Annotated in this window: 94 protein-coding genes, 2 tRNA genes and 4 pseudogenes (2 of these 100 only partly in view); 38 read left to right on the forward strand and 62 right to left on the reverse strand. The window is 70.3% G+C overall.

The features are described from left to right. Both nadD and J7E88_RS24060 read right to left on the reverse strand, forming a co-directional pair. Positions 1-254: the 5' end (the start) of a nicotinate-nucleotide adenylyltransferase gene (nadD, locus tag J7E88_RS24055; RefSeq protein WP_215184463.1), read on the reverse strand. The gene continues 370 nt to the left of window position 1, outside the view; only the first 254 of its 624 coding nucleotides appear in the window; the start codon lies at positions 252-254; the stop codon falls past the left edge of the window. A 38-nt stretch (positions 255-292) separates the two neighbouring features. Beyond that, positions 293-457 carry a hypothetical protein gene (locus tag J7E88_RS24060; RefSeq protein ID WP_215184465.1) on the reverse strand — a complete coding sequence of 55 codons (165 nt, stop codon included), beginning with the start codon at positions 455-457 and terminating at the stop codon, positions 293-295. A 216-nt stretch (positions 458-673) separates the two neighbouring features. On the opposite strand from J7E88_RS24060, the gene J7E88_RS24065 reads away from it, so the two are divergent. Continuing rightward, on the forward strand, positions 674-1,741 hold the full coding sequence (locus J7E88_RS24065; RefSeq protein WP_215184467.1) for a M48 family metallopeptidase: 1,068 nt from the start codon (positions 674-676) through the stop codon (positions 1,739-1,741). Between the two features lie 447 nt (positions 1,742-2,188). Here the strand turns inward: J7E88_RS24065 and J7E88_RS24070 are convergent, their stop codons facing one another. The 5 genes from J7E88_RS24070 to proB form a co-directional block, all read right to left on the reverse strand. Beyond that, positions 2,189-3,262, reverse strand: a complete 1,074-nt coding sequence (locus J7E88_RS24070) for a hypothetical protein (protein WP_215184469.1) — start codon at positions 3,260-3,262, stop codon at positions 2,189-2,191. A gap of 99 nt (positions 3,263-3,361) precedes the next feature. Then, positions 3,362-3,964 (reverse strand): hypothetical protein, encoded by a 603-nt coding sequence (locus J7E88_RS24075; protein WP_215184471.1) that lies wholly within the window; start codon positions 3,962-3,964, stop codon positions 3,362-3,364. 90 nt (positions 3,965-4,054) lie between these two features. Then, complete coding sequence (locus tag J7E88_RS24080) at positions 4,055-5,347, reverse strand: glutamate-5-semialdehyde dehydrogenase (protein ID WP_215184472.1); 1,293 nt, start codon at positions 5,345-5,347, stop codon at positions 4,055-4,057. 63 nt (positions 5,348-5,410) lie between these two features. Further along, a complete protein-coding gene (locus tag J7E88_RS24085; RefSeq protein WP_374196315.1) occupies positions 5,411-6,013 on the reverse strand; it encodes a hypothetical protein in 603 nt (200 codons plus the stop codon). 138 nt (positions 6,014-6,151) lie between these two features. Continuing rightward, on the reverse strand, positions 6,152-7,279 hold the full coding sequence (proB, locus tag J7E88_RS24090; RefSeq protein ID WP_215184474.1) for a glutamate 5-kinase: 1,128 nt from the start codon (positions 7,277-7,279) through the stop codon (positions 6,152-6,154). Between the two features lie 301 nt (positions 7,280-7,580). On the opposite strand from proB, the gene J7E88_RS24095 reads away from it, so the two are divergent. After that, complete coding sequence (locus J7E88_RS24095) at positions 7,581-9,638, forward strand: glycosyltransferase family 2 protein (RefSeq protein WP_308307586.1); 2,058 nt, start codon at positions 7,581-7,583, stop codon at positions 9,636-9,638. 66 nt (positions 9,639-9,704) lie between these two features. Then, positions 9,705-10,358: a dTDP-4-dehydrorhamnose 3,5-epimerase gene (gene rfbC, locus J7E88_RS24100; protein ID WP_215184477.1), complete on the forward strand. Its 654-nt coding sequence runs from the start codon at positions 9,705-9,707 to the stop codon at positions 10,356-10,358. Between the two features lie 82 nt (positions 10,359-10,440). Here the strand turns inward: rfbC and J7E88_RS24105 are convergent, their stop codons facing one another. From J7E88_RS24105 to rplU, 11 genes are all read right to left on the reverse strand, one after another. Continuing rightward, positions 10,441-11,235, reverse strand: coding sequence for a class I SAM-dependent methyltransferase (locus tag J7E88_RS24105; protein ID WP_215184479.1), 795 nt, complete (start codon positions 11,233-11,235; stop codon positions 10,441-10,443). Positions 11,236-11,312: 77 nt separating this feature from the next. After that, entirely contained in the window at positions 11,313-12,179 is an 867-nt protein-coding gene (gene rfbD, locus J7E88_RS24110) for a dTDP-4-dehydrorhamnose reductase (protein WP_251023130.1), read from the reverse strand. Positions 12,180-12,208: 29 nt separating this feature from the next. Further along, a complete protein-coding gene (rfbB, locus tag J7E88_RS24115) occupies positions 12,209-13,195 on the reverse strand; it encodes a dTDP-glucose 4,6-dehydratase (protein ID WP_215184482.1) in 987 nt (328 codons plus the stop codon). After that, a complete protein-coding gene (locus J7E88_RS24120; protein ID WP_215184483.1) occupies positions 13,192-14,259 on the reverse strand; it encodes a glucose-1-phosphate thymidylyltransferase in 1,068 nt (355 codons plus the stop codon). The genes rfbB and J7E88_RS24120 overlap by 4 nt, the downstream gene beginning before the upstream one ends. A gap of 68 nt (positions 14,260-14,327) precedes the next feature. Further along, complete coding sequence (locus J7E88_RS24125) at positions 14,328-15,560, reverse strand: glycosyltransferase family 2 protein (protein ID WP_215184484.1); 1,233 nt, start codon at positions 15,558-15,560, stop codon at positions 14,328-14,330. Between the two features lie 150 nt (positions 15,561-15,710). Next, positions 15,711-17,762 (reverse strand): hypothetical protein, encoded by a 2,052-nt coding sequence (locus tag J7E88_RS24130; RefSeq protein WP_251023101.1) that lies wholly within the window; start codon positions 17,760-17,762, stop codon positions 15,711-15,713. A 167-nt stretch (positions 17,763-17,929) separates the two neighbouring features. Next, positions 17,930-19,429, reverse strand: a complete 1,500-nt coding sequence (locus J7E88_RS24135) for a bifunctional cytidylyltransferase/SDR family oxidoreductase (RefSeq protein WP_215184488.1) — start codon at positions 19,427-19,429, stop codon at positions 17,930-17,932. A gap of 225 nt (positions 19,430-19,654) precedes the next feature. Then, the gene (locus J7E88_RS24140; RefSeq protein ID WP_215184490.1) at positions 19,655-21,676 is read right to left on the reverse strand and encodes a glycosyltransferase family 4 protein; all 2,022 of its coding nucleotides are present in this window, start codon (positions 21,674-21,676) and stop codon (positions 19,655-19,657) included. Positions 21,677-22,069: 393 nt separating this feature from the next. Further along, a complete protein-coding gene (gene obgE / locus J7E88_RS24145; protein ID WP_215184492.1) occupies positions 22,070-23,506 on the reverse strand; it encodes a GTPase ObgE in 1,437 nt (478 codons plus the stop codon). Positions 23,507-23,650: 144 nt separating this feature from the next. Then, positions 23,651-23,905, reverse strand: coding sequence for a 50S ribosomal protein L27 (gene rpmA, locus J7E88_RS24150; RefSeq protein ID WP_215184494.1), 255 nt, complete (start codon positions 23,903-23,905; stop codon positions 23,651-23,653). A 14-nt stretch (positions 23,906-23,919) separates the two neighbouring features. Continuing rightward, positions 23,920-24,240: a 50S ribosomal protein L21 gene (gene rplU, locus J7E88_RS24155; protein WP_015033583.1), complete on the reverse strand. Its 321-nt coding sequence runs from the start codon at positions 24,238-24,240 to the stop codon at positions 23,920-23,922. A gap of 382 nt (positions 24,241-24,622) precedes the next feature. Here rplU and J7E88_RS24160 point away from each other — a divergent pair, with 382 nt between their 5' ends. Together J7E88_RS24160 and J7E88_RS24165 are read left to right on the forward strand one after the other, a co-directional pair. Beyond that, a complete protein-coding gene (locus tag J7E88_RS24160; protein WP_251023102.1) occupies positions 24,623-26,650 on the forward strand; it encodes a glycosyltransferase in 2,028 nt (675 codons plus the stop codon). Positions 26,651-27,415: 765 nt separating this feature from the next. Further along, positions 27,416-27,617: pseudogene (locus J7E88_RS24165) on the forward strand (RpiR family transcriptional regulator); the annotation flags it as partial. A gap of 58 nt (positions 27,618-27,675) precedes the next feature. On the opposite strand, the gene J7E88_RS24170 reads toward J7E88_RS24165, so the two are convergent. The 3 genes from J7E88_RS24170 to J7E88_RS24180 all read right to left on the reverse strand — a co-directional run bounded on the left by J7E88_RS24170 (position 27,676) and on the right by J7E88_RS24180 (position 34,275). Further along, entirely contained in the window at positions 27,676-31,884 is a 4,209-nt protein-coding gene (locus J7E88_RS24170) for an Rne/Rng family ribonuclease (protein WP_215184498.1), read from the reverse strand. 233 nt (positions 31,885-32,117) lie between these two features. Further along, positions 32,118-32,897 (reverse strand): TIGR03936 family radical SAM-associated protein, encoded by a 780-nt coding sequence (locus J7E88_RS24175; RefSeq protein WP_215184500.1) that lies wholly within the window; start codon positions 32,895-32,897, stop codon positions 32,118-32,120. Between the two features lie 124 nt (positions 32,898-33,021). After that, positions 33,022-34,275 (reverse strand): hypothetical protein, encoded by a 1,254-nt coding sequence (locus tag J7E88_RS24180; protein WP_308307587.1) that lies wholly within the window; start codon positions 34,273-34,275, stop codon positions 33,022-33,024. A 239-nt stretch (positions 34,276-34,514) separates the two neighbouring features. On the opposite strand from J7E88_RS24180, the gene J7E88_RS24185 reads away from it, so the two are divergent. From J7E88_RS24185 to J7E88_RS24195, 3 genes and pseudogenes are all read left to right on the forward strand, one after another. Next, a complete protein-coding gene (locus tag J7E88_RS24185) occupies positions 34,515-36,089 on the forward strand; it encodes a recombinase family protein (RefSeq protein WP_215184502.1) in 1,575 nt (524 codons plus the stop codon). Between the two features lie 791 nt (positions 36,090-36,880). Further along, entirely contained in the window at positions 36,881-37,276 is a 396-nt protein-coding gene (locus tag J7E88_RS24190; RefSeq protein WP_215184504.1) for a hypothetical protein, read from the forward strand. Further along, a pseudogene (locus J7E88_RS24195) lies at positions 37,195-37,768 on the forward strand (recombinase family protein). The gene J7E88_RS24190 and the pseudogene J7E88_RS24195 overlap by 82 nt, the downstream one beginning before the upstream one ends. Before the next feature lie 736 nt (positions 37,769-38,504). On the opposite strand, the gene J7E88_RS24200 reads toward J7E88_RS24195, so the two are convergent. The 15 genes from J7E88_RS24200 to J7E88_RS24270 all read right to left on the reverse strand — a co-directional run bounded on the left by J7E88_RS24200 (position 38,505) and on the right by J7E88_RS24270 (position 55,756). After that, positions 38,505-39,287 (reverse strand): helix-turn-helix transcriptional regulator, encoded by a 783-nt coding sequence (locus J7E88_RS24200; protein WP_215184727.1) that lies wholly within the window; start codon positions 39,285-39,287, stop codon positions 38,505-38,507. 39 nt (positions 39,288-39,326) lie between these two features. After that, on the reverse strand, positions 39,327-39,845 hold the full coding sequence (locus tag J7E88_RS24205; protein ID WP_374196316.1) for a DUF6879 family protein: 519 nt from the start codon (positions 39,843-39,845) through the stop codon (positions 39,327-39,329). Then, entirely contained in the window at positions 39,835-40,026 is a 192-nt protein-coding gene (locus J7E88_RS24210; protein WP_215184508.1) for a hypothetical protein, read from the reverse strand. Before J7E88_RS24210 ends, J7E88_RS24205 begins: the two co-directional genes overlap by 11 nt. A 168-nt stretch (positions 40,027-40,194) precedes the next feature. Then, positions 40,195-40,383: a hypothetical protein gene (locus J7E88_RS24215; protein WP_215184510.1), complete on the reverse strand. Its 189-nt coding sequence runs from the start codon at positions 40,381-40,383 to the stop codon at positions 40,195-40,197. Between the two features lie 2 nt (positions 40,384-40,385). After that, a complete protein-coding gene (locus J7E88_RS24220; protein ID WP_215184512.1) occupies positions 40,386-42,311 on the reverse strand; it encodes a TIGR03960 family B12-binding radical SAM protein in 1,926 nt (641 codons plus the stop codon). Between the two features lie 53 nt (positions 42,312-42,364). Further along, a complete protein-coding gene (locus J7E88_RS24225) occupies positions 42,365-43,882 on the reverse strand; it encodes a CYTH and CHAD domain-containing protein (RefSeq protein ID WP_215184514.1) in 1,518 nt (505 codons plus the stop codon). A gap of 252 nt (positions 43,883-44,134) precedes the next feature. Then, positions 44,135-45,334, reverse strand: a complete 1,200-nt coding sequence (rodA, locus tag J7E88_RS24230; RefSeq protein WP_215184516.1) for a rod shape-determining protein RodA — start codon at positions 45,332-45,334, stop codon at positions 44,135-44,137. A 1-nt stretch (position 45,335) separates the two neighbouring features. Next, positions 45,336-47,501: a penicillin-binding protein 2 gene (gene mrdA / locus J7E88_RS24235; RefSeq protein WP_215184518.1), complete on the reverse strand. Its 2,166-nt coding sequence runs from the start codon at positions 47,499-47,501 to the stop codon at positions 45,336-45,338. A 16-nt stretch (positions 47,502-47,517) separates the two neighbouring features. Beyond that, a complete protein-coding gene (gene mreD, locus J7E88_RS24240) occupies positions 47,518-48,186 on the reverse strand; it encodes a rod shape-determining protein MreD (RefSeq protein WP_215184520.1) in 669 nt (222 codons plus the stop codon). 17 nt (positions 48,187-48,203) lie between these two features. Further along, positions 48,204-49,268 carry a rod shape-determining protein MreC gene (gene mreC, locus J7E88_RS24245; RefSeq protein WP_215184522.1) on the reverse strand — a complete coding sequence of 355 codons (1,065 nt, stop codon included), beginning with the start codon at positions 49,266-49,268 and terminating at the stop codon, positions 48,204-48,206. A 150-nt stretch (positions 49,269-49,418) separates the two neighbouring features. Beyond that, on the reverse strand, positions 49,419-50,438 hold the full coding sequence (locus tag J7E88_RS24250) for a rod shape-determining protein (protein WP_215184729.1): 1,020 nt from the start codon (positions 50,436-50,438) through the stop codon (positions 49,419-49,421). Positions 50,439-50,692: 254 nt separating this feature from the next. Then, positions 50,693-51,106, reverse strand: coding sequence for a nucleoside-diphosphate kinase (gene ndk / locus J7E88_RS24255; RefSeq protein ID WP_215184524.1), 414 nt, complete (start codon positions 51,104-51,106; stop codon positions 50,693-50,695). Between the two features lie 93 nt (positions 51,107-51,199). Continuing rightward, complete coding sequence (locus J7E88_RS24260) at positions 51,200-51,553, reverse strand: DUF4233 domain-containing protein (RefSeq protein ID WP_215184526.1); 354 nt, start codon at positions 51,551-51,553, stop codon at positions 51,200-51,202. 6 nt (positions 51,554-51,559) lie between these two features. Continuing rightward, on the reverse strand, positions 51,560-53,050 hold the full coding sequence (locus J7E88_RS24265) for a folylpolyglutamate synthase/dihydrofolate synthase family protein (RefSeq protein ID WP_215184528.1): 1,491 nt from the start codon (positions 53,048-53,050) through the stop codon (positions 51,560-51,562). An 84-nt stretch (positions 53,051-53,134) separates the two neighbouring features. Then, positions 53,135-55,756 (reverse strand): valine--tRNA ligase, encoded by a 2,622-nt coding sequence (locus J7E88_RS24270; RefSeq protein WP_215184530.1) that lies wholly within the window; start codon positions 55,754-55,756, stop codon positions 53,135-53,137. Between the two features lie 137 nt (positions 55,757-55,893). On the opposite strand from J7E88_RS24270, the gene J7E88_RS24275 reads away from it, so the two are divergent. Further along, entirely contained in the window at positions 55,894-56,841 is a 948-nt protein-coding gene (locus J7E88_RS24275) for a hypothetical protein (protein ID WP_215184532.1), read from the forward strand. Between the two features lie 76 nt (positions 56,842-56,917). Here the strand turns inward: J7E88_RS24275 and clpX are convergent, their stop codons facing one another. The 5 genes from clpX to J7E88_RS24300 form a co-directional block, all read right to left on the reverse strand. Next, complete coding sequence (clpX, locus tag J7E88_RS24280) at positions 56,918-58,207, reverse strand: ATP-dependent Clp protease ATP-binding subunit ClpX (RefSeq protein ID WP_177150824.1); 1,290 nt, start codon at positions 58,205-58,207, stop codon at positions 56,918-56,920. A gap of 147 nt (positions 58,208-58,354) precedes the next feature. Next, the gene (locus tag J7E88_RS24285; RefSeq protein WP_285427582.1) at positions 58,355-59,038 is read right to left on the reverse strand and encodes an ATP-dependent Clp protease proteolytic subunit; all 684 of its coding nucleotides are present in this window, start codon (positions 59,036-59,038) and stop codon (positions 58,355-58,357) included. A 41-nt stretch (positions 59,039-59,079) separates the two neighbouring features. Continuing rightward, entirely contained in the window at positions 59,080-59,685 is a 606-nt protein-coding gene (locus J7E88_RS24290) for an ATP-dependent Clp protease proteolytic subunit (protein ID WP_215184732.1), read from the reverse strand. 259 nt (positions 59,686-59,944) lie between these two features. Beyond that, positions 59,945-61,333 carry a trigger factor gene (gene tig, locus J7E88_RS24295; RefSeq protein WP_215184535.1) on the reverse strand — a complete coding sequence of 463 codons (1,389 nt, stop codon included), beginning with the start codon at positions 61,331-61,333 and terminating at the stop codon, positions 59,945-59,947. Between the two features lie 146 nt (positions 61,334-61,479). Next, positions 61,480-61,556, reverse strand: a tRNA-Pro gene (locus J7E88_RS24300). Between the two features lie 152 nt (positions 61,557-61,708). Between J7E88_RS24300 and J7E88_RS24305 the strand changes: the two genes are divergently transcribed. Beyond that, a tRNA-Gly gene (locus J7E88_RS24305) sits at positions 61,709-61,782 on the forward strand. A gap of 71 nt (positions 61,783-61,853) precedes the next feature. On the opposite strand, the gene J7E88_RS24310 is transcribed toward J7E88_RS24305, so the two are convergent. Genes J7E88_RS24310 through J7E88_RS24325 form a run of 4 tightly spaced genes read right to left on the reverse strand, consistent with a single transcriptional unit; the run spans position 61,854 to position 65,165 of the window. Then, entirely contained in the window at positions 61,854-62,993 is a 1,140-nt protein-coding gene (locus J7E88_RS24310; RefSeq protein WP_215184537.1) for a site-specific integrase, read from the reverse strand. Continuing rightward, on the reverse strand, positions 62,993-63,193 hold the full coding sequence (locus J7E88_RS24315; protein WP_215184539.1) for an excisionase family DNA-binding protein: 201 nt from the start codon (positions 63,191-63,193) through the stop codon (positions 62,993-62,995). The genes J7E88_RS24310 and J7E88_RS24315 overlap by 1 nt, the downstream gene beginning before the upstream one ends. A 2-nt stretch (positions 63,194-63,195) precedes the next feature. Then, on the reverse strand, positions 63,196-64,620 hold the full coding sequence (gene repSA / locus J7E88_RS24320) for a replication initiator protein RepSA (RefSeq protein WP_308307588.1): 1,425 nt from the start codon (positions 64,618-64,620) through the stop codon (positions 63,196-63,198). Then, positions 64,617-65,165, reverse strand: coding sequence for a hypothetical protein (locus tag J7E88_RS24325; protein WP_215184541.1), 549 nt, complete (start codon positions 65,163-65,165; stop codon positions 64,617-64,619). Before J7E88_RS24325 ends, repSA begins: the two co-directional genes overlap by 4 nt. Before the next feature lie 181 nt (positions 65,166-65,346). On the opposite strand from J7E88_RS24325, the gene J7E88_RS24330 reads away from it, so the two are divergent. After that, positions 65,347-65,712 carry a GntR family transcriptional regulator gene (locus tag J7E88_RS24330; protein ID WP_215184543.1) on the forward strand — a complete coding sequence of 122 codons (366 nt, stop codon included), beginning with the start codon at positions 65,347-65,349 and terminating at the stop codon, positions 65,710-65,712. 155 nt (positions 65,713-65,867) lie between these two features. Continuing rightward, positions 65,868-67,100, forward strand: a complete 1,233-nt coding sequence (locus J7E88_RS24335; protein ID WP_215184545.1) for an XRE family transcriptional regulator — start codon at positions 65,868-65,870, stop codon at positions 67,098-67,100. A gap of 1,329 nt (positions 67,101-68,429) precedes the next feature. Here J7E88_RS24335 and J7E88_RS24340 read toward each other — a convergent pair. Then, positions 68,430-68,624, reverse strand: coding sequence for a hypothetical protein (locus J7E88_RS24340; protein ID WP_215184547.1), 195 nt, complete (start codon positions 68,622-68,624; stop codon positions 68,430-68,432). Between the two features lie 432 nt (positions 68,625-69,056). Here J7E88_RS24340 and J7E88_RS24345 point away from each other — a divergent pair, with 432 nt between their 5' ends. Continuing rightward, complete coding sequence (locus tag J7E88_RS24345) at positions 69,057-70,232, forward strand: acyltransferase family protein (RefSeq protein WP_215184549.1); 1,176 nt, start codon at positions 69,057-69,059, stop codon at positions 70,230-70,232. Between the two features lie 22 nt (positions 70,233-70,254). Here the strand turns inward: J7E88_RS24345 and J7E88_RS24350 are convergent, their stop codons facing one another. Beyond that, positions 70,255-70,713 carry an HD domain-containing protein gene (locus J7E88_RS24350; RefSeq protein ID WP_215184551.1) on the reverse strand — a complete coding sequence of 153 codons (459 nt, stop codon included), beginning with the start codon at positions 70,711-70,713 and terminating at the stop codon, positions 70,255-70,257. Positions 70,714-70,776: 63 nt separating this feature from the next. Further along, complete coding sequence (locus tag J7E88_RS24355; RefSeq protein ID WP_215184553.1) at positions 70,777-71,922, reverse strand: PP2C family protein-serine/threonine phosphatase; 1,146 nt, start codon at positions 71,920-71,922, stop codon at positions 70,777-70,779. 108 nt (positions 71,923-72,030) lie between these two features. Here J7E88_RS24355 and J7E88_RS24360 point away from each other — a divergent pair, with 108 nt between their 5' ends. Further along, a complete protein-coding gene (locus tag J7E88_RS24360) occupies positions 72,031-73,260 on the forward strand; it encodes a GNAT family N-acetyltransferase (RefSeq protein ID WP_215184555.1) in 1,230 nt (409 codons plus the stop codon). A gap of 67 nt (positions 73,261-73,327) precedes the next feature. Here J7E88_RS24360 and J7E88_RS24365 read toward each other — a convergent pair whose 3' ends face one another. Both J7E88_RS24365 and J7E88_RS24370 read right to left on the reverse strand, forming a co-directional pair. Next, positions 73,328-74,176: an Fpg/Nei family DNA glycosylase gene (locus tag J7E88_RS24365; RefSeq protein ID WP_215184557.1), complete on the reverse strand. Its 849-nt coding sequence runs from the start codon at positions 74,174-74,176 to the stop codon at positions 73,328-73,330. Continuing rightward, positions 74,176-74,670 (reverse strand): ribose-5-phosphate isomerase, encoded by a 495-nt coding sequence (locus tag J7E88_RS24370; RefSeq protein ID WP_215184558.1) that lies wholly within the window; start codon positions 74,668-74,670, stop codon positions 74,176-74,178. Before J7E88_RS24370 ends, J7E88_RS24365 begins: the two co-directional genes overlap by 1 nt. 194 nt (positions 74,671-74,864) lie before the next feature. On the opposite strand from J7E88_RS24370, the gene J7E88_RS24375 reads away from it, so the two are divergent. Beyond that, on the forward strand, positions 74,865-76,313 hold the full coding sequence (locus J7E88_RS24375) for an amino acid permease (protein WP_215184560.1): 1,449 nt from the start codon (positions 74,865-74,867) through the stop codon (positions 76,311-76,313). Positions 76,314-76,386: 73 nt separating this feature from the next. On the opposite strand, the gene J7E88_RS24380 is transcribed toward J7E88_RS24375, so the two are convergent. Then, the gene (locus J7E88_RS24380; RefSeq protein ID WP_215184562.1) at positions 76,387-76,971 is read right to left on the reverse strand and encodes a biotin transporter BioY; all 585 of its coding nucleotides are present in this window, start codon (positions 76,969-76,971) and stop codon (positions 76,387-76,389) included. 263 nt (positions 76,972-77,234) lie between these two features. Between J7E88_RS24380 and J7E88_RS24385 the strand changes: the two genes are divergently transcribed. Beyond that, positions 77,235-78,620: an amino acid permease gene (locus J7E88_RS24385; RefSeq protein ID WP_215184563.1), complete on the forward strand. Its 1,386-nt coding sequence runs from the start codon at positions 77,235-77,237 to the stop codon at positions 78,618-78,620. Positions 78,621-78,755: 135 nt separating this feature from the next. Beyond that, positions 78,756-80,192, forward strand: a complete 1,437-nt coding sequence (locus J7E88_RS24390) for an amino acid permease (RefSeq protein ID WP_215184565.1) — start codon at positions 78,756-78,758, stop codon at positions 80,190-80,192. On the opposite strand, the gene J7E88_RS24395 is transcribed toward J7E88_RS24390, so the two are convergent. After that, the gene (locus J7E88_RS24395) at positions 80,176-80,787 is read right to left on the reverse strand and encodes a histidine phosphatase family protein (RefSeq protein ID WP_215184567.1); all 612 of its coding nucleotides are present in this window, start codon (positions 80,785-80,787) and stop codon (positions 80,176-80,178) included. The two genes, J7E88_RS24390 and J7E88_RS24395, sit on opposite strands and share 17 nt — an antisense overlap. After that, positions 80,784-82,157: an FGGY-family carbohydrate kinase gene (locus J7E88_RS24400; RefSeq protein WP_215184569.1), complete on the reverse strand. Its 1,374-nt coding sequence runs from the start codon at positions 82,155-82,157 to the stop codon at positions 80,784-80,786. Before J7E88_RS24400 ends, J7E88_RS24395 begins: the two co-directional genes overlap by 4 nt. A gap of 174 nt (positions 82,158-82,331) precedes the next feature. Between J7E88_RS24400 and J7E88_RS24405 the strand changes: the two genes are divergently transcribed. The 10 genes and pseudogenes from J7E88_RS24405 to J7E88_RS24450 all read left to right on the forward strand — a co-directional run bounded on the left by J7E88_RS24405 (position 82,332) and on the right by J7E88_RS24450 (position 92,005). Then, complete coding sequence (locus J7E88_RS24405; RefSeq protein ID WP_215184571.1) at positions 82,332-83,753, forward strand: sugar ABC transporter substrate-binding protein; 1,422 nt, start codon at positions 82,332-82,334, stop codon at positions 83,751-83,753. Between the two features lie 2 nt (positions 83,754-83,755). Continuing rightward, positions 83,756-84,712 (forward strand): carbohydrate ABC transporter permease, encoded by a 957-nt coding sequence (locus J7E88_RS24410; protein ID WP_215184573.1) that lies wholly within the window; start codon positions 83,756-83,758, stop codon positions 84,710-84,712. Then, entirely contained in the window at positions 84,709-85,560 is an 852-nt protein-coding gene (locus J7E88_RS24415; RefSeq protein WP_215184575.1) for a carbohydrate ABC transporter permease, read from the forward strand. Before J7E88_RS24410 ends, J7E88_RS24415 begins: the two co-directional genes overlap by 4 nt. Continuing rightward, positions 85,557-86,660 carry an ABC transporter ATP-binding protein gene (locus J7E88_RS24420; RefSeq protein ID WP_215184577.1) on the forward strand — a complete coding sequence of 368 codons (1,104 nt, stop codon included), beginning with the start codon at positions 85,557-85,559 and terminating at the stop codon, positions 86,658-86,660. The genes J7E88_RS24415 and J7E88_RS24420 overlap by 4 nt, the downstream gene beginning before the upstream one ends. Next, positions 86,657-87,448 (forward strand): DeoR/GlpR family DNA-binding transcription regulator, encoded by a 792-nt coding sequence (locus tag J7E88_RS24425; protein ID WP_215184579.1) that lies wholly within the window; start codon positions 86,657-86,659, stop codon positions 87,446-87,448. Before J7E88_RS24420 ends, J7E88_RS24425 begins: the two co-directional genes overlap by 4 nt. Before the next feature lie 15 nt (positions 87,449-87,463). Further along, the gene (locus tag J7E88_RS24430) at positions 87,464-88,540 is read left to right on the forward strand and encodes an ABC transporter ATP-binding protein (RefSeq protein WP_215184581.1); all 1,077 of its coding nucleotides are present in this window, start codon (positions 87,464-87,466) and stop codon (positions 88,538-88,540) included. Next, the gene (locus J7E88_RS24435; RefSeq protein ID WP_215184582.1) at positions 88,537-89,550 is read left to right on the forward strand and encodes a 2-hydroxyacid dehydrogenase; all 1,014 of its coding nucleotides are present in this window, start codon (positions 88,537-88,539) and stop codon (positions 89,548-89,550) included. The genes J7E88_RS24430 and J7E88_RS24435 overlap by 4 nt, the downstream gene beginning before the upstream one ends. A 31-nt stretch (positions 89,551-89,581) precedes the next feature. Continuing rightward, a complete protein-coding gene (locus J7E88_RS24440; RefSeq protein WP_215184736.1) occupies positions 89,582-90,988 on the forward strand; it encodes an FGGY-family carbohydrate kinase in 1,407 nt (468 codons plus the stop codon). Positions 90,989-91,085: 97 nt separating this feature from the next. After that, positions 91,086-91,277, forward strand: a pseudogene (locus J7E88_RS24445) (hypothetical protein); the annotation flags it as partial. Between the two features lie 92 nt (positions 91,278-91,369). Then, positions 91,370-92,005, forward strand: coding sequence for a superoxide dismutase (locus tag J7E88_RS24450; protein ID WP_215184584.1), 636 nt, complete (start codon positions 91,370-91,372; stop codon positions 92,003-92,005). Positions 92,006-92,148: 143 nt separating this feature from the next. Here the strand turns inward: J7E88_RS24450 and J7E88_RS24455 are convergent, their stop codons facing one another. Then, complete coding sequence (locus J7E88_RS24455; RefSeq protein ID WP_215184586.1) at positions 92,149-92,787, reverse strand: DsbA family protein; 639 nt, start codon at positions 92,785-92,787, stop codon at positions 92,149-92,151. 137 nt (positions 92,788-92,924) lie between these two features. Between J7E88_RS24455 and pepN (J7E88_RS24460) the strand changes: the two genes are divergently transcribed. Both pepN (J7E88_RS24460) and J7E88_RS24465 read left to right on the forward strand, forming a co-directional pair. Further along, positions 92,925-95,486, forward strand: coding sequence for an aminopeptidase N (gene pepN / locus J7E88_RS24460; protein WP_215184588.1), 2,562 nt, complete (start codon positions 92,925-92,927; stop codon positions 95,484-95,486). 582 nt (positions 95,487-96,068) lie between these two features. Then, entirely contained in the window at positions 96,069-97,079 is a 1,011-nt protein-coding gene (locus J7E88_RS24465) for a hypothetical protein (RefSeq protein ID WP_215184589.1), read from the forward strand. Here the strand turns inward: J7E88_RS24465 and J7E88_RS37125 are convergent. The 3 genes from J7E88_RS37125 to J7E88_RS24480 all read right to left on the reverse strand — a co-directional run bounded on the left by J7E88_RS37125 (position 97,055) and on the right by J7E88_RS24480 (position 98,954). Further along, positions 97,055-97,303 carry a hypothetical protein gene (locus J7E88_RS37125; protein WP_308307589.1) on the reverse strand — a complete coding sequence of 83 codons (249 nt, stop codon included), beginning with the start codon at positions 97,301-97,303 and terminating at the stop codon, positions 97,055-97,057. The two genes, J7E88_RS24465 and J7E88_RS37125, sit on opposite strands and share 25 nt — an antisense overlap. Positions 97,304-97,528: 225 nt before the next feature. Then, positions 97,529-98,464, reverse strand: coding sequence for a pyridoxamine 5'-phosphate oxidase family protein (locus tag J7E88_RS24475; protein ID WP_215184591.1), 936 nt, complete (start codon positions 98,462-98,464; stop codon positions 97,529-97,531). A gap of 34 nt (positions 98,465-98,498) precedes the next feature. Then, the gene (locus tag J7E88_RS24480; protein WP_215184593.1) at positions 98,499-98,954 is read right to left on the reverse strand and encodes a VOC family protein; all 456 of its coding nucleotides are present in this window, start codon (positions 98,952-98,954) and stop codon (positions 98,499-98,501) included. Positions 98,955-99,087: 133 nt separating this feature from the next. On the opposite strand from J7E88_RS24480, the gene J7E88_RS24485 reads away from it, so the two are divergent. From J7E88_RS24485 to J7E88_RS24525, 9 genes are all read left to right on the forward strand, one after another. Beyond that, positions 99,088-99,627: a CGNR zinc finger domain-containing protein gene (locus J7E88_RS24485; RefSeq protein ID WP_215184595.1), complete on the forward strand. Its 540-nt coding sequence runs from the start codon at positions 99,088-99,090 to the stop codon at positions 99,625-99,627. A gap of 227 nt (positions 99,628-99,854) precedes the next feature. After that, positions 99,855-103,181, forward strand: coding sequence for a S8 family serine peptidase (locus J7E88_RS24490; protein ID WP_215184597.1), 3,327 nt, complete (start codon positions 99,855-99,857; stop codon positions 103,179-103,181). Between the two features lie 170 nt (positions 103,182-103,351). Continuing rightward, complete coding sequence (locus J7E88_RS24495; protein WP_215184599.1) at positions 103,352-104,380, forward strand: aspartate-semialdehyde dehydrogenase; 1,029 nt, start codon at positions 103,352-103,354, stop codon at positions 104,378-104,380. A 142-nt stretch (positions 104,381-104,522) separates the two neighbouring features. Then, entirely contained in the window at positions 104,523-107,111 is a 2,589-nt protein-coding gene (gene pepN / locus J7E88_RS24500; protein WP_215184601.1) for an aminopeptidase N, read from the forward strand. Positions 107,112-107,301: 190 nt separating this feature from the next. Beyond that, a complete protein-coding gene (locus tag J7E88_RS24505; RefSeq protein ID WP_215184606.1) occupies positions 107,302-108,762 on the forward strand; it encodes a sensor histidine kinase KdpD in 1,461 nt (486 codons plus the stop codon). Then, positions 108,759-109,175 (forward strand): roadblock/LC7 domain-containing protein, encoded by a 417-nt coding sequence (locus J7E88_RS24510; protein ID WP_215184608.1) that lies wholly within the window; start codon positions 108,759-108,761, stop codon positions 109,173-109,175. The genes J7E88_RS24505 and J7E88_RS24510 overlap by 4 nt, the downstream gene beginning before the upstream one ends. Then, positions 109,172-109,531, forward strand: a complete 360-nt coding sequence (locus tag J7E88_RS24515) for a DUF742 domain-containing protein (protein WP_215184610.1) — start codon at positions 109,172-109,174, stop codon at positions 109,529-109,531. Before J7E88_RS24510 ends, J7E88_RS24515 begins: the two co-directional genes overlap by 4 nt. Further along, complete coding sequence (locus J7E88_RS24520; RefSeq protein WP_215184612.1) at positions 109,512-110,132, forward strand: ATP/GTP-binding protein; 621 nt, start codon at positions 109,512-109,514, stop codon at positions 110,130-110,132. Before J7E88_RS24515 ends, J7E88_RS24520 begins: the two co-directional genes overlap by 20 nt. A gap of 219 nt (positions 110,133-110,351) precedes the next feature. Continuing rightward, complete coding sequence (locus J7E88_RS24525) at positions 110,352-111,446, forward strand: selina-4(15),7(11)-diene synthase (RefSeq protein ID WP_215184614.1); 1,095 nt, start codon at positions 110,352-110,354, stop codon at positions 111,444-111,446. Positions 111,447-111,682: 236 nt separating this feature from the next. On the opposite strand, the gene J7E88_RS36140 is transcribed toward J7E88_RS24525, so the two are convergent. From J7E88_RS36140 to J7E88_RS24545, 5 genes and pseudogenes are all read right to left on the reverse strand, one after another. Beyond that, complete coding sequence (locus J7E88_RS36140; protein WP_251023105.1) at positions 111,683-111,841, reverse strand: hypothetical protein; 159 nt, start codon at positions 111,839-111,841, stop codon at positions 111,683-111,685. Positions 111,842-111,912: 71 nt separating this feature from the next. Next, positions 111,913-112,392, reverse strand: a pseudogene (locus J7E88_RS37475) (LysR substrate-binding domain-containing protein); the annotation flags it as partial. Between the two features lie 119 nt (positions 112,393-112,511). Next, complete coding sequence (locus J7E88_RS24535; protein ID WP_215184618.1) at positions 112,512-112,742, reverse strand: hypothetical protein; 231 nt, start codon at positions 112,740-112,742, stop codon at positions 112,512-112,514. A 23-nt stretch (positions 112,743-112,765) separates the two neighbouring features. Beyond that, positions 112,766-115,147, reverse strand: a complete 2,382-nt coding sequence (gene malQ / locus J7E88_RS24540) for a 4-alpha-glucanotransferase (protein ID WP_215184620.1) — start codon at positions 115,145-115,147, stop codon at positions 112,766-112,768. 10 nt (positions 115,148-115,157) lie between these two features. After that, positions 115,158-115,343: the 3' portion of a hypothetical protein gene (locus tag J7E88_RS24545; RefSeq protein WP_215184622.1), read on the reverse strand. 84 nt of this gene lie beyond the right edge of the window; 186 of the gene's 270 nt are visible here — the last part of the coding sequence; its start codon lies off the right edge, out of view; the stop codon is at positions 115,158-115,160.

The following is a 115,343-nucleotide window of genomic DNA, read 5'->3' on the forward strand; positions in this document are numbered from 1 at the left end:
ACCGAGAACTGGGGGTTGGACGCCGTGGCGATGACCGTCATCAGATAGCGGTCCTCGGCAGGTGACACATTCTTGTGGGTCTTCTGCCACGGCTGCCCCGTCGGCACGAACACCACCTCGTCGAGGTGGAAAAGGGCGGCCACCTCGCTGGCGGCCACCAGGTGCCCATGGTGGATCGGGTCGAACGTCCCGCCCATCACACCGAGCCGGCGCTTGCCGGAACCGGAACCCGTAGCCACGTTCTGCTCTCCCATGCGTGCAGAGCCTACTGGCACGGGTGGCCGGCCAGGACTCAGCGGTCGCGGTTGAAGCGGGTGGTGACCCACAGCAGCAGGAGCAGCACGAGCAGGGCGCCGCCGCCGGTGATGTACGGGTTGAGGCTTTCGTGGTTGCCACCGTGCTCGCCGCCTTGGGCGAGAGTGACCAGGTTGGCGGCAGCAGCGCTGGTGAGGCTCATCTTCAGCAGGACCTATCCATCGGGAGTCGGAGCAGAGACTTCGCGCACATCGTATGCGGGCCGTTCGGGCACGCTCACGCCGACTCGGTCGTTGTCGTTGTCCACGGCTCGGCCACTGCGGTTATCCACAGCCCCCCGCCGCGTCAGACCCCAGCGCCTACGCTGGACGTCGTCAAAGGGGGACGAGCACGGCTCGCGACACCAACAGGGGGCACCATGACCGAAAGCCAGGAGCACGCGCCGAGCAGGCGGCGTCAGAGGTTCCCGGACATCTCCTCACGGGCTTACGAGCATCCGGCGGACCGCTCGGCGCTGGTGGCGCTGCGCAAGCTCACCGGGTTCGACACCGTGTTCAAGGCGCTCAGCGGGCTGCTGCCCGAGCGCAGCCTGCGACTGCTCTTCCTCTCCGACTCGGTGCGGGTGAGCGACGCCCAGTTCGCGCATCTGCACAGCATGCTGAGGGACGCCTGTTACATCCTGGACCTGGAGAAGGTCCCCGCGATGTATGTGACGCAGGACCCGCGTCCCAACGCGATGTGCATCGGACTGGACGAGCCGATCATCGTCGTGACCACCGGCCTCGTGGAGCTGCTCGACGAGGAGGAGATGCGCGCGGTCGTCGGCCACGAGGTGGGCCACGCGCTGTCCGGCCACTCGGTGTACCGCACGATCCTGCTCTTCCTCACCAGCCTGGCCCTCAAGGTCGCCTGGATCCCCCTCGGCAACATGGCGATCATGGCGATCGTCACGGCGCTGCGGGAATGGTTCCGCAAGTCGGAGCTCTCGGCGGACCGCGCCGGTCTGCTGGTCGGCCAGGATCTGCAGGCGTCGATGCGTGGCCTGATGAAGATCGCCGGTGGCAACCATCTGCATGAGATGAACGTCGACGCGTTCCTGGCGCAGGCCGAGGAGTACGAGGCCGGTGGCGATCTCCGCGACTCGGTGCTGAAGATCCTCAATGTGCTGCCGCGCTCGCACCCGTTCACCACCGTGCGGGCCGCCGAGCTGAAGAAGTGGGCGGAGAGCCGCGACTACCAGCGGATCATGGACGGGCACTACCCGCGCCGCACGGAGGACAAGGACACCTCGGTGAGCGACTCGTTCCGCGAGTCGGCGTCGCACTACGCGGAGTCGGTGCGCACCAGCAAGGATCCGCTGATGAAGCTGGTCGGCGACATAGCCGGCGGCGCGGGCGACCTGGGCGGCAGGCTGCGCGAGAAGTTCACTGGCGGCGCTCCTGGCACGGGCACGGGCACGGGAGCCGGCGGCACGCCGGACGCCTGACCGAGCAGCACGCGGCGCACCGCGCCGGCCGGGCAAGCGGGGAGTTCTCGGCGTCTGCCTGGCCCGAGCCGGCTGAGCGCCGCGGGCGTGCGACGCCTCGCTCCGGGGCGGCCGGACCCGGGCCTGGCTGAGCGGCCCCGTGTGTGCACGCCGCCTGACGGGGCCGGGACGCAGGCCGTGACCAGGGGCGCTGAGCGCGGCCCCCCTGCGGCCCGGGCGACGCGACCATGCCGAGCCGGGGCGGGCCCAGCCCCGTCCGGGGACGGCTGGGCGGCGGAAAACAGCGTCCGGTGCACAAGGACGCGGTCGCATGGCCCGGAGCCCGGACGGCCCCCGCCCCATCAGGGAAACACGCGGGGGCGTGCGGGGCGTGCGGGGCGTGCGGGAAACAGCGTCCCGCACAAGGGCACGGTCCCAGGGCCAGAAGCCCGGACGGGCCCAGCCCCGTCACGGGGACGGCTGGGCGGCGGAGGACAGCGTCCCGCACAAGGACGCGGTCGCGGGGCCCGGTGCGTACGGGTCGGTGACAGCCGGGCCGTCCGTGCCGGCCCGCTGGCCGGCGAGCAGCGGCCGCAGGAAACCCGTCGCGTCGGATCCGCAGTCCTGCGGCCCGGCGTGGACCGAGCCGGCCAGTGCCTCCAACCGGTGGTGGCGCAGGTCGTCCCGGTCGAAGCGGAAGCGCATCTCACGCCGCACGGTGAACAGCGACGCCTCGTCGCTCGCGGGTCCGGTCGTGGCGGCGGGCCGCAGCGCGTAGACGAAGGTGTGGTCAGAGGTGATCTCCAGCGCTTCGGAGGCCGTCTCCGTGACGATCAGGGTGCCCTCCACCCGCACGGTGTCGTCGGCCAGCGCCACCTTCGCCGGGTCGAAGCGCACCAGCCACCCCGTGGTCGCGTGCCGGCCGTCGGCGGCGGGGGAGGCCACGCTCCGGTCGAACTGCGCCAGTTGGTCGGGATGGAGCAGCGCGCGCACCGGGCGCACCGCGCCGCCGGTGAGCACGTCGGGGTCCAGGGACGACTCGACCAGGAAGTCCTTGGCCGTGGCCAGGGCGGTCAGCACCTGGCCCTCGCTGAAGTGGGCGGTACGGCGGACCGCGGGCATGGTGATTCCCGCGGCCCCGCTGCGGTACTGGGCGGCCGGGCCGTCCGCGAAGAGCTCGGCGGGTGTGCCGCCGGGCACCGGGCCGCGGGGGGCGAGGGGGACGAGGGTGATGCGAAGCTGCTCCGCCGGCCTGACCGCAGCGGGCTGGTGGGGCTGGCGGATGCCGAGATAGACGGCGGTACCGAAGGCGACGGCGACAAGGAGGACGAACAGCAGAATCTGCTTCGAGGCGCGGCGCGTGCCGCCTGCGGGAAGGCTGCGAACGGCGGGAGCGTGCTCGCCCAAGCGCTCCTCGGCGGAGAATTCCTGGACCCGGGCAGCCCGTACGAACGATTCGTCGAACACGACGGATCGGTACTCGTCCTCACCGCCTGGGAGCCCCTCGGGCGTCCCCTCAGGCGGGTCTCCGCGCCGAGCCATACTTTCAGGGTAGGTCTGACGCGGGCACGATAAACGCGCTGGTACAGACGAGTTGTGACGGCTTCTCACGCGCTCGGCCACATGGCCGCACGCGCCGGTTCAGGGGATGCGCGGTTCCGCGTGGACCCGTGGTGCCGGGCGGTCGGCGGCGGCGGTGGGACCGCCTCCGCGGCCGCTGACCGTGGCCCCTGTCGGCGGTGCGTCCACGCCCGTCCGTGCGGGTTGCGGCACCTGGTCCTGACGGTTGCCGGAGGCTCCCCGGTAGACGGCCGTGAAAGCGAGGGCGACCATGCCCATGCCCATCACCAGGGCCAGGATCCAGGCCACCGGCCGGTGCCAGCGCGCAGAGCCTCGGTAGGGACGCAGAGCCCCGCCGTGGCGGCCGTACGGGCTCGCGGGGCCGAGATCGTCGTCCTCATCCGCGTACTCCCGGCCATGGCCGGGACCGTAGGGGCCGCGGCGCTCGTCGTAGAGCTCGTCGTCGGAGGAGGCACCGCGCGAGGCCGGGCGGGCGGCGTCGGCCTCGGCGCGCGCCTCGGCGGCGGCGAGCAGCCGCTCGATCGCGGTCGGTTCATGGATCGCGGCGGCCCGGACGAAGTCCTCGTCGAACACCACGGAGGCGAAGTCCTGATCCGCGCCCCCGCGGTCGTCGTCGGGCTCCCAGCCGTCCGGAAACGGCCTGCCCCCCACGTCGTCCGGCACGCTCTCAGAGTAGACCGGGCCGGGGGGTTTGGGCAGGGAGAGGGCGAACTCTCCCCGCCCGGGTGACGCCCCGGAAGACGCCGCTGACGGTCAGCGGATGTGACCGTCGCCCGTGACGATGTACTTCGTCGAGGTCAGTTCGGGCAGGCCCATCGGGCCGCGTGCGTGCAGCTTCTGCGTGGAGATCCCGATCTCCGCGCCGAATCCGAACTGACCACCGTCGGTGAAACGGGTGGACGCGTTCACGGCGACCGTCGTCGAATCGACCAGCTGGGTGAACCTGCGGGCCGCGGCCTGTGAGGTGGTGACGATCGCCTCGGTGTGGCCGGAGGACCAGAGCCTGATGTGGGCGACGGCCGCCTCCAGTGACTCGACGACCGCCGCGGCGATGTCGTAGGACAGGTACTCGGTCTCCCAGTCCTCGGCGGTCGCCGGCACGATCGTGGCCTTTGTGGCGTCCGCGTACTCCACGACGCGCTCGTCGCCGTGGACGGTCACGCCCGCGTCGGCGAGCGCGTCCAGGGCGCGCGGCAGGAAGGCCGCGGCGATGTCCTTGTGGACGAGCAGGGTCTCTGCGGCGTTGCAGACGCTCGGTCGCTGCGCCTTGGAGTTGATCAGGATCTCGACCGCCATGTCGATGTCGGTCTCGGCGTCGACGTAGACATGGCAGTTGCCCGTGCCGGTCTCGATGACGGGGACGGTGGACTGCTCGACGACCGTCCGGATCAGGGAGGCCCCGCCGCGCGGGATGAGGACGTCGACCATGCCGCGGGCGCGCATCAGCTCCCGCACGGAGTCGCGGCTCTCGCCGGGCACCAGCTGCACGGCGTCGGCCGGCAGCCCGGAGCCGCCGACAGCGTCCCGGATGACCTTCACCAGGGCGGTGTTGGAGGAGTACGCGGAGGAGGAGCCGCGCAGCAGGACCGCGTTCCCGGACTTCAGGCAGAGCGCGGCGGCGTCCGCGGTCACGTTTGGCCGGGCCTCGTAGATGATGCCGACGACGCCGAGCGGGACGCGCACCTGGCGCAGGTCGATGCCGTTGGGCAGGGTCGACCCACGCACCACCTCGCCCACCGGATCCGGCAGGGCCGCCACATCGCGCACGTCCGCGGCGATGGCGCGCACCCGCTCGGGGTTGAGCGTGAGCCGGTCGATGATCGCCTCGCTGGTGCCGGCTTCGCGGGCCCGGGCGATGTCCTCGGCGTTGGCAGCGACGATCTCGCTGGTGCGGACCTCCAGCGCGTCGGCGATCGCCAGCAGGGCGTCGTCCTTCGCCGACCGCGGCAGCGGCGCGAGGTCGGCGGCGGCGGCCCGGGCCCGGTAGGCGACCTGGGCGACCGGGGACATGTTGTCGTACGGCGAGACCGAAGGGAGCGACGTCATACCCGCAGGGTAATGCGCCGCCGTGGCGGTCCGGAACGTATCCCGCAGTGCGAGACAGAAGCCTCAGAAGGGGTGTACGCCCACCGGGGACGCGGGCGGCGGGCCGTATCCCTCGGCGATCCGCTGGTGGTACGTCTGGCGGTCGATGACCTCCAGGCCGACGATCTCCCATGGCGGCAGCTTGGCGGTGGAGCGGTGCTCCCCCCACAGCCGCAGGGCCACGGCCGCCGCGTCGTGCAGATCGCGGGCCTCTTCCCAGTAGCGGATCTCCGCGTGGTCGTTGGCGTAACGGCTGGTCAGCAGGAAGGGGTGGTCGTGGGCCAGCTGTTCCAGGCCGCGGCGAACCTCCTTCAGCGGGGCTTCCCGTCCCGAGACGCTGAGCGTGATGTGCCACAGCTTGGACAGCACCTGCTCGTCGGGGCGGCCGGGCGTCTCGGTCACGCCCCGCACCGCGGCCGGGCCGCCGGATCCTCCGGCCGCCGGACCACCGGCGCCCGCGGGCCCGTCGCCGCCGCTCAGCCCGTCACCGAACCCGTCACTGAATCCGTCATCCAGTTCGGCGGCCCCGCCGACACTGGTCAGGGTTCGCTCCTCGCCCCCTGCCCGGCGGGCGGGGGATGTCCTCCCCTTGCCTCGGGGCACGTCCCCAGGGCGCGCTCGTTTCACCGGCGGCCTCCTGTTGCTGCGTCGTTGCCTTCCCCGCCAACCCCCGCAACAAAGTGGACCAGTCCGCGGCGGGGTGTGGGGCGGTTTTGGTAAAGGTCTCTGCCAGATGGCGGGACTTTCCGCCCTTTCAGGGCCCGGTCAGGACTCCAGGACGACGAGATCGTCCCTGTGTACGACTTCCCGTTCGTATGCGGGGCCCAGCTCCCGCGCCAGCTCGCGGGTGGAGCGGCCGAGCAGTTGTGGGATCTCCTTGGCGTCGAAGTTGACGAGCCCGCGGGCGACCGCGCGGCCCGCGGTGTCGCGCAGCTCGACCGGGTCGCCGGCGCTGAAGTCGCCGTCCACGGCGGCGATCCCGGCGGGCAGCAGCGATTTCTTGCCCTGGACGACGGCCCGCACGGCGCCCTCGTCGAGGGTGAGCGACCCCTGCGGGGTGGAGGCGTGCGCGAGCCACAGCAGACGGTCGGCGGAGCGGCGTCCGGTGGCGTGGAAGAAGGTGCCCGTCGGCCGCCCGGCGAGGGCGTCGGCGGCGCGGCTGGCGGAGGTGAGGACGACCGGCACACCGGCGGCGGCGGCGATCCGGGCGGCCTCGACCTTGGTGACCATGCCGCCGGTGCCGACGCCCGCCTTACCGGCGCTGCCGATCTGCACATGGGCGATGTCCTCGGGACCACGTACCTCCTCGACGCGCGAGGTGCCGGGGCGTGCGGGGTCGCCGTCGTAGAGGCCGTCGACGTCGGAGAGCAGGACGAGCAGGTCGGCGCGTACGAGATGGGCGACGAGGGCGGCGAGCCGGTCATTGTCGCCGAAGCGGATCTCGTCGGTGGCGACCGTGTCGTTCTCGTTGACGACCGGGACGGCGCCCATGGCGAGCAGCTGGTCCAGGGTCCGGTAGGCGTTGCGGTAGTGGGCGCGACGGCTGGTGTCGTCGCTGGTCAGGAGCACCTGGCCGACCCGGACGCCGTACCGGGCGAAGGAGGCGGTGTAGCGGGCGACGAGCAGTCCCTGGCCGACGCTGGCGGCTGCCTGCTGGCGGGCCAGGTCCTTGGGTCGCCGGGTCAGGCCCAGCGGAGCGAGTCCCGCGGCGATGGCGCCGGAGGAGACGAGGACTATCTCCTTCTCGCCGCCGCTGCGGATCTTGGCGAGGACGTCGACGAGAGCGTCCACCCGATCGGCGTCGAGACCGCCCGAGGCGGTGGTCAACGACGAAGAACCGACCTTGACGACGATCCGCCCGGCCTGCGTCACCTGCTGTCTTGCCACTGTCACAGGCCGAATCTATGCCAGGGCGCCTGCCCGATGCGCGCGCATTCCGCCCGCTGGACTGCAGTGCTGTGCCGGCCCCGCCGAGCGGTTTCGGCCGCGCGGGCCGGCCCCCCGGTCCGCGCGCCACGCCGCAGGAGGACCGAAAGCCCTTTCCCATACCAGGAGTTGAGTCGATTGCTAATACAGGATCCGGACAACCGCTAAGGTGCTGATGGGCGGTGGCGCGCGCCCGCAACGCCCTGCCTCCGGCCCCCACCTTCGACTCGGGTTCCCACAAGAGACGGGGCACATTGTGTCGGTCAAAGTGAGTGTCGTCATTCCGGTGTACAACCCCGGAAAGTACATCGATCCCTGCATCGAATCACTGCTCGGGCAGACACTGCCCGCCGAGGAGTTCGAGGTCCTGTTCGTCGACGACGGATCGAGTGACGACACCCCCGCACGCCTGGACGAGCTGGCCGCCCGGCATCCCCACTTCAGGGTGATCCACATTCCGAACTCGGGCTGGCCCGGCAAACCGCGCAACATCGGGGTCGCCGAGGCCAAGGGCGAGTACGTCCAGTTCCTCGACCAGGACGACCACCTCGGCACCGACGCCCTGCGCCGGCTGTACGACATGGGCCACCGCAACGGCTCCGACATCGTCATCGGCAAAGTCGCCAGCAATTTCCGGGGCGTCCCGCACGGCGTGTTCCGCAAGAACCGCGAGAAGTGCACCCTGCGCAACGCGCCGCTGTACGACAGCCTCACCCCGCACAAAATGTTCCGTACGCAGTTCCTGCGCGAGCACGGCATCGCCTATGCGGAGGGCAAGCGTCGCCTCGAGGACCAGCTGTACATGATGAAGGCGTACATCCCGGCGAAGGTCGTCTCGATCCTCGGCTCGTACACCTGCTACCACTACTCCAAGCGCGACGACGGCAAGAACGCCGGGTCGGCGAAGCTCGTCCCGGCCGGCTACTACGGCAACCTCCGTGAGGTCCTCGACGTCGTCGTGGCGGGCACCGAGCCCGGCCCACTGCGGGACCGGGTGCTGCGCCGCTTCTACCGGGTCGAGATGCTCGGCAGGCTCAGCGAGCCGGCCGTCCTCACCTACGACGACGACTACTTGCGCGAGATGGTCGCGGCGGTGCGCCCCCTCGCGCTGGACTTCATGACCGATGCCGTGCACAACGGTCTCGGCCCGCTGCTGCGCCTGCGCTCCACGCTGCTGCGCAACGACGACGCGGAGGGGCTCGTACGGGTGGCCCGGTTCGCATCCTCCGTCAAGGGCGCGGTGCGGCTGGAGGACCTCGCCTGGCAGGACGACGGCCGCATCGCGATCGGCATCACCGCGCGCCTGGTGCACGGCGAGGACAAGGAGCCGCTCACGCTGCTGCGCCGCGACGGCCGGCTGTATCTGCACCCCGACCTGAGCGCGAGGTTCCTGGCCGTCGGCGAGCTCGTCGACGTCACCGACGACCTCGGCGGTTTCACCGCCGAGGTCTCGCTGCGCGACCGCGAGAAGGCGGTCGAATGGCCGTGCCCCGCCTCCTTCACCGCCGAGGTCGAGGACCGCGACGACGGGACCTGCGAGGTCGTGCTGCGCGGCACGGGCATGCTGGCGCCCGAGGGCGGGAAGAAGGGCCGGGGCAGCCTCCCGCGCGGCTTCTGGGACGCCTGGGTGAACGTGCGCGGCCTGGGGCTCGTCCGCCGGGCGCGCCTGGGCGCGGACCGCGACAAGAAGGTCGACTTCCGCTGCCTGCCCGCGCTGCTGTCGTCGCCGCCCCGCTCGGTGATCCCGTACTTCACCGACCCGCACAGCAACCTCACGCTCGATGTGGCGCGCCGGGGCAAGAAGGTGGCTCCCTATCTCGCAGGCCGCACCGTGCTGCGTATGCCGGGGGCCCGGTTCCAGTTGCGTCTGGACCTGTTCACCACCGATGCCACCGGCGAGGGCACGGGCGTGGGCAGCGGCGACCCGGAGCTGGTGCTCACCAAGCCCGCTCAGGGCGAGGAGACCCCCGACCCCGTGCACACCTTCCCCGGGACGCTGGGGCCCGAGCTGGGGCGGGCGCACCTGACGGTCCCGCGGCGTGTGCCGGGCGCTCCCGAGGGCGACTGGCAGCTCTGGGTCCGGCTGGACGGGCCGAAGGGCCCGCTGGTGCCGCTGTGCGGAGTGGGCGTGGACGGCGCGGGAAGGCTTCGGCCGGACGACAGCCTCCCCGTGCCCGAGCCCGTGATGCTGCGGAAGCTGGCCGCCCAGCGCAAGCGGGCGGCGCTGCGGCGCGCGGCCCGGGCTGTTGCCGGTCCGGTGGTGCGCCGGCTGCCGTCGGCGGGGCGAAAGAAGGTGCGCCGGCTGGCGGCGCGGGTGCTCGGCTGACGAAGACGGCCGCCCCGCGCGCCGTCCTGCGGACGAACGTGATCACGACAGCAAGGAGTGGAACCGATGCGGCAGCTCTCCATCGGCGGAGCCTGGGTACACGAGCCGAAGGTCTTTCCCGACAGCCGTGGGAGCTTCCACGAGTGGTTCAGGGCACCCGACCTCGCCGAGGCGGCAGGGCACCGGCTCCGGCTGGAGCAGGCCAACTGCTCGGTGTCCGCCCGGGGCACGCTGCGCGGCGTCCATTTCGCCGATGTGCCGCCGAGCCAGGCCAAGTACGTGAAGTGCGTACGTGGCGCGGTCGTCGACGTGATCGTGGACATCCGCGTCGGCTCGCCCACGTACCGCAGGTGGGAGGCGGTGCGCCTCGACGACGCCGACCACCGTGCCGTGTATCTCGCCGAGGGCCTGGGCCACGCCTTCATGGCCCTGACGGACGATGCGACGGTGGTCTACCTCTGCTCCGAGGGTTACGCCCCCGAGCGTGAGCACGGCATCCACCCACTCGACCCGGACCTCGGCATCGAGTGGCCCGGGGACATCGCACCGATGCTGTCCGACAAGGACGCAGCCGCGCCCACGCTCGCCGAGGCGGAGCGGACGGGGCTGCTGCCTCGGTACGAGGAGTGCGAGGCGTACTACGCACAGCTGCGCGCCGGGCGGGCTGAGCGCAGGAGAGGCGTCGGTGTGCTGAGCGCAGGAGACGCGCCGGCGGGCTGAGCGCGCCGGACGCGCCCACAGGCCGAGCACACACGGAAAGGCCCCGGGTCCGGTGGGACCCAGGGCATTCCGCGGCGGGACCTCAGCCGATGATCTTCTCGATGCTGCGGCGCACGGGCGCGAACGAGGCGCGCGGCCTGCGCAGCGTGCGCGCACGGATCAGACCGGGCCAGAAGTCGGCGCCGAGCAGCGCCTCGGGCTGCACGGCGTTCTTCCGTACGAGCACCTCGTCCGGGACGTCCTGCGGGTCGGGGACGACGTACTCCTCGATGATCTTGTCGTACGCGTCCTTGAGGACGGTGCTCTCCGGGTTGGCGCCGAAGACGGCGACGACGCCGGTGGGGGCGGTGTCCACCTCGACGACGACCAGGTCGGGGCGGTACCTGCGCAGCACCTGGACGACCTTGTAGACGTCACCCGCCCAGAACTTGGTGTGCCGCTCACGTGCGGCCTCGCCCACGTTCCTCGGGAGCATGTCGTCGAGCACGATCACGCTGGACCAGCGGGAATGCCGTTCGACGTTCATGAAGTCGCGCAGCGCGTACTCGAAGAGATGCATTCCGTCGATGAACGACAGCTCGAGCCGGGGCTCTCCGCCGAGGAGGTTCATCGGGTCCTTGCGGGCGAGGGCGCGAAATGGATTGCGGCCGTTGCGCAGATGGACCAACGGGTCCTCACGGGCGAAGAAGTCGTCGCTGGTGGCTCTGACCAGATGCACATCGCAGCTGATGCTCGTCACGACCCGGAATGCCGGGTCGATCGCCACAGAGGGAACCCGGGAAAGCGCCAGACTGCGCCCGTCGTTGACCCCGATCTCCAGATAGTTCCGGGGTTTGTAGATGCGGTGCAGCTGGCGCAGGAAACCATGGCGGTCCACTGATGGAGCCCTTCACTGGGAATCAAATGGATTGATTCCCAGCGAAGTTAGCGTGTACGTCGCCCCGACGTAAACGTCTACCGACCGGTAGCACCCATTCCGCGCTCTGCGCCGACCACTTCCGGGAACGCTTCTGCGAGCGCTTCACGCCAGTCGCGAAGGGGTTCGACGCCACTGCGCCGAAGCCCCTGATGTCCCAGCACGCTGTACGCGGGGCGGGGCGCGGGCCGTACGAAGGCGGCGCTGGTCGTCGGGCGTACGCGCTCCGGGTCGGCGCCCAGCAGCCGGAAGATCTCGCGGGTGAATCCGTACCAGGTCGTCTCCCCCGCGCTGGTGCCGTGATGGACCCCGGCGGGCACGGCGCCGGCGAGCGCGCCCTGTCCGAGCCGCACCAGCAGATCCGCGAGGTCCGCGCTCCAGGTGGGCTGGCCGCGCTGGTCGTCGACGACGTCCACCGTGTCCCGGGCGGCCTCCAGCCGGATCATGGTGCGGACGAAGTTCGGGCCACCGGCCCCGTAGAGCCACGCCGTGCGCACCACGTGGCCGCTGTCGGGCAACAGGTCGAGCACGGCCCGCTCACCCGCCAGCTTGGTGCGCCCGTAGGCGCCGCGCGGACCGGTCGGCGCGTCCTCGGCATACGGCTCGTGCGCGTCGCCGGCGAAGACGTAGTCGGTGGAGATGTGCAGCAGGACGGCGCCGCTCTCCTTGCACGCCTCGGCGAGGACGCGCGGGCCGGTGCCGTTGACGGCGAGGGCGGCCTCCTCGTGCTCCTCGGCGCCGTCGACATCCGTCCAGGCGGCGCAGTTGACCACCACGGCCGGCCGGTGCGCGTCCAGAGCGGCGCGCACCGCGTCGGGGCCGGTGATGTCGAGGTCGCGGCGCGCGAGCCCCGCCGCGGGGACACCGGCCCCCGCCAGACGGCCGAGGACGTCGCGGCCCAGCATGCCGCCGGCGCCGGTGACGAGCCACCCGCTCACAGGGCCGCACGCTCCTTCAGCGGCTCCCACCAGGCCCGGTTGTCCCGGTACCACCGCACGGTCTCGGCGAGGCCGGTCGCGAAGTCCTTGCGCGGCTCGTAGCCGAGCTCCTGACAGATCTTGGTGCAGTCGACCGAGTAGCGGCGGTCGTGGCCCTTGCGGTCCGCGACGTACTCGACGCCGCTTTCCCAGTCGGTGCCGCAGGCCTCCAGCAGCAGGCGGGTCAGCTCCTTGTTGGACAGCTCGGTGCCGCCGCCGATGTTGTAGACCTCGCCGGGGCGGCCCTTGGTGCGGACCAGTTCGACGCCCTGGACGTGGTCGTCGATGTGGAGCCAGTCGCGGACGTTGCCGCCGTCGCCGTAGAGCGGGACCTTCCGGCCGTCCAGCAGGTTGGTGATGAACAGCGGGATGACCTTCTCGGGGAAGTGATGGTGCCCGTAGTTGTTGGAGCAGCGCGTCACCCGGACGTCCAGGCCGTGCGTGCGGTGGTAGGACAGGGCGATCAGATCGCTGGAGGCTTTGGCCGAGGAATAGGGCGAGTTGGGCTGCAGCGGGTGCGTCTCGGGCCAGGAGCCCTCGTCGATGGAGCCGTAGACCTCGTCGGTGGAGATGTGCACGAACGTCCCGACGCCGGCCCGGTGTGCGGCGTCCACCAGGGTGTGCGTGCCCACGACGTTCGTCCGGACGAACTCGGCGCCGCCGTCGATGGAGCGGTCCACGTGCGACTCGGCGGCGAAGTGCACCACCTGGTCGTGCTCGGCCATCAGCTTGGCCACCAGGTCGGCGTCGCAGATGTCGCCGTGGACGAAGTCGAAGCCGGGGCGGTCGCGCACCTCGTCGAGGTTCGCGGGGTTGCCGGCGTAGGTGAGCTTGTCGAGGACGGTGACGGCCACACCGCCGGGGCCCTCCGGGCCGAGCAGCGTGCGGACGTAGTGGGAGCCGATGAATCCGGCGCCGCCGGTCACCAGGATCTTCGTCGTCATGAGGAGATCTGCACCTTACTGTGGTCGCCGAGCACAAGACGGTGGGACGAGGGGTTGCGGGGAGCGGGGGTGACCTCGACGTCCCGTCCGATCAGGGACGCCTCCACGCGCCGCACGCCGGTGATGGAGGCGCCGCGCAGGACGATGGAGTACTCGATCTCGCTGTCCTCGATGCGGCACCCTTCGGCGACCGAGGTGAACGGGCCGACGTACGAGCCGCTGATCACCGTGTCGGCGCCGATGACGGCGGGGCCGACGATGCGGCTGTTGGTGATCCGCGCGCCCTCCTCGACACGGACCCGCCCGATGATCTCGCTGTCACCGTCGACGACGCCCTCGACACGGGGCTCCACGGTCTCCAGCACCGAGCGGTTGACCTCCAGCATGTCGGTGACGTTGCCGGTGTCCTTCCAGTAGCCGGCGATCGTCGTGGAACGCACGTCCCGGCCCTGGTCGATCAGCCACTGGATGGCGTGCGTGATCTCCAACTCGCCGCGCCAGGAGGGCTCGATGGAGCGCACGGCCTCGTGCACGGCGGGGGTGAAGAGGTAGACGCCGACGAGCGCCAGATCGCTCTTGGGCTGCTTCGGCTTCTCCTCCAGGCCCACGACGCGGCCCCCGCCGTCGAGTTCGGCGACGCCGAAGGAGCTGGGGTCCTGGACCCGGGTGAGCAGAATCTGCGCGTCCGGGCGCTCGGTGCGGAATTCGTCGACGAGACCGCTGATGCCGCCGACGATGAAGTTGTCACCGAGATACATAACAAAATCATCTTCTCCCAGAAACTCCCGGGAAATGACCACCGCGTGCGCGAGCCCCAGCGGCCGCTCCTGCGGAATGTAGGTGATCTTGACGCCGAAGCGGGAACCGTCGCCGACCGCTTCCTCGATCTCCGGCGCCGTTTCCCCGACGATGACACCGACCTCGGTGATCCCGGCTTCCGCAATCGCCTCCAGGCCGTAGAAGAGCACCGGTTTGTTGGCGACCGGCACCAGTTGTTTGGCGGATGTGTGCGTAATGGGACGGAGTCGTGTACCGGCTCCTCCGGAGAGTACGAGTGCCTTCACTATCCCTGCCCTAAGAAGTCGTCAAGAGCGTTCCCCCACCGGATGCCGCTCCGGCACTTCGATGTTACCTATGTCTCACCCTTTGCTTTCCCGCGTCGCAAAATGCCCGCCCGGCGGGCACGTACCGCACTCCTGCGGATCCTGCCGAAAACCCTGCGCGGAAGGCTGTGGACCGTGGGCGGAAGGACACGCCGGCTGCCCGACCAGTCGGGCACGGTCACCTCGTAGACGGACCGCGCAAGGCCGCTTCGGCGGTCGCCGAAGTGCGGGTACGCGAGATAGATCCGGCTCCCCCGGCGGACCACCTCGGGCGCCTTCTTGGCGGCGGTGAACTCCAGTACGTCCTTCAGCAGGTCGAGCCGCCCCCTGGCCACGCACTCCAGCACCAACCGCTCCCCCACCTTGATCCGGCGGGCGACACCCCTGTTCCAGTACGGCCCCGTCATCTCCGCCGCCAGCCGCAGCCGGTCGTGCTGCTCGGACTCCGGCGCACGCAGCAGGGCGGGCCCGAACTGCTGGAGCAGCCCGACCGTGAAGGGCCGGAGCATCAGCAGGTCGCGGCCGCGGCCGGGCGGTTCGAGCCGGGCGATCAGCCGGGCCAGGGCGGTCAGCGCCTCGAAGCGGGGCGGGTAACTGCCGCGCCTCGTCGCGTGCTTGCCGTCCTCCCTGCCGACCAGGTAGTAGCAGTCGTAGTCGGCGACGACGGACACGCCGTTGCCGCTGAGGTACGCCTCCATGGTGAACAGCGCGTCCTCGCCGGTCAGGAGGCTCTCGTCGAACCGGAGTCCGAGCCGGCACAGCAGCTCGCGGCGGAACAGCTTCTGCGCGCTGAGCGCGTAGATGACGCGCGAGGTGTGGACGTCCGCGTGCTCCAGCGTCTTTTCGAACATCGACCGTGGCACGCCGCGGCCGCGCCCCGCCATCCTGCCGAGCACGACGTCCGTCCCGGCCCGGTCGGCCATGGCGACCATCCGCTCCAGCGCCTCGTCGCCGAAGAAGTCGTCGGCGTCGAGGAAGAAGACGTAGCGGCCGCGCGCGAGGGAGAGGCCGAGGTTGCGCGGGCCGCTGGGACCGCCGGAGTTGGCCTGCCTGATGACCGTGGTGCGGACCTTGGAACGGGCGGCGAACTCCTCCAGGTACTCCCCCGTGCCGTCGGTCGACCCGTCGTCGACCGCGACGAGCTCGATACGGTCGGCGCCCAGCGTCTGCGACTCCACCGACTCCAGGCAGCGGACGAGGTAGGGCATGGCTTCATAGGCACCGACGACGACTGTGACGTCGGGCACGAAACTCTCATTCATAGAGATACAAGACAACCGCAAGGCATCAAAGGTTGCCTTGTATGACTCACCGGGCAAAAGGCGCATGTTGCTGCGGACGGCGGCCGAAACGCGAAACGGCCCGGTGGCACCACCTTTTCGGGGGTACCACCGGGCCGCTCGGCCGCCGGGTCAGCCGACGGGCGTGTCGTCCAGGCCGGGTGACTGCTCCGCGTCGGCCAGACGCTGCAGCACCCCGGCGTTGCGGGCCTCGGCCTTGGCCGCCAGCGCCTGCACCGCCGCGTCGAACTGCTCGATGGAGGTCGGCTCATCCGGACCGAGCAGGTACTCCTTGAGCTCGTGCCGCGCTGCGGCACGCGGGTCGGCGTCCCGGTCGGCGACGGCGGTGAGCAGCTCATCGAGCTCGACCGCGCTGTTGGAGAGGATCACCGCGGCACGCACCGCGGTGTTCTGCCGCTTGAACTCGGCCTCGCCGAGACCCGCGGAGTCCGTGACCGCGTACGGCTTGCCGCTCGCGATGAAGTCCGAGACCACGCTGGAGATGTCCGAGACCATGCCGTCCGACTCGTTGAAGCAGTCGTACAGCCGCGGCTCGGGACCGGTGATGACCTTGTGCTCCCACCAGCCGAAGGAGCGCCAGTAGGCGGCGTTCCACTCCTCCTTGAGCTTCGCGGTCTCCGCCTCGCGCGCCGGGTCCGCCTGGGAGTCGCGCGACTCCTCGGCCTCGTCCCGGCCGACGCGGGCCGCGCCCGACAGTTCGGCGAGGCGCGCCTCGATCCGCTGCAGCTCGGCGCGGGCGGCGGCCTGGTCGGCGGCGTGCGACGCGGCCTCCTCCACCCACCTCGGCTCGCTCACGCGGGCCGCGGCGGCCTGCTCGACCATCGCGGTGATCCGCTCGTGCACGGCCTTGGCCCTGGGGTCGCGGGTGCCGGTGAACGGGTGCGGCTTGTAGATCAGGCGGACCGGCTCGGCGGAGTTCAGCAGGCGCTTGACGATGTTCTCTCCGGCCAGCAGCAGGGAGGTGTTGCCGGGGTTGTCGTCCCAGCCCTCCCAGGTGGGGGCGTAGAGCACGGTCGGAATCGGGTGGAGCGGCTTGCCCGTCCAGTGCTTGATGGGGGCCAGCTGCGGGCGGCCCACCTCGACGATGTCCTCGCTGAGCACACCGACGTCGGCCAGCGCGTACCGGTCACGGCCGGCGCGGCCCGCGGTCCACACCTCGTCGTACGCCTTGCTGAACGGGTTGACGCTGGCGAGCTTGTCGCTGTCGCCGTGACCGATGAAGACGTGCTTCATGGTGGGCACGCGCAGCATGTGAATGTTCTTGCCGACGTTGGCCGCGTACAGCGCGACGCGTACGGACGACAGGTCCAGGTTCATCAGGTGCACGCCGCCGGGCACGCACAGGACGGGAACCGAGGTGTTGCCGAGCTGCGGCACGATGTTGCGCTCGCGCAGGAAGATCAGCGGCCGGCCGCCGAGCTGCGCCATCGTCTCCAGCCACATGTTGACCTGGTACGCCGAGTCCTTGGAGCCGGAGAAGTACAGCATCACGGTCGGCCGGTACTCGCGCAGCCAGGCGTCGATGCCTGCGAGCACCTTCTCCGGCGAGGCCGGCAGCCGGGCGCCCCGGAGATTGGGCAGCAGTACGGCGAGATAGCCGACGGCGAGAGCCACGGTCAGACCGAGACCGGCGTATGCGAATACATTGGCGCCGGTTTCGATCGCGATGACCACGCCGACGAAGGAGAAGACGTCGAGATGCAGCATCTTCTCGGCGGAACGGTTTATCAGACCAGGCCTCGGCGCGTCGGGAATGCGCACATGCGAAAGGTCGATGTTGCGGGTGGCCACCGGCAGCTTCCGGCGCAGCCGGATCAGCGTGACCATCGCGCCGTGGGGCGCCTGGAGACCGTAGAAGCCGAGCAGGCAGGCAACCGTCACATAGAAGACGGCCTCCTCCGCGTATCCCATGCGGGCCAGCAGCAGCACGAGCAGCAGCTGGCGCACGAGGAAGCGGATGGACAGGCCCGCACGGACCTTGGCCAGCCGGTTTATCAGGTAACTGGACCGCTGGTGCAGGTACTGGTCAGCAAGGTAGGTCACGGCGACGGCGGCCACGAAGAACCAGAGACTGGGGATTATCGCCGCGAACATGACGCACGGGAATCCGAGCATCAGGAGAATGGCGGCGGCCAGCTCGGATCCGCTGCCCACGCGAGCCATACGAATGGCTTTCGAAATCACGAAGAACCTGCTCCAAGGGTGCCGACTGTTTGCCTTGCGAAATCACTCTGCGAAGGAGGTGTGAAGGACCGGCTTCACAGACTCGGGCCCCCGCAGTGCGCTGGACGGCGACTACAGAGGCCCGAATGTTCGAATGTCCAGAAGTATTACACATCTTCCTGACGGTCCAGCACCGACGCCAGCGCCTGCTCGAATCCGGAGGCCTCGGAGGCGCCGCGGGTCGGGTCCTGCTGCCGCACGTCGATGACATGACCGGTCAGCGCGGACAGCAGCACGTCGAGCGAGGTACGGGCCACGGCCTCGGACGACAGCAGCGAACCGGCGGGCTCGGCGCCGAACGCCTTGGTGCGCATCGGGGTGGCGGTGCGCTCGGGGTTCACGCAGTTGACGCGGATGCCGTCGCCCGCCCACTCGTCGGCGAGGGCCTGGGTGAGGTTCACCATGGCGGCCTTGGTGGAGGAGTAGAGGCTGTACTCGGCGCGGCCGCGGGTGTAGCTGCTGGAGGTGTACAGCAGCAGCTGGCCCTTGGTCTCCGCCAGGTACTTGTGCGAGGCGCGCGCGATCTGCACCGGCGCCAGGTAGTTGACGTTCAGCGCTTCCTGGATGGTCGTGTTGTCCGTCTCGGCCAGCTTGCCGATGCGCAGCACGCCCGCGGTGTTGATCACGTAGTCGATGCGGCCGGTCTCGCCGTACGCCGTGGACAGCGCGTCGTCGACGTGCTCCGGGTTCTCGACGTGGGTGCCGGTCGTCGAGCGGCCGAGCGCGTACACCTTCGCACCGTAGGACTCGGCGAGCGTCGCGATGTCCGCGCCGATGCCGTACGAGCCGCCGAAGACGACCAGGGTCTTGCCCGCCAGCAGCTCGCGGTAGGCGGCCTCGTCGGCCTGCGCCGGAGCGGCGGTGGAGGCGAGCTGGAAGAGCTTGTCGGCGATGAAGACGTCGACCGGCTGCGTGACCTTCATGTTGTACTCGTCGCCCGCGACGACGTAGATCGGCACGTCCGGCAGGTACTTCAGCACGACCGAGCAGTCGTCGGTGGCCTGGAAGTTCGGGTCGCCGGCCGCGACCTCGTACGCCCTGCGGATCGTCGAGAGCTTGAAGGCCTGCGGGGTCTGGCCGCGGCGGAGCCGGGAGCGGTCCGGGACGTCGGTGATGAACTCGCCGTCCTCGCCGTGCGTACGGGTCACGATGATCGTGTCCGCGGACGGGATGGCGACGTCGACGGCCTGGTAGCGGTCCAGGGCGTCGACACAGTCCTTGATGACGCGCTCGGAGAGCAGCGGGCGGACGGCGTCGTGGAACAGGACGTTGCGGTCCTCGCCCTCGGCCAGGCCCTCGCCGAGGGCCGCGATGGCGCGCTCGGTGGTCTCGTTGCGCGTCGCGCCGCCCTCGATGACCTTGGTGACCTTGGTCAGACCGGCCTTTGCGACGATCTTCTCGACGTCCGGCACATAGCCCGGCGCCATCAGCACGATGACGTCGTCGATGGAGTCCGCCTGCTCGAAGATCGACAGTGTGTGCTCGATGACGGCCTTGCCTGCGATCTTCAGCAGCTGCTTGGGAATCGACAGACCCACGCGCTGGCCGGTACCACCGGCGAGCACGACAGCTGTGGTTCGGGGTTTGGCTATGTGCTGCACAGACACAGACGACCTACCTTGCGAGGACTGGGGAACAAAACTGATGGTTGCACTCTCCGTTACCGTCCCGCAAGGCGGGTGACGCCCCGCCCATGGTGGGGAGAAACCTGCTGTTCACCCGGTGATCAGGGCGATTGGCCGGGAATCGACGCACCGATCGAGTGACCGACGCCACACATGTGAGTGGCATGAACCACTCCTGAGCGGGACAAGCGGGGCCGGGTCCAGGACCTATAGATCCACCACATTGAGTGCGACGTCGTTGGAGAGCGTGTAGTAGACGCGCACACGGATCTTCTTGCGCGGTCTGCCCAGCACCCGTTTGGCCAGGGCACGGGCCATGCTTCCCTGGCGTCTCTTGGCCATCACCGTGTGGGGATAGACGTAGATCCGCTGCTTCATCACCACGTCGTCCAGCAGTCGGCCGATCCTGACCGGCCTGGCATCGGGCGCGTAGCGGATGAAAGCGTCCCACACGTCGTGCGAGGTCGTCTGCGAGTGGGCGGGCACGGTGGCGGAGAAGGTGAAACGGAAGCCGTCCTCACCGACCCGCTCGCCGGGGAAGAGGATCTCGTCCGTGGGCGTGCCGCGGCGGCGCAGCACGAGGGTCGGGTCCCCGGCCACCGTCGCCGTGCCGAGCATGCTGCCCTTCAGGGTGACCCGGGCGCCGTCGACCTGGACGTCCGCCGCCTCGGCGTGGACGGTCCGGTGCCAGGCGCGCAGCATCAGGGCGCCGCCCTTGGCCTTGTCCTCGTACGGGACGAGGTTGCGCACCGCCGCGCCCGGGGCCAGCCGTTCGGCCGCGTGCAGGGCGCCTCGCTGGTCGACGACCCGGGCCGTGACCCTGCCGCGGGCGCCGGCCCCGGTAAGCTCCACGAACACGTTCCACACGCCCTCCGGGAAGACCTCCTCGGCCGGGATCGTCGCGGAGCCGCTGCCGTCGAAGTCGAAGGTGCGCACCTCGGTACGGGCTCCGGTGCGGGTGCACACCAGCCGGGCGCCGTTCTCGACGCCCGCCGGCAGCGGTGCGACGAGGCCCACCTGCACCGAGCCGTCGACTGCAACCGAGCAGTCCGCGACGGGCGTTATCCCGGGAATGCGGGCGCGCTGCGCCGCCTCGGCCGCGAGCTCGTCGAACAGGGCCTCGTACTGCTTGGTGACCACTCCCGGGTCGAAGCGTCGGGCATTGCGCACGGCCGCGGCGGCCATCCGGCGGCGCAGGTCCTCGTCGTCGATCAGCCGCAACAGGGCCTGGGCGACGGCCCGCACATCGCCCACGGGTACGAGCAGGCCGTCGACGCCGTCCTCGATGATCTCGCGCGGCCCGTAGTCGCAGTCGGTGCTGACCATCGGCACGCCGCAGCGCATCGCCTCCACGAGGGTCATGCCGAACGACTCGTGGCGGGAGGTGGACGCGGCGATGGCGCCCTTGGCCCATTCGGGCTCGATGGGCGAGTGAGGGCCCATCAGATGGATCTCGTTGTACAGGCCGAGCTCGTCGATGCGGGCGCGCAGCCTGTCGCGCTGGTCGCCGGAGCCGTAGATGCGCAGGGACCAGTCGGGCCGCTGTCGGACGACCTCGGCGAAGGCGTCGACGAGTACGTGGTACTGCTTCTCGGCGGCCAGCCGCCCTGCCGCGACCACGGTCCTGCCGGTGCCGTCGGAGGGCGGAACGGACGGCTCGGGGACGCTGTTGGGGATCGACAGGACGCGGGTGGTGGGCAGCGGCATCTTCTGACGCCACACCCGGGCGTCGCCCTCGGAGACCGTGACGAACGCGTCGATGGCGTCGAGGTGTTCGTACATCTCCTCGCGCAAGGCGGCCTTGTGGTGGTTGTGCGTCATGTGCTCCTGGCCGATACGGACGGCCGTGGCGGGAGCGAACCGGGCGACGTAGGCGACGAGGCCGGGGCGGGTGCCGATGACCACGTCCGCGTCGGACGCGGCGTAGTGCGCCCGCACCCGCTCGTCGACGAGGCGGTTGTACTCCTTGTAGCGGGCCTCGGCGCGCGGGAAGGCGACGGCGGGCTCGGCGAACAGGGGCTCCTGCCGGTCGGCACTGCCCTGGCGGGAGTCGACGAGGGGCACGACGGTGATGCGCGGGTCCAGGGCGAACGCGGAGTCGTCGCGGTGCCGGAAGACCGAGACGATCTCGACCTCGTGGCGATTGGCCAGTTCCTCCGCCAGATTCAGCGTCGTGCGGATCGTTCCGCCGATCCCGTAAATGGTGTGGATGAGGAAAGAGATCTTCATCGGCTCTCCGTTCACTTCTGCTCCGGGACGAACGGGTAGCCCCGTTGCGGCTCTCTCAGGCTTCGACGATCCATTGACCTGGCGGAGCAGCAGCCCGGACCACAGATCACCGTATGCCCGATGTCGCCCGATCGGCCAAGATTGGACCCATACCGGTGAATGCCCGCCATCACCCAGGTCAGACGGACAAGGGGGGCAAGAGGTTGCGCACTTCTGCGGAACTGAGGGCTTCCGCGAACACAACCGCCCGGATCCCGGCGCCCGCGTGAGCGGGTGCCGGGATCCGGGCGGTGGCGGTACGACAGAGAACCGGCGCCCTCGCGGACGGGGCGGTCCGGGGGCGGCGGGCTCGGGCCTGGACCCGGGCCTTGGACCCAGGCGCACGCCTCGGGCCTAGAAGGGGTCGAAGCCCTCGAACTCCTTCTGCGCCTCGTCGCGCTCCGCCTCGCGGTCCCGGCGGCGCTGCGCCGCCGGGCGGGGCGCCTCGAAGCGGTGGTCCTCGCCGCGGCGGCCGAGCATCTCCGCACCGGCCATCATCGTCGGCTCCCAGTCGAAGACGACCGCGTCGTCCTCGGGACCGATCGCCACGCCGTCGCCCGCCCGGGCCCCGGCCTTCATCAGCTCGTCCTCGACGCCGAGGCGGCCCAGACGGTCGGCCAGGTAGCCCACGGCCTCGTCGTTGTTGAAGTCGGTCTGACGCACCCAGCGCTCCGGCTTCTCGCCGCGCACGCGGAACAGGCCGTCCTCCTCCTGCGTGACCGTGAAGCCCGCGTCGTCGACCGCCTTCGGGCGGATGACGATCCGGGTGGCCTCCTCCACCGGCTTGGCGGCGCGCGCCTCGGCCACGATCTCGGCCAGCGCGAACGACAGCTCCTTGAGGCCCTTGTGCGCCACCGCCGACACCTCGAAGACGCGGTAGCCGCGCTCCTGAAGTTCCGGGCGGATCATCTCGGCGAGGTCCTGGCCGTCGGGGATGTCGACCTTGTTCAGGACGACGATGCGGGGCCGGTCGTCCAGGCCGCCGTACTGCCGCAGCTCCTCCTCGATCACGTCGAGGTCGGAGACGGGGTCACGGTCGGACTCCAGCGTCGCGGTGTCGAGCACATGCACCAGCACCGAGCAGCGCTCGACGTGGCGCAGGAACTCCAGGCCCAGGCCGCGGCCCTGGCTGGCGCCCGGGATCAGGCCGGGGACGTCCGCGATCGTGTACACGGTCGAGCCGGCCGTCACGACGCCCAGGTTCGGGACGAGCGTGGTGAACGGGTAGTCCGCGATCTTCGGCTTGGCGGCGCTGAGCACCGAGATCAGCGAGGACTTGCCGGCGCTCGGGTACCCCACGAGCGCGACGTCGGCGACGGTCTTGAGCTCCAGGACGACGTCGCCCGACTGCCCGGGGACGCCGAGCAGGGCGAAGCCGGGGGCCTTGCGGCGGGCGGAGGCCAGGGCCGCGTTGCCCAGACCGCCCCGGCCGCCCTCGGCGGCGACGTACGTCGTGCCCTGGCCGACCAGGTCGGCGAGGACGTTGCCCTTCTTGTCGAGCACGACGGTGCCGTCCGGCACGGGCAGGACCAGGTCCTGGCCGTCCTTGCCGGAGCGGTTGCCGCCCTCGCCGGGCTTGCCGTTGGTGGCCTTGCGGTGCGGGCTGTGGTGGTAGTCGAGCAGCGTGGTCACGGACTGGTCGACGACCAGGATGACGTCGCCGCCACGGCCGCCGTTGCCGCCGTCGGGGCCGCCCAGCGGCTTGAACTTCTCCCGGTGCACGGAGGCGCAGCCGTGGCCTCCGTTACCCGCGGCGACGTGCAGCTCGACGCGGTCCACGAAGGTGGTCATGGAATGCCTCCAGTGATGACGGGGGTGCCGCCGACGGCAGTGACGCCGGTGACGTACATACGGAAATGTCTGTCTCTCAACACACGAAAGGCGGACCCGCTTCCCGACCAGGGAAGTGAGGTCCGCCCCTCGCTAAAGAACCGATCAGGCGACCGGAACGACGTTCACGACCTTGCGGCCACGGTGGGTGCCGAACTCCACGGCGCCCGGCAGCAGCGCGAACAGGGTGTCGTCGCCGCCACGGCCCACGCCCGAGCCGGGGTGGAAGTGGGTGCCACGCTGGCGGACCAGGATCTCACCGGCGTTGACGACCTGACCGCCGAAGCGCTTCACGCCGAGCCGCTGAGCATTGGAGTCGCGACCGTTCCGGGTGGACGATGCGCCCTTCTTGTGTGCCATCTCTCCTCAGTCCCTTACTTCGCAGCCGCGGGGATGCCGGTGACCTTGATCGCCGTGTACTGCTGACGGTGACCCTGGCGGCGGCGGTAGCCGGTCTTGTTCTTGTAGCGAAGGATGTCGATCTTCGCGCCCTTGTGGTGGTCCACGACCTCGGCCGTGACCTTGATGCCGGCCAGCACCCACGGGTCGCTGGTCACGGCGTCGCCGTCGACAACGAGCAGGGTCGAGAGCTCGACCGTGTCGCCAACCTTGGCGGTGGAAATCTTGTCAACCTCAACGATGTCGCCGACAGCAACCTTGTGCTGGCGACCACCGCTGCGCACGATGGCGTACACGCGGATCTCTCTCTCGCTCGGAACGAAACCCCTGATGCCAGCCGCCCACACGGGCGCGGGCCCATGACGATCCGGAATGGACGAGCGGCCTCTCCCGGCGGACCGGGAGGGAGGTGCTCAGGGATGGGCGCGTATGGAAACACGCCGATGGTCAAGGTTACGGACCTGCCGTCGGCGGGTCAAACCGGCTCCGTTCAAACCCCGCGTGGCCAGCTGTCACCGAAACGTGACGGTCACAGTGCCTCCACATGATGGAGTGGTTTGTAGGATTGGTGCGCCTACTTTTCTTGAAGAACACCTCAACAATGGCCATCGAGTCGACCGGGGGGGCTGCGCGTGCAGCGACCAGCGCTCGGGCTGCACGCGGAACGGACGACGAGCTTTGACCACGCCTGACATCTCGGTGATCATCGGCGCCTACAACGCCATGCCGTATCTGACGAAGACCCTGACGTCCGTCGTCGAGCAGTCGATCGGGCGCGACCGGCTGGAGATCATCACCGTCAACGACGGCTCCACCGACGGCACCGACAAGGAGCTGGAGCGCTTCGCCGCGGAGTACCCCGGCCTGTTCCAGGTCTTCCACCAGGAGAACTCCGGCGGTCCCTCGGCCCCCCGCAACAAGGGCTTGGACCACGCGCGCGGAAAGTTCGTCTTCTTCCTGGACGCCGACGACTACCTCGGCGAGGAAGCGCTCGAGCGCATGCTCGCGATGGCCGAGAAGAACAAGACCGACGTGGTGCTCGGCAAGATGAAGGGCGTCAACGGCCGGGGTGCGCCCGCCTCGATGTTCGTGCGCAACCAGCCCCGCACCGACGTCTTCAACTCCCGCGTCTACTGGGCGCTCAACCCCCTGAAGCTCATCCGGCGCGAGCTGATCGAGAAGCACGGTCTGCGCTTCCCGCTCGGGTACAAGACCTGTGAAGATCAGCTCTTCACAGGCATGCTCTACCTCAAGGCCGACGGCATCTCCGTCGTCGCCGACTACGACTGCCTGTACATCGTCAAGCGCGACGACGGCGGCAACATCACCACCTCCACGCGCGGCGCCGACAGCCGTATCAAGGTCCTGGAGCTGATGGTCGACCTGGTCGAGAAGCATGTCCCGGCCGGACCCGACCGCGACGGCCTGCTGAACCGGCATCTGTCGATCGACATGTTCCACGCCCTGATCCACCTGGCCAGGGAGTCCGACCCGGAGCTGCAGAAGAAGAACTACGAGCAGCTGCGCGCCCTGCTGGAGCGCTCCTACCCGGACTCGCTCAAGGCCAGGGTGAACGCGATCACGCGGCTGCGCTGTGAGCTCGTCCAGCGCGGGATGCTCCAGGAGTCCATCGAGCTGGAGAAGGTCGACCGCGGGCACCGCTCGAGCGGCGAGCAGCCCGGGATCCTCGTCGAGGGCGACCGCGCGTACACCCTGCTGCCGTTCTTCCGCGACGCCGAACGCGGCATCCCGGACGAGATCTACGACGTCACGACGGCGCTCCAGGACCGGCACCGGCTGGACTCGGTCACCGTCGACGGCGGCGTACTGAAGATGACCGGTCACGCCTATCTCCGGCGGGTCGCGCAGGACGTGCCCAGCAACACGGAACTGGTGCTGCGCGAGCGCGACACCAAGGCCGAGCACCGCTTCCCGACGACGGTCGTGGCCACGCCCGAGCTCGGCGCGGGCAAGGAGGACGGCGGGAAGTACCGCTACCCGGAGGCCGGTTTCTCGGTCGAGCTCGACCTGACGAAGGCGGTCGACGGCGGCCGCCTCCCCAAGGGGCTGTGGGACGTCTTCGTCGCCGTGCGGGTCGAGGACGTCGTCAAGGAGATTCGCTTCGGCCACAAGCGTCTCGCCACGGTCGACGCCAAGCCGCAGACGTACGTCGTCGCCGACGGCGAGGAGAACTTCGCCGCCGCGCTGTACTACACCCAGCCGTACAGCAACCTGACCCTCGACGTCGGCGAGAACAAGCACAAGGTCGCCGACAAGCTCCGCATCGAAGGCACCCGCTGGTCGACGACGATCCCCTCGCAGCTGGAGGTCAACGGCAGCTGGAAGCTCGCCGGGCTGCCGGCGGGCGTGCTGGGCGTACGGCTGGACGGCGACGGCGGCAGGTCGGTCACGGTGCCGGTCACCCCGACCGGCGACAGCGCCTTCACGGCCAACGTCTCCCTGGACGGTCTGGCCCCCGGCTCATGGACGGTGTCGTTGTGGCTGCCGTCGCAGCGCGGCAAGGGCTGGTCCAAGCCGGCGGCACCGCAGTCGAATCTGACGAACACCCGCTGGATCAGCCGGGGCGTCCCCCGCTACGCGACCCCGGCGAAGAAGCGCAACAAGCTGGTGCTGCGCGTGGGCCGGGTGGCGATCGTGAAGGCGGTGCTGAAGCGCCTGAAGGCGCTGACGTCCGCGAAGCGCTGACGCGCGGCGCCCTACGGGCCGCACGTCGAAGGGCCCGTGGCCCCCGGGAACCGGGAGCGCCACGGGCCCTTCCGCCTACCCGGCGGTGCCCGCCCCAGGCCCCAGGCCGACCGGGACGCGCTAGATGGTCGGGCTCCGTGTCGTTTCGGCCGCGGGAGGGGCGCAGAACGGCGGGGCACCGTATCGCTCGGCTGCGCCGGGCCGCTCAGGCGACGTGAGCCGACGTGAGCCGGTGACTGTCGGGGCACACGGTCGGGCGACAGCGCCGTGCTGCTTCGCCGGTCCTGTCGGCCTGCGAGCGCGCTGGCGCGCGTGGCGCCCGCCGTTGGACGACGTGTCGCACATGCAAGGCAGGCGTGTTCCGCACGACGTGCCCCATGGCGAGAGCGTCGGCGCGGGTGTCTCCCAGCCTTGCGGTCGCGCCTGCGGCAGCCCGTGGCCGCGCACCGGGCCCGTACGGCCGGTGCGCCGCGCAGAGCCTCTGTGACAGTCGGCGCGGAGTCTCTCCCGGCATCGCGAGCACCCCGCGCACCGGGCCCGTACGGCCGGTGCGCCGCGCAGAGCCTCTGTGACAGTCGGCGCGGAGCCTCTCCCGGCATCGCGAGCACCCCGCGCACCATGCGCGCCCGCGGCAGCCCGTGCCCGCGTGCAGGGCCATACGTCCGATGCGACTGCGCGGCGCGCCCCGTAGACCTTTCCTCAGTACGGACGGTCACGCGGCCGGCGCGCCCGCGACGGCGACGGCGATGGCGGCGAGCCTGCCGGCAGCAGACGCTCGCCGACACCGCCGCCGGTCTCGACACCGTGCAGCTCGGCGCCGCGGTGGCCGCCGCGTCCACGGCCCGCCGCATCGACATCTACGGCGTCGGCGCGTCCTCCCTCATCGGCAATGGACCTCGCCCAGAAGCTGCTGCGCATCGGCCTGATCGCGCACGCGCACGCCGACCCGCACCTCGCCGTGACGAGCACATACGACGCGGCCCGGCCCCCGGTGGAACAGGGGGCCGGGCCGCGTCGATGGGTGGCTAGTCCTCGGACGTGGTCGCCGGGACCGACGGGGACGCCTGTTCGGCGGCCACCGTCTTCTTCGAGACCTTCTTCGCGGCCGCCTTCTTCGCCGTCGTCTTCTTCGCGGCCGTCTTCTTGGCCGCAGCCTTCTTCGCCGTGGCCTTCTTGGCCGTCTTGCGGGCCACCTTCTTGGCCACCGGTGCCTCAGCCTCCGCGGACTCCGGCTCGGCCGCCTTGTGCTCGGCGGGGACCACGACGATCGCGGCCTCCTCGGCGCCCGACGGCGAACCGGCCGGGGCGGTGACCTTGCGGGTCACCCGGCGGCGGGCACGCGGCGGAGCCGCGACCGGGGCCTCCTCGGCAGCGACCGTGGGGGCCTCAGGCTCCGGCTCGGGCACCGGCGCCACCGGTGCCACCGGTGCCACCGGCGCCACCGTCACCTCGGCCAGAGCCGGGGAACCGGCCGGAGCCGACACCTTGCGGGTGACGCGACGGCGCGTACGGCCCGCAGGAGCCGCCTCCACCGCCTCCGCCGCCTCCACCGGAGCCTCGGGCTCCCGCGCAGCGACCGGCTCGGCCGCAGCGACAGCCGGCTCCGCCGTCTTCGGCGCACCGGCCGGGGCCGACACCTTGCGCGTCGCCCTGCGGCGGCCACGGCCGCGCGAGGCGGCGGCCTCGGCCTCCGCGATGCTGCTGTACAGCTCCTCGTCCGGCGCGAACGCCGGCTCCTCGAGCGCCACAGGCGCGGCCGCCTCCGCGGCGACCTCCGCCTCGGTCTCGATCTCCGGCTCCGCCGACACGGCCAGCGGCTCGACGTGCTCGTGCTCCACTGCGGCACCGCCGCGGCCACGCTTCTTCGCGCGCTTGCCACCACCGCCACCGACGGCGGACGGCTGCTCCATGTGCACGATCACGCCACGGCCGTTGCAGTGGACACAGGTCTCCGAGAACGACTCCAGCAGACCCTGGCCGACCCGCTTGCGGGTCATCTGCACCAGGCCCAGCGAGGTCACCTCGGCCACCTGGTGCTTGGTCCGGTCGCGGCCCAGGCACTCCAGGAGCCTGCGCATGACCAGGTCCCGGTTGGACTCCAGCACCATGTCGATGAAGTCGACGACGACGATGCCGCCCAGGTCGCGCAACCGCAGCTGGCGCACAATCTCCTCGGCCGCCTCCAGGTTGTTCCTGGTGACGGTCTCCTCGAGGTTGCCGCCCTGGCCGGTGAACTTGCCGGTGTTGACATCGATCACGACCATGGCCTCGGTCTTGTCGATCACCAGCGAGCCGCCGCTCGGCAGCCAGACCTTGCGGTCCAGGGCCTTCATCAGCTGCTCGTCGATCCGGTTGACCGCGAAGACGTCGACCTCGCTGGTCCACCGCTGGAGGCGGTCGGCCAGGTCGGGCGCCACGTGCGCGACGTAGCCGTGGATGGTCTCCCACGCCTCGTCACCGCTGACGATGACCTTGGAGAAATCCTCGTTGAAGATGTCGCGGACGACCCGGACGGTCATGTCCGGCTCGCCGTAGAGCAGCGTCGGCGCGTTGCCGTTCTTCGCCTTCTTCTGGATCTCCTCCCACTGCGCCTGCAGACGCTCGACGTCACGGCGCAGCTCGTCCTCGCTCGCGCCCTCGGCGGCGGTGCGCACGATGACACCCGCGTCCTCGGGGACGATCTTCTTGAGGATGGTCTTCAGCCGGGCGCGCTCGGTGTCGGGCAGTTTGCGGCTGATGCCGGTCATCGAGCCCTCGGGCACGTAGACCAGGTAGCGGCCGGGCAGGGACACCTGGCTGGTCAGCCGGGCGCCCTTGTGACCGATCGGGTCCTTGGTGACCTGGACCAGCACGGACTGGCCGGACTTGAGGGCGGCCTCGATACGGCGCGGGCCGTTGGCCATGCCCAGCGCCTCGAAGTTCACCTCACCCGCGTACAGCACGGCGTTGCGGCCCTTGCCGATGTCGACGAAGGCGGCCTCCATCGACGGCAGGACGTTCTGGACCTTGCCCAGGTAGACGTTGCCGACGTAGCTGGTGGCCTGTTCCTTGTTGACGTAGTGCTCGACGAGCACGTTGTCCTCGAGGACACCGATCTGGGTGCGCTCGCCGCTCTGGCGGACGACCATGACCCGCTCGACGGCCTCGCGGCGGGCCAGGAACTCCGCCTCGGTGATGATCGGCACCCGGCGGCGGCCCTGCTCGCGGCCCTCGCGGCGACGCTGCTTCTTGGCCTCCAGACGGGTCGAGCCCTTGATGGACTGGACCTCGTCGCTCGGCTCCTCCTTCTTGCGGGGCTCACGGACCTTGACGACCGTGCGCTCAGGGTCGTCTGCGCCCGTCTCGGCCTCCTCGGCAGCGTCACCGCTGCGACGGCGACGGCGACGACGGCGACGGCTGCTGCTGGTCCCGGCGGCGGACGGCGTGCCCGCCTCGGCCTCTTCCTCGTCCTCCTCGTCCGCTTCCTCGGCGGCCCCGGACTCTTCGGCGGCCTCCTCCACGGACTCGTCCATGTCGGCGGCCTCGCCGCGGCGGCGACGTCGGCCCCCGCGACGACGACGGCGCGACGGCCGGTCCTCGTACTCGTCGGACTCCTCGGCCTGCTCGGCCTCCGCCTCCTCAGGCTCCGCCTCTTCCTCGGCCGGGACGGCCTCGGCAGCGGGGGCGGGAGCGGGAGCGGGGGCCTCGACGGGCTCGGCGGCCTCACCGCGACGACGGCGGCGACGACGACCGGCGGGCTGCTCGGGGGCGGCGGTCTCGACGACCGTCTCGACGGACTCCTCGTCCGCCTCCGCCTCCGGACCGCTCGCGGCCGCGGCAGCGGCGGCAGCCGTCTCCGGCGTCTGGAACATCGGCTCCGCGAAGACCGGGGCCTGGAAGGTGGGCACGGCGGGGCGGGCACGTCGGCCGCGCGCAGGCGCCGCGGCCTCCTCGGCCTGCGCCGCGGCCCGCGGCTGAGCGGTGAACTCCGGCGTCGCGGCGCGCCGGCGGGTGCGGCCACGGGTGGCGGCCTTCTCCGCGGCGGCGACCTCCGCCTCGTCGGCGGCGATCTGCTCGACCGCGCTCTCGGGCAGGCTCTCGCCCGCCTCGGCGGTGTCCTCGGCGGGCACGACGGCGGCCGGGGCGCCTGCGGGCGCGGTGGCCTTGCGGGCCGCCCTGCGCCTGCGCGGGCCGGGCGCCTCCGTCTCGGCCTCGGTCTCCTCGCCGGCCGTCGCCTGCGGCGCACCCGCAGGGGCGGACGCACGACGACGGCGACGCGGCGCGACAGTCTCGGCGGCTTCGGGCTCGGCGGCCTCCGGCTGGGCGGTCCCGGGCTCGTCGGCCTTCGCCGACGGGGCGGCAGCAGCGGCCTCGACGGTCTCGGGGGCGCCTGCCGGAGCGGTCGCCTTGCGCACCGCACGACGGCGGGTCCGCGGCGCGGGCGCCTCGGCCTCGGTGTCTGCGGGCTCGGCGGCGATCTGCGAAATCTCCGCCTCCTCGCTCTCTACGACCTGCGGCGCACCGGCCGGAGCCGTCGCCTTGCGGGCGGCACGGCGGCGGGTGCGCGGGGCGGGTGCCTCGGCCTCGTCGCTCTCGGCCGCCACGGCGGACACTCCCGCCACGGCGGGGACCACAGCCTGCGCGGCCGCTGCCTGGGTGGGCGCGGTGGCGGGTGCTTCGACGGCCTTGGGAGCCCCGGCGGGAGCGGACGCCCGGCGGCGCGCACGGCGCGGGGCGGCGGTCTCGGCGACGACCGGCTCGGCCGTCTCCTCGGCCTCAAGGGTCTCGTCGGCCTCGGCGAGCTCGACGCTCTCCTCGGTCTCAAGGGTGTCGGCGGCATCGGCCTGTACCGGGGCGGCAGCGGGCGCACCGGCAGGCACGGTGGCCTTGCGGGCGGCGCGGCGTCGCGTACGCGGCGCGGCGCTCTCCTCGGATTCGGCCTCGGCCGGCTCCGCCGTCTCGGACGCACCCGCCGGAGCGGTCGCCTTGCGGGTCGCACGACGACGGGTCCGCGGCGCGGGGTCTTCGGCAGCGGCCGGCTCGGCGCTCTCCGCGGTCACGGCAGCGGCCACCACAGGTGCGGGCGCGGCCTGAACGACCTCGGTCACCGCGGCGGTGTCATCCGCGGCGGCAGCGCTCGGCGGCCCCGCCGGACGCGACGCGGCGCGGCGCCTGCGCGGGGGCAGCGTGTCGCTGGGCGTGGCGTGTTCTTGGTTGTTGTTCCCGGCGGTGCCGGGTTCGGTCGGCTCGAGCATGCGGGCGTTTCTCCCGTCGCGCTCCCGGGCGCCGCGCCTTGTCCGGTCCGGCTGCGGCCCGCGTGATGTGCGCGGTGCCGCCGTCCGGGGCGCGGGCGCCGCACGGGAGCTGATGTCTGGCTCGCCGGTTCCGTACGCGATGTACGTACGGCCTGGCGAAAGTCTCCTGTGTCAATGCGCGGCCCGTCTCAGGTGGCTCCCGAGTGTCCAGAGCCGCGCTACGACGACCGTCCTTACGCGGCGGGACCTTCCGGCGCCGTCGCAGGGGCTGTCCCGGCGGCCATGGATGGAGCGGCCGGGGCTGCCTCGCGGTCGGGCGCGAGCGGGTCGGTCACCGTGCCGGACTCCTCGTCGAAGAGCCCCTGCGCCAGCCTGGTCACCGCTGCGGGGACCGGCGGCGCCAGGTCGGCCACAGCTCGGAGACCGGACAGGACGTCGTCGGGTCGCACGGCAGGTGTTACGTGCCGAACAACCAGCCGCAGTATCGCACAGGGGCCCTCTCCCGGCCTATCAGGCTGTGGACCACCCGCCTGCAGGTCCGCTACGGCACTGCGGGCGTCGAAGGTCCGGATGCCGTTCTTCGTCTTCCGTCGGACCTCCACGGTCCCGGCAGCGAGGAACGCGGCCACGGCATTCTCGGCGGCCTCGGGCTCGACCCCGTCCAGCCGCAACTCCCACACGGATGCGGTGAGCCGGTCGGCGAGACCGGAGGTGCGGACCTCCACGGCGTCGATGATGTCGAGCCCGTCCGGCAGCGACTCGTCGAGCAACTCGCGCAGCTTGTCGGGGTCGCGGTACTCGGTGAGGGCGATCTCCAGATACTCGGCCTCGCTGCCCGTGCCGGTGGGTGCGGCATTGGCGTACGACACCTTCGGGTGCGGGGTGAAGCCCGCCGAGTACGCCATGGGCACCTCGGCGCGCCGCAGCGCCCGCTCGAAGGCGCGCTGGAAGTCACGGTGGCTGGTGAACCGGAGGCGGCCGCGCTTGGTGTAACGCAATCGGATGCGCTGCACCGCGGGTGCGGGCGGCGGGCCTTCGGGCTGTCGCTTGCCCAGTGGTTCTTCTCCTCGGTGCGGAGCGGGCGCGGGTGGCGCGCCGCCCTCGGACGTACGGGGGGTTCCCTCGGGGCCGGCCGGCTCACCCCTGCTTTCGCAGGGAGATCTCGGTCTCGGCCGCCGCGCCGGGAACGGTCTGTGGTTGTTGCGTATCTCCCAGGTTACGCGCACGCCGCACCGTGCCCGTCATGGGCGTCACGGGCGCCGGACGCGCCGTCGTGCCGCCCAGGGCGCGCCATGCGTCGCGGCGTGCCCGGCGCAGGGTCTCGCGGGCCGCGGCGAACGCGGCGCGCGCTGACCGGCCCGCCTCGACGGCCGCCCGCTTGACCGGGTGCCACAGGGCGTCGCGCACGAAGTGCCCGACCGGGGTGCACACAGTGCGGTAGAACCAGCGCGCCGGGCGGCCCGCGAGGTTCCAGGCGAGCCACTTCAGCGCCCGGCCGACGGCGCGCGAGACATACCCGGCGGCCTGCCACGCGAGCCGGAGGGCGGCGACGGTCTCCCGGCCGATCGGCGCGAGCACGTAGCGGTAGACCCAGATCAGCGGCGCGACCAGCAGGTTCGCCACCACCCACGCAAGGCCCCGGCCCAGCGGGGTCAGCACTTGACCGCAGAGCCACACGGCCGGCACGACCAGCCCGTACCTCACCACCGGCACCACCACGTACCGCCACAGCGCCACCCACGGCCTCACGAACAGCATCTTGCCGAGCAGGCGCAGTGCGGCCACGATGCCGTGGCCGAGCGGGATCAGCACATACCGGTGGAACCACACCAGGGGGGCGACCAGCAGGTGGGCGACGACCCACCCGATGCCCCGGCCCAGTGGGGTCAGAACATGGCCGTGGATCCACACCAGGGGAGCGACGAGCAGGTTCGCCACCGTCCACACCAGCGGCGCGACCAGCAGGTTCACCACCACCCACGCAAGGCCCCGGCCCAGCGGGGTCAGCACTTGACCGCAGAGCCACACGGCCGGCACGACCAGCCCGTACCTCACCACCGGCACCACCACGTACCGCCACAGCGCCACCCACGGCCACACGAACAACGCCTTGCCGAGGGGGATCAGCAGATACCGCAGGACGGCCTGGCCGGTCCAGGCGAGCGCGCGGCCGAGCGGCCGCAGGAGCATCCGGTGCAGCGCCTGTCCGCAGACGACTAGCACGTCCCAGACCATGCGCACCGGGACGACCAGGAGCACGACGACGATCCGCAGCGGAATCCTGATGACCTGCGCCAGACACCCGTCCCCGGGTTCGTACTCCTCGGCCGCGCCGTACTGCTGCCGCCCACCCGCCGTCGCCGGCGGCTTCTCGCACTCCATGTCAGTCATGACGCACCACGGACCGGTACGGATCCGGTGTTCCCGCAGGTCCTTGCCGACGACGGACGCACGAAGGCCCGGCCCAGGGTCTCCCCTGTGGCCGGGCCGTGTCCCGAAATCGACTGGGCCGTGCGCTACTTGACGGCGGTCAGCGGCGGCAGCTTCTTGCCGCGTACCGGCCTGGATCTGCGTGTCAATCTGCAGCGATAGGGAAACAGCCCAACATCTAGCCTGTACGCTTCGCGAGCATGAAGACGTACGACCTCGAGAGCGAGTGGACCGCCTCGGACCTGGCCCTCCTGGAGGACCTGGAGCGGGCGGAGGCTCTGCTCCCCGAGGACGCTCCGCGCGCACTTCTCTCCGTCCGCCTGTCCGTACTTACGGAAGACACGACATCGCCGGTGCGACAGGAACTCGACCTTCGTCTCCTGGCCAGAGAGAAGGGGTATCGCGTCGTCGGCGTCGCCTCCGATCTCAACGTGTCGGCGACGAAGGTTCCGCCGTGGAAGCGGAAGGAACTCGGAGAGTGGCTCAACAACCGGGCCCCGGAGTTCGATGCTCTGCTCTTCTGGAAGCTCGACCGCTTCATCCGTCGCATGACGGACCTGTCCACGATGATCGAGTGGTGCGAGCGGTACGGGAAGAACCTCGTGTCGAAGAACGACGCGATCGACCTCAGCACGACCGTGGGCCGGATCATGGTCACGCTCATCGGCGGCATCGCGGAGATCGAGGCGGCGAACACGTCGACCCGCGTGACGTCGTTGTGGGACTACGCGCGCACTCAGGACTCATGGCTCGTCGGCAAGCCGACCTACGGCTACGTCACGACGAAGGCGGACGGCAAGCCGGCACTCGCCATCGAGCCGAGCGCACACAAGGCACTGCACTGGGCCCGGCGCATGGCACTCCGGGGCGTCTCCGCCCGGCGCATGGCCCTCTGTCTCGTCCGCTCCGGCCTCATGTCGGCAGGACTCACCACGTCGACTCTCCTCCGCCGCCTTCGTAACCCCGCACTCATGGGGTACCGGGTCGAGGAGAACAAGCAGGGCGGGAAGCGACGGAGCAGACTCGTCCTCGGCAACGACGGGAAGCCGATACGAGTCGGCCCTCCGATTTTCACCGAGGAGGAGTTCGAGACCCTTCAAGCGGCACTCGACCGCCGGGGCAAGCACCAGCCCACCCGGCAGACGGGCGGAGCGACACAGTTCCTGGGAGTCCTGATCTGTGTCGACTGCTCGACCAACATGACCGTGCAGAAGAACATGAGCAACGGCCGGAGCTACACCTACCTGCGCTGCGGCAAGTGCAAGGGTGGCGGCCTCGGAGCACCCAACCCGCAGGACGTGTACGACGTCCTCGTGGGCGACGTGCTCCGCGTCCTCGGTGACTTCCCCGTCCAGGTCCGGGAGTACGCCAAGGGAGCCGAGGCACGCGCCGAAGTGAAACGACTCGAAGACGCCATCTCCTACTACATGGCGGAGCTCGAACCAGAAGGCCGTTTCTCGAAGACGCGGTTCACTCGCGAGCGAGCGGAGAAGACGCTCGACAAGCTCACGGAAGAGCTGAACGCCATCGACCCCGAGACCACGCAGGACCGCTGGGTCCTCGTCCACAACGGCAAGACCTTCCGGGAGACATGGGAGGCGGGCGGCATGGAGGCCATGGCCGAGGATCTGCGCCGGGTGGGCGTCACATGCGAGGTGACCCGTACGAAGGTGAAGGGGGTACGCGCCCCGTCCGTACACCTGCGACTGAAGATCCCGCGCGATGTCCGCGAACGCCTGGTCATCAAGGGCGACGACTTCGCCGCAAGGCTCTGAGGAGGGAGTGCGGGCAGACGTCTCCGGGCGGCTCGCCCAGCCAGGCCCGGAGATGCTCCAGCTTGACGGCCCGCCCGGGCTCCAGATAGGAAGACTCTCCCGCTCCTTCTGGGAGCGGACACCGTAGCTCCCGCCGTTCAGCGGCGGTAGAGCTGGCCACTCCGTGAGGGCCGCGATCCCGAGCTCGCAGGGACGTCTAGGACTCCCGAAGCGCAGGACGGTACTGCGCGACTTCCACCCAACGCTGAGGCGCGGCTCTGTGCTTCCCTCGGCCAGCGCCAGGAGTCGCCAGCCCTTGAACATCACGATCGAAGTCGTCTGGACCTGTGAGGTCTGCACCTCACCCCTCGCCGAGGAAGAGACTCCTTGCAGCTTTCCACCGTTGCGAGCAAGGCAGGGCAAGCCTGTGACCAGGCCATACGCTCTCGCCGTGACAGCCTGCGGGCAGGGCAGACGGACCCTGGAACCGTGGCGGAATCTTGGCTGCTATGACATGGCGGTCGGGCTTGCCCCCTTCAGAGGGTCATACCCCCACCCCCGTGGGTTTCGCCCTGCCCCTGCCGTCACGTCTGCCTGCCATCGACCGGCGGACGGCTGTGCGCTGGTGTGAGCGCCAGGCGGGGCGCAAGCCTGGGCCTTGCCGGTCGAACACCGGGGCAGGCCGCGAGACGGGCGCGAAGCGCCTTGCTGTGGACGAAGGGGCAAGTGTCTGTACGCACACGGAAGACCAGGTTGATTCAGCTCCACCCGGGGTGCCAGTTGGCGCCGCACGAAAGGTAGGACCCATCCGTATGACGAACCCACCACCTGAACGCACCCTCATCTACGCCGTCGATCTGACGCCCGAGGACGTCCGCGCCCTGGAGACGTTCCTCAACGCGCAGTTGGGGCGAGTGTCCGAGCAGATCGGTGAGACCGGCGAGACCTCTTTCGCGATGCGGTCCCTGCTCATCCTGGTCAGCGACTCAGCGGGCTTCCTGCACCAACTCCTCACGGTGGAGCGGCCCGAGCCGTGGCAACGGGCTGCGACCGTGCGTGAGTGGCAGCGGCTCCGCAGCACCGCCCTCGACTTCAACCACTGCGACGGCTTCGACTACGACCGCTGGTGGAAGCAGATACGGCACTACGACGCCGCCGACGAAGCCGCCGAGGAGGAGCGAATCCGTCACTTCGCCGCGACGCGCTGACGGGCGCGGGGTGCGCCCGCATCTTCGAGGACAAGGCCAGTGGCAAGAACACCGACCGGCGACAGCTCGCGGCTGTACTGAACTACGCCCGACCGGGCGACGTCCTGTGCGTGTGGAAGCTTGACCGGCTCGGCCGGTCGCTCATCGACCTTGTGTCCATCGTCGACGGCCTGCGCGAGCGCGGCATAGGGTTCCGCGTGCTCGATGGTGCGCTCTCCTCTGTCGACACCACGTCGGCCGACGGCCGCCTGTTCTTCCAGATCATCGCCGCCATGGCGGAGTTCGAACGGGCACTTATCAAGGACCGCACGCGGGCCGGGCTGGAAGCGGCAAAGGCGCAGGGCCGTACCGGCGGCCGGCCGTCTGTGGTGGATGAGGACGTACTCACCGTGGCCCGTGCCAGGAAGGCCAAGGGTGAGAGCGTCAGCACCATCGCCAAGGCCCTCGGAGTCTCCCACCACGGTGTACCGGCACCTGGGAAAGAGCGCCTGAGACAGGCGCACAGCAGTTCAGACAGGCCCTCGGTTCTACACCGGGGGCCGTTGTCGTACAAGGACGTACAACGCTGTCTGACGGCTGCAACGATGCTGGCCCCCCGGCCACGGGGAAAGCCGACAGGGGCCAGCACAGGGGCGCATGTCGCTCACGCTGCACCCCTTCCAGCGCACCTCTGGTCTGTGGTGCTTGCCGTCCCTCAGTGCGCCGGAGGTCTGTCTTGCTCGGCCCGCACGACCATGGCGAACGACGTACAGACCCGCCGGAATCCACGGTGGTTACTCAGGCCGGTGTGACTCATGCACTCGACATCGACCGCCGCACTGTCCGTCGACGGCTCCGCCTTCCACTTGCAGTGCAGGCACTCCGCCTCGAAGGTCACGTCCGTGTCCGGATGCTGCGTGACCCGGTGCGTCACGAACCGCAGGACCGCGCGCGACATCACTCGGCCCCGTGGTCTTCCCGGAGGTGCGTGCGGAGCACGACGTTCGCGTCCGTCGCCTTCGAGTAGTCGCCGACCGATCGGGCGTGGGCTCGGGTCACGGCGACGCCGAGGCACTGCCGACATCCTGCGACAGGGTTCGGGTCTCCCTCCGGGAGGGTCAGGTTCACTGGCCCTGCCATCGTCGTCTTGGGCGTGCTCATCCGTGCGACCTCCCGACTGTTCGCCTGCCGAAGGATGATCCCCCGGGGAGCGCACGGGATGGCGCTTCAGTCGCGTAGTCGACTGAAGTCATGCGCGGCAAGCGGCGGACCACTCGGTGAGCCGTGCCCTCAGGTCTTCGCCGAAGAGGGCGTACTCCTCGTACGCGGCGAACTCCTTCAGGTACGCCTGAACATCTCGGCCGTCGCGGAGTACGAGACTTCCCGCCGTCGTCTCGATGGTGACCAACGCGGCGTCGTAGATGGTGAACGTACTCAGAGGGGTTCGGGGCGTCGGTGCCCCTACGGGGATCACCCCGATCTGAACGTTCGGGAGGTAGGACAGGGACGCCAGCCGGTCCATCTGCTCGGCCAGTGCCAGCGGGACGACGACCGGCCAGCGAACCGCCTGCTCGGTCAGAACGAACGTGAACCGCTTCGAGGCGTCGTAGAGGACGGCTTGCCGTCCCAGCTTCCCCGCCACTGCCTCACTAGTGTCGGCCGTCGAGTGAGCAAGGCTCGCCCGTACGTACTCCGGTGTTGCGAGCAGCCCGGTAACCATCGAGAGCAGGAAATAGCGCATCTGCGTAGAGGACGCTTCGAGCGACTTCAGTTCAGCCTGTCTCGTACCGAGCCCCTTGCGCCGAAGCTCTCGGAGGTTCCGCCACTCGGTGTTCGCCATCCTGGCAAGGGCAGAGACCTCAGCGACCAGTTCCGGTGGAGCGTCCAGCGCTCGCAAGATCTGCTCGACGTCGACCAGGGACGGCCGTGTCCGGCCGTTCTCGATGCGAGACACCTTCGACTGGGACATGTTGCAGCGCGCTGCGAGTCGGTCCCCTGAGAGGCCGGCTCGCTTGCGCAAGCCCCGAAGCAGAGAGGCGAGTTCGGTGCCAGACTCGCCAAGCTTCGAACGTCACTCCGTCACGCGCTCCGCGTACTCCAGGAAGGGAACCGACTCGGCAACGGCGATGCGCTGCCACTCGATGAAAGGCGCAGGGTCACCCTCGTACAGCTCCCGGCTGATCTGCGTGCCGTCGCCCTCGTAGTGCATCAGGACGACCGTCGAGCGGTCGAACATCCAGAAGTCCCCGACTTCCGGCAACGGATTCTCTCGCTCGGTCACGTCAAGGATGCGGATGTCCTCCCCAGCGAGCACGTGCGGGGCGTAATACCGGGAGAACTCGAAGCGCAGGTACTCGGAGAGCGGTCGAGTCAGGACGTGCACTCGCCCCTTGCTCTTGCCCTCGCCGCGCAACCGCTTCAGGTCTTCCGTGTACGCGGACGAGTAGGCGTGCGGGTCGACGCGCTTGCCTGCCCGGAAGGCTTCGAGCTCTTCCGCCTCCTGCGGCACGAGGTACTGGGGCAGGGTCTCCAGCCGCCACGCTTCCGACTGGAAGCCCCGGAGCATCGCCCGCCACTCGTCACCATCCAAGAACGCTCTCGGGGATCTCAACGAGCCCTTCTCCCTGCGGGGGAGTGAAGGCGTCGGACACGTCGCCCTGAACCACGATGGAGCCGGAAGCGGTGCGGTAGACGTTCGGGCAGTCGTCCTCTCCACACGTACCGTTGCCGTTGCCAGTCAGCCGAGTCAGAGTCAGTTCTTCGCGCGCCATGCGAAACCCCCTTGACCTGTCGGCCCGGGCGGGCCGCCTGAGAGGACCGTACGGGGGCCGCTCGCGGCCGTCCATGCACAGACGTGAATCATGCACGTTGTCGCATAAACAGGACCCCAGGAACGCCGAGAGGCGCCCGGACCAGATCGTCCGAACGCCTCTCTTCGTCTACACCCACTCGACCGCCGAGACGATGGCCGGGTCCCGCCGAGGGGCGGGGAGCGGCGTGCGCCGCGTGGGGCGGGGAGCCTGCTCGCGCTCCTTCGCGCCGAGCCCTCGCAGGGCTTCGGCGCGGTCCGCCTCGGAGATGTCGGCAAGCGCCTCAGTCATCCGCTGGATGGCATCGCCGCTGGTCACGGTTACTTCTTGACCGTGAGCGGGAGCAGCTTCTTGCCGGTGGGGCCAATTTGTATAGCCGTATCCATCTGGGGGCACACACCGCAGTCGAAGCACGGCGTCCAGCGGCAGTCCTCGACCTCGGTCTCGTCGAGCGAGTCCTGCCAGTCCTCCCAGAGCCAGTCCTTGTCCAGACCGGAGTCCAGGTGGTCCCAGGGCAAGACCTCCTCGTAGGTGCGCTCACGAGTCGTGTACCAGTCGACGTCGACGCCGAAGTCCGGCAGCGTCTTCTCGGCGCAGGCCATCCAGCGGTCGTACGAGAAGTGCTCGCGCCAGCCGTCGAAGCGGCCGCCGTCCTCGTACACGGCGCGGATGACGGCGCCGATGCGGCGGTCGCCGCGCGAGAGCAGGCCCTCGACGATGCCCGGCTTGCCGTCGTGGTAGCGGAAGCCGATCGAGCGGCCGTACTTCTTGTCACCGCGGATCTTGTCGCGCAGCTTCTCCAGCCGGGCGTCGGTCTCCTCGGCGGACAGCTGCGGCGCCCACTGGAAGGGGGTGTGCGGCTTGGGCACGAAGCCGCCGATCGACACCGTGCAGCGGATGTCGTTGGACCCCGAGACCTCGCGGCCCTTGGCGATGACGTTGGCCGCCATGTCGGCGATCTGGAGCACGTCGTCGTCGGTCTCGGTCGGCAGGCCGCACATGAAGTACAGCTTCACCTGACGCCAGCCGTTGCCGTACGCGGTGGCGACGGTCCGGATCAGGTCCTCTTCCGAGACCATCTTGTTGATGACCTTGCGCATGCGCTCCGAGCCGCCCTCGGGGGCGAAGGTCAGACCGGACCGACGGCCGTTGCGCGTCAGCTCGTTGGCCAGGTCGACGTTGAACGCGTCGACGCGGGTGGAGGGGAGGGACAGGCCGATCTTGTCCTCCTCGTACCGGTCGGCGAGGCCCTTGGCGATGTCGCCGATCTCGCTGTGGTCCGCGGAGGAGAGGGAGAGCAGGCCGACCTCCTCGAAGCCCGTCGCCTTGAGTCCCTTGTCCACCATCTCGCCGATGCCGGTGATGCTTCGCTCCCGCACGGGGCGCGTGATCATGCCCGCCTGGCAGAAGCGGCAGCCGCGGGTGCAGCCTCGGAAGATCTCGACGGACATCCGCTCATGGACGGTCTCCGCGAGCGGGACCAGCGGCTGCTTGGGGTAGGGCCACTCGTCGAGGTCCATGACGGTGTGCTTGGACACCCGCCACGGGACACCCGACTTGTTGGGCACGACGCGGCCGATGCGGCCGTCCGGCAGGTACTCGACGTCGTAGAACGCGGGGATGTACACGGAGCCCGTCCTCGCGAGGCGGAAGAGGACCTCCTCGCGCCCGCCCGGGCGGCCCTCCGCCTTCCAGGCGCGGATGATCTCGGTCATCTCCAGGACGGCCTGCTCGCCGTCACCGATGATCGCGGCGTCGATGAAGTCGGCGATCGGCTCGGGGTTGAAGGCGGCGTGGCCGCCGGCGAGCACGATCGGGTCGTCGATCGTCCGGTTCCTGGACTCCAGCGGAATGCCCGCGAGGTCGAGGGCCGTGAGCATGTTGGTGTAGCCGAGCTCGGTGGAGAAGCTCAGCCCGAAGACGTCGAAGGCCTTGACCGGGCGGTGACTGTCCACAGTGAACTGCGGGACCTGGTGCTCGCGCATCAGCTCCTCGAGGTCCGGCCACACGCTGTAGGTGCGCTCGGCGAGCACGCCCTCGCGTTCGTTCAGTACCTCGTAGAGGATCATGACGCCCTGGTTGGGCAGTCCGACCTCGTACGCGTCGGGGTACATGAGCGCCCAGCGGACATCGCAGGCGTCCCAGTCCTTGACGGTGGAGTTGAGCTCTCCGCCGACGTACTGGATCGGCTTCTGGACGTGCGGGAGAAGCGCTTCCAGGCGTGGGAAGACCGACTCGACAGGCATCGTGGTGTCTCTCGTGAGCGGACAGGGGGTGACCATCAAGCGTACCCCGCTGCTCAGCCGGTCAGAGCCGCCCGCAGTCCGGGGCCCGTCGCCCGCTCCCACACCTGCGGCAGCTCGGCCTCGCGCTCCGCGGCGCGGGCGGATTCCTGGCCGTACAACAGCCCCCAGGTGAACGCGGACTCGCCCGCCGCGTCCGCCCGGATCGCCAGGTCACGCAGCGTGTGTCGGGCGACGACGCTGTCCTGGTGGTCACCGAGGACCTTCTGCACGGCCTTCATGCGCTTGGCGAACTGCCGCGCCGGGCGGCCGAGCGCCTGCGCCGCGGCCTCCGCCGCGTAACGGGTGCGCTTGGCGGCCTTGCGGGCGTCGTGCAGGGCCACGTCCCGCTCCCCGCCGGCGGGGAGGGCGAGGGCGTGCTCGACGCGTCGGGAGAGCCGGTCGTACTCCTTCAGCACCGCGTCCGGCAGCGCGGCGTCGGCCGCCTTGCCGGCGGCCTTGAGCAGCGGCGGTTCTTCGAGCAGGGCGTCGAGTGCGGAGAGCAGGTCCAGGTAGCGGGTGCTGTCGAGGGCGGCCAGCGCGGTGCCGCGGGCATCGCTCCCGGCGGCGACCGCCCAGGCTTTCAGGCGTGCGGCGACCGGCCCGAGCAGCAGGGTGTCGGGGAGCGCGTCGACGCGGGAACGGAGGCGTTCGGCGAGGACTTCCTGGTCGCGCGCGACGCCGAGCTCCCCGGCGAGCCACGTGAGCTCGTCGGTCACGGGCCGGGTGACCTCACGGTCGAGGATCTTCCGGTACGTGCGCAGCGCACTGCGCAGCCGCCGGGTGGCGACACGCATCTGGTGCACCGCGTCGGGCAGATCCCTGCGGACGCCGGGGTCGTAGGAGACGAGCGCGTCGGCCTGTTCGCGGAGGTAGCCGAGGATGTGGTCGCCCGCGGTGCGCGGGGGCGGTGCCGCGGGCCGGGACGCCGGGGCGGTGCCGGTCTCGGCGAGGGCCCGGGCGAGCTTGGACGGTGCGGTGGCCTTGTGCAGTCCTGCCTTGCGGAGTCTTTTGTCGACGGCGTCGAGGAGCGCGGGGTCGCCGCCGTCGGCGAGCTCGACCTCGATCTCGTCCCAGCGGGCGGTGCGCCCGCCGTCCGGCGGCCGCTCGGCGTGCACCTCGTCCCTGCTGACCTCGGCGAGGAGTGCGCCGTCGGCGTCGAGCAGGTGGCGGACGTTGCGGACCGAGCGCAGGCGGACGACGGGGGCGAGCTCGGCGTCGCGCGTGTACACGCGTACGAGGGCCCGCAGCTCGCCGGGGATGTCGTCGGACAGCGGGGCGCTGATCTCGTCGCGGATTTCGGGGGCGACGGGCAGTTTGAGGTGCCAGCCGGCGTCGGCGCCCCCGGTCCTGCGGCGCAGGGTGACGGAGGCCGCCGCGAGCCGCAGGTCACCGGTGTCGTAGTAGACGGCGTCCAGCTCGTCGACACCCCGGTCCCGGACGTCGGCGACTTCGGACACCCGTGTCAGGTCCGGCAGTCGGGTGTCGGCGTCGGCGTCGTACTTCCGCTCGATCTCGCGCTTGGTGTCCGCCATGAGCCGAATCTAGTCGCCCGCGCGCCGCGGCGGCAGTGCGCCGCCGGGCCGTCGCCCGCCGGCCGCTCCAGGGACCCGCCGGGAGCGGGGAGGGAGCTCCGGCCCGCCCCGGGCGCGCGTGTGCCGGGACAGGTGCGCCATCGCAACGGCACCGCCGTACCCGGGGTGATGGTCGACGCCCGCGCCGCCGGGGCTCTGTGCCCGAGGTGCTGCCCTCCCCCATAGCCCTTCGGGCATGGGGGCCGCCATCGGCTATGCGCTTATCGGGCGCTGGACCCGGATCGACTGGAGCAGGCCCACGGCGATCCACACCGCGAACATGGACGTGCCTCCGTACGACACGAACGGCAGCGGCAGACCGGCCACCGGCATGATGCCCATCGCCATGCCGATGTTCTCGAAGGACTGGAAGGCGAACCAGGCGATGATCCCGGCCGCGACGATCGTGCCGTACAGCTCGGTCGTCTCCCGAGCGATGCGGCAGGCGCGCCACAGCACGACGCCGAGCAGCGCCAGGATCACCCCCGCGCCGAGGAAGCCCAGTTCCTCGCCTGCGACGGTGAAGATGAAGTCGGTCTGCTGCTCGGGCACGAACTGGCCCGTGGTCTGGTGGCCGTTGAACAGGCCCGCGCCGTACAGCCCGCCGGAGCCGATCGCGATCCGCGCCTGGTTGGTGTTGTAGCCGACACCGGCGGGGTCGAGCTCGGGGTTGGCGAAGGCGGCGAAGCGGTTGATCTGGTACTCGTCGAGCAGCCCGAGCGCGGTCACCAGGACGGCGCCCGCCGCGCCCGTGCCGATGAGGCCGAGGATCCACCGGTTGGAGGCGCCCGAGGCGAGCAGCACACCGAGCACGATCACGACCATGACCATCACCGAGCCGAGGTCGGGCATCAGCATGGTGATCGCCATGGGCAGCGCGGCGAATCCGAGCGACTTGGCGACCGTGCGGTGGTCGGGATGGAGCTGATCGCCCGCGTCGACGCGAGCGGCGAGCATCATCGCCATCATCAGGATGATCGTGATCTTCACGAACTCGGACGGCTGGAGCGACAGCCCGCCGATGACGAGCCAGGCGTGGGCGCCGTTGATGGTGGCGCCGAGCGGCGTGAGCACCAGCAGGACGAGCACCACCGAGAGCCCGTACAGCATCGGCACCGCACCGCGCAGCATCCGGTGGCCCAGCCAGATCGTGCCCACCATCAGGGCGAAGCCGATGCCGATGTTGAGGCTGTGCCGGACCAGGAAGTGGTACGGGTCGCCGTGGTTGAGTTCGGTCCGTCCTCGGGTGGCCGACCACACGAGCAGGGTGCCGATGACCGACAGCGCGATCGCCGAGGACATCAGCGGCCAGTCGAGCCTGCGCATGATCGAGTCGCGGGCGCTGAGCCGGGTCCACAGACCATCGCGCTCGGGGCCGTAGCCGGAGACGGAGAAGCCGCCTGCGCCTGTCATGTCAGTCCCTCCGTGCGGGCGAGCCCGCGAGCACTGGTTCGGGGTCCTTCGGCTTCGGAGGAACGTAGGGCCTGATCTCAGGGGCGTCGATCGAGCCGTCCGGGAGGATCTTGGGCAGGCCCTTCTGCGGCTGGGGAAGCAGGGCCCTCTTCAGGTCCTGGTTGCCCTCCTTGTCCAGGCCGTACATCGCGTCGTAGATGTTGCGCACCGCGGGACCCGACGCGCCGGAGCCCGTACCGCCCTGGGAGATCGTCATGACGATCGTGTAGTCGTCGGTGTAGGTCGCGAACCACGAGGTGGTCTGCTTGCCGTAGACCTGGGCGGTGCCGGTCTTGGCCCGCATCGGGATCTTGTCCTGCGGCCAGCCGCCGAACCGCCAGGCGGCGGTGCCACCGGGCTCGACGACGGAGCGCAGGCCCTTGTCGAGGTCGTCGATGGTCTCGGCGTCGACCGGCAGCTTGCCGTGGGCGTCGGGCTTGATCTCCTCGATCCTCTTGCCGTCGGGGCTGATCACGGCCTTGCCGATGGTGGGGTTGTACATGGTGCCGCCGTTGCTGATGGCGGCGTAGGCGGTGGCCAGCTGGATGGGGGTGATGAGAACGTCGCCCTGGCCGATGGCGAAGTTGATGCTGTCGAAGGCCTTCAACTGGTTGCCTTCGAGGCAGCTCTCGTAGGCGATCTGCTCGACGTACGTGCCGCCCTTCTTGCCCTGCTTGCACCAGGAGTCCTTGTTGGCCTCCCAGAACTTCTTCTTCCACTGGCGGTCGGGGATGCGGCCGGTGACCTCGTTCGGCAGGTCGATGCCGGTCTCGGCGCCGAATCCGAAGTCATGGGCGGTCCGGTAGAACCAGTCGTGGGCGTTCTTCTTCGGCTTTATGCCGCCGTCGCGCTGCCACTCCTGGTGGCCGAGACGGTAGAAGACGGTGTTGCAGGAGAACTTGAGGGCGTCGCCGAGCGAGATGGGCCCGTGCCCTTTGGACTCGAAGTTCGCGAAGCTCCGGTTGCCCATGCTGTAGGAGCTGCTGCAGTTGTAGCGGCCGTCGAAGGGGTAGCCGGCCCGCACGGCCGCGCTCGCCGACACCACCTTGAAGACGGAGCCGGCGGGTGCCTGGCCCTGGATGGCCCGGTTGAGCAGCGGGTAGTTGGAGCCCTTGCCGGTGAGCTTGGCGTAGTCCTTGGCGGAGATGCCGCCGACCCAGGCGTTGGGGTCGTAGTCGGGCTGGGATGCCATCGCGACGACACGGCCGGTCCTGGACTCCATGACGACGACAGCGCCCGCGTCGGCCTCGTACTTGCGCCCGGTGATCTTGTCGGTCTCCTGCCGGACGGTTTTCATCGCCTGGTGGAGCTCGTGCTCGGCGACGGCCTGGACCCGGGCGTCGATGCTGGTGACGACGTTGGAGCCGGGCACGCCCGGGTCGGACTCGGTCTGGCCCATGACCCGGCCGAGCTTGTCGACCTCGTACGACGTGACGCCTGCCTTGCCGCGCAACTGCTTGTCGTAGGTACGCTCCAGGCCCGAGCGGCCGACCTGGTCGGAGCGCAGATGCGGCGAGTCGGTGTCCTTCGCCTGCTGGATCTCCTCGTCGGTGACCGGCGAGAGGTAGCCGAGCACCTGCGCGGTGCGGGCCTTGCCCGGTGCGGGGTAGCGGCGTACGGCGGTGGGTTCGGCGGTGATGCCGGGGAAGTCCTCGGAACTCTCCCGGATCTGCAGCGCCTGTTGCGTGGTGGCCTCGTCGGTGACCGGGATCGGCTGGTACGGGGAGCCGTTCCAGCAGGGCTGCGGCGTCTTGGAGTCGCACAGCCTGACCTTGTCCATGACCTCCTTCGGCTTCATGCCGAGGACGCCCGCCAGCCGGGTGAGGACGGCCTTCCCGTCGTCCTTCATCTTCATCAGCTCGGTGCGGGACGCGGAGACGACCAGGCGGGTCTCGTTGTCGGCGAGCGGGACGCCGCGGGCGTCGAGGATCGAGCCGCGTACGGCCGGTGAGACGACGCGCTGCACGTGGTTGCCGCTGGCCTCGTCGGCGTACTCGTCGCCGTTGCGGATCTGGAGGTACCAGAGCCGGCCGCCGAGAGTGAGCAGGAGGGAGAAGACGAGTACCTGGATGATGACGAGCCGGACCTGGACCCGGGGGGTCCGCCCGGTCTCCGGAATGTTGCTCACGCTGCTGCCCCCTCGGTCACAGTCGCTTGACTCCCTTGATGCGTCCGGCCCGTGCGGCCCGCGTCCTGGCCGCCTTGATCTTCAGCCCGCTGCGCTGGGCGCCGATCCGCAGACCGGTGCCGGACGACAGCCAGCCGGAGGCGACGTCCTGGCCGCCGCTCTGGCTCTCGGCGAGCGGGTCGCTGTCGCTGCGTCTGGCCAGCCACATGATCAGCGGCACGGTGAAGGGCGCGAGGATCAGGTCGTAGACGGCGGCGGTGAACAGCAGGCTGCCGAGGCCGACATGGCGGGCGGCGGTGTCGCCGACGAGGGCGCCCACTCCCGCGTACAGCAGGGTGGCGCCGACGGCGGCGGCGACGACCACGAGCATGGGGCCGGTGGCGGAGCGCAACTGCTGCCCGTTGTCGGGCCGGATGAGGCCGGCGAGATAGCCGATGACACACAGGACGAGCGCGTAGCGGCCGGCCGCGTGGTCGGCGGGCGGCGCTATGTCGGCGAGGAGGCCGGCGCCGAAGCCGACGAAGGCACCCGCGACGTGGCCGTAGACCATGGCGAGTCCGAGCACGGTCAGCAGCATCAGGTCGGGGACGGCGCCGGGCAGCTGGAGGCGGGCGAGGACGGTGACCTGGATGACGAGGGCGACCACGACCAGGGTCGTGGAGAGCAGCATCCGGTTGAAGCGCATGAACGGATCAGCTCCCACTACTCGTCGTTCTGGACATCGGCCGCGTTGTCACCCGGTGGATCGGGTGCGGCGTCCTGGGCCTGTCCGTCGTCCCGCGTCTGCGGGTCCGGTGCCTGACCGTCCTGCGGGGTGTCGGCGTCGCCCTGGACCTGTCCGTCGCCATCCGGAGACGCACCGGGTGTGACGGTCACCGTCACGGTGGGCGTCGGCTTGGGCCTGGCGGGCTTCGGCGGCAGGACCATGTCGCGCGGGTCGCTGCTCGGTGCCTGGACGACGACGCCGACGATGTCGAGCCGGCTGAAGGCGGCATACGAACGGACGTAGATGTTCCGGGTGAGGTCGCCGCCCGCGGGATCGACGCGGATGACCTCACCGACCGGGACGCCCGGTACGAACGGCTTGTTGCCCTGTGAGCCGAAGGTGACCAGTCGGTCGCCCTTCTTGACCTTGGACTTGCCGTTGAGGAGCTGGACGAGGAGCGGCCGGTCGCCCTGGCCGGTCGCGAAGCCCAGCTCGCTGGTCTTCTCCATACGGGTGCCGACCGTGAAGTCGGGGTCGTTGGCGAGCAGGACCGTGGAGGTGCTGGGTCCGACGGTGGTGACGCGGCCGACGAGTCCGTCGCTGTTGATGACGGTCATGTCGCGCCTGATGCCGTCGTTCGCGCCGATGTCGATGGTGACCGTCCAGGAGAAGCCCTGGGCCGCTCCTATGGCGATGACCTCGGCGCCCTTGATGCCGTACTGTCCGGCCGCCGCGGTCCGGATCAGGCCGTCGAGCTCGCGCAGCCGGCTGCGGTTGCGGTCGTCGCTGCCGAGCCGCTGCTTGAGCTCGGCGTTCTCGCGCTCCAGTTCGCTGATGCGGTCGTGCCGCTCGCCGGAGTCCCGTACGGCACCGATGGCGTTGCCGATCGGGTCGACGGCCGCCGCGACACCGCTCTCGACAGGGCCGAAGACCGTGGCCGCGGTCTGGCGGGCTCCGTCGACCGGCGAGTCCTCACCGCCGCGGATGTCCACCGTGATCAAGGCGAACGCGATGGCGATCAGCAGCACCAGGAGCAGCCGACTCTCTCGTGTGTCCCTCACGTGCGGCGGCCGTGCCTTCCTCGTTGGAATGGTGGTGTCGGTGGAACAACTGTCCTGCCCTTGAGGCGGAGTGGGGAAGGACCCCGGACGGGGCCCCGCAGGCCCCCGAACGGCGGACGGCGGCCCGGCTGCTGCCGGGCCGTCACCAGGCTAACGACGCGGCTGGGCGTCCAGTACCTGCTGGAGCGCCTCGAACTCCTCGACACACTTGCCGGATCCGAGCGCCACCGAGTCCAGCGGGTCCTCGGCGATATGGATGGGCATGCCCGTCTCGCGGCGCAGCCGCTCGTCGAGGCCGCGCAGCAGTGCGCCACCGCCGGTGAGGACGATGCCGCGGTCCATGACGTCGCCGGACAGCTCCGGCGGACACTTGTCGAGCGTCGTCTTGACGGCGTCGACGATCGCGTTGACCGGCTCCTCGATGGCCTTGCGGACCTCCGCGGCGGAGATGACCACGGTCTTGGGCAGACCGGAGACGAGGTCACGCCCGCGGATCTCGGTGTGCTCCTCGTTGTCCATCTCGTAAGCGGAACCGATGGTGATCTTGATGCTCTCGGCGGTCCGCTCACCGAGCAGGAGCGAGTACTCCTTCTTGATGTGCTGGATGATCGCGTTGTCCAGCTCGTCGCCGGCGACGCGGATGGACTGTGCCGTGACGATTCCGCCGAGGGAGATCACGGCGACCTCGGTGGTGCCGCCGCCGATGTCGACGACCATGTTGCCGGTGGCCTCGTGGACGGGGAGGCCGGACCCGATGGCCGCGGCCATCGGCTCCTCGATGATGTGCACCTGACGGGCGCCCGCCTGCGTCGACGCCTCGATGACCGCACGACGCTCGACACCCGTGATTCCGGAGGGGACACAGACGACGACGCGCGGGCGGGCGAGGTAGCGGCGCTTGTGGATCTTCAGGATGAAGTAACGGAGCATCCGCTCGGTGATCTCGAAGTCGGCGATGACGCCGTCCTTCAGCGGTCGGACGGCAACGATGTTGCCCGGCGTCCGGCCGATCATCTTCTTCGCCTCGGCGCCGACCGCGAGAATGCCGCCCGTGTTGGTGTTGATCGCGACGACGGACGGCTCGTTGAGAACGATCCCCCGGCCTCTGACGTACACCAGCGTGTTGGCGGTCCCGAGGTCGACAGCCATGTCACGGCCGATGAACGACATGTTGTTCCCCATGAGGATGCGTCTGGCCTTCCCAAATCGAGCATTGATGGCTTTTCAGGATGGCGAGGTGGGTGGTGTGGCGTGGAGGCTTACATCGTAGTGCCGTACCCACGGACACGGCGCGCTGGTCCACCTCTGATTAGGTGACGATGTGTCGCAACGATGCGTTCCCGCAATGCTCCGGCCTATGCCAAGGGACGACCGAAATTCCTTCGGTCGCCCCAGGTCATGAGCGCTGTTCGGCTGACGTCTTGTCAGGAAAGACCCGGAAAGAAAATCTTCAGCTCTCGAATGGCGGACTCCTCCGAGTCCGAGGCGTGGATGAGATTCTCCCGGACGATGGTCCCGAAGTCACCACGAATGGAGCCCGGAGCCGCCGCGATCGGGTCGGTGGGACCCGCCATCTGGCGTACGCCCTCGATGACGCGCTCGCCCTCGACCACGAGGGCCACTACGGGACCGGAGGACATGAAGGCGACCAGCGGCTCGTAGAACGGCTTGCCCTTGTGCTCTCCGTAGTGCTGTTCCAGGGTCTCCTGGTCCAGCGTGCGCAGCTCCAGCGCGCTGATGGTCCAGCCGGCCTTGGCCTCGATACGGCCGATGATCTCGCCGATCAGGCCGCGTCGTACGGCGTCGGGCTTGAGCAGGACGAGCGTGCGCTGGCTCACGGTACGGGCTCCTTCATGTGCGGGTTCAGTGCCTGCTGCGTCCCATCCGGACGGCAGGCACTGACGAGGCTACAGGGCGAACAACGCCGCCGATTACGCAGCGTCAGGCCCTGCCGATGCCTGGGCCGCCCACTTGGCCTTCGCCTCGTCGATCCTGCGGCCGTAGAACACCGACGCCCACCACAGAGCGGCGAACAGCGCGCCGAGGAAGAACATGGTCGGCACGACGAACCCGCTCGCGATCAGCGCGATCTGGAGCGCCCAGCCGAGCTGGATCCCCCCGGGCCGGGTGATCATGCCGCACAACAGCAGCGAGAGCAGCATCGCCACCCCGCAGACCGTCCACACCACGGCCATCGAGGCGCCGTCCGACTTCATGGCCACGAGACCGGCGAAGCCGATCACGAAGAACTCGCCGATCAGCGTGGATGCACAGAGCGTACGCATCGGATGTCAGCCCCTCCCCAGCAGCAGCCGGGCCTCGCCGACCGTGATCACGGAGCCGGTCACCAGGACACCCGCGCCCGAGAACTCCGACTCCTCCTCCGCCAGGGTGATCGCCGCCTCCAGCGCGTCGTCCAGGCGCGGCTCGACGACCACCCTCTCGTCACCGAACACCTCCACGGCGATCGCCGCGAGCTCGTCCGCGTCCATCGCGCGGTGGCTGGAGTTCCGTGTGACGACGATCTCTGCGAAGACCGGCTCGAACGCCTCCAGCAGACCGCGCACGTCCTTGTCGTCGCTCGTGCCGACCACGCCGATGAGGCGGGAGAAGCCGAACGACTCCGTGATGCCGTCGGCCGTCGCCCGCGCGCCCGACGGATTGTGCGCGGCGTCCAGCACGACCGTGGGGCTGCGGCGAACGACCTCCAGACGGCCGGGGGAGGCGACCGCGGCGAACGCATTCCTGATCGTGTCCAGGTCCAGCGCACGCGCATGCTCGGCGCCCACGCCGAAGAACGCCTCGACCGCCGCGAGCGCGACCGCGGCGTTGTGCGCCTGGTGGGCTCCGTACAGCGGGAGGAAGATCTGCTGGTACTCGCCGCCGAGTCCGCGCAGCGTCAGCAGCTGGCCGCCGACCGCGATCTCACGGGAGACCACACCGAACTCCATGCCCTCCCGGGCCACCGTGGCGTCGAGCTCCACGGCCTTCTTCAGCATCACCTGGGCGGCGTCCACGGGCTGCTGCGCCAGGATGACCGTCGCGCCCTGCTTGATGATCCCGGCCTTCTCCCCGGCGATCTCGCCGGGCGTGGAGCCGAGCCGGTCGGTGTGATCCAGGTCGATCGGGGTGACCACGGCGACCGAGCCGTCGATCACGTTCGTCGCGTCCCAGCTGCCGCCCATGCCGACCTCGACGACGGCGACGTCCACCGGGGCGTCGGCGAACGCGGCGTACGCCATGCCGGTGAGCACCTCGAAGAAGGACAGCCGGTAGTCCTGAGCGGCGTCGACCATCTCCAGGTACGGCTTGATGTCGTTGTACGTCTCGATGAAGCGCTCGGGCTCGATGGGCGCGCCGTCCAGGCTGATCCGCTCGGTGATCGACTGGACGTGGGGCGAGGTGTAACGCCCGGTGCGCAGGTCGAAGGCGCCGAGCAGCGCCTCGATCATGCGGGCCGTGGACGTCTTGCCGTTCGTCCCCGTGATGTGGATCGAGGGGTACGCGCGCTGGGGCTCGCCCAGCACGTCCATCAGGGCGGAGATCCGGGAGACCGAGGGCTCCAGCTTGGTCTCGCCCCAGCGCGTCGCCAGGTCGGCCTCGACCTCGCGCAGCGCCCTGTCCACCTCGGGGTCCGCCGGCCGGGCGGGCACGTCATCGGTCTGCGGCGTCCCGGCCTGCGCGCGCAGGGTGCGGCTGCCGGCCTCGATCACCGCCAGGTCGGGGTCACGGTCGGTCTCGGCATCGACGATCTCGTCGAACGGGTCGGGGTGCTCACTCACGGGATCCAGTCTACGGAGCAGCACGGACAGGAGCGGGCGAGGCCCCGGGGGCGTCCCCCGGGGCCTCGTCCGTCACGGCGTTGTTCAGCCCTGCGGCAGGTTCGCCAGCTGGGCCGTGATGCGGGCGATGTCGTCGTCCGCGGTGGCGAGGCGCCCCCGGATCTTGTCGACCACATTGTCCGGCGCCTTCGCGAGGAACGCCTCGTTGCCGAGCTTGGCCGTCGCCTGGGCCTTCTCCTTCTCGGCCGCGGCCAGGTCCTTCGTCAGACGCTTGCGCTCGGCCTCGACGTCGATCGTGCCCGACAGGTCCAGAGCGACCGTGGCACCGGCGACCGGCAAAGACGCGGTGGCGTGGAAGCCCTCGCCCTCCGGCTGGAGGCGCAACAGCTGCCGGATCGCCGCCTCGTGCGGAGCGAGCGCGGTGCCGTCCAGGGTGAGCCGCGCCGGGACCTTCTGCCCGGGCTGCAGGCCCTGGTCGCTGCGGAAGCGGCGGACCTCGGTGACGACCCGCTGCACGAGCTCGATCTCCCGCTCGGCGGCCTCGTCGCGGAAGCCGCTGTCGCTCGGCCAGTCGGCGACGACGAGCGACTCTCCGCCGGTCAGCGTCGTCCACAGGGTGTCCGTGACGAAGGGGACGACCGGGTGCAGCAGGCGCAGCATCACGTCCAGGACCTCACCGAGGACCCGGCCGGAGACCCTGGCCTGCTCGCCGCCCTCGAAGAAGGTGGTCTTGGACAGCTCGACGTACCAGTCGAAGACCTCGTCCCAGGCGAAGTGGAACAGGGACTCGGAGAGCTTCGCGAACTGGTAGTCCTCGTAGTAGGCGTCGACCTCGGCGACCGTCGTGTTCAGCCGCGACAGGATCCATCGGTCCGTGGAGGACATCTGCTCGGGGGCGGGCAGCGGGCCCTCCACCGTGGCGCCGTTCATCAGCGCGAAGCGGGTCGCGTTCCAGATCTTGTTGGCGAAGTTGCGCGAGCCCTGGACCCAGTCCTCGCCGATCGGGACGTCGACACCGGGGTTGGCGCCGCGCGCGAGCGTGAACCGCAGCGCGTCGGAGCCGTACTTGTCCATCCAGTCCAGCGGGTTGACCGCGTTGCCGAAGGACTTCGACATCTTCTTGCCGAACTGGTCGCGGACCATGCCGTGCAGGGCGATGGTGTGGAACGGCGGGGTGCCGTCCATTGCGTACAGACCGAACATCATCATCCGGGCGACCCAGAAGAAGAGGATGTCGTAGCCGGTGACCAGGACGGAGTTCGGGTAGAACTTCGCGAGGCTCTCGGTCTGTTCCGGCCAGCCCAGGGTCGAGAAGGGCCACAGGCCGGAGGAGAACCAGGTGTCGAGGACGTCGGTGTCCTGGGTCCAGCCGTCGCCGGTCGGGGGCTGCTCGTCGGGCCCGACGCAGACGGTCTCGCCGTTCGGCCCGTACCAGACGGGGATGCGGTGACCCCACCACAACTGGCGCGAGATGCACCAGTCGTGGAGGTTGTCGACCCAGTCGAAGTACCGCTTCTCCATCTCCTGGGGGTGGATCTTGACCCGGCCGTCACGGACCGCGTCGCCCGCGGCCTTCGCGAGCGGGCCGACCTTGACCCACCACTGCATGGACAGGCGGGGCTCGATGGTGGTCTTGCAGCGCGAGCAGTGGCCGACGGAGTGGACGTACGGCCGCTTCTCGGCGACGATCCGGCCCTCCGCGCGCAGCGCGCCGACGATCGCCGACCGGGCCTCGAGCCGGTCCAGGCCCTGGAAGGGCCCGTGCGCCGTGATGACGGCGTGCTCGTCCATGACGGCGACACTCGGCAGGTTGTGCCGCTGACCGATCTCGAAGTCGTTCGGGTCGTGCGCCGGCGTCACCTTGACGGCGCCGGTGCCGAACTCCGGGTCGACGTGCTCGTCCGCGACGACCGGAATCGTGCGGTCGGTCAGCGGCAGCTTGATCCGCTTGCCGACCAGGTGCTTGTAGCGCTCGTCGTCGGGATGGACGGCGACGGCGGTGTCGCCGAGCATCGTCTCGGCGCGCGTGGTCGCGACGACGATGGTGTCGTCGCCGTCGCCGTACTTCATGGAGACGAGCTCGCCGTCGTCGTCCTGGTACTCCACCTCGATGTCGGAGATGGCCGTCAGACAGCGCGGGCACCAGTTGATGATGCGCTCGGCGCGGTAGATCAGCTCGTCGTCGTAGAGCTTCTTGAAGATGGTCTGGACGGCCTGGGACAGGCCTTCGTCCATGGTGAAGCGCTCACGCGACCAGGCGACGCCGTCGCCGAGGCGGCGCATCTGCCCGGAGATCTGGCCACCGGACTCGCCCTTCCACTGCCAGACGCGCTCGACGAACGCCTCACGGCCGAGGTCGTGGCGGGACTTGCCCTCCTTGGCCAGTTCCCGCTCGACCACGTTCTGCGTGGCGATGCCGGCGTGGTCCATGCCGGGTTGCCACAGGGTCTCGTAACCCTGCATGCGCTTGCGGCGGGTGAGGGCGTCGATGAGCGTGTGCTCGAAGGCGTGGCCGAGGTGGAGGCTGCCGGTGACGTTCGGCGGCGGGATGACGACCGTGAACGGCGGCTTCTCGCTCTTGGCGTCCGCCTCGAAGTACCCGCGTTCTACCCAGCGCTCGTACAGCGCCCCTTCTACCTCGGCCGGCGCGTACTGGGTCGGCAGTTCGGGGGTGCTGGCTGGCTGATGCTGAGTGTTCTCGGTCACGGGGTCAGTTTAGGGGTGTCACGGGGCGGTCCTGAAACGCGATTGTTCCGTAACGGTGTGCCCCCCGCCGCCCCGGGGGTTCGGCGCTTGCGTCAGGATGTTCGGAACACATAAACATCACGAGGGGAACACCCGTAATGAGCTACAACCAGCCGGGTCCGTACGGCGGCCAGCCCCAGCAGCCGGGCCCGTACGGCCAGCAGCCGCCGGCCCCGCAGCCCGGTTACGGGTATCCGCAGCAGGCTCCGCAGGGCGTTCCGCCGCAGGGCTACGGCTACCCGCAGCAGCAGCCCGGCCAGCCGGGCCAGTGGGGCCAGCCCCAGCAGCCGGGCCCGTACGGCCAGCAGCCTCAGTACGGCGCGGGCCCGGGCGCCTACCCGCCGCCCCCGCCGGCTGCGGGCGGCGGCGGCAAGAAGACGGGTCTGATCATCGGCGCGGTGGCGGTTGTGGCGGCGCTGGGTGTGGGTGCGTACTTCATCTTCGGCGGGAGCGGGAGCGACGTCGCCGACGACGGCCCGCACAAGCTGACGACCCCTGCAACGGTGCTCACCGAGTACAAGAAGAGCGGCGGCGGCGACGGAACGAGCTCCTCCGACGACGACTTCCTCAAGGACGCCTCGAAGATGGGGATCAAGAACCCCAAGGAAGTCGAGGCCAACTACAAGGCCGGAAGCGAAGACAACCCGCTGGCCGGGAAGATGCTCACGTTCGGCGGGGTCTACGGCGAGGTCGAGGACCCGGAGGCAGCCGTCGATGCGGCGTTCGCCGACATGAAGGCCGAATCGGAGAAGGAGAAGGACGGCGACGCCGAGCTGGTGGGCAGCCCGCAGGCGTACGAGCCCGCGGAACTGGAGGGCGCCGTCCTGAAGTGCCAGCAGATCAAGTCCAAGACCGGCGACAGCTCCAGTACCTCTGCCGCGCCGAAGGAAGTCACGTTCACGGTGTGCATCTGGGGCGACTACAGCACGGTCGGCTTCGTCATGCCGATCGACTTCGCTTCAGCGATGACCGGCAAGGGCACGTCGCCTGAGGACGCCGCCTCCATCGCCGCGAAGCTCCGCAAGGAAGTCCGCGTCAAGCTCTGACGAACGGCGAAGGGGCGCCCGGCCGGTTTCTCAACTGGCCGGGCGCCCCCTCCACGTTCACGCGCGCTCCGCGCGCCTACGCCGACTTCTCGTGGCGCCCGTTGCCCTCGTCCTTCACGATGCGCGGGACCAGCGTCGGGTTCACGTTGTTGTGGACCACGTCCTCCGTGATCACCACGCGGGCCACGTCCTTGCGGGACGGGACCTCGTACATCACCGACATCAGGACCTCTTCCATGATGGCGCGCAGGCCGCGCGCGCCCGTGCCGCGCAGGATCGCCTGGTCGGCGATGGCCTCCAAGGCCGGGAGGTCGAAGTCCAGCTCCACGCCGTCGAGTTCGAACAGGCGCTGGTACTGCTTGACCAGTGCGTTGCGCGGCTCGACCAGGATCTTCAGCAGCGCCTCGCGGTCGAGGTTGTGGACCGAGGTGATGACGGGGAGGCGGCCGATGAACTCCGGGATCATGCCGAACTTGACCAGGTCCTCCGGCATGACCTCCTGGAACTGGTCGCTCGCCTCGATCTCCCTCTTGGAGCGGATCGTGGCGCCGAAGCCGATGCCCTTCGCTCCCGCGCGGGACTCGATGATCTTCTCCAGGCCGGCGAACGCGCCGCCCACGATGAACAGCACGTTCGTCGTGTCGATCTGGATGAATTCCTGGTGGGGGTGCTTCCGGCCGCCCTGCGGCGGGACCGAGGCCGTCGTGCCCTCGAGGATCTTGAGGAGGGCCTGCTGGACGCCCTCGCCCGAGACGTCCCGGGTGATCGACGGGTTTTCGCTCTTACGGGCGACCTTGTCGATCTCGTCGATGTAGATGATCCCGGTCTCGGCCTTTTTGACGTCGTAGTCGGCCGCCTGGATCAGCTTGAGGAGGATGTTCTCGACGTCCTCGCCGACGTAACCGGCCTCCGTCAGCGCGGTCGCATCCGCGATCGCGAACGGCACGTTGAGCATGCGGGCCAGCGTCTGGGCGAGCAGTGTCTTGCCGGAGCCGGTGGGCCCGAGCAGCAGGATGTTGGACTTGGCGAGCTCGATCGCGTCGTCCCGGCCCTGCGCGCCGCCGTTCTCGCCGGCCTGAACGCGCTTGTAGTGGTTGTACACCGCGACGGAGAGCGCCTTCTTGGCCGGCTCCTGGCCGACGACGTAGCTCTCCAGGAACTCGTAGATCTCGCGCGGCTTGGGAAGCTCCTCCCAGCGCACCTCGCTCGTCTCGGCGAGCTCCTCTTCGATGATCTCGTTGCAGAGGTCGATGCACTCGTCGCAGATGTACACCCCGGGGCCTGCGATGAGCTTCTTCACCTGCTTCTGGCTCTTTCCGCAGAACGAGCACTTGAGCAGGTCGCCGCCATCACCGATGCGTGCCACGAGGTGCTTCCCCTTCGCCTGGGAGCGGCTTGGTTCAGCCGACTCCTGGTGCCTCATATCCGACGGTACCTTGCCTGGCCCCCCGTTCGGGCCCCCCTTGGCGCGGTTCACTTTGTCGTGTACCGCACCAAGGGTGCGCCGGATCCGTCAGGCGGCCGCTGCGGCCGTGCTCTTACGGGTCGAGACGATCTGGTCGACAAGGCCGTACGCGAGCGCGTCCTCGGCGGTCAGGATCTTGTCGCGCTCGATGTCGTCGCGGACCTTCTCGATCGGCGTGGTGGAGTGCTTGGCCAGCATCTCCTCCAGCTGCACGCGCATGCGCAGGATCTCGTTGGCCGCGATCTCCAGGTCGGAGAGCTGCTCCCGGCCGGTCTGCGAGGACGGCTGGTGGATCAGCACCCGCGCGTGCGGCAGGGCCATCCGCTTGCCGGGGGTGCCGGCGGCCAGCAGCACGGCAGCGGCGGACGCCGCCTGGCCCATGCAGACCGTCTGGATGTCCGGCTTCACGAACTGCATCGTGTCGTAGATGGCGGTCAGCGCGGTGAAGGAGCCACCGGGGCTGTTGATGTAGATCGAGATGTCGCGGTCCGGGTCCATCGACTCCAGACACAGCAGCTGCGCCATCACGTCGTTCGCCGAGGCGTCGTCGATCTGCACGCCGAGGAAGATCACGCGCTCCTCGAAGAGCTTCGCGTACGGGTCGTACTCGCGCACGCCCTGCGAGGTGCGCTCGACGAAGCGCGGAACGACGTAGCGGTTGTCCACCGCGGGGCCCGTGTAGAGGCCGCTGGCGGAGACGCCGGGGAAGTTGCTCATATGGGTGTTCACCATCCTGGTGGCGTTCTGCGGGCTGGGGGTGAGGGCGGTACGGCTCAGGCGCCGGTGCCGCCGCCGCCCGGGACACCCGATGCGGCGGAGATGATCTCGTCGATGAGGCCGTAGTCCTTGGCCTCCTCCGCGGTGAACCAGCGGTCGCGGTCACCGTCGCGGATGATCGTCTCTACGGTCTGACCGGAGTGCTGGGCGGTGATCTCCGCCATGCGCCTCTTGGTGCGGAGCAGGTACTCGGCCTGGATCTTGATGTCCGAGGCGGTACCGCCCAGTCCGGCGGAACCCTGGTGCATGAGGATGTCGGTGTTCGGCAGGGCGAAGCGCTTGCCGGCGGCACCGCCCGTCAGCAGGAACTGGCCCATGGAGGCCGCCATGCCCATGCCGATGGTCACCACGTCGTTCGGGATGTACTGCATGGTGTCGTAGACCGCCATGCCGGCCGTGACCGAGCCACCGGGGCTGTTGATGTAGAGGTAGATGTCCTTGTCGGGGTCGGCGGCCAGGAGCAGCATCTGCGCCGTGATCTTGTTGGCGATGTCGTCGTCGACCTGCTGGCCGAGGAAGATGATGCGCTCGCCGAGCAGCCGGCTGTAGACCTGGTCGCCGAGGCCACCACCGATGGACGGCTCACCGGCGGCGTAAGGCATCAGATTCGTCACGTGTCCACCTGCTCGTCTCTGACGGCTTCGGCCGTCTCAGCGTCTTTGTACCGGGGGCGGGGACTCCCCTGCCCTCGTATTCATGGACCCTAACGCGCAGGTCGGACATAGCCATCCCGGTTCCCGAACTGTTCGCTCGGAGCGCAAGGTAGTTGGGCCCCGGCGGTGCGTCCGGTCCGGCCGTCTACGCCGACGGGCCCCGGCCGCCCTGCGGCGTCCGGAGCCCGTCCATGAAGGGGCGCGAGGCTCAGGCCTCGGACTTCTCCGCGGCCTCGTCACCCTCGACGACGGTCTCGACCGTCTCGGCGGCGGCCTCGGTCTCGTCCTCGTCCTCGAGGTCGACGACCTCACCGTTGGTGTCGGTGACCGTGGCGGCCTCGACGACGACGGCCAGCGCCTTGCCGCGGGCGACCTCGCCGACGAGCATCGGCACCTGGCCACCCTCGACGACGGCCTGGGCGAACTGGTCGGGGCTCATGCCGGAGGACGCCGCACGCCGCATGAGGTGCTCGGTGAGCTCCTCCTGGTTGACGTTGAGCTTCTCCCGGTTGACCAGCTCGTCCAGGACGAACTGGGTCTTGATGCCCTTGACCGCCTGCTCCTTGGTCTCGGCGTCGAACTCCTCGGCCGTCTTGCCCTGGATCTCCAGGTACTTGTCGATGGTCAGGCCCATCTGACCGAGCTGGTGGTGCTCGAGGTTGTGCTTACGGGTGTTGACCTCGTCCTCGAGCAGCTTCTCGGGGACCGGGACCTCGACCAGCTCGAGCAGCTTCTCCAGGACGCGCTCCTGGGCCTGCGTGGCCTGGTCGTACTGCTTCATGTTCTCCAGGCGCTTGCGGCTGTCGGCCTTCAGCTCCTCGAGGGTGTCGAACTCGCTCGCCATCTGGGCGAAGTCGTCGTCGAGCTCGGGGAGCTCACGGGCGGCGACGGCGGTGACCTTGACGGTGACCTCGGCGTCCTTGCCCTCGGCGGAGCCGCCCTTCAGCTGCGAGGTGAAGGTGGCCTCGCCGCCGGCCTCCAGGCCGGTGACGGCCTCGTCGATGCCGTCGAGGAGCTCGCCGGAACCGATGGTGTACGAAACGCCGTTCGCCACACCGTCGGGCAGGACCTCGCCGTCGACCTTGGCCTCGAGGTCGATCGTGACGACGTCACCCTCGGCGGCGGCGCGCTCGACCGGGTTCGTGGAGGCGAAGCGCTCGCGCAGCTGCTCCACGGACTTCTCGATGTCCTCGTCGGTGACCTCGACGGCGTCGACGGTGACCTCGATGCCGGAGTAGTCCGGGATCTCGATGGTCGGGCGGACGTCCACCTCGGCGGTGAAGTTCAGCGTCTCGCCGTCCTTCAGCTCCGTGATGTCGACCTCGGGCTGGCCGAGCGGGTTGATCTCGGCCTCGTTGACCGCCTCGGTGTAGAACTTCGGGAGGGCGTCGTTGACGGCCTCCTCCAGCACCGCACCGCGGCCGAACCGCTGGTCGATGACCCTGGCCGGGATCTTGCCCTTGCGGAAGCCCTTGACCGTGACCTGCTGGTTGATCTTCTTGTACGCCGCGTCGAGGCTGGCCTTGAGCTCCTCGAAGGGCACCTCGACAGTGAGCCGAACCCGGGTCGGGTTCAGGGTCTCCACGGCGCTCTTCACGGTTCGGTCTCCTTGGTGGCTGACTTCTTGGGTTCGCTGACGCTGCGATTCAGCGGTTCAGCGCATCGGGCCCGGTACATCAGACACACGGGCACGCAGCTTGCATAGTAACGGCAAGCAGGAGGAGCCTCACAACGTGATCTTGCTGGTCGGGGTGGCCGGATTCGAACCGACGACCTTCCGCTCCCAAAGCGGACGCGCTACCAAGCTGCGCCACACCCCGTCGGTGCGAACCGTAGGGTACATGCCCCGGGGCTGCGGGCCGGTCCCTTTACGGACGTCTTCGCGGTGTGCGGAAGCAGGGTGTGCACGCGGCGGCACGGACCCGCTACGATGCTCTTCGTGCCGCGCGGTCGTGACCTGCGGCTCGTGCGTGCGGGCGTAGCTCAATGGTAGAGCACTAGTCTTCCAAACTAGCTACGCGGGTTCGATTCCCGTCGCCCGCTCCACATGGCTCAGGGCCAGGTCGGAGGTTCGTCCTCCAGCCTGGCCCTGATGCGTTTCGGATCTTCGTTTCCGCCTACGTGCCCGCTGCGTGCCCGTTCGGATCGGGATCTTGCTTCCGGGCCTGCTCGACGACCGCGCTCACGGCCTGGCCGATCAGCCGTTCACGCTCGGCCGTGGCGTGCTGGTAGATCAGCGCCGCACGGGCCGTGCTGTGGCCCATCCTGGTCATCAGCTCACGCGTGCTGGCACCGGTCGCGGCGGCCAGGGTGTTCCCGGTGTGGCGGAGATCATGGAAGTGAAGCCCCTTGATCCCGACCTGATCGCACGCCTTGCGCCACAGCTTGCCGAAGTGGTTCCGGCGCGGCGTCGCCTTCTTGGCCCCAATGAAGACCCGGCCGTCCGGGCCCGGCTCGGCGAACACGGCGAGATGCGTAGCAAGATCGGTCACGATCACGGCCGGGATCGCGACCGTGCGCTTGCCCGCCGTGCTCTTGGGTTCCTTCACCAGTCGTTTGCCGCTGTGGAGTTCGGCCACATTCCGGCGCACCCTCAGGGTTCCCGAGTCGAGGTCGATGTCACGGCGGGACAGCCCGATCAGCTCGCCCCAGCGAAGCCCTGTGAAGGCCGCCAGGAGGACGAGAGCGCGGTACCGGGGCTGGATCGCCCCAGCAAGCTCGTAGACCTCCTGAACGGTCGCTGTAGGCCGCTCGGGAGTGGGAGCGACGCTCGCGCCCTTGACCCGGCAGGGGTTACGCCGGATGAGCCGGTCCTCCACGGCGGTCATGAGCACGGCCCGCAGGAGCGCGTACGACTTGGCCACCGAAGAAGCGCCGGCACCCGCGTCCAGACGAGCAACCCGCCAGGCTCGGACCATCGCCGGGGTGATGTCACCCAAGGCGACGAGGTCGAAGGTCGGCGCGAGGTGATTCCGCAGGAGCGACCGGTACAGGTCAGCGGTCGACGCGCTGATGCCGCGCTCAGTGATCCAGGTCGATGCGTACGCGCCGAAGGCGACTCGAGCGGCGTCAGGGTCGGTCCAGTCCCCCGCACGCAGCTCGGCTTGGCGCTGGGCCAGCCAGTCATCCGCTTCCCGCTTCGTGCGGAAGGTGTGCGGCGCCGGGCGGTCGATGCCATCGGGTCCCGGATAGCGAGCCTGGTAGCGGCCAGAGGGCAGCTTGCGGACACGGCCGAAAAACCGCTTCTTAGCCGCCATCAGGCCACGCTCCTCAGCCGCCGTGCGGAGGGTGCAACGGTGTTGGCCTCGATGAAGTCCGCGATGGCCCGTTCGGGGATGCGTACGTGTCGCCCGACCTTGACGTACTCGATCCGGCGTTCCTCGATGAGCCGCCGAGGGAACCGGACGGTGGTGCCGAGGAGTTCGGCGACCTGGTCAACAGTGAGCAGTCGGTCCATGGTCACCACTCCCCCGTGGTGTCGAAGTCGTCCAGTTCGGTGCGGTGCTCCCGCGCGAGTTCGCGGTTCTGCCTGATCTCGTTGGCGATGGATTGGGCGAGCCAGGATTCGCCGGGGGTGTGGCCGTGCCCGGCGTAGGTCCAGTGGGCGAGCACGAGCGTGGAGCCCTCCGAGTCCTCGAGGTCTTCGGGGAGCCCGCGGGCTTGACGTTCCTGGCGGGCGCGGTAGTCGGTGCGGACCTGGCGGAGTGCGCCGAGAGTGGTGGAGTAGCGGCGGGACTTGGTGGAGAAGTGGCCGCGGAAGCCGAGCATGTGCGACCAGCGCGCCAGCAGCCGGTCCGGATAGTCGCCGTCCAGGGCCCAGCAGGCTTCGATGAGCCGCCGGGTATGAGCGGGCAGGCCGAGCCGGTCCAGCTCCCCCAGCTCGACAATCCGGCGGTCCACCGTGCCGGTGGTCTCGGCCGCCTTGGTGGCGTACTTCGCGACGTAGGCGGCCACGGCCTGTTCGGTCAGGTCCTCGTGTCCGAGAGCGCCGATGGGCTGGACGTCGACCTGGGTCCCCCAGCGCAGTTTCCGTTCCGGGGAAGTGCCGGCGGACGGGACGACGACCAGGACTCGAGCGGCGGCGGCCCGGATCGCGTCATCGACCAGGGGCACGGTAGCCCAGGCCGGGGGCGGCGAGTCGGGGCCGTCCGGACCGTCGAGCCGCACCACGGCGTGGAAGTGCACGGCACCGCGCTTTTGAAACTCGGCGACCTTGCCGAACGAGACCCGGCAGGCATCCGACAGCGCACGCTGGGAGAGCCCGGCGCGGGCGGCGATTTCCCGGCGCAGGTAGATCGTGAACCGCTGCCACAACTGGCCCGCATGGTTGTTCCAGAGCACCGCCCCGGCGTAGTCGTACCGGTCCGGGTTCAGCGCGGTGCCCAGGGCGGGATCGTCGTCCTGGTGCTGCTTGCCGCAGCGGCAGCGACCGGAGGCGGGGCGGTTGTGGACCGGGCCGAACGACGGGGCCGTGAGGGTGGCGAACACGCGCGGGTGGTCCCGCACGGTGTCGGGGACGTCCTTGCGCTCATCCCCGGTGATCCCGGCACGGATCAGGTGGTAGGTGTCCCCCGCGTACGTCCAGGCGCAGGACGGGCAGCGCGAGGCACGGCGGTTGCCGCAGGCGACACGTAGCCGCCCGCCCGGCTCGGCCTGAGTCGAGTACGAGTAGAGCGTCTCGGCGGTCTTGCGGTCCTTGGTGATGGTCCAGCCCTGGAGGTGGATCGGGTCGGAGCAGCCGCCCGTGCGCCGGATCTGTTCGCGCCAGCGGTCGAAGCCGGGCGTGTTGGCGACGCGCAGCAGGTCGGCCACGGTGATCGGGTCCTGGCCCACGGCCACCGCCACGTCAGCAACGGCGGCCGAGGGAACGGGAAGGTTGGTCACGCGGCCACCGCCGGACGAGGGGCCGGGCGCAGACCGTGGCGATTGTGGACTGGGCAAGCGATCATGCACGCCGTGTCGGGGTCGCTCGGGTCCAGCGCATCAGCCATCCACCCGGTTCCACTGCACGGGCACGTGCCCTCAACCCGAGCAGGCCGGTCCTTTGCGGCCTGCGACATGGGGATGTCCGTGCTGACCGTGAAGAGCGTCGCCGTCGTCTCCGCCTTGGAGAAGCGGCACGCGTTCGGGAACCGCCGCTCCTGCGCACGGGTCTGGTCAGCGGTGGCGAGGTCGGCCAGCCAAAGCAGCCGGTATCCGTATGCAGCGGCGGCCAGGCGGTGAACCTCGTGGAGCCCCAGACGGGCGGCCCCCTGGATGATCCAGCCGTGCACCATCGCGTCGTCGTCTCGGCGCATCCGGAAGCGGGTGGGCATGTCGGAGGCGTAGAGCGCCACGGCTCGTTCCTGATTCGACAGCTCCGAGACAGAGACGGTCTCGACCGGCGACAGGGTGGGCGCGGGGTGCGGAGCAGTGAGCGTCGCGGGCATGATGGAAGCTCCCTTCAAGGGACGAAGGAGGGCGGCGGACTGCTTGGCGGTAGATGCGTCGCCCTCCGGGTTTTGCGGCCGACGACGGCCGCATGGCATAGCTTGCTATAGAGCAGAGTGCAGCACAAGACATAGCGCGACATAGGCTGTGCTATGTCGCGCTAGTCGGTACGCTCGCCGCATGACGGTTGAAGCCCACGACCCCAGGCCGAAGAAGGTCCAGATCGCCGACGCCTTGCGCGAGGAGATCGCGGTACTCCCAGCGGGGCACCGCCTCGCTTCGCTGCGGGAGTTGGCGGAGCGGTTCAAGGTCACCACCGTGACCGTGGGCAACGCGCTCAAGGTGCTTGCTGATGAAGGCGTGATCGTCTCGGTGCCGACACGGGGGTACTTCGTGCAGTCCCCGACGGGCACGAATGTGGCAGGGCAGGATGCCAGCGGGCCTGTTAACCGAGACGAGATCAACGCTATCCACTCCGAGATTCAGCAACTTGCCGCCCGGGTGGCCGAGTTGGAGAAGCGCGCCCAGTCCCCGAGCAGTGCCTGACAGTGATCCACCATGCGTTCCGGGCGACCGACTAACTAGGGACAGGCGTGGTGTCACTGGGGGACAGCCTTGGTGCCAACCCCCTGTCACCCCCCGTGTCACCAGCTCCCCGACTGCCAGACTCGAAGGCAAGCACCCCGACGGGAGGGCAGCACATGAGCGACGAACGGCCGGCATGGGCGCGACGGATCGCCTCAGAGCGAGAAGCCCGACAGTGGTCACAAGCTGAAGTGGTTGCCGCCCTGCGCGCCCACGCACCGAAGCCACTGCCCGAGGGCTCCAGCATGGTCCGCCAGTGGAAGCGGTGGGAGTCCGGCGAGGTCATGCCGAGCGACTTCTACCAACCGATCATCGCGGCCACGTTCGGCACCGTCACCCATGCGATCTTCCCGGTAGCCGGGCAGCGGGACGGGAATGCCGAGATCGTCGCCGTCAGCGGCATGGAGACGCTGGACATCATCAGCAGGCTTCAGGCGTCCGACGTCGACAACGCCACTCTTGATGCTCTCCGGATCACTACCGACCGGCTGTGCTCCGAGTACCCGTATCTGCCGAGCGGGCAGCTCGCCGCCGAGGGCAGGCAGTGGCTCAAGCGGGTTGCAGGGCTCCAGTCCCAGCGGCTCACGCTCGCGCAGCACCGCGAGGTGCTCACCCTGTCCGGCTGGCTGGCCCTCCTGATCGGATGCGTCGAGTACGACATGGGTGACCGGGCCGCAGCCGAGAGCACCCGGAAGGCGGCCCTGTCTTTAGCTCGTGAGTCCGGCAACGCGGAGATCTCTGGCTGGGCTCACGAGATGCGCGCCTGGTTCGCCCTGACCACTGGCGACTACCGTGGAATCCTCGCGGCGTCGCAGGCCGGGACGGAGTCGGCTCCCTCGCATGGCGTGGCCGTCCAGCTTGCCGCCCAGGAGGCGAAGGGGTGGGCGCGGCTGGGTGACCGGCGCCAGACCGAAGTGGCGTTGGACCGAGGGCGCAAGCTCCTCGAGGGGATGCCGTACCCCGAGAATCTGGATCACCACTTTGTGGTGGACCCGGCGAAGTTCGACTTCTATGCGATGGACTGCTACCGGCTGCTCGGAGAGGACCGCTTCGCAGAGAACCTTGCCCACGAGGTGATCCGAGCAGGCACCGACTTCGACGGGTCTGAGCGATCGCCGATGCGCATGGCGGAGGCGCGGATCACGCTCGGCGTGGTCTCAGCCAGGCAGGGCGACTTGGACCAGGCCGTGAACTACGGCGAGTGGGCGCTGAAGGGCGACCGGCAGTCCCTGCCGTCCTTGCTCATGGTCAGCCGCGAACTGGCAGCCATCGTCAACCGGGACTTCGCCAACGAGGCGACGGGCCGTGAGTACCTGGATCACCTGACCGCGCTCAGTCGCGCCAGCTAGGGCCTGTTACAGGTTTCTCTACCTCGATCAAGGCGCATCCGCCGCGCACGGCGCGGCGGCGCGCGGCCCGTCGGCCGGGCCGCCGCTCCTGTCTTCGCCCCACGGCCACCCGCCCGCCGGCCGCACGCCGAAACGGCGAAGGGTTGACGGCAGAGGAGGCCCGCTGTGGCTGGGGCGGTCGGCTCCACGGCTTTAGGCAGCCACCATGGGGCGAGCCTCGAAGATCGGGGCCCACATCGGGCCTTAACGGGCAGGTCCACAGACTGCCCGATTTCGCTGACCAGCGTACGGGCCCCGATCTCTCGCCCCATGGCAGCTCCCGCCCAAAGCCGCTCCACCGACCTCAGCCGCCACGTTTCGGCCAACTCGACAGAGCGAGGCAGGCAGTAGGCCCCCCTCACATCTGTTCAGATCTGTTCCATGGCGTTCCTACGCGTTCCTAACCTGGGACCCACGACAACGCGCCGCTGGCCGGAGAAGGAGGACTCTGGACGAGCAAGAGCCTCATTCCCGCAGATCAGAACGCTATACACGCGTTCAGTCGACCAACCCTCCAGTAGCGCCGAAGCCGGGTAGCCGGAAGTCACTGGGTCTGAAGTCGGCTTGATATGCGCTGGGCCGGTCCACTGCTACGGTCTGCTACCAAGCCAGAGAGGGGCCCGCCCCAGCAGCACAAGTAGCGCTGAACCAGGGCGGGTTGACGACGTGGGCCTGATATGGTTTACGGCACACCGAAGACCCGTATGGCGGAGTGTCCTGCGAAGACGCGCCGTACGGGTCAATCGATCTACTACCAAGGAGGTACATCCTTGCCAGAGCAAGGCAACCACCCTCGCGAATCCCATTGCGTACGCACTAGGAAAGCGATACTCCCGAACCGTACAGGAGCCCCCGTCAGCAACACAACCACGAGGGCGATGGGGTTGGCCTCAATCATCTCGGCTATAGCCAGCTTGATCGCAGCCCTGACCGGCATGGCAGCCCTACTGATGACCAGGCTCTGACCGTCCCCAGAAGCGTGCCCCTGTCGTGCCCGTTGCAGCAGTCCACCACGGGGAACAGCGGGGAACGACGGCCAAGACTGCGGCAAGCAGCAGGTCAGCGACCCGTCAGGTCAGAGCAGATGCGCATACGGGGTCTTCCAAACTAGCTACGCGGGTTCGATTCCCGTCGCCCGCTCTCGACGGCTCAGGGCCGGGTCGGAGGACCATCCTCCGACCCGGCCCTGATGCGTTTCTCCGAATCTGATGCGCCGGCGCACTTCGGGCCCTGCCCGGCGGGTTTCCGCCGGGCAGGGCCCGAAGTCGTCGCGCGCCCGGGGCCGGGCGCTCAGAAACTGATCTGGTTGATCGTCTCCGCTATCGAGTTCATGAATCTTTCGATCGGCGGGGCCATGCCCGTCGACGCGAGGAAGAACCCGAACAGCGCCGCCACAATGGCCGGCCCCGGCTTGATGGAGCCACTGCGGATCAGCACCACGAGGACGATCGCCAACAGCAGCACCACAGACAGTGAAATGGCCACAACTGATCACACCCTCGGTCGGTCCGCCTTGCCGGCCCGGGGACGTGCGGCCCAGCACACCCCCGCCTGCACCATCGTGCCACCAACCTCCCTGCCCCTGCCTCGGGGTGACGAATCGTCGATGTCAAGATCACGCCAAGCCGGAGCGGCCGCGCGCTCAGCGGCACGGCGGTCCCGGCCGGCCGATGGGCCGACGGAGTGAAATAGGAGAAGGAATACGAAGTGATCGTTTCCATGTCCCCACATGTTGGTCACACGAAATTCGAAGGCCGTTGACGATGTAATTCATGTCACCTTCCCACTGCGCCGATATGCTCTGTTTAAGGGGGATTAATTGGGGCATAGCGGGCGGTTGGCGGTGGTTTCAGGTTCGAATGGACCGAACACCTGGGTGTTTTACGAAATCGAATCCGCGCGGCTAAGGTGCCTTGAATGTTCCACGCTGCGCACGGATATCAGAGGGCTCCGATCCCCGAGGCTCCGGAGTCGGGACCCACCCCCGCCGCCCGGGCGGCGACCGCTCCCGCCACGGCGGGGACCGGCCTGAAGTCAGCTCCGGGCCCGGCTCCGGAGCCGAAGAAGCCCGCCGGCCGCGACGCCTACTTCGACAACGCGAAGTATCTGGCCATCGTGCTGGTGGCCGTCGCGCACGCCTGGGAGCCGGTGATGGACGGCAGCCGGGCGGCCCGCGCGCTGTACATGATCGTCTACACGTTCCACATGCCGGCGTTCATCATCATCTCCGGCTACTTCTCGCGCAGTTACCAGGGCAAACCGCATCAGCTGCGCAGGCTGCTGACCGGGATCGCGCTGCCGTACGTCGTCTTCGAGGTGGCGTACTCCCTGTTCGCCCGGTACGCGAACGACGACCCCGGGCATCCGCTCAGCCTGCTCGACCCCTTCTATCTGACCTGGTTCCTGGCCGCGCTCTTCATCTGGCGGCTGACCACACCACTGTGGCGGATCGTGCGGCGGCCGCTGCCGATCGCGCTGGTCGTCGCCACGCTCGCGGCGCTCACGCCGGACATCGGGGCGGACCTCAATCTGCAGCGGGTTCTGCAGTTCCTGCCCTTCTTCGTGCTGGGCCTGTGCCTCAAGCCGGAGCACTTCGAGCTGGTGCGGCGGCGCGAGGTGCGGCTGCTGACGCTGCCGCTGCTCGCCGGCACGGCACTGTTCGCGTACTGGGTCGCGCCGCGGATGAGGCTCAACTGGTTCTACCGGTCGAGCAGCGTGCAGGAGCTCGGGGCCCCGTGGTGGTCGGGGGTCGTGGTCTTCCTCGGCCTGTTCGCGTGTGCGCTGGTCCTGTCGGTCGCCTTCCTCGCCTGGGTGCCGGGGCGCAGGAACTGGATGACGGCCCTGGGCGCGGGGACCATCTGCGGCTATGTGCTGCACGGCTTCCTGGTCAAGGGCGGCGACTACTTCGGCGTCTTCGAGGAGAACGACTGGCTCGGCAGCCCGCTCGGCCTGGTCCTTGTCTCGCTGTTCGCGGCGGGCGCGGTCACGCTGCTGTGCACCCCGCCGGTCCGGCGGGCGCTGCGGCCCGTCACCGAGCCCGAGATGACGTGGGCGTTCCGCAGGGACCGCGCGGAGGTCGGCGCGCGTCGCTGAGACACCCCGAGGACGCCGGGCCTCAGGCCCCGGCGTCCTCCAGGCCCAGCAGCCGCCGCGTCCTCGCGTACTTCTCGGTCAGCCTGGCGCGCGTCTCCTCGTCGAGCAGGGCCAGGCGCGCGGGGTCGGAGTTGTGCGCCAGGTCCGCCTCCTTCACGACGAGTGCGCCCGGTGTGGTCAGGATGCGCCGGGTGTACGACGTCAGGTCCTCGCCCTCACGCTTGGTGAGGGCGAGAACCATGTCCTTCACTGACTGCGGCAGCGCCGCGCCGTCCAGCCATTCACGGCTCAGTGCGTCGTCCTCGATGGCGTCGTGCAGCCAGGCCGCGGCGATCTGCTCCTGACTCCCGCCCCTGGCGCGTACGCCCTCCGCCACGGCGGCGATGTGTTCGGTGTACGGGCGTCCGGCCTTGTCCGTCTGGCCGGCGTGGGCCTCGCGGGCGATGGCTTCGATCTCGGCCGGGCTCAGGTTCTGCGGCATGGCACGACTGTACGGCTCCGGAAGCCGCCGCACCCCGAAGAACGCCGCGGCCGGGGCGCGACACTAGGGCCGGCGGCACAGCAGAAGCAGCGCCCGGTCGTCGTTGACGTCCTTGGCGACCGCCTCGATCAGGTGCCAGGCCGCGCCCTCGAAGCCGGGGCCCACATAGCGGTCGGCCTCGCCGGTGAGGCGGTCGATGCCCTCGCTGATGTCCCGCCCCGACGCCTCCACCAGGCCGTCGGTGAACAGCATCAGTACGTCGCCGGGACGCAGGGTGCCCTTGACCGGGTCGAACTGCGCCCTGTCGTAGATCCCGAGGAGCGGGCCCTCGGCAGCCTTCTCCTCCCAGCGGCCGCTGCCCGCGTGCAGCTGGAGCGCGGGCAGATGGCCCGCGGACAGCAGCTCGTAGTCGCCGGACTCCAGGTCGAGGACCAGATGGATGGAGGTCGCGAAGCCCTCGTCCCAGTCCTGGCGCAGGAGGTAGCCGTTGGCCGCGGGCAGGAAGGCGTGCGGCGGGAGCGAGCCGAGCAGTCCGCCGAAGGCGCCGGACAGCAACAGCGCCCGGGACGCCGCGTCCATGCCCTTGCCGGAGACGTCGGTGAGGACGACCTCCAGGGTCCTGCCGCCGTTCGTACGGGCCGCGACCACGAAGTCGCCGGAGAAGGACTGACCGCCCGCCGGGCGCAGGGCCATCTCGCGGTGCCAGCCCTGCGGCAGCCGCGGCAGCGCGCTCTGGACCCGGATGCGTTCGCGCAGGTCGAAGAGCATGGTGCCGCCGCGCCGCCACGGCACGCCCACCCTGGCCCGGAACTGTGCGATCAGCAGCCCGAAGAAGCCGCAGGCCGCCACGACCAGCACCGTGCCGGGCGTGACCCTGGCCGGGCCCTCGGTGTACGGCCCGAGCACTATGGATTCCACTATCAGCGCGCCCGCCGCCGTGGCGTACAGGCCGATGAGGCTGGCGGGGCGCAGCAGCAGTCCGCCGGCGACGATCGGCAGCACCAGTGCGACCGGTGAGAACCACACCGGCGAGGCGATCGTGCCCCAGGTGATGGCGGGGATGGTCAACAGCAGTCCGGCGAACGCGATCCGGTCGGAGCCGCCACCGCGGAAGTAGTCGACGGCGGACCGGCGCATGGCGGTACGGACCCGGTAGACGGCTTTCCGCATCCGGGCCGTGAACGAGTCTGCTGCTGCGCCGCGGGCCATTGCGGTGGACCCTATCCATCCAGCGCGGCCCGCGTGCAGGGGGACCCCCGCGACAATGCGTTCGAAACTCGGTCGCGACGGGCAGCTCGCCGCTGCTAGTCATGGCATATGACGACTCAACTCCGGGTGTTGCAGCGGTCCGAGTGGGACCAGTGGTACGGGAAACTGGAGCGCGCCTTCGGGGGTGTCGCCGATTCCCGGCAGGAGCGCAGGCTGTTCGAGTCGTTGACCGAGCTCGACCGGTCGCTGGCCGCGTGGGACGGCGACGAGTGCGTCGGCACGGCCGGGGCGTTCACGTTCCAGGTGTCGGTGCCGGGCGGCGCCATGGTGCCCGCGGCGGGCGTGACGATGGTGAGCGTCGCGGCGACGCACCGCCGGCGCGGCATCCTCACCTCGATGATGCGCCGCCAACTCGACGACGTCCGCGCCCTGGGCGAGCCGCTCGCGGTGCTCACCGCATCCGAGCCCGTGATCTACGGGCGGTTCGGGTACGGCACGGCCAGCCACCAGATGTCCGTGGAGATCGACTCCTCGCGGGTGCGGATCCTCGTCCCACCGGGCACGGACGACGTACGGCTGCGCTTCGTGACGGTCGAGGAGGGCGCCGACGCCTGTGAGCGGGTGTACCGGCGCACAATCGGCTCACGGCCGGGAATGCTCGCCCGTACCCCGGGCTGGGAGGGCCTGGCGCTGCTGGATCCGCCGAGCGAGCGCGAGGGGGCGTCGCCGATGCAGTGCGTCCTCGCCGAGCGGGGCGGCGAGGTCGTGGGCTACGTCCGCTTCCACAACAAGCCCGAGTCGTCGCCGGCCGGCCCGGAGGGCTCCGTCTCGGTCCGGCAACTCGACGCACTGGATCCCGCGGCGTACGCGGCGCTGTGGCGGTTCCTGTGCGGGATCGACCTGACGTCGACCGTGCAGGCGCGCAACCGGCCGGCGGACGACCCGCTGCTGCACCTGGTGACGGACGTGCGCCGGTGCAACGTACGGCTGAGGGACTCGCTGCACGTGCGGCTGGTGGACGTGGGCGCCGCGCTGGCGGCGCGGACCTACCAGGCGCAGGTCGATGTGGTGCTCGACGTCGAGGACGCCTTCTGCCCCTGGAACAGCGGGCGCTGGCGGCTGACCGGCGACGCGAAGGGCGCGTCCTGCGAGCGCACCGAGGATGCCGCGGAACTGGCGCTGTCCGTGCGGGAGTTGGGGGCGGCGTACCTGGGCGGCGTGTCGCTGTCGTCGCTCGCGGGTGCGGGGCGGGTGCGGGAGCTGCGGGAAGGGGCGCTGGGGGAGGCGGATGTCGCCTTCGGCTCTGCTGTGGCGCCGTGGTTGCCGCACGGGTTCTAGGGGCGGGTGCGGGACTGTGCGGCCGCGGGCTTTTCGCCCCGCGCCAGGCCCCGCGCCTCGAACTCCCCTACGGCCTGGCCGCCGTGGGAGGTGCCCCCGTGGGGCTTGAGTTCCCCTGACAGGACGGGCACCAGAAGAGATTGCGGGCGGCGAGACCGGCGGTGCGGATCTCGCCGCCACAGATGTGGCACGGCAGGTTCGCCCGGCGGTAGACGTAGACCTCGCCGCCGTGGTCGTCGACGCGCGGCGGGCGGCCCATCGCTTCAGGGGTGTGCTCGGGACGGACGGTGTCGATGCGGTTGTTGCGCACGCCCTCGCGCATCAACGCCACCAGATCGTCCCAGATCGCGTCCCATTCACGCCGGGTGAGGTCCCTGCCCGCGCGGTACGGGTCGATGCCGTGGCGGAAGAGGACCTCGGCGCGGTAGACGTTGCCGACGCCCGCGACGATCTTCTGGTCCATGAGGAGGGCGGCGATCGTCGTACGGGAGCGGGAGATCCGCCCCCAGGCCCGCTCGGGTCCGTCGTCGCCACGCAGCGGGTCGGGTCCGAGGCGGTCGTGTATCGCGTGCTTCTCGCCGTCGGTGAGCAGTGCGCAGGTGGTGGGGCCGCGCAGGTCGACGTACGAGTCCGGGTTCGCCAGGCGCAGCCGCACCGTGTCGGTGGGCGGGGGCGCGGGTGCGTCGCCGAAGTTCACCTTGCCGAACAGGCCCAGGTGGATGTGGACCCAGCCGAGCGGTCCGAAGCCGAGGAAGAGGTGCTTGCCATGGGCCTCGGTGGTCTCCAGCGTCTGGCCGTCGACGAGGGCGGCCGAGTCGGAGAACTTGCCCTGGGGGCTGGTGGCGCGCACGGACCGGCCGCCGAACCTCTCGAAGTGGTCGGCGGCCAGTCGGTGGATGGTGTGCCCTTCGGGCATCAGGCGGTCGGCTCCTGCGGGTGGTGCGCGGGGATCGGGGGGAGCTCGCCGGTGGTCTCGTACGCGGAGAGCATCTCGATGCGACGGGTGTGACGCTCCTCACCCGAGTACGGCGTGTTCAGGAAGATCTCGACGAACTTCGTCGACTCCTCCCGGGAGTGCATGCGGCCGCCGATGGCAACGACGTTGGCGTTGTTGTGCTCGCGGCCGAGCGCTGCGGTCTGCTCGCTCCAGGCGAGGGCGGCACGGACGCCCTTGACCTTGTTGGCGGCGATCTGCTCCCCGTTGCCGGAGCCGCCGATCACGATGCCGAGGCTGTCCTTGTCCGCTGCCACCCTCTCGGCGGCACGCAGGCAGAACGGCGGGTAGTCGTCCTGGGCGTCGTAGATGTGCGGACCGCAGTCCACGGGCTCGTGGCCATGGGCCTTGAGCCACTCGACGAGGTGGTTCTTGAGTTCGAAGCCGGCATGGTCGGAGCCGAGGTACACGCGCATGGTTCGAGTGTGGCATGCGGGGCAGGCGCACACCGGTCCGGGGCCCCGCTCGGCCCGGACGGGGTCCAGAGCGACGAGTACAGCGAAGAGTGACGAGTGCAACGAAACGGAGTCGGCTCTTCCGTACCGCGGGGTACTGGGTTTCAATTCCCAGGTTCGCAACCCGAGCGACTCCAATACATAAGGATTCGTCCATGACGTCGCAGACGACCCTCACAAAGGAAGGCGGACAGGCCCAGACCCCCGGGCAGCCGCCTTCCGCAGACGGTCTCAAGGCAGGTCTCAAGAACCGCCATCTGTCCATGATCGCCATCGGTGGTGTGATCGGGGCCGGGCTCTTCGTCGGTTCCAGCTCCGGCATCGCGGCGGCGGGGCCCGCCATCCTCGTGTCCTACGCGCTCGTCGGCCTGCTGGTCGTCTTCGTGATGCGGATGCTGGGCGAGATGGCGGCCGCCCGCCCGAACTCCGGGTCTTTTTCCGCCTACGCGGACCGCGCCCTCGGCCGCTGGGCCGGTTTCTCGATCGGCTGGCTGTACTGGTTCTTCTGGGTCGTGGTCCTCGCCGTGGAGGCGACGGCGGGCGCCGTGATCCTGGAGAGCTGGATACCGGCGGTACCCCAGTGGGGCTGGGCGCTGATCGTCATGGTCGTGCTGACCGCGACCAACCTGGTGTCGGTCGCCTCCTACGGCGAGTTCGAGTTCTGGTTCGCCGGGATCAAGGTCGTCGCCATCGGCGCCTTCGTCGTCATCGGCCTGCTGGCCGTCTTCGGCGTGCTGCCCGGCTCCGACAACCCGGGCGCGGGCTTCGCGCACCTGACCGACGCGGGCGGCTTCCTGCCCAACGGCGCCGGCGCCATCCTGACCGGTGTGCTGATGGTGGTCTTCTCCTTCATGGGCAGCGAGATCGTCACGCTGGCCGCCGGAGAGTCGGAGGATCCCCGGCGCGCGGTCACCAAGGCCACCAACAGCGTGATCTGGCGAATCGCGGTCTTCTACCTGGGCTCCATCTTCGTCGTCCTGACACTGCTGCCGTGGAACGACAAGTCGATCACGGAGAAGGGCTCGTACATCGCCGCGCTGGACTCGATCGGCATTCCGGCCGCGGGCCAGATCATGAACGTCATCGTGCTGACGGCGGTGCTGTCCTGCCTCAACTCGGGCCTGTACACCGCTTCCCGCATGGCCTTCTCGCTCGGCGAGCGCGGTGACGCGCCCAAGGTCTTCGCCAAGGTCAACGCGAAGGGGGTGCCGACCGCCGCGATCCTCGGCTCCGTCGTCTTCGGCTTCGTCGCCGTCTTCTTCAACTACATGTGGAAGGACACGGTCTTCCTCTTCCTGCTGAACTCCTCGGGCGCCGTGGCCCTGTTCGTCTGGCTGGTCATCTGCTTCACGCAGTTGCGCATGCGGGGGATCCTGCTGCGCGAGGCGCCCGAGAAGGTGACGGTGAAGATGTGGCTCTTCCCGTACCTGACCTGGGCGACCGCAGCGATGATCACGTTCGTCCTGGGTTACATGGTCTACGACGACGCCAACCGGCAGGTCGCGCTCCTGTCGGTGCTCGTCGCCGCGATCGTCGTGAGCATCGGCGTGGTGCTCGACGTCCTGCGCAAGCGCAAGGCGGCCGCCGCTCCCGTCTCCGGCTGACACAACGCAACGCCGCAGCCCCGGTCCGCTTCGCTTCGCGCGGGCCGGGGCTGCGGCGTTCGTCGGTCGGGACTCAGCCGCGTCGGCCGGCCAGTTTCCACGCCGTCGGCAGTGCGCCCATCGCCAGGGCCGCCTTCAGCGCGTCACCGATCAGAAACGGGACCAGGCCGGCCATGACCGCCTCGCCGAACGACATGCCCGTCGCCAGCGCCAGATACGGGACGCCGACCGCGTAGATGATCGCGGAGCCTGCGGCCATCGCGCCGGCCGTGCGCAGCACGGTCCGGTCGGCGCCGCGGCGGGCGAGGGCGCCCACCACGGTCGCGGCGAGCAGCATGCCGAGGATGTAGCCGAAGGACGGCATCGCATGGCCCGAGGCGCCCTCGGCGAACCAGGGCACACCGGCCACGCCCGCCACCGCGTACAGACCGAGGGCGGCGAAGCCCCGGCTGGCGCCGAGCGCCGTGCCGACGAGGAGGGCCGCGAAGGTCTGGCCGGAGACCGGGACCGGGGAGCCGGGGACCGGCACGGAGATCTGGGCCGCTATGCCGGTGAGGACGGCGCCGCCGGCGACGAGGGCGATGTCACGGACACGGGACGCCGGCAGCAGGTCGGCCAGAACGGTCCCGGATCGGACGGGGGCGACAGCAGTGCTCATCGGGGGGCTCCACGGGGGTGAGGGCAGAGGGAACACGGCGACGGTAGCCCAGGGAAACCACCCGATCACCAGCAGCCGCCCACAAAGCGGCGGTTGACGCCTTGGTGGGGTCCGCACAAAAGGCGGGAACCCAGCCCGCTGCGGCGTGATGATCGTCACGGAGGTCCAGGGCACACCGGCCGGTTTTGCGCCCCGGGGCCGCGCTCGGGGAGACTGTAGGTTCCCCATAACTCGCACCGAGTGAGACGAGAGTCCTACCCGCCATGCACGACGCGTCGCCCACGTCCCTGGCCGCCGAGGCCGAACCCCTCGAACACGGGCTCAAGCAGCGTCATCTGACGATGCTGGGGCTGGGCGGGGTGATCGGCGCCGGGCTCTTCGTGGGATCGGGCGCGGGCATCGCCGTCGCCGGGCCCGGCATCGTCCTGTCGTACCTGATCGCCGGCACGCTCGCGATGCTGGTGATGCGGATGCTCGGCGAGATGTCCTCCGCGATGCCCGCCTCCGGCTCCTTCTCGGTGCACGCGGAGCGGGCGCTGGGCCGCTGGGCCGGGTTCAGCGTGGGCTGGCTGTACTGGTTCCTGCTCGTGGTGGTGCTGGCCGCGGAGGCGACGGCCGCCGCCTCCATCGCGCACGGCTGGGCGCCGGGTGTGCCGCAGTGGGGCTGGGTGCTCGTCTTCATGCTGGTCTTCACCGTCGCCAACCTGGCGGCGGTGAAGAACTTCGGTGAGTTCGAGTTCTGGTTCGCCGCGCTCAAGGTCGGCGCGCTCGTGCTGTTCCTCGTCCTCGGCGCGCTCGCGATCCTCGGGCTGATGCCGGACACCGAACCGGTCGGCCTCAGCCATCTCACCGGTGACGGCGGCTTCCTGCCCAACGGCTGGTCCGGCGTGGTCTCCGGCGTGCTGGCCGTCGTGTTCGCCTTCGGCGGTCTGGAGGTCGTGACGATCGCGGCCGCGGAGACGGACGACCCGGCCCGCGCCGTGGGACGCGCCGTGCGCAGTGCCGTGGTGCGCATCCTGTTCTTCTATGTCGGTTCGATGCTGGTGATCGTGACCGTGCTGCCGTGGACGGCGCAGAAGGCGGGCCTGAGCCCCTTTGTCACGGTGCTGGACTCGATCGGTGTGCCGAGCGCCGGGCGGATCATGGAGATCGTCGTCTTCGTCGCGCTGCTGTCCGCGCTCAACGCCAACCTGTACGGCGCCTCCCGAATGGTCTTCTCGCTCGCCGAGCGCGGTGAGGCGCCCAAGGGGCTGCTGCGGGTGACGGGCTCCGGTGTGCCGCGCCGGGCCGTGCTGGCCTCGGTCGCGTTCGGCTTCGTGTCCGTGCTGCTCAATCTCAGGTGGCCGGATTCCGTGTTCCTCTACATGCTCAACGCGGTCGGCGCGGTGCTGCTGTTCGTCTGGGCCCTGATCGCCGTCTCCCAACTGCGACTGCGCCGCCGCATCGAGGCGGAGGCGCCGGAGCGGCTGACCCTGCGGATGTGGGCGTTCCCCTGGCTCACCTGGGCCGCGCTGGCGGCCATGGCCGCGATCCTGGTGCTGATGCTCGACGACGACGCGGCCCGGCCTCAGGTGCTGTGGTCGGCCGGGGCGACCGCCGCCGTGCTGCTGGTGTCGGGCGTCCGCGAACTGCGGTCAGGGAAAGGGTGATTGCGCGGGCGCGATGTGTCGGCGTGCTGACCTTGTGTGAACATCGTGACCGTATAGCGGACAAGCGTTCCCTGTGAGAGGGCACGCGCCCAGACTGTCGGCTGCTCCCCCGTCAGCTGATGAACAAGGCCCCCCATGTCCCGGACCCCCGCGCCCGCGCCCGTCGACCAGCAGGCCGACGGCGTGCTCACGCACCAACTCAAACAACGCCATCTGTCGATGATCGCCCTCGGCGGTGTCATCGGCGCCGGGCTCTTCGTCGGCTCGGGCGCCGGCATCGCCGCGGCCGGCCCGTCCATCGTCATCGCCTACGCCCTCTCCGGCCTGCTCGTCATGCTGGTGATGCGCATGCTCGGCGAGATGTCCGCGGCGAACCCGGCCTCCGGCTCCTTCTCCGTGCACGCCGAGCGCGCCATCGGACCGTGGGCGGGCTTCACCGCGGGCTGGGCCTTCTGGTTCCTGCTCTGCGTGGCCGTGGGTCTGGAGGCGATCGGAGCCGCCAAGATCATGACGGGCTGGCTGCCGGGCACCCCCGAGTGGGCCTGGGTCGCCCTGTTCATGCTGGTCTTCTGCGCCACGAACCTGGCGGCGGTGAAGAACTTCGGCGAGTTCGAGTTCTGGTTCGCCGCCCTCAAGGTCGGCGCGATCGTCCTCTTCCTGGGCATCGGCGTGCTGGCCATCGTCGGTGTCCTGCCCGGCAGCGAGGCGCCGGGCACGGGCAACCTCACCGGCGGCGGAGGTTTCCTGCCGCACGGCTCCGAGGGACTGGTCGTCGGTCTGCTCGCCTCGGTCTTCGCCTACGGCGGCCTGGAGACGGTGACCATCGCCGCCGCCGAGTCCGAGCACCCCGTGCAGGGCGTCGCCAAGGCCGTGCGCACGGCGATGTGGCGCATCGCGGTCTTCTACATCGGATCGATGGCCGTCATCGTCACGCTCGTGCCGTGGAACGACCCGAAGGTCGTCGAGCTCGGACCGTACGTCGCGACGCTGAACCACCTGGGCATCCCGGCGGCCGGACAGATCATGAACGTGGTCGTGCTCGTCGCCCTGCTGTCGGCGATGAACGCCAATATCTACGGCGCCTCCCGCATGGCCTGCTCGCTGGTGGCGCGCGGTGAGGGCCCGAAGGCGCTCGGCCGGGTCAGCGGCGGTGTGCCGCGCACCGCGGTGCTCGTCTCGTCCGTCTTCGGCTTCCTGTGTGTGCTGCTGAGCTACTGGCGCCCGGACGATGTCTTCATGTGGCTGCTGAACACCATCGGCGCGATCATCCTCGTCGTCTGGATCTTCATCGCCGTCTCCCAGCTGATCCTGCGCCGCCGCACCGAGCGCGAGGCGCCCGAGAAGCTGGTCGTGAAGATGTGGCTGTACCCGGCCCTGACCTGGATCGCCTTGCTGGGCATGGCCGCCGTCTTCCTGCTGATGCTGCGCCAGGAGGAGACCCGGCTCCAGCTGCTCGGGACCGGCGTCCTGACCCTGGTGCTGGCCTCGGTCGGCTTCGCGCTCCAGAAGGCGCGCGAGTCCCGTACGGCGACCGAGGCGACCGAAGCCACCGAGGTCAGCACGGCAGATTGAGGCTGATCAGCGCGGCCGGCTCGGCGTCCGCCCGCAGGCGCAGCTCGCTGACTGCCGCGTTCCGCAGCTGCGGGAAGACTCTGCGGTAGTCGGCGAGCGGAATGCCGAGCAGGTCGCAGAGGACCAGCCGCAGCAGGGTGTTGTGGGCGACCACCAGCACCCGCTCCCCCTCGTGCGCGCCGGCGATCCGGCGCAGCGCTGCCGACCCCCGGGCCGCCGCGGCCCGGGGGTCCTCCGCGTCCGGGAAGGGGTGCGCCACCGGATCGGCGCGGAAGGCTTCCGCCCCGGCCGGGTCGTCGGCCGCGAACTCGGCGAGCGTGCGGCCCTCGACGGCGCCGAAGTCGCATTCGCGCAAGGCGCGTTCGGTCCGCGGTACGAGCCCGAGCGCCCGGCACGCCGGCTCCGCGGTCTCGATCGCCCGGGAGACCGTGGAGGTCCAGACGGCGTCGACGGGGTGCACCTTCACCCAGGAACCGAGCGCCTCCGCCTGGCGGCGGCCCTCGTCGGTCAGGGCCACGTCGCTGACGCCCGCGTAGCGGTTCTCCGCGTGCCAGACGGTCTGCCCGTGGCGGGCGAGAAGCAGGGTGGCGGTCATCGGGACTCCTCCGTACGGGCGCGGGCGTGCGCGGCGACCGGCTCCGGGAGCCAGCCGCGCCGCTCCAGTTCGGCCACCATCGTCAGGTACGGCTCGGTGAAGCGTTCGCCGCGGCGCGGCCGTACCGTCCCGCGCAGGCGCACCATCCGCTCGGCGGCCCCGCTCAAGGTGGCCGCGCCGCCCGCTCCGTACGCCGCGAGGACGGCCATGCCGAGGGCCGGTTCCGCGGCGCGCGGGATGCGGACCTCCCGGCCGAGGATGTCGGCGCGCAGCTGGTTCCAGTGGTCGCTGCGCACCGCGCCGCCGGTGAAGGTGAGCGGCCCGTGCAGGGGCGCGCCGAGGTGGTCGAGGTAGTCCAGGCAAAGCCGTTCGGCGAGGCCCACGCCCTGGAGCAGGGCGGCCCAGTGGTCGGCGTCGTTCGCCGGGGTGCCGAGCAGGAAGGCGGTGGCGTCGGGGGCGACGAAAGGGAACCGTTCACCGTGGGACGCCAGGGGGTACGCGATGGCCCCGGCCGGGTCGTAAGCCTGCGCCAGCCGGTCGAGGTGAGCGGGGTCCGCTCCCGGGAACGCGGCGCGCAGCGCGCCGCCGCCGACGCCGGACGCGCCGCCGGGCAGCCAGCTGCCGTCCGCCGACAGGTGGTTGTAGACCACCCCGGCGGGATCGTCGAGGGGTTCGGCGGCGACGCCCTTGAGGACGAGGGTCGTGCCGAGCACCGAGTTCCACGAACCGATGGTCAGGGAGCCGGAGGCGATCTGTGCCGCGCAGCCGTCGGTCATGCCGGCCACGATCAGAGTGCCCTCGGGGATGCCGGTCTCCGCCTGCGCCCGCCGGCACACCTGGCCGAGCCCGCTGCCCGGCAGCACCACATCGGGCAACACCCCTTCCGGCAGTCGCTGTTCGCCGAACGTGCCGCTCCTCGGGTCGTAGCCGGTCTTGAGCGCGTGGCTGGAGTCGGTGGGAAGGGGGTGCCCGGCCAGCCGGGACACGATCAGGTCGGCCTGGTGCATCACACGCGCGCCGCTCCCGGCGCCGTACTCCTCCAGCAGCCACAGCGCCCGGCCGGGGCCGCGCCCCGGCGCGCGCCCGTCGTCGTACATCAGCGCCGGGGTCAGCGGGTCGCCCGCCGTGTCGGCGAGCAGCACGGTCCCGGAGGTGGAGCAGACGGCCAGCGCGCGTGGCCCCGGCCTGCCGCGCATCGCCTGGCGGGCCGCGGCGCACACGGCGGTCCACCAGTCCTCGGGTGACTGCTCGTGGCGCACGCCGTCGCGTGTGCCGGTCAGCGGGACGGAGCCGCTGCCGATGACATCCCCGTCGTCGGTGGCGAGCACCGCGCGGACGCCCTGTGTGCCGAGGTCGATTCCCATCCACATAGCGGCTCCTTCTGTGAAGTTCTCACTGTGCACCGAGAATTTCCGATGCGCGAGGGATTGACGCCCAACTGGCCCTGTTCCAAGCTCTGTTAACCAGTCGGCTGAACGTGTGAGAACCGTGCTCCCCCTGCGAGGGGGCGGGGGACGTCCCCCAAGGACACAGCGGAGGTCGGGATGGACATGCGCGGATACGACCGGCGGCGGTTCCTCGCCCTCACGGCGGCGGCGTCCGCTGCCCCTCTGCTCACCGCCTGCGGGTCGGGCTTCAGCGACGGGGCGAAGGAGGGCGGGGGCTCGGCGGCCGACGACGTCACCGGGTCCTTCGACTGGAAGCGGGCCGACGGCAGGACCGTCAAGGCGCTGCTGAACAAGCACCCGTACACGGACGCGCTGATCGCGGATCTGAAGTCGTTCACCGAGCAGACCGGGATCAAGGTCGAGTACGACGTCTTCCCCGAGGACAACTACTTCGACAAGCTCACGGTCGACCTGTCCAGCGGCCGCGCCTCGTACGACGTGTTCATGCTCGGCGCCTACATGGTGTGGCAGTACGGCCCTCCGGGGTGGCTGGAGGACCTCGGCCCCTGGATGCGCAACCCGGCCGCCACCGGCGCCGAATGGGACCAGGCCGACTTCTTCCCCAACCTGCTCCAGGCCGACCAGTGGTCGCTGAAGGCGGGCGCCCCGCTCGGCCAGGGCGGACAGTACGCACTGCCGTGGGGCTGGGAGACGAACGTCGTCGCGTACAACACCGAAGTGTTCGACAAGCTCGGGCTCAGGCCCGCGGAGACGTTCGACGAGCTGCGCGAACTGGCCGGGACCATCAAGCGCAAGGCACCGGGCGCCGGCTTCGACGGGATGTACGGGGTCGCGGTGCGCGGCTCGCGCAGCTGGGCCACCATCCACCCGGGCTTCATGACGATGTACGCCCGCAACGGGCTGAAGGACTTCACGGTCGAGGGCGGCACGGTGAAGCCCGCGATGAACTCCCCCGAGGCGATCGCCTTCACCCATGACTGGGCCGACATGGTGAAGAAGGGCGGCCCGCCGTCCTGGACCTCCTACACCTGGTACCAGTGCTCCAGCGACCTCGGGGCGAAGAAGGCGGGGATGCTCTTCGACGCCGACACGGCCGCGTACTTCCAGGCGGTCGAAGGAGCGTCGCCCGCCTCGGGGAAGATCGCCTTCCACCCCGGGCCCAAGGGGCCGGGCGGCTCGCTGGCCACCAACATGTGGATCTGGTCGCTCGGGATGAACGCCAAGTCGAAGAGCAAGCTGCCAGCCTGGCTGTTCCTGCAGTGGGCCACCGGCAAGGAGCACCTGCTCAAGGGGGCGGTGCGGTACAACCACATCGACCCGGTGCGGCAGTCGGTCAGCCAGGACGCCGCCTACAAGGACAAGATGAAGAAGATCCCCGGCTTCATCGAGACCTTCGAGACGGTCGTCGGCCAGACGAAGATCCAGTTCACCCCGCAGGAGCAGTTCTTCGACGCCACGACCAGCTGGGCCGCGGCCCTCCAGGAGATCTACGGCGGCAAGAACGCCTCGTCCGTGCTCGGCGGCCTCGCGGGCGACCTGGCGTCCAAGGTGGGCTGAGAGTGTCCTCGCTCAGGGAGACCGGCCACGGGGCGGCCTCGCGCGAGGAGGGGGAGCGGGCGGCGCCGAGCGTGCCGGCATGGCGCCGCTCGCTGCGTCCGTATCTGCTGATCGTGCCCGCGCTGCTGCTGACCGGGGGCATCCTCTACCCCTTCGGGCTGGGCCTGTACTACACGGTGTTCGACTTCGCGGCGAGCAAGCCCGTGCCGGATGTGGTCGGCCTGGAGAACTACCGGCGGATCTTCACGCAGCCGGCCTTCTGGGACTCGGCCCGCGTCACCCTGCTGTACGCGGTGGGCGCCGCGGCCGTCGAGACCGTGCTCGGGGTCGGCGTCGCCCTGCTGCTGCACCGCTCCACCCTGGTGGGCCGGATCCTGGAGAAGATCCTGATCCTGCCGCTGATGATCGCGCCCGTGATCGCGGCGATCATGTGGAAGCTGATGCTCCAGCCGTCCGTCGGAGTCGTCAACCATCTGCTGAAGCCGTTCGGACTCGGCGGGGTGCAGTGGACCGACACCCCCACCGGTGCCCTGCTCACCTCGATCGCGGTGGACGCGTGGGTGTACACCCCGTTCGTGGCGATCCTGGCCCTGGCCGGGCTGCGCTCGCTGCCCACGTCACCGTTCGAGGCGGCCGCCGTGGACGGAGCGAACTGGTGGTTCACCTTCCGCAAGCTGACCCTGCCCATGCTGTGGCCGTATGTGCTGGTCGCGGTGATCTTCCGGTTCATGGACTCGCTGAAGGTCTTCGACATCATCTACGCGCTCACCGAGGGCGGCCCCGGCGACTCGACCGTGGTGCTGCAGATCCGCGCGTACCTGGAGGCGATCCGCTTCCAGCGCTACTCCTTCGGGATCAGCTACACGATCGTGCTGTGGGCCGTGGTGTACCTGGCCGCCATGGTGCTCGTGCGCTACCTCGGCCGTATCAACAACCGTGCGGCGGAGGTGCCCCGATGACCGCAGGACCGGGGACGGTGAAACGCCGGCTGATCGCCGTCGCGGCCGACGGCGCGCTGATCCTCTACTTCGTCTTCGCGCTGTTCCCGGTCGCCTGGATGGTGATCCTCTCGCTGAAGCCGGCCGAGCAGCTGTTCAGCACGTACTTCTCCTTCACGCCGACACTGGAGTCGTACCGCACGGTGCTGGGCGCCGGCGACGACCAGGGCGTGCCGTTCGTACGGTTCTTCCTCAACAGCCTGGTCGTGTCGCTGGGGGCGGTGCTGCTGTCGCTGGCGATCGGGCTGCCCGCCGCGTACGCCGCCGCCCGCTGGCGCTTCCGGGGCTCGGAGAACCTGATGTTCACGCTGCTGTCGTTCCGGTTCGCGCCCGAACTGACGGTGATCATCCCGCTGTTCGTGCTCTACCAGCAGCTCGGGCTCTTCGACACCTACCTCGGCATGGTGTGGGTGCTCCAGCTCGTCACCCTGCCGCTGATCGTGTGGATCATGCGCTCGTACTTCTTTGACCTGTCGCCGGAGCTGGAGCAGGCGGCACTGCTGGACGGCTACACCCGCAAGCGGGCCTTCTTCACCGTGGCGCTGCCCCTGGTGAAGCCGGGCATCGCGGCCGTGTCGCTGCTCGCGTTCATCTTCGCCTGGAACAACTTCGTCTTCCCGCTCATCCTCACCTCCTCCGACGCGCAGACCGTGACCGTGGGCGCGCTGTCGTTCCTCGGCGGCGACCGGCCCAAGTACAACCTCACCGCGGCCGCCGCCCTCGTCTCCGTCGTCCCGCCGCTGCTGCTGGCCCTCACGATCCAGCGGTATCTGGTGCGCGGCCTGTCCTTCGGGGCGGTGAAGTCATGACGGCGGCCATCACGCTGCGAGGCGTCACCAAGACCTTCGGGCGGACCACCGCGCTCGACGGGATCGAACTGGAGGTGGCCGAGGGCGAGTTCTTCTGTCTGCTCGGGCCGTCCGGCGCGGGCAAGACGACCACCCTCAAGACGATCGCGGGCCTGGAGCAGCCCGCCGCGGGCACGATCGAGCTCGACGGCGAGGACATGACGGGCGTGGAGCCGTACGACCGGGGCGTGGCCATGTGCTTCGAGTCGTACGCCCTCTATCCACACCGCTCGGCATATGACAATCTCGCCTCCCCGCTCCGCTCGCCGCGCCACCGCCTCCCCGCACGTCAGGCGCGCGAGCGGATCGGCGAGATCGCCGGCCTGCTCGGCATCGACGCCCTGCTGGACCGGCCCGTGGGCGAACTGTCCAACGGGCAGCGCCAGCGGGTGGCGCTGGGGCGGGTGCTGGTGCGGCCCGCCCGTGCGTTCCTGCTCGACGAACCGCTGTCCCACCTGGACGCCAAACTGCGCCAGGCGATGCGCGCCGAGCTCAAGGCGATCGGCGCGGTCCGCCACACCACCACGCTGTACGTCACCCACGACTCGGTGGAGGCACTGGCGCTGGGCGACCGGATCGGGGTGATCAGGGACGGGCGGATCGTGCAGACGGGCACCCGTGAGGAGATCTGGCACCGGCCTCACGACACCTTCGTGGCACGGTTGTTCGGCCGGCCGCGGATCAACCTGCTGCCGGGGACGGCAGGCGAGGACGGGACGTTCCGGCTGCGGGACGGCGACTGCCAGGGCGCTCCCCGGGTGGCCGCGGCGCCCGGCACACCCGTGCAGCTGGGGGTGCGGCCACGGGATCTCACGCTCGGCGGCCAAGCGGGCTGCGTGCTGACGGGGACCGTCTACGTCACCGAGGCACTCGGCCGGGCCGTCGAGGTGACCGTCCGCGTCGGCGGCCGGCACGTCTCGCTCGTGGTCCCGCGCGCCGAGGCCGCTGACTTGCGTCCCGACGATCCTGTCCGGCTGACCGCCCGGCCTGAGAACCTGCTGCTGTTCGAGGCCGACGGGCCGCAGGGACCAGGACGAAGGATCGAAGGAACCACCTCATGAGCACCCCAGCGCAGCGCGGCCCCGCACTCCGGCAGACCGCGATAGCCGAGTACGTCCTCGCCCAGGGCGAAGCGGCCGCGGCCGAGCTCGCCGAACGGTTCGAGGTCAGCCTGATGACCATCCACCGCGACCTGGACGAGCTGGAGAGGCAGGGCATCGTGCGCAAGTTCCGCGGCGGGGTGACCGCGCAGCCGTCCGGTGTGTTCGAGTCGAACGTCGCCTACCGGCTCAAGACCATGCGGCGGGAGAAGGCGGCCGTGGCGGCCCGCGCGCTCACCCTCGTCGAACCGGGCATGGCCGTCATGCTCGACGACTCCACCTCCACGCTGGAGATCGCCCGCCGGCTCTCCCCGATCACTCCGCTGACGGTCGTCACCAACTTCCTCGAGGCCCTGACCCTGCTGTCGGTCGAGCGCGGCATCCATCTGATGGCGCTCGGCGGCGACTACGACCCGCTGCACTCCTCCTTCCTCGGCGTCTCGTGCGTGGAGGCGGTCCAGTCGCTTCAGGTCGACATCTGCTTCACCTCCACCTCCGCCGTCTCCGGGGGCTTCGCCTACCACCAGGAGCAGCACATCGTGTCCGTGAAGCGGGCGATGCTCGATTCGGCGGCCAGGAACGTCCTGCTGCTCGACCACTCCAAGCTGGGCCGGGTGGCGCTGCACCGCCTCGCCCCGCTCTCCCGCTTCGACCTGGTGCTCGTCGACGACGGCGCACCGGCCGACGCGCTGCGCGAACTCGACGAGCACAAGGTCCCCTACCAGGTCTGCGAGGTCGGCGGTGACTGAACGGGAGGTGGGCGGGTGACCGAACTGGCCCTGCACGAGCTGCGCAAGACGTACGCAGTCCGGGGGCGGTCCGCCGTGGAGGCCGTGCGCGGGATCGACCTGCGGCTGGCGTCCGGCGAGCTGCTCGGGCTGCTCGGCCCGTCCGGCTGCGGCAAGTCCACGACGCTGCGGATGATCGCGGGACTGGAGCAGGTCACGGGCGGCGACATCCGCATCGACGGCACCTCCGTGGTGGGCCTGCCGGCGCAGCGCCGCAACATCGGCGTCGCCTTCGAGAACTACGCGCTCTACCCGCCGCTGACCGTCGCCGAGAACCTCGCGTTCGGGCTGGCGGCCCGGCGCCGTGCCACCCGCCCCGAGATCGCGCGGCGGGTGGCGGCCATGGCCGAGCGGATCGGAATCTCCGGCCTGCTCGACGCCCGCCCCGCCGGGCTCTCCAGCGGCCAGAAGCAGCGGGTCGCGCTCGCCCGGGCGCTGATCCGCGAACCCGACGTCCTGCTGCTGGACGAGCCGCTGTCCCACCTGGACGCGGGCCAGCGCGACACGACGCGCCGTGAGCTCAAACGAATCCAGAGGGATCTGGGGCACACGACGATCCTGGTCACACACGACCAGGAGGAGGCGCTGTCGTTGGCCGACCGGATCGCGGTGATGAAGGACGGGGTGATCCAGCAGCTCGGCACCCCGCACGAGATCTACGACGCGCCGGCGAACCTCTTCGTCGCCGACTTCGTCGGGGAGCCCGCGATGAACCTGCTGCCGGGCACCGTCGAGGACGGCGGCCTGCTGCGGCTGTCCCCCACCGTCCGCGTGCCGCTGCCCGCGCCGCTCCCGGCCGGCCGCCGCGTCGTGCTCGGGGTGCGCCCCGAGGACCTGCGGCTGACGGACATCGGCGTACGGGCCACGGTCAGCGCCCATGAACCGCTCCTGGAGGCGGGAATCACCACCCTCGCCCTGGAGGGTGTGGAGCGCCCGCTGGTCGTGCAGACCGCACCCGATGTGCGCCCGGAACGCGGCGCGGCCGTCCACGTCGCCGCAGACGCCGAGCTCACACATGTCTTCGACGCCGAGACGGGAGACGCCCTGCGATGAAGATCCTGGCCGCCGGTGACCTGTTCGTCCGCAACGCCCTCATCGCGGCGGCGCTGCACCACAACCTCACCGGCCACCCCTTCGACCTGACCGAACTGTCCCTGCCCTGGCCGCTGGAGCCGTTCGGGAAGGTGAGCGAGGTCGACGAGGCGAGCGACGCCGAGGACGCGCTGATCGAGGCGCTCGACGGCGTCGAGGTGTGCGTGACCCAGATGGCCCCCTTCACGGAGCGGGTCCTCGCCGCGGCACCCGCGCTGCGCCTGATCGCCGTCTGCCGCGGCGGGCCGGTGAACGTGAACGCCGAGGCGGCGCGGGCCCGCGGCGTGCGCGTCTGCTTCGCGCCGGGCCGCAATGCGGCGGCCACGGCCGAGTTCACGATCGGGCTGATGCTCTCCGCGCTGCGCCGCATCCCCGAGGCGCACCACTCCCTCGCCCGCGAGGGCCGCTGGGACGCCTCGTACTACACCTACGAGCGCTGCGGGCCCGAGCTGGAGGACACCCCCGTCGGGCTCGTCGGGTACGGCGCGGTCGGCAGCCGGGTCGCCCGGGTGCTGTGCGCGTTCGGCGCCGAGGTGGAGGTGTACGACCCGTATGTGCGCGGCGACGTGCACGGGATGCGCGCGGTCTCGCTGGACGCGCTGCTCACCCGCTCGCGTGTGCTCACCCTGCACGCCCGGCTCACCCCCGAGACCCGGAGGCTGATCGGGGCACGCGAACTGGCGCTGATGCCGAAGGGATCGGTCCTGGTGAACGCGGCCCGCGGCGGCCTGCTCGACACCGATGCCCTGTGCGACGCCATGGACAGCGGCCACCTGGCCGCCGCAGCACTGGACACCTACGAGCAGGAGCCGCCCGCGCCCGGTTCGCGGCTGCTGAACACGCCGAACCTGGTGCTCACCCCGCATCTGGGCGGAGCGAGCCGGGCCGTGGCGCGCAAGGCGGCGGCGATCGCGGCCGCGGAGGTGGCGCGCCACGTCCGCGGTGAACCGCTCGCGCACGCACTGACCTGACACCCGAGCCGAGGAGGCTGCGGAAATGGCGATGTTCATCGGCATCGATGTGGGCACGTCCGTGGTGAAGGCCGCGGCCTTCGACGCGAGCGGGACGGCGCTGGCCGTCGAGTCCCGCCCCGTGGCCCTGGACATCCGCGGCGGCCATGTCGAACAGGACATGGACGAGGTGTACGACGCGGTCGTCGACGTGCTGGGGGCGCTGACGGCACGGGGCGAGCCGGTCGCGCTGGTCGGGCTCACCGGGCAGGGCGACGGTGTGTGGCTGGTCGACGAGGACGGCAGGCCGGTGCGGCCGGCCATCTCCTGGATGGACGGCCGGGCCCATGAACTGGTCGGCGAATGGCTCGCGTCCGGTGTCTTCGAGTCGGTGTTCCGGCGCACCGGCAGCGCCATGTTCCCCGGCTGCCCGGGCCCGGTGCTGGCCTGGCTGGAGCAGCACGAGCCGCAGTCCCTGGACGCGGCGAGCACCGCCCTGTACTGCAAGGACATGGTCTTCCAGCGGCTGACGGGGCTGCGCGCGACCGATGTGTCGGACGCGTCGATGCCCTTCCTCGATCCGCACACCCGTACGTACGCGGCAGACATCGTCGAGGCCCTCGGGCTGTCCCACCGCAGCGGCCTGCTCCCCCCGGTCGCCGACCCCCTCGCCACCGGCACGCTCCCCTCCGGCACACCCATCGCCAACGGCCCCTACGATCTGGCGGCCTGCGCCCTCGGAGCTGGGGTCACCGCACCCGGCGACGGTCTGCTGATCGTCGGCACCTGCCTGGCGTCGCTGGTCGCCACCCGGGACGTCGACCTCGCCGGCGAGCCCGCCGGCCTGTACATCTCGACCGACCGGCCCGGCGACTTCCTGCGCGCCATGCCGGCGATGGTAGGCACGGCCGCGCTGGACTGGGTGCTCACCACCACCGGCGTACGCCACACCGAGGTGGACCCCCTGCTTGCCGACACCCCGCCCGGCGCGCACGGGGTGCGGGTCCTGCCCTACTTCGCGCCCTCCGGGGAACGCGCGCCGTTCGTCGAGCCCCGGCTGCGCGCCGAACTGTCCGGCGTCAGCCTGGAGTCGACGAAGGCGGACCTGATCCGCGCCACCTGCGAGGGCATCGCCTTCGCCGCCCGCCACTGCCTGGACGCCGCCGGGCTCACCGGCACGCTCGCGATCTGCGGCGGCGGCAGCCGCTCCCCCGCCTGGATGCGCCTGTTCGCTGACGTCCTCGGGCGCGAACTGCGCATCGTGGAGGGTGAGGTGGGTGCCAGGGGCGCGGTCCTGGCGTCCGCTGCACGGCACGGCGTGGAGCTGGACGTGGCGTACTGGACGGCCCCGACGGCCGTGGTCACGCCGGACGCGGGACGTGCCGCGTACTACGCCGAGGCGTACGACGAGCACCTCGACCGGCTGACGGCGGCCCGGGCCCGCGCGCGTCGCACCTGAGCGGTCATGAGGCGGCCACCTCGCTGCCGCCCCGGCGCAACCTCGTGTGATCGGCGTGTGCCCGGCGCCCCCATTCGTGACCGAGCAGCTCTCAGACGCGTACACCTTTCGTGCGGAGAACCAGTTCCTGCCGGCGCAACTGCGCCGGGGGACGGACCCTGACGGCTTCGGCGACGCCTTCGCCGAGTACGTCCTGCACTACGGGCTCGGCGTCGACGCCGTCGTCACCGACTTCCCCGATCTCGCGGTCGTCGCCCGGCGCGAACACCTGGCGCGGGCACGGCCGTAGGACCAGGTGCTGATCACGACCGACCCTTCTGCTGTTAATGTGCAGTTGCACTTGATTCGCAATAAGCAGTTGGCAGTCGGAGGGACCGGACCATGGCCACTTACACGCTTCCTGAACTTCCGTACGACTACGCGGCGCTCGAACCGGTCATCAGCCCGCAGATCGTCGAGCTGCATCACGACAAGCACCACGCGGCGTACGTGAAGGGTGCGAACGACACGCTGGAGCAGTTGGAGGAGGCCCGCGACAAGGAGGCGTGGGGCGCGATCAACGGTCTGGAGAAGAACCTCGCGTTCCACCTCTCCGGCCACATCCTGCACAGCATCTACTGGCACAACATGACGGGCGAGGGCGGCGGGGAGCCGCTGGAGAAGGACGGCGTGGGCGAGCTCGCGGACGCGATCGCCGAGTCCTTCGGCTCGTTCGTCAAGTTCACGGCGCAGATGACGAAGGCGTCCGCGACCACCCAGGGTTCCGGCTGGGGCGTGCTGGCCTACGAGCCGGTCAGCGGCCGGCTGATCGTCGAGCAGGTCTACGACCACCAGGGCAACGTCGGTCAGGGCACCGTGCCGATCCTCGTCTTCGACGCCTGGGAACACGCCTTCTACCTGCAGTACAAGAACCAGAAGGTCGACTTCATCGACGCCATGTGGCAGGTCGTGAACTGGCAGGACGTGGCGAAGCGTTACGCGCAGGCCAAGGAGCGCACCCCGCTGATCGCTCCGTGATCCGGCGGTGAGGAGATCCTGCTCGTGATCGTCTTCTCAACCTTCACCGGGCAGGCGGAAGAAGGACGGCCCCCGCGTGGGCGACCCTCCCAGGCGCAGCTCTGGGGGAGTGACTCGCGGGGGCCGTCTTCCGTTCCCGGGGCTCAGTCGAAGATCGGCCCCTGTGTGCGGGTCCGCTTGATCTCGTAGAAGCCCGGAATCGACGCGACCATCAGCGTGCCGTCCCACAGCCGGGCGGCCTCCTCGCCCTTGGGCGCGGGGGTGACCACCGGACCGAAGAAGGCGATCTGCTCGCCGTCGGAGCCGGGCACCGCGATGACCGGCGTGCCGACGTCCTGCCCGACCTTGTCGATTCCCTCCTTGTGGGAGGCCCGCAGCTCGGTGTCATAGGTGTCTTTGTCCGCGTAGTCGGCGAGGGACGCGGGCAGGCCGACCTCCTCCAGGGCCTCGACGACCGCCTCGCGGACGGGCCCGCGGCCCTCGTTGTGGAAGCGGGTGCCGAGCGCGGTGTACAGCGGACCGAGCACCTCGTCACCGTGCTCCTGCGCGGCGGCGGCGACGACCCGCACCGGGCCCCATGCCTGGGTGGCGAGCATCTCCCGGTACTCCTCGGGGAGCTCGTCCAGCTTGTTCTCGTTCAGCACCGCGAGGCTCATCACATGCCAGCGGACCTCGACGTCGCGGACCTTCTCGACCTCCAGCATCCAGCGGGAGGTCATCCAGGCCCAGGGGCACAGGGGGTCGAACCAGAAGTCGGCTGGCGTCTTGCCGTTGTCGGACATGTCACTCCTTGCGAAGGGCGGCACCCTGCCTGCCTCGCAGGGGAAACGCGACCCGCCCGCGAGGGATTCCCCCGTACCGGCTGCCAGGACCACATGGGAGGATCACTGCTGTTCGAACGAGACACGAAGGAGTGCCCGTGCCCGGTGAGAATCTGTCCCGCGACGAGGCCCGCGCCCGGGCCGAGCTGCTGTCCGTCGACGGGTACGACGTCGCCCTCGACGTACGGTCCGCGGCCGGGGACGCCGAGGAGGGGGCCGGGCCGCGCACATTCCGCTCGGTGACCACGATCCGCTTCCGTGCCGCCGAGCCGGGCGCGCCGACCTTCGTCGACCTGATCGCCCCGTCCGTGAGCAGCATCACGCTCAACGGCCGGGAGCTCGATCCCGCCGCGGCGTTCGACGGGTCCCGGATCGCGCTCGACTCCGTGGCCCCCGAGAACGTGCTCGTCGTGGACGCGCAGTGCGCGTACAGCCGCACCGGCGAGGGGCTGCACCGCTTCGTCGACCCCGAGGACGGCGAGGTCTACCTCTACACGCAGTACGAACCGGCCGACGCGCGCCGGGTCTTCGCGAACTTCGAGCAGCCCGACCTCAAGGCCCCGTTCCGCTTCGAGGTGACCGCGCCCGAGGGCTGGACCGTGTGGAGCAACCGGGAGGGCGCACGCGCCGAGGACGGGGTGTGGCGCTTCGCCGAGACGCGGCCGATCTCGACGTACATCACGGCCGTCGTCGCCGGCCCGTACCACTACGAGACGGATCTGTACGAGCGGGAGCTCACGGACGGCACCATGCTGCGGATCCCGCTGGGCGCGATGTGCCGCAAGGGTCTGGCCAGGCACTTCGACGCCGACGACATCTTCCTGGTCACCAAGCAGGGTCTGGACTTCTTCCACGACCACTTCGACTACCCGTACCCGTTCGGGAAGTACGACCAGGCCTTCGTGCCCGAGTACAACATCGGCGCGATGGAGAACCCGGGCTGTGTGACCTTCCGTGAGGAATTCGTCTTCCGCGGCCGGGTGACGCAGGCGTCGTACGAGCGCCGGGCGAACGTGATCCTCCACGAAATGGCGCACATGTGGTTCGGCGACCTGGTCACCATGCAGTGGTGGGACGACCTGTGGCTCAAGGAGTCCTTCGCGGACTTCATGGGCTCGTTCTCGATGGTGGAGGCCACCCGGTTCACGAGTGGCTGGGTCACCTTCGCCAACAACCGCAAGGCCTGGGCGTACCGCGCCGACCAGCTGCCGTCCACGCACCCGATCACAGCCGACATCCGTGACCTGGAGGACGCCAAGCTCAACTTCGACGGCATCACGTACGCCAAGGGCGCCTCGGTGCTGAAGCAGCTGGTGGCGTACGTGGGGCGGGAGGCGTTCCTGGAGGGCGCGCGGCGCTACTTCAAGCGCCATGCGTACGGCAACACCCGCCTCGGCGACCTGCTCTCGGTGCTTCAGGAGACCTCCGGGCGGGACATGAAGGAGTGGTCGCGCTCCTGGCTGGAGACGTCGGGTGTCAACTCGCTGACGCCGCAGGCCGTGTACGACGCGAGCGGCAGGATCGCCGAGCTCGCGATCGCCCAGGACGGCGACACCCTCCGCCCGCACCGGGTGGCCGTCGGCCTGTACCGGGTGGAGGACACCAAGCTCGTGCGGTACGCGCGCGCCGAAGTGGACGTCGCCGGGGCGCGCACGGTGGTGCCCGAGCTGGCGGGTGCGCAGCGGCCGTCGCTCGTTCTCGTCAACGACGAGGACCTGACGTACTGCAAGGTCCGCTTCGACGAGGACTCGCTCGCGACCCTGCGGGCGCACCTGGGCGACATCGACGATCCTTTGGCGCGGGCGCTGGCCTGGTCGGCGCTGTGGAACCTGACGCGGGACGCGCAGTTGCCGGCGCGGGACTTCATGGACCTGGTGCTGCGGTTCGCGGGGCGCGAGTCGGACATCGGTGTGCTGCAGATGCTGCACGCGTGGGCCCGCTCCGCGCTGGTGAACTACGCGGCGCCGGCATGGCGCGAGGAAGGCGGCCGGCTGCTGGCCGAGGGCGCGCTCGCGGAGCTGCGGCGCGCGGAGCCGGGCAGCCAGCACCAGCTGACGTGGGCACGGTTCTTCGCATCGGTCGCGGCACGTGAGGCGGACTTCCGGCTGCTGTCCGGACTGCTGGACGGTACGGCGAAGATCGACGGCCTCGACGTGGACCAGGAGCTGCGCTGGGCGTTCCTGGAGCCGCTGGCCGCGCACGGCCGGGCGGACGAGTCGGCGATCGCGGCGGAGCTGGCGCGGGACGACACGGCTTCGGGCAAGCGGCACGAGGTGCGCTGCCTCGCGGCACGGCCGTCCGCGGCGGTGAAGGCCCAGGCGTGGGCGGCGGTGGTGGAGTCGGACGCACTGTCCAACGCACTGGTGGACGCGACGATCGCGGGCTTCGTCCAGCCGTCACAGCGTGATCTTGTGGTGCCGTACGCCCCGAAGTACTTCGAGGCGATCGAGCGGCTCTGGTCGGAGCGGTCGATCCAGATCGGGATGGACGTGGTGCGCGGCCTGTACCCGTCGCTCCAGGACTCACCGGAGACGCTCTCGGCGACGGACGAGTGGCTGGCCGCACACGAGTCGGCGGCGCCAGCGCTGCGGCGGCTGGTGCTCGAGGCCCGCGACGACCTGGCTCGGGCACTGCGCGCGCAGGAGCGGGACGGCGCGTGAGGGTCGGCGCCGGGCCTTCACCGTTCCGGCGCCGCCCCTGCGGACCGCCGCACGGGCTTGTCCCCCCCCACGCCGCCCCTTCCCGTGACCGTGGGCTCCGCCCCCCGGACCCTCCCCCTACGCCCTGCGGGCGTAGGGGGAGCCCAGCGCCTCAATCGCCGACGGGCTGGATCCAGCCCGTCCGGGCCCGGGCGGAACCCGGCGGAACCGCCGGACTGTTGGATCAGGTCGCGCCGGGGGCGGGCGGGGAGGTCGGCGGTGACGACGCCGGAGCCGACGCAGCCGCCGGCCCAGCCGACGTCGGTGGACGCCAGTGGACGCCGGTGGACCTCGGTGGACCTCGGTGGACGTCGGGCGAAGCCCAGGGGGAGTTCGAGGACACCGCCCGAAGGGCGGTACGGGGTCTGGGGCGAAGCCCCAGTTCGGAAGGGGCGGGGCGGAGAGAGGCCGCCGCGCAGCGGCACCCACCCGTGCCCCCCATCGGAACTCGAACGCGCGTACTTTAGTGCGGCCTTGTCCCGAAATGCCGACGAGCTTGTAACAGCGGTTAGCCCACCGCACACCCAGGGGCATTCCCTCGGCATGGAACAGTGCGACACTCCCCTCCCCCTCCTCCCCCGCCGCCTCACCCGGTTCGTCGTCTCCGGGGCCGAGTTGCGCGCCCAGGGTGTGACTCCGGCGCGTGCCGCCCAGCAGTGCCGGGCCGGTGGGCCCTGGCAGGTGCTGCTGCCCGGGGTGTACCTCCTGCGGTCCGGGCCCGCGACCGGTGACGAGCGGCTGCGCGCCGCGCTCCTGTACGCCGGGCGGCCCGTGGTCCCGGCCCAGCGGACTCAGACGGTGCGCCACGGCGAGGCGATGGTCACCGGGCTCGCCGCCCTCTCGCTGCACGGGTTCTCCGGTGCCCCCTCGCTGACCTCTCTCGATGTGATCGACGTGCTCGTGCCCCGTACGCGGCGGCTGCGGTCCACCGGGTACGTCCGGGTGGTGCGCGGGCATGTGCTGCCGGAGGCCGAGGAGGTCACCGGCGTGCCGGTCGCTCCCGTGGCGCGCGCCCTCGCCGATGCCGTCGGCCGGCTCACCGACGACCCGCAGCGGGTCCGGCTGCTGCTCACGGAGGCCGTTCGCGGCGGCCACTGCGAACCTGCCGCTGTCGTACGGGAGTTGAATGACGCACGGCTGCTGAACCTGCCCCACGTCGTGGCCGCCGTCGACGCACTGCTCGCCGAGTGCCGCTCGCTGTCCGAGGGCCGGCTGTACGAGCTGGTGCGCGGCCACCACCTGTCCGAGCCGCTGTGGAACGTGGATCTGCGGTTGCCCGGCGGCCCCCACCTGGGCGGGGTCGACGCGTACTGGCCCGATCAGGCCGTCGCCGTCGAACTGGACACCCGCGTCCCCCGGCACGACGAGGACGCCCTGGGGTCGGAGTACGCCCGCAAGCGTGACGTTCTCGAAGGCCTGGGCATCACCGTCGTGCACATCACGCCCCGTAAGCTGCGGGAGTCGCCCGAGCAGCAGGCGGTCGTGGTGCGTACGGCCCTGATGGCCGCTGCGGACCGGGAGCCGGCGGCCTATGTGGTGGTGCTGCCGCGCTGAAGGACATGACCGAGCGCCCGCCGGGAGCGCCACCGTCCGAGTCCTCTGTCGACCAGGGTGACCCGGTCGAGTCCCGGTACCACGTCCAGGGAATGCCATACGGCCGGACCGGTCGACCCATGTGTCTCGGACCGCAGTTCACCACCCGTGACGCGGCCCTCGTAGACGATCCGCACTCCCTGGAAGTCCGCGAACGCGCCGAGTCGGCGCGGGTGGCGGCGCATCGAGTCGATACCGGGCAGGGCGGTCTCTCCGCCGCGTAGCCGGCCTCTCCCCCGGACTCCGGCCGGGAGGCACCCCCACCTCGCCATCGCGGACCCCGCGTCCAGGGGCCCTCTCCGTGCTCCATGCCGCCGCCGGGCAGCGCCCACTTCCTGGTGCCGTCGGCCGCCGCCCAGCCAGGCGGCAGGATCCGTTCATCCCGTATGCAGACGGCGTACGCGGTGACCTCAGCTCCCAGTTCGTCCGGTGAGGCCATCGGCGGCCCCGGTGCGGACGGGTGGGTTCGCCGGGGAGTACTCGGGCTCGGACCAGCGCAGCGGTGAGGCCGCCTCGGCGTGTACGACACCGGACACGGTGAACCGGACGGTGCGGCCGCCGCCCGGCGTGTGCTCGGTGCGGGCCGTGCCGGTGAGCTGGAGCGTGGTACCGGTGGTCCAGTCGAACAGGAGAAGTCCGGCGTGCGGGTCGCGCTCCAGATTGCCGAGGGTCAGGAACATCGCGTTGCCGGGATAGTCCTGCCAGCTCAGTTCGGTGGGCGAGGAGACATGGAGGAAGCCGGGGTTGCCGCCCCGGTGGCTGGCGTCGGCGCCGTCCGGTGTGCCGGTGGCGACGAAGAAGGTGTCGGCGGCGCGGACGAAGGCCGTCTGGTCGGGGTCGAGGCGTTCGCCGCGCCGCACGGCCCCGGTCGCGGGTGTCTCGGGCCCGGTCTCGCACAGCCCTCTTTTCTGGAGGTACTTGGGGCAGTTGGCGAAGACCCTTTCGGTCTCGACGAGCAGTCCGCGGGCGGACGGGCGGACCGTGCCGCCCATCCGCATCCGGCGCCGGGTGCGCGGGTCCAGCGCGATGGCCCCGGCCGCCACGGGACCGCCGGCCAGTGTCTCCGCGAGCGGATCATGCTCGGGCACGTTCGCGGCGATCGAGACGGAGTGCGCTCCCGTGGCCCGCAGGAACCCGGGCCGTCCGGTGAGCAGCGAGGCCCACCTACGGCCCGCCGCGTCGGCGGCCCCGAGCACGAGCATGGGCTGGAGGCCGAGGAAGGCCGCGGCGACCGGTTTGATGCCGGAGCCGATCGAGCGGCCGACGTGGGCGGCCTGCTCCGCGACGCCGACGCGGTGCTGCACGGCGAGTGAGCCGTGGTGGTAAGGGCTCGGTGCGAGGTCCATGGGAGTCAGCTCCTGGCGGGGCAGCCGCGGACGGCTAGAAGAAACCGCAGGTGGGCGCTGCGGCGCTGGGGGCGGGCGACTCCTCGGCGCCGGAAGGCGCGTAGATCTCCAGGCGGGTGCCGTCGGGGTCGTGGAAGAAGATGCCGCCGGACGCCGCGCCTTCCCGGTGCGCAACGACGCCGTCGTAGGCGAAGTCGACCCCGAGGCCCTTCAGGCGCGTCTCGGCCGCCCGGACCTCGTCGATGGACGCGGCCTCGAAGGCGAGGTGGTGCAGTCCGGCGCGGGTGGTTTCGAAGGCGGAGCCGGCCTGCTGCCACAGGGTGAGGGCGAGGGTGCCGTCGCGGCCGAGGAAGGCGAAGCGCCGGCCGTCCTCCTTGCCCTCGCCGAGGACTTCGAAGCCGAGTGCGTCGGCGTAGAAGGGGAGGGAACGGCCGAGGTCGGTCACGTTCAGGCCGACGTGGCCGACTGCGAGTGCGCTGGTGGACGTCATGGAAGACCTCTCTGCGTCGTGCGGCCCCGCCTCAGTGGCTAACCGCTCACATGCAACTTAACGGTTAGGCGCGAGCAGCGCAACCGGCAACGTACCCTTGAGGGGTTAGTCGCAACGGAGCGAAGGAAGTCCTATGCCCGCCGCCGATCCCCGCCCCCTTCTCGGCGAGCCGATCTCGCTCGACCTCCTCAACACCCGCTGGGTGCACGACGGCGAGCTGGAGGACCTGCTCAAGGACACCGCCGGCCTGGGGATCTGGCTGCGGACGAACGGCCTCGCCGACCGGTTCGCCGCCGACGCGGCCACGCTGGAGAACACCCGTGCCGCCCGGGACGCCCTGGCGGCACTGATCGACCGCACGGACGACGCCGCCGCCGCCCGCGTCGACGCCGTCCTCGCGCACGGCCGCATTCGCGCCACACTGACGGACGAAGGGCCCGGCGAGGAGGCGGAGTTCGCCGACCCGGCGTGGGGCCCCGGCTGGCTCGCCGCCCGCGGCCACCTCGACCTGCTGCGCACCGCGCCCGACCGGATCCGCGCCTGCGCGCACGACGCCTGCGTCCTGCACTTCTTCGACACCTCGCGCAACGGCACCCGCCGCTGGTGCTCCATGAGCCTGTGCGGCAACCGCGCGAAGGCGTCCCGCCACTACGCGCGGACCCGCGAGCAGTAACGCACACCCGCGAAGGGCGACTCGCACCCGCGAACACAGTCGGCCCGCGAGCGGCGAATCGCGGGCGCCGGCGACCGATTCGGCCGCCGTGGCGTATGCATCGCACTGGCGGATCTCCGCCATGACGGCATCATCCCTGGGTCAAGTCTCCACAAACCTCTGTCATTTACGAAAGGCTGAGCGGTCATCCGGTACCGAATTCCGGACCCTCTCTTTCACCAACAGGGATGCAGATGACCCCCCAGTCCCAGAGCTCGAGTCCAGAACGCTCCGTACCCGGCCACAGACGCGCGGCGCGCGTGGCGGCAGCCGCCTCGCTGGTGGCCGCGCTGGCCGCCGCCGGCATCGTTCCGGCCGTGGCCTCGGCCCCCGCCGACGACCCCGCCGCCACCAAGGGCCTCAAGACCGCGGCGTCCGATGCGCACAAGCTCGGTGCGGCCGACGCCGACCTGCTCGCCGAGGCCGACGCCAGCGGCGCAAAGAACGTGACCGTCATGGTCGCCACCGCCCCCGGGGCGACCGAGCAGGTCGCCGGCCAGCTGGCCGCGGTCGAGGGTGCCGTCGTCGGCAGAATCTTCGACAATCTCGGCTATGTGCGCGCGACGCTGCCCACCGAGAAGGCCGAGAGCGCGCTGAAGGCGGCGGCCAAGCTCTCCAGCGTCCACGGCATCGACCTCAAGCACGAGATCGAGCTGGACGACCCGACGCCGGGCGCGGACACCACCAGGGCCGCGCGGACCGCCGGTGCGCAGTCCGCCACGTACCCGGCGCCCGGCAGGCACACGCCCGCGAAGAACCCGTACAACCCGTCCTTCGAGACCGGCGCGGTGGACTTCGTCGAGGACAACCCGAAGGCCGACGGCCGCGGGGTGACCATCGGCATCCTCGACTCCGGTGTCGACGTCGCCCACCCGGCGCTGCAGAAGACCACCACCGGCGAGCGCAAGATCGTCGACTGGGTGACGGCGACCGACCCGGTGTCCGACGGCGACGGCACCTGGCTGCGGATGAACACGGACGTGACCGGTCCGACGTTCACGGCCGGCGGCCGCACCTTCACCGCTCCGGCCGGTTCCTTCAAGTACCGCGCGTTCGCGGAAGCCGCCACCACGGGCGGCGACATGAACGGCGACCTCAACCGGGACGGTGACACCACCGACGTCTGGGGAGTGCTCTACGACGCGGGCACCCGCACCGCCCGGGTGGACCTCGACAACGACGCCGACTTCACCGATGAAACGGTGATGAAGCCCTACAAGAACGGCTTCCAGGTCGGCTACTTCGGCACGGACGACCCGGCGACCGACGTCGTCGAGCGCATCCCGTTCGTGATCGAGGTCCGCAAGGACGTCGTCTACAACGCCGCGGGCGCAAAGTCCGACTACGTCAGCATCGGCGTCATCGAGGGCTCGCACGGCACCCACGTCGCCGGCATCACCGCCGCCAACAGCCTCTTCGGCGGCCGGATGAACGGCGCCGCGCCCGGCGCCAAGCTGGTCTCCTCGCGCGCCTGCACCTGGAGCGGCGGCTGCACCAACATCGCGCTCACCGAAGGCATGGCCGACCTGGTCATCAACCGCGGTGTGGACATCGTCAACATGTCGATAGGCGGCCTGCCCGCGCTGAACGACGGCAACAACGCCCGGGCCGAGCTCTACGGCAGGCTCATCGACGCCTACGGTGTCCAGCTGGTCATCTCGGCCGGCAACAGCGGCCCCGGCGTGAACACGATCGGTGACCCGGCCCTGGCCGACAAGGTCATCAGCGTCGGAGCCTCGATCTCCAAGGACACGTGGGCGGCGAACTACGGCTCCGCCGTGGAGAAGAAGTACGCCATGCTGCCCTTCTCCTCCCGCGGCCCGCGCGAGGACGGCGGCTTCGTGCCGACCGTCACCGCGCCCGGCGCGTCCATCAACACCACACAGACCTGGGCGCCCGGCGGCCCGGTCAAGGAGGCCGGTTACGAGCTCCCGGCCGGCTACTCGATGCTGCAGGGCACCTCGATGTCCTCGCCGCAGACGGCGGGCGCGGCCGCGCTGCTGCTCTCCGCGGCCAAGCAGCGGGGCATCGAGCTGACCCCGGCGAAGCTGCGGACCGCGCTCGTCAGCACGGCCGACCACATCCGCGGGGTCCAGGCGCACGAGGAAGGCGCCGGCCGGATCAACATCGTGGACGCCTGGGAGGCCGTCGAGGACGGCGCCACCGCCCACGAGTACCAGGTCAAGGCCCCGGTCGACACCGCGATCGACTTCGCGCTCAAGGAGCCGGGCTTCGGCGCCGGCCTGTACGACCGCGAGGGTGGGGCGACCGTCGGCAAGAAGAAGACCTATGAGATCACCGTCACCCGGACCACCGGGCCGGATCGTCCCGTGTACCACGAGCTGCACTTCGAGAACAACGACGGCACCTTCCGGATCGTCGGTGACGACGAGGTCAGGCTCCCGCTGAACCAGCCGGTCACCGTCGAGGTCGCCGCCACGCCGCGTTCCGCCGGCGTGCGCAGCGCGATCCTGGAGGTCGACGACCCGCGCACCGAGGGCATCGACAAGCAGGTGCTCACCACCGTGGTCGCCGCGCAGGAGCTCGCCAGGCCGTCGTACGCGGTCTCGGCGTGGGACTCGGTGCAGCGCAACAGCCACCGGTCGTACTTCGTCACGGTCCCCGAGGGCGCGAAGAGCCTCGAGGTCGCCCTGGGCGGTCTCGCGGCGGGCAGCCAGACCCGCTTCATCGCGATCCACCCCTACGGCGTCCCCTCGGACCCGACGTCGACGGTGAACTGCTACCCGAACTACGCCAACCCCACCAACACCTGCCGTCCCGACCTGCGGTCCTACGCGGACCCGCAGCCGGGTGTCTGGGAGATCGAGGTCGAGTCGCGCCGCACGTCGCCGCTGCTGGCCAACCCGTACAAGCTGGACGTCGCCGTGCTCGGAGCCTCCTTCGACCCGGCCGTCCAGGTACTGCCCGAGGCGAAGACCGGCACCCCGGCCGCGGTGCGCTGGGACGTGACCAACGGCTTCGCCGCCATCGACGGCAAGCTCGTGGGCGGCTCACTCGGCTCCTCGAAGGTCACCGAGCCGACGATCGCCCACCACGAGAAGCAGACGACCACGGTCGTCGTCGGCGAGGGCGTCGAACGCCTCGACGTCGTGATCGGCAACGTCTCCGACAAGTCCGCCGACCTGGACCTGGCGGTCAAGAGGGACGGTGTGACGGTCGGCTCGTCCGCGGACGGCGACTCGGAGGAGGCCGTCAGCCTCGTGAAGCCGGCTGCCGGTACGTACACCATCGAGGTCGACGGCTACTCGGTCCCGGCCGGGAGCACCACGTACGACTACCGCGATGTGTACTTCGCGCCCTCGCTCGGCGAGGTCAGGGTCGGCGCGGAGCCGGTCCGGCTTGCAAATGGCGCAACGGTGCAGGTCAGCGCCGAGGTGCTGGTGAACGGCGCGGCGCCCGAGGGACGGCAGTTCTTCGGTGAGGTTCGGCTGCTGAATGCTCGCGGCACCGCCGCGGGCACCGGCAGTGTCGTGATCGGGAAGGTCGCGCCGTAGCGGGTGCGACGCAGGTGGAGGGCGGGCGCCCGGGGGGTGCCCGCCCTTCCCCATGTCCCGAATGTGTCCCGTTCCTCGGACAACCGATTGGACAAGGCGACCGGGGACATACGCATCATGGAGCGGCATCCCATGCCGCAGATGGTGCACAAACGTACGGAGGAATCCCCGTGAAGGTCGGAATCGTCGGAGCCACCGGGCAGGTCGGCACGGTCATGCGCAAGATCCTTGCCGAGCGGAAGTTCCCGGTCGACGAGCTCAGGCTGTTCGCCTCCGCCCGCTCGGCGGGCTCCACCATCGAGTGGGAGGGCCGCGAGATCACGGTCGAGGACGCGGCTGTCGCGGACTACACCGGCCTCGACATCGTGATCTTCTCGGCGGGCGGCGCGACCTCCAAGGCCCTCGCCGAGAAGGTCGCCTCTCAGGGCGCGGTCGTGATCGACAACTCCTCGGCATGGCGTCGCGACCCCGAGGTCCCGCTGGTCGTGTCCGAGGTGAACCCGCACGCGGTCAAGGACCGCCCCAAGGGGATCATCGCCAACCCGAACTGCACCACGATGGCCGCCATGCCGGTCCTCAAGCCGCTGCACCAGGAGGCGGGCCTGACCTCGATGATCGCCACGACCTACCAGGCCGTGTCCGGTTCCGGGGTCGCGGGCGTCGCCGAGCTCGACGGCCAGGTCAAGGCCGTCGCCGATCGTGCCGCCGAGCTGACCCACGACGGCGAGGCCGTGGTCTTCCCCGAGCCGGGCGTCTACCAGCGCACGATCGCCTTCAACGTGCTGCCTCTCGCCGGCAACCTCGTCGACGACGGCTCGCACGAGACGGACGAGGAGCAGAAGCTCCGCAACGAGTCCCGCAAGATCCTCGAGATCCCGGAGCTCAAGGTGTCGGGCACCTGCGTCCGCGTACCGGTCTTCTCCGGCCACTCGCTCCAGGTCAACGTCCGCTTCGAGCGTCCGATCACCGTGGAGCGCGCCTACGAGCTGCTGAAGGACGCGCCGGGCGTGGAGCTCTCCGAGATCCCCACCCCGCTCCAGGCCGCCGGCAAGGACGCCTCCTACGTGGGCCGCATCCGCGTGGACGAGACGGTGGACAACGGCCTGGCGCTGTTCGTGTCCAACGACAACCTGCGCAAGGGCGCGGCGCTGAACGCGGTGCAGATCGCGGAGCTGGTCGCGGACGAGCTGCGCGGCTGACACAGAGGTACGACGAGGGGGCGGGCGCCGACGGGCGCCCGCCCCCTCGTCGTCGTGTCCCGGCTCCTCCTCGGTTCCGGACGGAGCGCAGGCGGCGCGTGGAAGGATGGCCACAAACATCGCAGACCGAGGAGATGACCGGGTGCCTGGCACAAACCTGACCCGTGAAGAGGCGCAAGCGCGTGCGCGCCTGCTCACCGTTGACTCGTACGAGATCGACCTCGATCTCTCCGGGGCGCAGGAGGGCGGGACCTACCGGTCCGAGACCACCGTGCGCTTCGCGTCGGCCGAGGACGGTGCGGAGACCTTCATCGATCTGGTCGCCCCCGCCGTGCACGAGGTCGTGCTGAACGGGAAGTCGCTGGACGTCGCCGCGGTCTTCCGGGACTCGCGGATCACACTGAAGCATCTGCACGCGGGCGACAACGAGCTGCGCGTGGTCGCCGACTGCTCGTACACCAACACGGGCGAGGGCCTGCACCGTTTCGTCGACCCGGTCGACGAGCAGGCATACCTCTATACGCAGTTCGAGGTCCCGGACGCGCGCCGGGTCTTCGCGAGCTTCGAGCAGCCCGACCTCAAGGCGACCTTCCGGTTCACCGTGAAGGCCCCGGCGGGCTGGACGGTGATCTCGAACTCCCCGACGCCCCAGCCGGAGGACAACGTCTGGCGCTTCGAGCCGACGCCGCGCATCTCGACGTACATCACGGCCCTGATCGCCGGCCCGTACCACAGTGTGCACAGCTCGTACGAGAAGGACGGCCGGTCGGTCCCGCTCGGCATCTACTGCCGTCCCTCGCTGGCCGAGTTCCTGGACGCGGACGCGATCTTCGATGTCACGCGGCAGGGCTTCGACTGGTTCCAGGAGAAGTTCGACTACGCGTACCCGTTCGCCAAGTACGACCAGCTGTTCGTGCCGGAGTTCAACGCGGGCGCGATGGAGAACGCGGGCGCGGTGACCATCCGCGACCAGTACGTCTTCCGTTCGAAGGTGACGGACGCGGCATACGAGGTGCGGGCGGAGACCATCCTGCACGAGCTCGCCCACATGTGGTTCGGCGACCTCGTGACCATGGAGTGGTGGAACGACCTGTGGCTGAACGAGTCGTTCGCCACCTATACCTCGATCGCCTGCCAGGCGTACGCCCCGGGCTCGCGGTGGCCGCACTCGTGGACCACGTTCGCGAATTCCATGAAGACGTGGGCCTACCGGCAGGACCAGCTGCCGTCGACGCACCCGATCATGGCCGAAATTGGCGACCTGGATGACGTTCTCGTCAATTTCGACGGAATCACGTATGCCAAGGGCGCGTCGGTTCTCAAGCAGCTCGTCGCCTATGTCGGCATGGACGAGTTCTTCCGCGGCGTACAGGCGTACTTCAAGGCTCACGCCTTCAAGAACACGCGCCTGTCGGACCTGCTGGGCGCGCTGGAGGAGACCAGCGGCCGGGATCTGAAGCTGTGGTCCAAGGCCTGGCTGGAGACGGCCGGCATCAACATCCTGCGCCCGGAGATCACCACGGACGACTCCGGTGTGATCACCGCCTTCGCGGTGAAGCAGGAGGCCCCGGCGCTTCCGGCGGGCGCCAAGGGCGAGCCCGTGCTGCGTCCGCACCGGATCGCGATCGGCCTCTACGACATCGACGGCACCGACGAGGCCGGCAGGCTGGTGCGCACCGACCGGATCGAGCTGGACGTCGACGGTGAACTGACCGACGTGCCGGCCCTGGTGGGCAGGGCCCGTCCCGCCGTCGTCCTGCTCAACGACGACGACCTTTCGTATGCGAAGGTCCGCCTCGACGAGGAGTCGCTGAAGAACGTCACCGGGCACCTGGGCGACTTCACCGAGTCCCTGCCGCGCGCGCTGTGCTGGGCCTCGGCCTGGGACATGACCCGCGACGGCGAGCTCGCCACCCGCGACTACCTGGCGCTGGTCCTGTCCGGGATCGGCAAGGAGTCCGACATCGGCGTGGTCCAGTCGCTGCACCGCCAGGTCAAGCTGGCCATCGACCTGTACGCGGCGCCGCAGTGGCGCGAGACCGGTCTGAGCCGGTGGACTGACGCGACGCTGGCGCACCTGCGGTCGGCGGAGCCGGGCAGCGACCACCAGCTGGCCTGGGCGCGGGCGTTCGCCGCGACCGCGCGCACGCCGCAGCAGCTGGACCTGCTTCAGGCGCTGCTCGACGGCACCGAGACGATCGAGGGCCTGGCCGTCGACGCGGAGCTGCGCTGGGCGTTCGTGGAGCGTCTCGCCGCGACCGGGGTCTTCGACGAGGAGGAGATCGCCGGGGAGTACGAGCGGGACAGGACCGCGGCCGGTGAGCGGCACGCGGCGACGGCGCGGGCCGCGCGGCCGACGCCGGAGGCCAAGGCGCAGGCGTGGGCGTCGGTCACTGTGTCCGACGCGAAAGCAGCGCTGCCGAACGCCGTGCAGGAGGCGGTGATCAGCGGATTCGTCCAGACTGATCAGCGCGAACTCCTCGCCCCGTACACGGAGAAGTATTTCGCGGCCGTCAAGGGCGTGTGGGAGTCCCGCAGCCATGAGATGGCGCAGCAGGTCGCCGTCGGCCTCTACCCCTCGCTCCAGATCTCGCAGGACACGCTGGACGCGACCGACGCCTGGCTGAAGTCGGCGGAGCCCAACGCCGCACTGCGCAGGCTCGTCCTGGAGTCACGGGCCGGTGTCGAGCGTGCGCTGAAGGCGCGGGCGGCGGACGCGGCAGCGGAGTAACTCAAGAGGAATAAAAACCTCCGCAAATGGAGGCGCGCTGGGCCACTGCCGGCCCGGCGCGCCTCCTTGTGTTTTCGGCCGTCGACAATTCGCCAGAGCGGAGCCCGCCGTCAACGCCCTTGCGCGGACCGGGATATGCTCCCGCCCGTTGTTTCATGTGATCTTTTCCCGTTCGATTCTGAGGATGCTGATGGTTCGACAGGGAACGTCGACCGGAAGTCCGCGGCCGAGGGCCAGCCTCGTCTGGCAGCTGCCCGTTGCCGCGACCGCCGCGGCCGCGATCGTGGCCCTGTTCCTGGTCTCCGCGTCGGCTCGCACCCCGGTGCTGATCGTCTCCGCCGTGGCCGTCGCCGCGGTCGCCGTCGCCTGCGCGGAGGTCATGCGCAGGGGCAGACTGGTGACCGAACTGCGCGACCGGGTCGCGGCGCAGGACGCGCTGATCGCCCGGCAGATGGACCAGACCGGCCGGCTCGCCGCTGAACTGCTGCCCCAGGTGGTCCAGGCCCTGCGGTCCGGCGGCTTCCCCGAGGACGTGCTCGCCTCCGTCGACGCACCGGCCGAGCACCACGCCGTGCTCCGCTCGGTGGTCGACGCGGTCAGCGCCGAGGAGGACCTGCGCGAGTCCGCCCAGCGAGCCTTTGTGAACATCGCCCGGCGGGTGCAGGCCATCGTCCACCAGCAGGCCCAGGAGCTGCGCGAGATGGAGGACCGGCACGGCCGGACCCCTGAGGTCTTCGGCGACCTGCTGCGCATCGACCACGGCACCGCGCTGATCGGCCGGCTCGCCGACTCCATCGCCGTCCTCGGCGGCGCCCGCCCGGGACGCCAGTGGAGCAAGGCCGTGCCGCTCTTCAGCGTCATGCGCGGCGCCATGTCCCGGATCATCGACTACCAGCGCGTCGAACTGCACTCGGTCTCCGAGGTCGCCGTCGTCGGCACCGCCGTCGAACCGCTGATCCACGCCCTGTCGGAACTGCTGGACAACGCCACCCGCTACTCGCCGCCGCAGACCAAGGTCCATCTGACCGCCGTCGACGTGCAGTCGGGCATCGCCATCGAGATCGAGGACGGCGGTGTCAGCATGAGCGAGGAGGCGCGCAGGCGCGCCGAGCGGATGCTGCGCCAGGCGCAGGAGGGCATCGATGTCAACGACCTCGGCGAGAGCCCGCGCCTGGGCCTCGCCGTGGTGGGCCGCCTCTCGCAGGCTTACGGGTTCCAGGTGTCGCTGCGCTCCTCCGCGTACGGCGGTGTGCGCGCCGTTCTCGTCGTCCCTCAGGCCCTGATCACCACCTCTGCCTCGGCGACCGGCCTGGCGCACGGCATCGGCGCCGCCTCCGGTCCCCGTCCCGCCGGCTCCGACACCCACGAGCGGCTCCCGCGGCCGGTCACGGGCCCGACGGTGCCCCTTCACGCCGAGGACGTCCCGCAGGTGAGCGAGCGGACCGCGAACGGACTCCCCCAGCGACGCCGCAAGGCCCGGGTGACCGCTCCCGCCGCCCCCGCGGACGGGACGCAAACGCCTCCCGCGACGATGCCGGACCCCGCACAGGGCGCCGCACCGGCGGTGCAGCCCGGCATGTGGCTGGCCGCCTTCCAGAGCGGCCTGTCCGGCGACACCCCCCAGACGAACAACGGAAACGAGCAGCCATGATTCAGCGGCAGTCCCACCAGACCAATATGGACTGGATGCTCAAGGACCTGGCAGAGGGCGTACCGCAGACCCGAAACGTCGTCGTGCTGTCCGCCGACGGACTGCGTATGGCCCAGTACGGGTCGGACACGGACACGGCCGACCGGCTGGCCGCCGCCTGCGCCGGACTGCAGAGCCTCGCGGCCGCGGTGGCCTCCGAACTCCCCCACGGCGACGGCCAGATGCGGCTCGTGGTCATCGAGATGAACGGCGGCTTCTTCTACCTGATGGCCGCGGGCGCGGGCGCCTATCTCGCGGTACTGGCCGACGAGGGCGTGGACGCCGGTCTGATGGGACAGCGCATGCGGGACCTCGTGCTGCGGATCGGAGAGCACCTGAGCACGCCGCCGCGGCACGAGGGGCAGACCGCGTGAGCGACGCGGACGACGACTGGGAGCCGAGCAGTCCCGAGCGGCTGTACGTCATCACCGGCGGCCGCAGCGGCTCCTTCGCGCCCACCGCCTTAGACCTGGTCACGCTGATCGTGGCCAGGTCGGGGCCGAGACCCGGAATGCAGCCGGAGCACGCGGCCATCATCCGGATCTGTCAGGCGCCGCTCTCGGTGGCCGAGATATCCGCCTATCTGAGCCTGCCGGTGAGCGTGATCACCGTGCTGCTCAGCGACCTGTTGGCCGAGGACAAGGTGCTGGCCCGCGCACCCGTCCGGGCCGCCCACCTCCCCGACCGCGCGTTGATTGAGGCAGTGATCGATGGACTTCAGAAGCTCTGAGCAGGCTCTCGGCCCGCGGAGCGAGGACGTGCTGCCGACGACCGCCACGGCCGCCGTCAAGGTGGTCATCGTGGGCGGCTTCGGGGTCGGCAAGACGACCCTGGTCGGCTCGGTCAGCGAGATCAGGCCACTGACGACCGAAGAGACGATGACCCAGGCCGGTGTCGGCGTGGACGACACCCAGGGCGTGGAACGCAAGACGTCGACGACGGTCGCGATGGACTTCGGCCGTATCAGCATCAACGAGGAGCTGGTGCTGTACCTGTTCGGCACTCCGGGCCAGGAGCGGTTCTGGTTTTTGTGGCGGGGGCTGTTCGAGGGCGCGCTCGGCGCGGTGGTACTGGTCGACACCCGCCGGCTGGAGGTCAGCTTCGATGTCATCGGGCGGCTGGAGGAACGCGGCGTTCCGTTCGTCGTCGCGATCAACTCCTTCCCGGACGCGCCCGATTACCCGCTCGAGGAGCTGCGAGCCGCGCTGGATCTGCCGGAGGCCGTGCCGATCGTGCTGTGCGACGCGCGGGAGCGCGCGTCCAGCCGGGACGTCCTGATGGCGCTGATGCGCTACCTGCAGTTCCTGGCCCAGGCGCAGGCGGCGTCGTGACCCGGTCACCGGCTCCGGCAGCCGGAGCCGGTGGCGGAGGCCGTGCCGCACCTTCCGGCCAGCGTTGGCCCGTTGCGTACCGCTCTGCCGGGGATTGGTCCTATTGGATCAGCCAATCCGGCTGAGTACGATGCCGCCTAGATGATCACTCTGAGGTGCAAGTTGCGCGTGTGACAACGAAGTTGACGCGCCGCACCCGCATCGAGAGGCAGGCCGCACGTGGAGTCCGAGCTGACCGTCCCCCCGATCTTCTCGCCCCTTCCACCGGCGATACACCCGCAGCACGCGGACATAGACGTCCAGACGGCGGCCTGGGCCGAGACGTACCGCATCGGCTCCGAGGCGCTGCGCGCCAAGCTGGTGGTGCAGGACATCGGCACGTTCTCGGCGCGGATCCTGCCCGAGGGCCGCGAGGAGGTCGTCTCCCTCCTCGCGGACTTCGTGCTGTGGCTCTTCGGTGTGGACGACGGCCACTGCGAAGAGGGCGAACTCGGGCACCGGCCCGGTGATCTGGCCGGCCTGCTGCACCGGCTGATCCGGGTGGCACAGAACCCCGAGGCGCCGATGATGCAGGACGACCCGCTGGCCGCGGGCCTGCGGGACCTGCGGATGCGCGTGGACCGCTACGGCACGGCGGGCCAGACGGCCCGCTGGGTGGACGCCCTGCGGGAGTACTTCTTCTCGGTGGTGTGGGAGGCGGCGCACCGCCGCGCCGGCACCGTGCCCGACCTCAACGACTACACGCTGATGCGGCTCTACGACGGGGCGACCTCGGTGGTGCTCCCGATGCTGGAGATGGGGTACGGCTACGAGCTCCAGCCGCACGAGCGGGACCGCCCCGCGGTGCGCGCCGCGACCGAGATGGCGTCGTTCATCATCGCCTGGGACAACGACATCTTCTCCCACCACAGGGAGCGCAGAACCCCCGGCTACTACCTCAACGCCCTGCGTGTGCTGGAGCGGCAGGGCATGAGCACCGAGCAGGCGCTCAAGGCCGCGATAGCGCAGCGGGACCGGGTGATGTGCCTGTACACGCGCCTGTCCGAGCAGCTGTCCGAGCAGGGCAGCCCCCAGCTGCGGCAGTACCTGCGGAGCCTGTCCAGCTTCATCCGCGGGGCCCAGGACTGGGGCGTCAGCTCCGTGCGCCACACCACCCCCGACGACCCGGCGAACCTTCCGCCCGTCTTCAGCGACACCCCGACCGACGACCGCCACGAGCCGCTGGACATCCCCGCCGTCGCCTGGTGGTGGGACCTCGTGCCCGGCCCCCTCACCCCTTCGGTGCCTGGCCGGCAGGCTCCGCACCTCGCGTAGAGCCGGCATCACAGCCGTACCGAGGAAAGGTTTCTCCGGTGTCGGTCGGAGCCGGCTGCGCCCCCTCGCGGGCGACGGACTGGCGACGGCGGGCGGCGAGGTGCGCCGACGGCACCGCCGGCTCATCCAGCCGATGTTCCACCCGCCGCGGATCACGCCGGTGACGGTGACGCCCCGGGACGCGTGACAGACCGGCCGCGGGGCGGGCGGCGGGGCGACCCGCTGTGGCTCACGGGTCACACAGCGACGATCTCCACCGCCCGCTCCAGGCCCTTGAAGGCGTCCGGATTCCGCAGGTCGAAACACTGGCGCGTGCACAGCGGCCCGCCGACGCCGAGGCGGACTTCGACGCCGTCCCCTTCACCGGTGGCGACCTCGCGCAGCGCGCCCGGCACCCGTGAGATTCCCGGCGCCGTCTGCGAGCCGCGTCGGACCGCCGCGAGGACATGGCGGCGGGCTGGTCGTCGGCGAGGACGCGCATCACCACGCCCTCGCGCCGCGCCGCCGCCACGCGCGGGACCAGCGCGATGCCCATGCCCGCCGCGACCATCGCGAGGATGGCCGTCCAGTCATGGCCGTCCAGCCCGCCGCGCTGTGCGCCTGTTCGGGAACGAAGCCGGCGCTCTCGCAGGCCGCGATCGTGGTCTCGGACCAGGGGCCGCTGCCGCCGAAGATCCAGGGCTCGTCCGCCAGGTCCGCCAGATCCGCCAGCGGCCTGCACCGGCGGCACGGTGTCGTGCAGGGCCCGCGAGGTGACGAAGCTGCCGGACCGCACGACGGTCGCCAGCGCGGCGAACGGCAGCCCGGAACCCGCGGCCCGCCTGCCCCGTGTCGCGGGGGTCGTCCTGCCGGTGCGGACGCGGTCCGCGGCCGTCACGGTCATCCTGTGCCTCCCTGGGAGGCGGGTGGCGCTCCACCGTCGCTCCGGAAAACCGCTCAGGTCCATCGAATACCTTCGACGATTCCTTTGAACAGATCCGAATGGTCGCCGGGAGGCGGCACAGCAAAAGGCGCCCCGGACGCGGGAGCGTCCGGGGCGCCTCGAAGGCTGGGGTCAGGGCAGGGTCAGCTCTGCTTCCTGGACTTGTCGAGCACCATCACCAGGCCGGCGATCACCACGAAAAGGGCGATCGGTGCCACGACATACAGGCCGAGGGTCTCGGCCACGCTCAGGCCGGCACCCGGGTCGTCGCCGTCGTCCGGGGTGAGCGCAAGCGCGGGGGACGACATCAGCAGCATCATCAGCGTCGTACCGGCTGCGACGGCGCCGGCGCGCAAGGCGTTCTTCTTGTCCACGGTGCCAACGTAGCGAACGCCCGTCAGGGTCGCGCGCCCGGGGGTGCCGTAGAGGAGCCGTCGCCGCCCCGCGCGCTTGCGAAGACCGTCATGAACCGGTGCAGCCGGGGAGATGCTGCAAGATCCTCCAGGGCCGTGGGCCGGCCCTCGCCGTCCGCGACCGGAAGCCGCCAGTTCGGGTACTCGTCCCAGGTGCCCGGCAGGTTCTGCGGGCGGAGGTCGCCGATCGCGTCAGGCAGCCACACCCCGACCATGCGCGCCGGCGTGTGCAGCAGGAAGCGGTAGACCGCCCGGATCCCCGCCTCCTCGTCCCCGCCGCCTTCGGGGAGCAGGCCCAGGCGCTCCAGCAGGCCCAGCCACTCCTGCACATCGGCCGTGTCCTCCGTGCGTTCCTGCTCCAGGCCGCGGGTGAGCAGACCGAGCCGGTGGCGCAGCTCCACATGGCCGCCGCTGAGCCGGGCCGCGGTGGACGGCAGATCGTGCGTGGTGGCGGTGGCGACGCACCCCTCCCGCCAGCTCTCCGGCGGCAGCGGCCGGCCGCTGCCCGCCCAGTCGCGCTCGAACCACAGCACGGAGGTGCCCAGCACACCGCGGTCCGCGAGCGCCTCCCGCACGCCCGGCTCGACCGTCCCGAGGTCCTCTCCTATGACGACGGCGCCCGCGCGGTGCGCCTCCAGGACGAGGACCGCCAGCATCGCCTCGGCGTCGTAGCGGACGTACGTGCCCTCGGTGGGCGGGGCGCCCTGCGGCACCCACCACAGCCGGAAAAGGCCCATCACATGGTCGATGCGCAGTGCGCCGGCGTTGCGCAGGATGCCGCGCAGCAGGCCCCGGTACGGGGCGAACGCGGAGGCGGCCAGCGCGTCGGGGCGCCACGGCGGCAGTCCCCAGTCCTGGCCTCGGGCGTTGAACGCGTCAGGTGGTGCGCCGACCGACATTCCGGCCGCGAAGACGGCCTGCTGGGCCCACGCGTCGGCCCCGCCGGGGTGCACGCCGACGGCGAGGTCGTGCACGACGCCCACGCCCATGCCCGCCTCGCGGGCCGCCCGGCCCGCCGCTGCCAGCTGTTCGTCGGTCAGCCACACGAGACGGCTGTGGAAGTCGACCCGGTCCATCAGCTCGCTCTTCGCCCGCGCGGTCTCGGACGAACGGGGGTCGCGCAGCGCGGCCGGCCAGCTGTGCCACTCGGAGCCGTGCACCTCGGCGAGCGCGCACCAGGTCGCGTGGTCCTCCAGGGCCGGGCCCTGCTCGGCCAGGAAGTCGCAGTAGGCGGCGTGGCGCCCGGGTCCGAGCGGGACCGTGTGCAGGATCTCCAGGGCCTCGCGCTTGAGCTCCCACACGGCGTCCCGGTCGATCAGCGCGCCCTTGCCGAGGACGGACTCACGCAGCTCGGCCGCCTTCTCGCGCAGTTCCTCAAGCCGTGCGCGCTGCGCCGGGTGCGCGTACGCGTACTCCGGGACGTCCTCCACGCGCAGATGGACCGGGTCGGGGAAGCGGCGCGACGAAGGGCGGTAGGGGGACGGATCGGTGGGGGCGCCCGGAACCGCCGCGTGCAGCGGATTCACCTGGACGAAGGACGCGCCCAGCGCCCGGCCCGACCAGGCGGCAAGCTCGGCGAGGTCTCCCAGGTCGCCCATGCCCCAGGAGCGGGCGGACAGCAGGGAGTACAGCTGGACCAGGAAGCCGTAGGAGCGGCCCTGCGGCCGTGGCACCTCGCCGGGCGCGACGACGAGGGTCGCGTCGGCGGTGCGGCCGCCGGGAGCCTCCGCACGCAGCCGGTGCACTCCGGTCGGCAGCTCGCCCCAGCCGGTCTCCGCGGGGGCGTGAGCGCTCGCGGTCTCCGGAGGAGCGCTCGCCACCTCCGCCGGGGCCGGAGCGCCTGCCACCTCCGCCGGGGCCGGAGCGCCTGGGGCCTCCATCGGGGCCGGAGCGCCTGCGGCCTCCATCGGGGCCGGAGCGCCTGCGGCCTTCACAGGGGCCGGAGCGTTTGCGGTCTCCGCCGGGGCAGCCGGACCCGGCGCACTGCCGGGCGCCCGGAACGAGGCGGGAGCGCTTGCCGGCGTGGGCGCCACCCGTCGCGCGCCCGGTGGCGAAAGGCGCATGTCGTGCCCCTGCTCCGTCGTCACGCGCAGCACGGTGCCTGCGGGCAAGGCGCCGAGGGCGGCGGGGAGACGGGGTCCACCGGGCTCCTGCCAGACGACCGCGGTGGACGGCAGCAGGCGCGAGGCCGCGGCGCGGTCCGCGCGGTCCAGGGCGGCACCGATCGCATGCGGGGTGGACGCGTCGACACCGAGCGAGGCCAGGACGGCGACGACGGTGGCCTCGGGGACCACCACAGTGACGCCCTCGGAGGGCTCGAAGGTGGTCGCGACTCCATGCAGCGCGGCGAGCCGGGCAAGGCCCATGCGGACTCCTTCAGACCCCTGGTGACTCCGCGCCGCCCGCCGTGCCGTGGGCGGTCGGCTCACTGGTCAGGGGCGCGATGTCGGCGAGCGGGGGCTCGCTGGTGAGAGGGGCGGCGTGAGCGAGCGGCGGCTCGCTCGTGAGCGGAACGTCGTGGGCGGGCCGCAGCTCGCCGGTGAACTGTGCCTCAGGGGCGAG

The organism is Streptomyces sp. ISL-10, assembly GCF_018614575.1.
Lineage (GTDB): Bacteria > Actinomycetota > Actinomycetes > Streptomycetales > Streptomycetaceae > Streptomyces.

Excerpts from the sequence above, each read along its gene's own strand:
- J7E88_RS24210 (WP_215184508.1), bottom strand. The coding sequence starts at position 40,026 with ATGGCGCGCGAAGAACTGACTCTGACTCGGCTGACTGGCAACGGCAAC.
- J7E88_RS24510 (WP_215184608.1), top strand. The coding sequence starts at position 108,759 with ATGATTCAGCGGCAGTCCCACCAGACCAATATGGACTGGATGCTCAAG.
- J7E88_RS24490 (WP_215184597.1), top strand. The coding sequence starts at position 99,855 with ATGCAGATGACCCCCCAGTCCCAGAGCTCGAGTCCAGAACGCTCCGTA.
- J7E88_RS24140 (WP_215184490.1), bottom strand. The coding sequence starts at position 21,676 with ATGAAGATCTCTTTCCTCATCCACACCATTTACGGGATCGGCGGAACG.
- J7E88_RS24420 (WP_215184577.1), top strand. The coding sequence starts at position 85,557 with ATGACGGCGGCCATCACGCTGCGAGGCGTCACCAAGACCTTCGGGCGG.
- J7E88_RS24330 (WP_215184543.1), top strand. The coding sequence starts at position 65,347 with ATGACGGTTGAAGCCCACGACCCCAGGCCGAAGAAGGTCCAGATCGCC.
- rodA (WP_215184516.1), bottom strand. The coding sequence starts at position 45,334 with ATGACAGGCGCAGGCGGCTTCTCCGTCTCCGGCTACGGCCCCGAGCGC.
- rfbB (WP_215184482.1), bottom strand. The coding sequence starts at position 13,195 with ATGACGACGAAGATCCTGGTGACCGGCGGCGCCGGATTCATCGGCTCC.
- J7E88_RS24350 (WP_215184551.1), bottom strand. The coding sequence starts at position 70,713 with ATGCCGCAGAACCTGAGCCCGGCCGAGATCGAAGCCATCGCCCGCGAG.
- J7E88_RS24440 (WP_215184736.1), top strand. The coding sequence starts at position 89,582 with ATGTTCATCGGCATCGATGTGGGCACGTCCGTGGTGAAGGCCGCGGCC.
- J7E88_RS24425 (WP_215184579.1), top strand. The coding sequence starts at position 86,657 with ATGAGCACCCCAGCGCAGCGCGGCCCCGCACTCCGGCAGACCGCGATA.
- J7E88_RS24275 (WP_215184532.1), top strand. The coding sequence starts at position 55,894 with ATGAGCTACAACCAGCCGGGTCCGTACGGCGGCCAGCCCCAGCAGCCG.
- mreD (WP_215184520.1), bottom strand. The coding sequence starts at position 48,186 with ATGCGCTTCAACCGGATGCTGCTCTCCACGACCCTGGTCGTGGTCGCC.
- J7E88_RS24405 (WP_215184571.1), top strand. The coding sequence starts at position 82,332 with ATGGACATGCGCGGATACGACCGGCGGCGGTTCCTCGCCCTCACGGCG.
- J7E88_RS24435 (WP_215184582.1), top strand. The coding sequence starts at position 88,537 with ATGAAGATCCTGGCCGCCGGTGACCTGTTCGTCCGCAACGCCCTCATC.
- obgE (WP_215184492.1), bottom strand. The coding sequence starts at position 23,506 with ATGACCACCTTCGTGGACCGCGTCGAGCTGCACGTCGCCGCGGGTAAC.
- J7E88_RS37125 (WP_308307589.1), bottom strand. The coding sequence starts at position 97,303 with ATGCGCCGCCACCCGCGCCGACTCGGCGCGTTCGCGGACTTCCAGGGA.
- J7E88_RS24400 (WP_215184569.1), bottom strand. The coding sequence starts at position 82,157 with ATGTGGATGGGAATCGACCTCGGCACACAGGGCGTCCGCGCGGTGCTC.
- J7E88_RS24395 (WP_215184567.1), bottom strand. The coding sequence starts at position 80,787 with ATGACCGCCACCCTGCTTCTCGCCCGCCACGGGCAGACCGTCTGGCAC.
- J7E88_RS24170 (WP_215184498.1), bottom strand. The coding sequence starts at position 31,884 with ATGCTCGAGCCGACCGAACCCGGCACCGCCGGGAACAACAACCAAGAA.
- J7E88_RS24080 (WP_215184472.1), bottom strand. The coding sequence starts at position 5,347 with ATGACGTCGCTCCCTTCGGTCTCGCCGTACGACAACATGTCCCCGGTC.
- J7E88_RS24065 (WP_215184467.1), top strand. The coding sequence starts at position 674 with ATGACCGAAAGCCAGGAGCACGCGCCGAGCAGGCGGCGTCAGAGGTTC.
- J7E88_RS24455 (WP_215184586.1), bottom strand. The coding sequence starts at position 92,787 with ATGTCCGACAACGGCAAGACGCCAGCCGACTTCTGGTTCGACCCCCTG.
- J7E88_RS24285 (WP_285427582.1), bottom strand. The coding sequence starts at position 59,038 with ATGGTGAACACCCATATGAGCAACTTCCCCGGCGTCTCCGCCAGCGGC.
- J7E88_RS24480 (WP_215184593.1), bottom strand. The coding sequence starts at position 98,954 with ATGACGTCCACCAGCGCACTCGCAGTCGGCCACGTCGGCCTGAACGTG.
- J7E88_RS24390 (WP_215184565.1), top strand. The coding sequence starts at position 78,756 with ATGTCCCGGACCCCCGCGCCCGCGCCCGTCGACCAGCAGGCCGACGGC.
- J7E88_RS24505 (WP_215184606.1), top strand. The coding sequence starts at position 107,302 with ATGGTTCGACAGGGAACGTCGACCGGAAGTCCGCGGCCGAGGGCCAGC.
- J7E88_RS24520 (WP_215184612.1), top strand. The coding sequence starts at position 109,512 with ATGGACTTCAGAAGCTCTGAGCAGGCTCTCGGCCCGCGGAGCGAGGAC.
- J7E88_RS24325 (WP_215184541.1), bottom strand. The coding sequence starts at position 65,165 with ATGCCCGCGACGCTCACTGCTCCGCACCCCGCGCCCACCCTGTCGCCG.
- J7E88_RS24360 (WP_215184555.1), top strand. The coding sequence starts at position 72,031 with ATGACGACTCAACTCCGGGTGTTGCAGCGGTCCGAGTGGGACCAGTGG.
- J7E88_RS24370 (WP_215184558.1), bottom strand. The coding sequence starts at position 74,670 with ATGCGCGTGTACCTCGGCTCCGACCATGCCGGCTTCGAACTCAAGAAC.
- J7E88_RS24180 (WP_308307587.1), bottom strand. The coding sequence starts at position 34,275 with ATGACTGACATGGAGTGCGAGAAGCCGCCGGCGACGGCGGGTGGGCGG.
- J7E88_RS24365 (WP_215184557.1), bottom strand. The coding sequence starts at position 74,176 with ATGCCCGAAGGGCACACCATCCACCGACTGGCCGCCGACCACTTCGAG.
- J7E88_RS24190 (WP_215184504.1), top strand. The coding sequence starts at position 36,881 with ATGACGAACCCACCACCTGAACGCACCCTCATCTACGCCGTCGATCTG.
- J7E88_RS24335 (WP_215184545.1), top strand. The coding sequence starts at position 65,868 with ATGAGCGACGAACGGCCGGCATGGGCGCGACGGATCGCCTCAGAGCGA.
- J7E88_RS24260 (WP_215184526.1), bottom strand. The coding sequence starts at position 51,553 with ATGCGTACGCTCTGTGCATCCACGCTGATCGGCGAGTTCTTCGTGATC.
- J7E88_RS24310 (WP_215184537.1), bottom strand. The coding sequence starts at position 62,993 with ATGGCGGCTAAGAAGCGGTTTTTCGGCCGTGTCCGCAAGCTGCCCTCT.
- J7E88_RS24225 (WP_215184514.1), bottom strand. The coding sequence starts at position 43,882 with ATGGCGGACACCAAGCGCGAGATCGAGCGGAAGTACGACGCCGACGCC.
- J7E88_RS24475 (WP_215184591.1), bottom strand. The coding sequence starts at position 98,464 with ATGGACCTCGCACCGAGCCCTTACCACCACGGCTCACTCGCCGTGCAG.
- J7E88_RS24060 (WP_215184465.1), bottom strand. The coding sequence starts at position 457 with ATGAGCCTCACCAGCGCTGCTGCCGCCAACCTGGTCACTCTCGCCCAA.
- J7E88_RS24130 (WP_251023101.1), bottom strand. The coding sequence starts at position 17,762 with ATGGCTCGCGTGGGCAGCGGATCCGAGCTGGCCGCCGCCATTCTCCTG.
- J7E88_RS24450 (WP_215184584.1), top strand. The coding sequence starts at position 91,370 with ATGGCCACTTACACGCTTCCTGAACTTCCGTACGACTACGCGGCGCTC.
- J7E88_RS24485 (WP_215184595.1), top strand. The coding sequence starts at position 99,088 with ATGCCCGCCGCCGATCCCCGCCCCCTTCTCGGCGAGCCGATCTCGCTC.
- J7E88_RS24385 (WP_215184563.1), top strand. The coding sequence starts at position 77,235 with ATGCACGACGCGTCGCCCACGTCCCTGGCCGCCGAGGCCGAACCCCTC.
- rfbC (WP_215184477.1), top strand. The coding sequence starts at position 9,705 with ATGCGGCAGCTCTCCATCGGCGGAGCCTGGGTACACGAGCCGAAGGTC.
- J7E88_RS24125 (WP_215184484.1), bottom strand. The coding sequence starts at position 15,560 with ATGAATGAGAGTTTCGTGCCCGACGTCACAGTCGTCGTCGGTGCCTAT.
- J7E88_RS24355 (WP_215184553.1), bottom strand. The coding sequence starts at position 71,922 with ATGGCCCGCGGCGCAGCAGCAGACTCGTTCACGGCCCGGATGCGGAAA.
- J7E88_RS24345 (WP_215184549.1), top strand. The coding sequence starts at position 69,057 with ATGTTCCACGCTGCGCACGGATATCAGAGGGCTCCGATCCCCGAGGCT.
- J7E88_RS24465 (WP_215184589.1), top strand. The coding sequence starts at position 96,069 with ATGGAACAGTGCGACACTCCCCTCCCCCTCCTCCCCCGCCGCCTCACC.
- rpmA (WP_215184494.1), bottom strand. The coding sequence starts at position 23,905 with ATGGCACACAAGAAGGGCGCATCGTCCACCCGGAACGGTCGCGACTCC.
- J7E88_RS24290 (WP_215184732.1), bottom strand. The coding sequence starts at position 59,685 with ATGCCTTACGCCGCCGGTGAGCCGTCCATCGGTGGTGGCCTCGGCGAC.
- J7E88_RS24070 (WP_215184469.1), bottom strand. The coding sequence starts at position 3,262 with ATGGCTCGGCGCGGAGACCCGCCTGAGGGGACGCCCGAGGGGCTCCCA.
- J7E88_RS24185 (WP_215184502.1), top strand. The coding sequence starts at position 34,515 with ATGAAGACGTACGACCTCGAGAGCGAGTGGACCGCCTCGGACCTGGCC.
- J7E88_RS24380 (WP_215184562.1), bottom strand. The coding sequence starts at position 76,971 with ATGAGCACTGCTGTCGCCCCCGTCCGATCCGGGACCGTTCTGGCCGAC.
- J7E88_RS24415 (WP_215184575.1), top strand. The coding sequence starts at position 84,709 with ATGACCGCAGGACCGGGGACGGTGAAACGCCGGCTGATCGCCGTCGCG.
- J7E88_RS24250 (WP_215184729.1), bottom strand. The coding sequence starts at position 50,438 with ATGTCGTTCATCGGCCGTGACATGGCTGTCGACCTCGGGACCGCCAAC.
- malQ (WP_215184620.1), bottom strand. The coding sequence starts at position 115,147 with ATGGGCCTTGCCCGGCTCGCCGCGCTGCATGGAGTCGCGACCACCTTC.
- J7E88_RS24315 (WP_215184539.1), bottom strand. The coding sequence starts at position 63,193 with ATGGACCGACTGCTCACTGTTGACCAGGTCGCCGAACTCCTCGGCACC.
- J7E88_RS24375 (WP_215184560.1), top strand. The coding sequence starts at position 74,865 with ATGACGTCGCAGACGACCCTCACAAAGGAAGGCGGACAGGCCCAGACC.
- rfbD (WP_251023130.1), bottom strand. The coding sequence starts at position 12,179 with ATGCTGGGCCGCGACGTCCTCGGCCGTCTGGCGGGGGCCGGTGTCCCC.
- J7E88_RS24220 (WP_215184512.1), bottom strand. The coding sequence starts at position 42,311 with ATGCCTGTCGAGTCGGTCTTCCCACGCCTGGAAGCGCTTCTCCCGCAC.